Source organism: Amycolatopsis sp. WAC 01375 (genome assembly GCF_003947325.1).
Classification (GTDB): domain Bacteria; phylum Actinomycetota; class Actinomycetes; order Mycobacteriales; family Pseudonocardiaceae; genus Amycolatopsis.
Genome location: NZ_QHHW01000024.1, coordinates 344,955 through 460,297, shown reverse-complemented (window position 1 = coordinate 460,297; position 115,343 = coordinate 344,955). Strand labels below are relative to the sequence as shown.

Annotated in this window: 98 protein-coding genes (2 of these 98 cut by a window edge); 57 read left to right on the top strand and 41 right to left on the bottom strand. The window is 69.1% G+C overall.

What is annotated here, in order from left to right:
* Window positions 1-568, top strand: the 3' portion of a protein-coding gene (locus DL991_RS14130; RefSeq protein WP_125784722.1) for a succinic semialdehyde dehydrogenase. The gene continues 1,007 nt to the left of window position 1, outside the view; 568 of the gene's 1,575 nt are visible here — the last part of the coding sequence; its start codon lies beyond the left edge, outside the window; it ends in the stop codon at window positions 566-568.
* Here the strand turns inward: DL991_RS14130 and DL991_RS14125 are convergent.
* Entirely contained in the window at window positions 565-1,854 is a 1,290-nt protein-coding gene (locus tag DL991_RS14125; RefSeq protein WP_125784721.1) for an MFS transporter, read from the bottom strand. The genes DL991_RS14130 and DL991_RS14125 overlap by 4 nt on opposite strands.
* A complete protein-coding gene (locus DL991_RS14120; RefSeq protein WP_125784720.1) occupies window positions 1,851-3,512 on the bottom strand; it encodes an amidohydrolase in 1,662 nt (553 codons plus the stop codon). The genes DL991_RS14125 and DL991_RS14120 overlap by 4 nt, the downstream gene beginning before the upstream one ends.
* 209 nt (window positions 3,513-3,721) lie before the next feature.
* Here DL991_RS14120 and DL991_RS14115 point away from each other — a divergent pair, with 209 nt between their 5' ends.
* Window positions 3,722-4,627, top strand: a complete 906-nt coding sequence (locus tag DL991_RS14115; RefSeq protein ID WP_125784719.1) for an Lrp/AsnC family transcriptional regulator — start codon at window positions 3,722-3,724, stop codon at window positions 4,625-4,627.
* On the opposite strand, the gene DL991_RS14110 is transcribed toward DL991_RS14115, so the two are convergent.
* The 3 genes from DL991_RS14110 to DL991_RS14100 are packed head-to-tail and all read right to left on the bottom strand — an operon-like array spanning window position 4,624 to window position 8,171.
* Window positions 4,624-6,153: an AMP-binding protein gene (locus DL991_RS14110; RefSeq protein WP_125784718.1), complete on the bottom strand. Its 1,530-nt coding sequence runs from the start codon at window positions 6,151-6,153 to the stop codon at window positions 4,624-4,626. The two genes, DL991_RS14115 and DL991_RS14110, sit on opposite strands and share 4 nt — an antisense overlap.
* A gap of 16 nt (window positions 6,154-6,169) precedes the next feature.
* Complete coding sequence (locus DL991_RS14105) at window positions 6,170-7,297, bottom strand: DUF5938 domain-containing protein (RefSeq protein ID WP_125784717.1); 1,128 nt, start codon at window positions 7,295-7,297, stop codon at window positions 6,170-6,172.
* Between the two features lie 25 nt (window positions 7,298-7,322).
* Window positions 7,323-8,171: an SDR family NAD(P)-dependent oxidoreductase gene (locus DL991_RS14100; protein ID WP_233598845.1), complete on the bottom strand. Its 849-nt coding sequence runs from the start codon at window positions 8,169-8,171 to the stop codon at window positions 7,323-7,325.
* Window positions 8,172-8,290: 119 nt separating this feature from the next.
* On the opposite strand from DL991_RS14100, the gene DL991_RS14095 reads away from it, so the two are divergent.
* The gene (locus tag DL991_RS14095) at window positions 8,291-8,899 is read left to right on the top strand and encodes a TetR/AcrR family transcriptional regulator (RefSeq protein ID WP_125784716.1); all 609 of its coding nucleotides are present in this window, start codon (window positions 8,291-8,293) and stop codon (window positions 8,897-8,899) included.
* 59 nt (window positions 8,900-8,958) lie between these two features.
* Here DL991_RS14095 and DL991_RS14090 read toward each other — a convergent pair whose 3' ends face one another.
* Together DL991_RS14090 and DL991_RS14085 are read right to left on the bottom strand one after the other, a co-directional pair.
* Window positions 8,959-11,628 carry a beta-N-acetylglucosaminidase domain-containing protein gene (locus DL991_RS14090; protein WP_233598843.1) on the bottom strand — a complete coding sequence of 890 codons (2,670 nt, stop codon included), beginning with the start codon at window positions 11,626-11,628 and terminating at the stop codon, window positions 8,959-8,961.
* A gap of 148 nt (window positions 11,629-11,776) precedes the next feature.
* Window positions 11,777-12,235 (bottom strand): FCD domain-containing protein, encoded by a 459-nt coding sequence (locus DL991_RS14085; RefSeq protein WP_125784715.1) that lies wholly within the window; start codon window positions 12,233-12,235, stop codon window positions 11,777-11,779.
* A 55-nt stretch (window positions 12,236-12,290) separates the two neighbouring features.
* On the opposite strand from DL991_RS14085, the gene DL991_RS14080 reads away from it, so the two are divergent.
* The 5 genes from DL991_RS14080 to DL991_RS14060 all read left to right on the top strand — a co-directional run bounded on the left by DL991_RS14080 (window position 12,291) and on the right by DL991_RS14060 (window position 16,675).
* Window positions 12,291-13,295, top strand: coding sequence for a YbhB/YbcL family Raf kinase inhibitor-like protein (locus DL991_RS14080; RefSeq protein ID WP_125784714.1), 1,005 nt, complete (start codon window positions 12,291-12,293; stop codon window positions 13,293-13,295).
* An 18-nt stretch (window positions 13,296-13,313) separates the two neighbouring features.
* Window positions 13,314-13,925, top strand: coding sequence for a precorrin-3B C(17)-methyltransferase (locus tag DL991_RS14075; RefSeq protein ID WP_125784713.1), 612 nt, complete (start codon window positions 13,314-13,316; stop codon window positions 13,923-13,925).
* A 269-nt stretch (window positions 13,926-14,194) separates the two neighbouring features.
* A complete protein-coding gene (locus tag DL991_RS14070) occupies window positions 14,195-15,250 on the top strand; it encodes an LLM class flavin-dependent oxidoreductase (protein ID WP_125784712.1) in 1,056 nt (351 codons plus the stop codon).
* Window positions 15,251-15,260: 10 nt separating this feature from the next.
* Window positions 15,261-16,151 carry an AraC family transcriptional regulator gene (locus DL991_RS14065; RefSeq protein WP_125784711.1) on the top strand — a complete coding sequence of 297 codons (891 nt, stop codon included), beginning with the start codon at window positions 15,261-15,263 and terminating at the stop codon, window positions 16,149-16,151.
* Window positions 16,152-16,210: 59 nt separating this feature from the next.
* Complete coding sequence (locus DL991_RS14060) at window positions 16,211-16,675, top strand: SRPBCC family protein (protein ID WP_125784710.1); 465 nt, start codon at window positions 16,211-16,213, stop codon at window positions 16,673-16,675.
* Between the two features lie 6 nt (window positions 16,676-16,681).
* Here DL991_RS14060 and DL991_RS14055 read toward each other — a convergent pair whose 3' ends face one another.
* Window positions 16,682-17,644, bottom strand: a complete 963-nt coding sequence (locus DL991_RS14055; protein WP_125784709.1) for a M64 family metallopeptidase — start codon at window positions 17,642-17,644, stop codon at window positions 16,682-16,684.
* A gap of 94 nt (window positions 17,645-17,738) precedes the next feature.
* Between DL991_RS14055 and DL991_RS14050 the strand changes: the two genes are divergently transcribed.
* The 3 genes from DL991_RS14050 (at window position 17,739) to DL991_RS14040 (ending at window position 19,824) form a co-directional block, all read left to right on the top strand.
* Window positions 17,739-18,710: a LysR family transcriptional regulator gene (locus tag DL991_RS14050; protein WP_125784708.1), complete on the top strand. Its 972-nt coding sequence runs from the start codon at window positions 17,739-17,741 to the stop codon at window positions 18,708-18,710.
* A 75-nt stretch (window positions 18,711-18,785) separates the two neighbouring features.
* A complete protein-coding gene (locus DL991_RS14045; protein ID WP_125784707.1) occupies window positions 18,786-19,538 on the top strand; it encodes a trypsin-like serine protease in 753 nt (250 codons plus the stop codon).
* 55 nt (window positions 19,539-19,593) lie between these two features.
* A complete protein-coding gene (locus tag DL991_RS14040) occupies window positions 19,594-19,824 on the top strand; it encodes a hypothetical protein (protein ID WP_125784706.1) in 231 nt (76 codons plus the stop codon).
* On the opposite strand, the gene DL991_RS42930 is transcribed toward DL991_RS14040, so the two are convergent.
* From DL991_RS42930 to DL991_RS14025, 4 genes are all read right to left on the bottom strand, one after another.
* Complete coding sequence (locus DL991_RS42930; protein WP_199746653.1) at window positions 19,814-19,957, bottom strand: hypothetical protein; 144 nt, start codon at window positions 19,955-19,957, stop codon at window positions 19,814-19,816. The two genes, DL991_RS14040 and DL991_RS42930, sit on opposite strands and share 11 nt — an antisense overlap.
* 107 nt (window positions 19,958-20,064) lie before the next feature.
* Window positions 20,065-21,051 carry a helix-turn-helix domain-containing protein gene (locus DL991_RS14035; RefSeq protein ID WP_125784705.1) on the bottom strand — a complete coding sequence of 329 codons (987 nt, stop codon included), beginning with the start codon at window positions 21,049-21,051 and terminating at the stop codon, window positions 20,065-20,067.
* Between the two features lie 2 nt (window positions 21,052-21,053).
* On the bottom strand, window positions 21,054-21,707 hold the full coding sequence (locus DL991_RS14030; RefSeq protein WP_125784704.1) for a trypsin-like serine protease: 654 nt from the start codon (window positions 21,705-21,707) through the stop codon (window positions 21,054-21,056).
* A gap of 597 nt (window positions 21,708-22,304) precedes the next feature.
* Window positions 22,305-22,649, bottom strand: a complete 345-nt coding sequence (locus DL991_RS14025) for a hypothetical protein (RefSeq protein WP_125784703.1) — start codon at window positions 22,647-22,649, stop codon at window positions 22,305-22,307.
* A gap of 292 nt (window positions 22,650-22,941) precedes the next feature.
* Here DL991_RS14025 and DL991_RS14020 point away from each other — a divergent pair, with 292 nt between their 5' ends.
* Window positions 22,942-26,628: a CARDB domain-containing protein gene (locus DL991_RS14020; protein WP_125784771.1), complete on the top strand. Its 3,687-nt coding sequence runs from the start codon at window positions 22,942-22,944 to the stop codon at window positions 26,626-26,628.
* 44 nt (window positions 26,629-26,672) lie between these two features.
* Here DL991_RS14020 and DL991_RS14015 read toward each other — a convergent pair whose 3' ends face one another.
* On the bottom strand, window positions 26,673-27,227 hold the full coding sequence (locus DL991_RS14015) for a TetR/AcrR family transcriptional regulator (protein WP_125784702.1): 555 nt from the start codon (window positions 27,225-27,227) through the stop codon (window positions 26,673-26,675).
* A gap of 97 nt (window positions 27,228-27,324) precedes the next feature.
* Between DL991_RS14015 and DL991_RS14010 the strand changes: the two genes are divergently transcribed.
* Window positions 27,325-28,227 carry an NmrA family NAD(P)-binding protein gene (locus DL991_RS14010; protein ID WP_125784701.1) on the top strand — a complete coding sequence of 301 codons (903 nt, stop codon included), beginning with the start codon at window positions 27,325-27,327 and terminating at the stop codon, window positions 28,225-28,227.
* Between the two features lie 95 nt (window positions 28,228-28,322).
* Window positions 28,323-29,252 carry an alpha/beta fold hydrolase gene (locus DL991_RS14005; RefSeq protein WP_125784700.1) on the top strand — a complete coding sequence of 310 codons (930 nt, stop codon included), beginning with the start codon at window positions 28,323-28,325 and terminating at the stop codon, window positions 29,250-29,252.
* 19 nt (window positions 29,253-29,271) lie between these two features.
* Here the strand turns inward: DL991_RS14005 and DL991_RS14000 are convergent, their stop codons facing one another.
* Together DL991_RS14000 and DL991_RS13995 are read right to left on the bottom strand one after the other, a co-directional pair.
* Window positions 29,272-29,667 (bottom strand): ATP-binding protein, encoded by a 396-nt coding sequence (locus DL991_RS14000; protein WP_125784699.1) that lies wholly within the window; start codon window positions 29,665-29,667, stop codon window positions 29,272-29,274.
* A 76-nt stretch (window positions 29,668-29,743) separates the two neighbouring features.
* Window positions 29,744-30,169, bottom strand: coding sequence for a RidA family protein (locus DL991_RS13995; RefSeq protein ID WP_125784698.1), 426 nt, complete (start codon window positions 30,167-30,169; stop codon window positions 29,744-29,746).
* 92 nt (window positions 30,170-30,261) lie between these two features.
* On the opposite strand from DL991_RS13995, the gene DL991_RS13990 reads away from it, so the two are divergent.
* From DL991_RS13990 to DL991_RS13980, 3 genes are all read left to right on the top strand, one after another.
* Window positions 30,262-30,738: a MarR family winged helix-turn-helix transcriptional regulator gene (locus DL991_RS13990; protein WP_125784697.1), complete on the top strand. Its 477-nt coding sequence runs from the start codon at window positions 30,262-30,264 to the stop codon at window positions 30,736-30,738.
* A 69-nt stretch (window positions 30,739-30,807) separates the two neighbouring features.
* Window positions 30,808-31,029, top strand: coding sequence for a hypothetical protein (locus tag DL991_RS13985; protein ID WP_125784695.1), 222 nt, complete (start codon window positions 30,808-30,810; stop codon window positions 31,027-31,029).
* 343 nt (window positions 31,030-31,372) lie between these two features.
* A complete protein-coding gene (locus DL991_RS13980; RefSeq protein WP_199746654.1) occupies window positions 31,373-33,247 on the top strand; it encodes a Calx-beta domain-containing protein in 1,875 nt (624 codons plus the stop codon).
* A gap of 53 nt (window positions 33,248-33,300) precedes the next feature.
* On the opposite strand, the gene bla is transcribed toward DL991_RS13980, so the two are convergent.
* Window positions 33,301-34,191 carry a class A beta-lactamase gene (bla, locus tag DL991_RS13975; RefSeq protein ID WP_125784693.1) on the bottom strand — a complete coding sequence of 297 codons (891 nt, stop codon included), beginning with the start codon at window positions 34,189-34,191 and terminating at the stop codon, window positions 33,301-33,303.
* Window positions 34,192-34,292: 101 nt separating this feature from the next.
* Between bla and DL991_RS13970 the strand changes: the two genes are divergently transcribed.
* From DL991_RS13970 to DL991_RS13920, 11 genes are all read left to right on the top strand, one after another.
* Window positions 34,293-35,174, top strand: coding sequence for a LysR family transcriptional regulator (locus tag DL991_RS13970; RefSeq protein WP_125784691.1), 882 nt, complete (start codon window positions 34,293-34,295; stop codon window positions 35,172-35,174).
* Window positions 35,171-36,061 carry a serine hydrolase gene (locus DL991_RS13965; RefSeq protein WP_125784689.1) on the top strand — a complete coding sequence of 297 codons (891 nt, stop codon included), beginning with the start codon at window positions 35,171-35,173 and terminating at the stop codon, window positions 36,059-36,061. The genes DL991_RS13970 and DL991_RS13965 overlap by 4 nt, the downstream gene beginning before the upstream one ends.
* 74 nt (window positions 36,062-36,135) lie before the next feature.
* Entirely contained in the window at window positions 36,136-36,591 is a 456-nt protein-coding gene (locus DL991_RS13960; protein ID WP_125784687.1) for a flavodoxin family protein, read from the top strand.
* 10 nt (window positions 36,592-36,601) lie between these two features.
* Window positions 36,602-37,597 carry a polyphosphate kinase 2 gene (ppk2, locus tag DL991_RS13955; RefSeq protein WP_233598840.1) on the top strand — a complete coding sequence of 332 codons (996 nt, stop codon included), beginning with the start codon at window positions 36,602-36,604 and terminating at the stop codon, window positions 37,595-37,597.
* Between the two features lie 253 nt (window positions 37,598-37,850).
* The gene (locus tag DL991_RS13950) at window positions 37,851-39,620 is read left to right on the top strand and encodes an alpha/beta hydrolase (protein WP_125784685.1); all 1,770 of its coding nucleotides are present in this window, start codon (window positions 37,851-37,853) and stop codon (window positions 39,618-39,620) included.
* A 219-nt stretch (window positions 39,621-39,839) separates the two neighbouring features.
* On the top strand, window positions 39,840-40,757 hold the full coding sequence (locus tag DL991_RS13945) for a helix-turn-helix transcriptional regulator (protein WP_125784683.1): 918 nt from the start codon (window positions 39,840-39,842) through the stop codon (window positions 40,755-40,757).
* Between the two features lie 798 nt (window positions 40,758-41,555).
* A complete protein-coding gene (locus DL991_RS13940; protein ID WP_125784681.1) occupies window positions 41,556-42,962 on the top strand; it encodes an MFS transporter in 1,407 nt (468 codons plus the stop codon).
* Window positions 42,963-43,131: 169 nt separating this feature from the next.
* Complete coding sequence (locus tag DL991_RS13935; protein ID WP_125784678.1) at window positions 43,132-44,892, top strand: fatty acyl-AMP ligase; 1,761 nt, start codon at window positions 43,132-43,134, stop codon at window positions 44,890-44,892.
* The gene (locus DL991_RS13930; RefSeq protein WP_125784676.1) at window positions 44,889-51,338 is read left to right on the top strand and encodes a type I polyketide synthase; all 6,450 of its coding nucleotides are present in this window, start codon (window positions 44,889-44,891) and stop codon (window positions 51,336-51,338) included. The genes DL991_RS13935 and DL991_RS13930 overlap by 4 nt, the downstream gene beginning before the upstream one ends.
* Window positions 51,335-52,918: an acyl-CoA carboxylase subunit beta gene (locus tag DL991_RS13925; RefSeq protein WP_125784674.1), complete on the top strand. Its 1,584-nt coding sequence runs from the start codon at window positions 51,335-51,337 to the stop codon at window positions 52,916-52,918. The genes DL991_RS13930 and DL991_RS13925 overlap by 4 nt, the downstream gene beginning before the upstream one ends.
* 13 nt (window positions 52,919-52,931) lie before the next feature.
* A complete protein-coding gene (locus DL991_RS13920; protein WP_125784672.1) occupies window positions 52,932-53,909 on the top strand; it encodes an alpha/beta hydrolase family protein in 978 nt (325 codons plus the stop codon).
* 35 nt (window positions 53,910-53,944) lie between these two features.
* On the opposite strand, the gene DL991_RS13915 is transcribed toward DL991_RS13920, so the two are convergent.
* From DL991_RS13915 to DL991_RS13895, 5 genes are all read right to left on the bottom strand, one after another.
* Complete coding sequence (locus tag DL991_RS13915; protein ID WP_125784670.1) at window positions 53,945-54,907, bottom strand: pyridoxal-phosphate dependent enzyme; 963 nt, start codon at window positions 54,905-54,907, stop codon at window positions 53,945-53,947.
* Window positions 54,904-55,548 carry a transcriptional regulator gene (locus DL991_RS13910; RefSeq protein WP_125784668.1) on the bottom strand — a complete coding sequence of 215 codons (645 nt, stop codon included), beginning with the start codon at window positions 55,546-55,548 and terminating at the stop codon, window positions 54,904-54,906. The genes DL991_RS13915 and DL991_RS13910 overlap by 4 nt, the downstream gene beginning before the upstream one ends.
* A complete protein-coding gene (locus DL991_RS13905) occupies window positions 55,541-55,894 on the bottom strand; it encodes a RidA family protein (protein WP_125784666.1) in 354 nt (117 codons plus the stop codon). Before DL991_RS13905 ends, DL991_RS13910 begins: the two co-directional genes overlap by 8 nt.
* Before the next feature lie 295 nt (window positions 55,895-56,189).
* Window positions 56,190-57,758: a multicopper oxidase family protein gene (locus DL991_RS13900; protein ID WP_125784664.1), complete on the bottom strand. Its 1,569-nt coding sequence runs from the start codon at window positions 57,756-57,758 to the stop codon at window positions 56,190-56,192.
* On the bottom strand, window positions 57,755-58,162 hold the full coding sequence (locus tag DL991_RS13895) for a hypothetical protein (protein WP_125784662.1): 408 nt from the start codon (window positions 58,160-58,162) through the stop codon (window positions 57,755-57,757). The genes DL991_RS13900 and DL991_RS13895 overlap by 4 nt, the downstream gene beginning before the upstream one ends.
* Before the next feature lie 80 nt (window positions 58,163-58,242).
* Between DL991_RS13895 and DL991_RS13890 the strand changes: the two genes are divergently transcribed.
* Window positions 58,243-59,139 (top strand): LysR family transcriptional regulator, encoded by an 897-nt coding sequence (locus DL991_RS13890; protein ID WP_125784660.1) that lies wholly within the window; start codon window positions 58,243-58,245, stop codon window positions 59,137-59,139.
* 24 nt (window positions 59,140-59,163) lie between these two features.
* On the opposite strand, the gene DL991_RS13885 is transcribed toward DL991_RS13890, so the two are convergent.
* The 3 genes from DL991_RS13885 to DL991_RS13875 all read right to left on the bottom strand — a co-directional run bounded on the left by DL991_RS13885 (window position 59,164) and on the right by DL991_RS13875 (window position 62,414).
* On the bottom strand, window positions 59,164-60,258 hold the full coding sequence (locus DL991_RS13885) for a S1 family peptidase (RefSeq protein ID WP_125784658.1): 1,095 nt from the start codon (window positions 60,256-60,258) through the stop codon (window positions 59,164-59,166).
* A 429-nt stretch (window positions 60,259-60,687) separates the two neighbouring features.
* Window positions 60,688-61,833, bottom strand: a complete 1,146-nt coding sequence (locus DL991_RS13880) for an SGNH/GDSL hydrolase family protein (protein WP_125784656.1) — start codon at window positions 61,831-61,833, stop codon at window positions 60,688-60,690.
* 8 nt (window positions 61,834-61,841) lie between these two features.
* On the bottom strand, window positions 61,842-62,414 hold the full coding sequence (locus tag DL991_RS13875; protein ID WP_125784654.1) for a TetR/AcrR family transcriptional regulator: 573 nt from the start codon (window positions 62,412-62,414) through the stop codon (window positions 61,842-61,844).
* Between the two features lie 118 nt (window positions 62,415-62,532).
* Here DL991_RS13875 and DL991_RS13870 point away from each other — a divergent pair, with 118 nt between their 5' ends.
* Window positions 62,533-63,381, top strand: a complete 849-nt coding sequence (locus tag DL991_RS13870) for a hypothetical protein (RefSeq protein ID WP_125784652.1) — start codon at window positions 62,533-62,535, stop codon at window positions 63,379-63,381.
* A 14-nt stretch (window positions 63,382-63,395) separates the two neighbouring features.
* Window positions 63,396-64,391 carry a hypothetical protein gene (locus DL991_RS13865; RefSeq protein WP_125784650.1) on the top strand — a complete coding sequence of 332 codons (996 nt, stop codon included), beginning with the start codon at window positions 63,396-63,398 and terminating at the stop codon, window positions 64,389-64,391.
* Here DL991_RS13865 and DL991_RS13860 read toward each other — a convergent pair.
* The gene (locus tag DL991_RS13860) at window positions 64,371-64,808 is read right to left on the bottom strand and encodes a Dabb family protein (RefSeq protein ID WP_125784648.1); all 438 of its coding nucleotides are present in this window, start codon (window positions 64,806-64,808) and stop codon (window positions 64,371-64,373) included. The two genes, DL991_RS13865 and DL991_RS13860, sit on opposite strands and share 21 nt — an antisense overlap.
* Window positions 64,805-65,986 carry an MFS transporter gene (locus tag DL991_RS13855; RefSeq protein WP_125784646.1) on the bottom strand — a complete coding sequence of 394 codons (1,182 nt, stop codon included), beginning with the start codon at window positions 65,984-65,986 and terminating at the stop codon, window positions 64,805-64,807. Before DL991_RS13855 ends, DL991_RS13860 begins: the two co-directional genes overlap by 4 nt.
* A gap of 81 nt (window positions 65,987-66,067) precedes the next feature.
* Between DL991_RS13855 and DL991_RS13850 the strand changes: the two genes are divergently transcribed.
* Window positions 66,068-67,411, top strand: a complete 1,344-nt coding sequence (locus DL991_RS13850) for an FAD-binding protein (RefSeq protein ID WP_125784643.1) — start codon at window positions 66,068-66,070, stop codon at window positions 67,409-67,411.
* Window positions 67,412-67,458: 47 nt separating this feature from the next.
* Window positions 67,459-68,226: an EI24 domain-containing protein gene (locus DL991_RS13845; RefSeq protein ID WP_125784641.1), complete on the top strand. Its 768-nt coding sequence runs from the start codon at window positions 67,459-67,461 to the stop codon at window positions 68,224-68,226.
* On the opposite strand, the gene DL991_RS13840 is transcribed toward DL991_RS13845, so the two are convergent.
* A complete protein-coding gene (locus tag DL991_RS13840) occupies window positions 68,211-68,855 on the bottom strand; it encodes a DsbA family oxidoreductase (RefSeq protein ID WP_125784639.1) in 645 nt (214 codons plus the stop codon). The two genes, DL991_RS13845 and DL991_RS13840, sit on opposite strands and share 16 nt — an antisense overlap.
* 62 nt (window positions 68,856-68,917) lie before the next feature.
* On the opposite strand from DL991_RS13840, the gene DL991_RS13835 reads away from it, so the two are divergent.
* Window positions 68,918-69,394: a MarR family winged helix-turn-helix transcriptional regulator gene (locus DL991_RS13835; RefSeq protein WP_125784637.1), complete on the top strand. Its 477-nt coding sequence runs from the start codon at window positions 68,918-68,920 to the stop codon at window positions 69,392-69,394.
* A gap of 10 nt (window positions 69,395-69,404) precedes the next feature.
* On the opposite strand, the gene DL991_RS13830 is transcribed toward DL991_RS13835, so the two are convergent.
* Complete coding sequence (locus tag DL991_RS13830; protein ID WP_125784635.1) at window positions 69,405-70,820, bottom strand: MFS transporter; 1,416 nt, start codon at window positions 70,818-70,820, stop codon at window positions 69,405-69,407.
* Window positions 70,821-70,988: 168 nt separating this feature from the next.
* On the opposite strand from DL991_RS13830, the gene DL991_RS13825 reads away from it, so the two are divergent.
* Entirely contained in the window at window positions 70,989-72,782 is a 1,794-nt protein-coding gene (locus tag DL991_RS13825; RefSeq protein WP_125784633.1) for a carboxypeptidase-like regulatory domain-containing protein, read from the top strand.
* A 75-nt stretch (window positions 72,783-72,857) separates the two neighbouring features.
* On the opposite strand, the gene DL991_RS13820 is transcribed toward DL991_RS13825, so the two are convergent.
* Window positions 72,858-75,842: a family 16 glycoside hydrolase gene (locus DL991_RS13820; RefSeq protein WP_125784630.1), complete on the bottom strand. Its 2,985-nt coding sequence runs from the start codon at window positions 75,840-75,842 to the stop codon at window positions 72,858-72,860.
* A 200-nt stretch (window positions 75,843-76,042) separates the two neighbouring features.
* Between DL991_RS13820 and DL991_RS13815 the strand changes: the two genes are divergently transcribed.
* Window positions 76,043-76,735, top strand: coding sequence for a DsbA family protein (locus tag DL991_RS13815; RefSeq protein ID WP_233598839.1), 693 nt, complete (start codon window positions 76,043-76,045; stop codon window positions 76,733-76,735).
* 20 nt (window positions 76,736-76,755) lie between these two features.
* Here the strand turns inward: DL991_RS13815 and DL991_RS13810 are convergent, their stop codons facing one another.
* Window positions 76,756-77,172 carry a helix-turn-helix domain-containing protein gene (locus DL991_RS13810; protein ID WP_125784626.1) on the bottom strand — a complete coding sequence of 139 codons (417 nt, stop codon included), beginning with the start codon at window positions 77,170-77,172 and terminating at the stop codon, window positions 76,756-76,758.
* 105 nt (window positions 77,173-77,277) lie between these two features.
* Here DL991_RS13810 and DL991_RS13805 point away from each other — a divergent pair, with 105 nt between their 5' ends.
* The 7 genes from DL991_RS13805 to DL991_RS13775 all read left to right on the top strand — a co-directional run bounded on the left by DL991_RS13805 (window position 77,278) and on the right by DL991_RS13775 (window position 87,098).
* Complete coding sequence (locus DL991_RS13805; RefSeq protein ID WP_125784624.1) at window positions 77,278-78,684, top strand: FAD-dependent monooxygenase; 1,407 nt, start codon at window positions 77,278-77,280, stop codon at window positions 78,682-78,684.
* A 73-nt stretch (window positions 78,685-78,757) separates the two neighbouring features.
* Window positions 78,758-80,071, top strand: a complete 1,314-nt coding sequence (locus DL991_RS13800; protein ID WP_125784622.1) for a hypothetical protein — start codon at window positions 78,758-78,760, stop codon at window positions 80,069-80,071.
* The gene (locus tag DL991_RS13795) at window positions 80,068-81,120 is read left to right on the top strand and encodes a hypothetical protein (protein ID WP_125784620.1); all 1,053 of its coding nucleotides are present in this window, start codon (window positions 80,068-80,070) and stop codon (window positions 81,118-81,120) included. The genes DL991_RS13800 and DL991_RS13795 overlap by 4 nt, the downstream gene beginning before the upstream one ends.
* A complete protein-coding gene (locus DL991_RS13790) occupies window positions 81,107-84,148 on the top strand; it encodes a hypothetical protein (protein ID WP_233598837.1) in 3,042 nt (1,013 codons plus the stop codon). Before DL991_RS13795 ends, DL991_RS13790 begins: the two co-directional genes overlap by 14 nt.
* A 58-nt stretch (window positions 84,149-84,206) precedes the next feature.
* Complete coding sequence (locus tag DL991_RS13785) at window positions 84,207-84,734, top strand: hypothetical protein (RefSeq protein ID WP_125784618.1); 528 nt, start codon at window positions 84,207-84,209, stop codon at window positions 84,732-84,734.
* A 183-nt stretch (window positions 84,735-84,917) separates the two neighbouring features.
* Entirely contained in the window at window positions 84,918-85,763 is an 846-nt protein-coding gene (locus DL991_RS13780) for a DUF3592 domain-containing protein (protein WP_125784616.1), read from the top strand.
* Between the two features lie 21 nt (window positions 85,764-85,784).
* Complete coding sequence (locus DL991_RS13775) at window positions 85,785-87,098, top strand: MFS transporter (RefSeq protein WP_125784614.1); 1,314 nt, start codon at window positions 85,785-85,787, stop codon at window positions 87,096-87,098.
* Here the strand turns inward: DL991_RS13775 and DL991_RS13770 are convergent.
* A complete protein-coding gene (locus tag DL991_RS13770) occupies window positions 87,091-87,906 on the bottom strand; it encodes a hydrolase (RefSeq protein ID WP_233598835.1) in 816 nt (271 codons plus the stop codon). The genes DL991_RS13775 and DL991_RS13770 overlap by 8 nt on opposite strands.
* Window positions 87,907-87,988: 82 nt before the next feature.
* On the bottom strand, window positions 87,989-88,585 hold the full coding sequence (locus DL991_RS13765) for a DUF6801 domain-containing protein (RefSeq protein WP_125784612.1): 597 nt from the start codon (window positions 88,583-88,585) through the stop codon (window positions 87,989-87,991).
* 228 nt (window positions 88,586-88,813) lie between these two features.
* Between DL991_RS13765 and DL991_RS13760 the strand changes: the two genes are divergently transcribed.
* Window positions 88,814-89,611 carry an adenylate/guanylate cyclase domain-containing protein gene (locus tag DL991_RS13760; RefSeq protein WP_125784610.1) on the top strand — a complete coding sequence of 266 codons (798 nt, stop codon included), beginning with the start codon at window positions 88,814-88,816 and terminating at the stop codon, window positions 89,609-89,611.
* A gap of 140 nt (window positions 89,612-89,751) precedes the next feature.
* Here the strand turns inward: DL991_RS13760 and DL991_RS13755 are convergent, their stop codons facing one another.
* Both DL991_RS13755 and DL991_RS13750 read right to left on the bottom strand, forming a co-directional pair.
* Window positions 89,752-91,140: a Gfo/Idh/MocA family protein gene (locus DL991_RS13755; RefSeq protein WP_125784608.1), complete on the bottom strand. Its 1,389-nt coding sequence runs from the start codon at window positions 91,138-91,140 to the stop codon at window positions 89,752-89,754.
* 172 nt (window positions 91,141-91,312) lie between these two features.
* A complete protein-coding gene (locus tag DL991_RS13750) occupies window positions 91,313-92,008 on the bottom strand; it encodes a nitroreductase family protein (RefSeq protein ID WP_125784606.1) in 696 nt (231 codons plus the stop codon).
* Window positions 92,009-92,288: 280 nt separating this feature from the next.
* On the opposite strand from DL991_RS13750, the gene DL991_RS13745 reads away from it, so the two are divergent.
* Window positions 92,289-93,008, top strand: a complete 720-nt coding sequence (locus tag DL991_RS13745) for a trypsin-like serine protease (RefSeq protein WP_125784604.1) — start codon at window positions 92,289-92,291, stop codon at window positions 93,006-93,008.
* A 57-nt stretch (window positions 93,009-93,065) separates the two neighbouring features.
* On the opposite strand, the gene DL991_RS13740 is transcribed toward DL991_RS13745, so the two are convergent.
* Together DL991_RS13740 and DL991_RS13735 are read right to left on the bottom strand one after the other, a co-directional pair.
* On the bottom strand, window positions 93,066-93,833 hold the full coding sequence (locus tag DL991_RS13740; RefSeq protein ID WP_125784602.1) for a twin-arginine translocation pathway signal protein: 768 nt from the start codon (window positions 93,831-93,833) through the stop codon (window positions 93,066-93,068).
* 154 nt (window positions 93,834-93,987) lie between these two features.
* The gene (locus DL991_RS13735) at window positions 93,988-94,596 is read right to left on the bottom strand and encodes a CGNR zinc finger domain-containing protein (protein WP_125784600.1); all 609 of its coding nucleotides are present in this window, start codon (window positions 94,594-94,596) and stop codon (window positions 93,988-93,990) included.
* Between the two features lie 64 nt (window positions 94,597-94,660).
* Between DL991_RS13735 and DL991_RS13730 the strand changes: the two genes are divergently transcribed.
* The 6 genes from DL991_RS13730 to DL991_RS13705 all read left to right on the top strand — a co-directional run bounded on the left by DL991_RS13730 (window position 94,661) and on the right by DL991_RS13705 (window position 102,494).
* Window positions 94,661-95,299, top strand: a complete 639-nt coding sequence (locus DL991_RS13730; RefSeq protein WP_125784598.1) for a haloacid dehalogenase type II — start codon at window positions 94,661-94,663, stop codon at window positions 95,297-95,299.
* Between the two features lie 71 nt (window positions 95,300-95,370).
* Complete coding sequence (locus tag DL991_RS13725; RefSeq protein WP_233598833.1) at window positions 95,371-95,868, top strand: hypothetical protein; 498 nt, start codon at window positions 95,371-95,373, stop codon at window positions 95,866-95,868.
* Window positions 95,868-97,241 (top strand): hypothetical protein, encoded by a 1,374-nt coding sequence (locus tag DL991_RS13720; protein ID WP_233598832.1) that lies wholly within the window; start codon window positions 95,868-95,870, stop codon window positions 97,239-97,241. Before DL991_RS13725 ends, DL991_RS13720 begins: the two co-directional genes overlap by 1 nt.
* Window positions 97,238-98,608 (top strand): VWA domain-containing protein, encoded by a 1,371-nt coding sequence (locus tag DL991_RS13715; RefSeq protein ID WP_125784596.1) that lies wholly within the window; start codon window positions 97,238-97,240, stop codon window positions 98,606-98,608. Before DL991_RS13720 ends, DL991_RS13715 begins: the two co-directional genes overlap by 4 nt.
* A 20-nt stretch (window positions 98,609-98,628) precedes the next feature.
* Complete coding sequence (locus DL991_RS13710) at window positions 98,629-99,741, top strand: AAA family ATPase (RefSeq protein ID WP_125784594.1); 1,113 nt, start codon at window positions 98,629-98,631, stop codon at window positions 99,739-99,741.
* Window positions 99,738-102,494 carry a DUF5682 family protein gene (locus tag DL991_RS13705; protein WP_125784593.1) on the top strand — a complete coding sequence of 919 codons (2,757 nt, stop codon included), beginning with the start codon at window positions 99,738-99,740 and terminating at the stop codon, window positions 102,492-102,494. Before DL991_RS13710 ends, DL991_RS13705 begins: the two co-directional genes overlap by 4 nt.
* Before the next feature lie 42 nt (window positions 102,495-102,536).
* Here DL991_RS13705 and DL991_RS13700 read toward each other — a convergent pair whose 3' ends face one another.
* Entirely contained in the window at window positions 102,537-104,003 is a 1,467-nt protein-coding gene (locus DL991_RS13700; protein WP_125784591.1) for a carotenoid oxygenase family protein, read from the bottom strand.
* Between the two features lie 81 nt (window positions 104,004-104,084).
* On the opposite strand from DL991_RS13700, the gene DL991_RS13695 reads away from it, so the two are divergent.
* The gene (locus tag DL991_RS13695) at window positions 104,085-104,804 is read left to right on the top strand and encodes a TetR/AcrR family transcriptional regulator (protein WP_125784589.1); all 720 of its coding nucleotides are present in this window, start codon (window positions 104,085-104,087) and stop codon (window positions 104,802-104,804) included.
* Window positions 104,805-105,188: 384 nt separating this feature from the next.
* A complete protein-coding gene (locus DL991_RS43310) occupies window positions 105,189-105,479 on the top strand; it encodes a hypothetical protein (protein WP_233598830.1) in 291 nt (96 codons plus the stop codon).
* A gap of 97 nt (window positions 105,480-105,576) precedes the next feature.
* On the opposite strand, the gene DL991_RS13685 is transcribed toward DL991_RS43310, so the two are convergent.
* Window positions 105,577-106,188, bottom strand: a complete 612-nt coding sequence (locus DL991_RS13685; RefSeq protein WP_125784587.1) for a TIGR03086 family metal-binding protein — start codon at window positions 106,186-106,188, stop codon at window positions 105,577-105,579.
* A gap of 70 nt (window positions 106,189-106,258) precedes the next feature.
* Between DL991_RS13685 and DL991_RS13680 the strand changes: the two genes are divergently transcribed.
* Window positions 106,259-106,687 carry a MarR family winged helix-turn-helix transcriptional regulator gene (locus DL991_RS13680; protein ID WP_125784585.1) on the top strand — a complete coding sequence of 143 codons (429 nt, stop codon included), beginning with the start codon at window positions 106,259-106,261 and terminating at the stop codon, window positions 106,685-106,687.
* A 1-nt stretch (window position 106,688) separates the two neighbouring features.
* On the opposite strand, the gene DL991_RS13675 is transcribed toward DL991_RS13680, so the two are convergent.
* Complete coding sequence (locus DL991_RS13675; protein ID WP_125784583.1) at window positions 106,689-107,315, bottom strand: hypothetical protein; 627 nt, start codon at window positions 107,313-107,315, stop codon at window positions 106,689-106,691.
* Window positions 107,316-107,399: 84 nt separating this feature from the next.
* Between DL991_RS13675 and DL991_RS13670 the strand changes: the two genes are divergently transcribed.
* Together DL991_RS13670 and DL991_RS13665 are read left to right on the top strand one after the other, a co-directional pair.
* Window positions 107,400-110,396 carry a DEAD/DEAH box helicase gene (locus DL991_RS13670; RefSeq protein ID WP_125784581.1) on the top strand — a complete coding sequence of 999 codons (2,997 nt, stop codon included), beginning with the start codon at window positions 107,400-107,402 and terminating at the stop codon, window positions 110,394-110,396.
* On the top strand, window positions 110,389-111,093 hold the full coding sequence (locus DL991_RS13665; RefSeq protein ID WP_125784579.1) for a hypothetical protein: 705 nt from the start codon (window positions 110,389-110,391) through the stop codon (window positions 111,091-111,093). Before DL991_RS13670 ends, DL991_RS13665 begins: the two co-directional genes overlap by 8 nt.
* Here DL991_RS13665 and DL991_RS13660 read toward each other — a convergent pair.
* Window positions 111,081-112,079: an enoyl-CoA hydratase/isomerase family protein gene (locus tag DL991_RS13660; RefSeq protein WP_125784577.1), complete on the bottom strand. Its 999-nt coding sequence runs from the start codon at window positions 112,077-112,079 to the stop codon at window positions 111,081-111,083. The genes DL991_RS13665 and DL991_RS13660 overlap by 13 nt on opposite strands.
* Window positions 112,080-112,209: 130 nt before the next feature.
* On the opposite strand from DL991_RS13660, the gene DL991_RS13655 reads away from it, so the two are divergent.
* On the top strand, window positions 112,210-113,865 hold the full coding sequence (locus tag DL991_RS13655) for a DUF885 family protein (RefSeq protein WP_125784575.1): 1,656 nt from the start codon (window positions 112,210-112,212) through the stop codon (window positions 113,863-113,865).
* A gap of 22 nt (window positions 113,866-113,887) precedes the next feature.
* On the opposite strand, the gene DL991_RS13650 is transcribed toward DL991_RS13655, so the two are convergent.
* A protein-coding gene (locus tag DL991_RS13650; RefSeq protein WP_370306217.1) for a LamG-like jellyroll fold domain-containing protein crosses the window boundary here: on the bottom strand, window positions 113,888-115,343 show its 3' portion. Its footprint extends 1,067 nt past the window's final position; only the last 1,456 of its 2,523 coding nucleotides appear in the window; the start codon falls outside the window, past its right edge; it ends in the stop codon at window positions 113,888-113,890.

Below are 115,343 nucleotides of genomic sequence, written 5' to 3'. Positions count from 1 at the left end.
GCTCGTCTCCGTCGACCACATGAGCCGCGTCAAGTCGCATGTCGACGACGCCGTCGCGAAGGGCGCGACCGTCCTTTGTGGAGGAAAGCCGCGGCCCGATCTCGGCCCGGCGTTCTTCGAACCGACGATCCTCGAAGGCGTCACGAAGGACATGCTCTGCGGTGTCACCGAAACCTTCGGACCCGTTGTCGCGCTGCACAAGTACCGCACGGTCGACGAGGCCGTCGCGTTCGCCAACGACACCGAGTACGGCCTCAACGCCTCGGTCTGGGGCGCCGACGTCGGCGCCGCCCGCGCCGTGGCCGCGCGGATCGAGTCCGGCAACGTCAACATCAACGACATCCTCGCCACCGCGTACGCCGCCAAGGGGACACCGTCCGGCGGCGTCAAGAATTCGGGCGTCGGCGCCCGCCACGGGGACCAGGGCCTGCTCAAGTACACCGACGTGAAGAACGTGGCGGTGCTCAAGAAACAGGTCATGGGCCCCCGTGGCGGCCAGACCTACGAGAAGTACGTCGAGGGGATGCTGTCCGGGCTGAAGCTCATGCGGCGGTTGCGCATCCGCTAGGCCGTGTCCTGGGAGTCTGTGTGCTGCGGAGCGGCCAGCACGCAGACGATGCTCAGCACGCACATGCCGATCAGCAGGCCGATCGCCGGCCAGACACTGCCCGTCGCCTGGAACAACAGGGTCGACACCAACGGCGAGAGGCCGCCGAAGAGCGCGCCCGCCAGCTGGTAGGACAGCGAGATGCTGGTGTACCGCACCCGCGGGCGGAACATCTGCGACAGGATGGCGGCGATCGGACTGTAGGTCGCCGTCATCGCGAGGCGCATCGCCACGAAAGCCGCGATGATCAGCGCCGCGTTCTTGGTCGAGAGCACCAGGAACTGCGGTGCCGCGAGCACGGCGACGCCGACAAGGCCGATCACGACCACTCGCACCCGGCCGAAGCGATCGCCGAGCCAGGCCGCGCCGAAGCTGACGACCAGTTCGACGAACGCGGCGATGGTGAGCGCGTTGAGCACCAGCGATTCGGAGACGCCGACGGCCGGATCGGTCGCGTACGCCGTCGCGAAAGTGGTGACGAGGTAGTAGCCGCCGACCGCGACGGGCAGCACGCAGATGCCCAGCAGGATCGGTTTCCAGTTCGTCCGGACTGCGTACAGGATCGGCGCGCCGGTTTCCTCGGCGGCTTCTTCGAAGACCGGCGACTCCTCGACCTTCAGGCGCACGATGAGGCCGACGCCGATGAGCAGCACGGAGGCGAAGAAGGGGATCCGCCAGCCCCACGTGGTGAGCCATTCGGTGCCGCCGATGCTCAGGAGACTGAACAGGCCGGTGGCCAGCAGCGCGCCCGCCGGATTCCCTGCCTGTGCGAAGGCGCCGTAGAAGGTCTTCTTGTCCGGCGGCGCGTGTTCGACGGCCATGAGCACGGCGCCGCCCCACTCACCGCCGACGGCGAGCCCTTGGACGAACCTGAGCACCACGAGCAGGATGGGCGCCCACGTGCCGATCTGCGCGTATCCGGGCAGGCAGCCGACGAGGAAGGTCGCCGCGCCCATCATGGTCAGGGTCACCACGAGCGCGGTCTTGCGGCCGACCCGGTCACCGACGTGCCCGAACACGATGCCGCCGAGCGGCCGTGCGAAGAACCCGACCGCGTAGGTCGCGAAGGCCGCCGCGACTCCGGTCAGCCGGTCGCCGGTCGCGGGGAAGAACACGGTGCCGAAGACCAGGCTCGCCGCCGTGGCGTAGATGTAGAAGTCGTACCACTCGATCGTGGTGCCGACGAAGGCCGCGAGCCCGGCCCGGCGGGCTCGACGGAGCGACTGGGTGTCGGTTTGGACGGTCATCGGGCCACCTCGCCGTCGATCCAGGTTTCGAGCACGCGGATACCGGCGATCCGGTCCGGCTCGCAGGTGAGGGGATTCTCGCCGAGCAGCACGAAATCGGCGCGTTTGCCGGGGCTGATCGAGCCGAGGTCGCGCTCACGGCCGAGCACCCTGGCGCCGGCGATCGTGTGGGCGGCGACGGCCGACCGGACGTCGATCAGCAGTTCGTCGCCGCCGAGCCGGTGACCGCGGCGGGTCGTCCTGGTCACCGCGGTCTGGATGGCTTCGAGCGGGTTCGGCTCCGCGACCGGGGCGTCCGAGCTCAGCGTGATCGGGACGCCTGCCGCCTGGAACTCGCCGAGGGGGTTGAATCGCTCGCCGGGGGTGCCGACCGCGTCCGTGACGCCTTCGCCCCAGTTGTAGTAGTGCTGCGGCTGGTTGACGGGGTGGACGCCGAGCGCGGCCATCTGCTTGATCTGCTCCGGGGACGGCAACCCGCAATGCTCGATGCGGTGACGGGCGTCGGGCCGGGGATTTCGCCGCTGCGCGTCCTCGATGGCGTCGAGCACCATCGCGATGGCGTCGGGGGACTGGGCATGGGTCGCGGTCTGGAGCCCGGCCTCATGCGCCTTGCCGATCAGCGCGGAGTAGTCCTTCGGGTCGTGGTAAAGCTGCCCGGTGCGGCACGGATCGCCGACGTAGCCGTCCGGGAAGTACGCGGTCCAGCCGCCGAGCGTGCCGTCGGCGTAGAACTTGATCCCCGCGAACGCGAGCCGGGTGGTGCCGAAAGCGCCGTGCAGCCCCATTTCCAGAGCTTGGTCGAGCAGATGCGACAGCAGGTACATGTGGACGCGCGTCTTGAGCAGACCGGCTTCGTCCAGCCGCAGATACATGTCGAATTCGCGGCGCGTGACCTGGGCGTCGCCGATCGCGGTCACGCCCGCGGCGAGGAACTTCTCCTGCGCGGCGGCCAGCTGCCGCGCGTGCTCCTCCGGCTCGTCCTCGAGGTGGAAGTTCGGCCCGTGCCGCCCGACCTTCACCCCGGTGACGCCGGTGAGGATGTTGCACGCCGCGTCCGAGAGCTCCCCGGTGAGCTCGCCGTGCTCGTCACGAAAGAACACGCCGCCGTCGGGATCCGGGGTGTCGCGGGTGATGCCGTTGCGCCGCAACGTGAAGCTGTTGACCACGCCGCCGTGCCCGCTGGCGTTCATGAGGTAGACCTCGCGGTCTTCGGCGACCGCGTCGAGCTCCTCCTTGCGGGGATGCCGCTTCTCGGCGAGGTTGCGGTGCTCGTAGCCGTAACCTCGGACGGGCCTGCCCGCCGGGGTGTTCTCGGCGGCCTCGTGCAACAGCGCGACGATCTCGGGAATGGTCGACGCGCGCTCGGGGCCGCAGTCCACCCAAGTCATCATCTGCCCGTACATCAGCGGATGCGCGTGCGGATCGATGAAGCCGGGCAGGAGCGTGCCCGGCAGCCGTCGCACCTCCGGCTCGGGGTGGCCGAGGCTCGCCGCGCGGGCGCGGCATTCGTCGACCGAGCCGACGGCGGCGATTTCCTCGCCGAACACGAGTACCGCTCCGGCGCCTTCGGTGGCGTCGTCGACGGTCACCAGCTCGTCGGGAAGCAGGATCGTCGCTCTAGCGTCGAGGACTGAACGATCGAGGGGCAACAGACGCATCGCGCGGACTCCAGGGATTCGACGGTGAAGTGGGGCGAAGGTAAGCGACGAGAACCGCGAGCGCAATCAGATCGGTCGCGTACGGACCGTGTTCGCGATCGATATGTCGGCGATCATGGACAGAACGCGCAACTCGGCTGTCGTTCGGGCTGCCTGGCCGGTGATATGGTGCCGTCTGCCGTCGGAAACTCAGCAGAGGGGAAACCGCCGTGGACGACGCGTTGGTCGCGGCTTTGCGCGCGGACGGCCGGATGAGCGTTGCCGATCTGGCTCACCGCGTCGGGGCGTCACGGTCGGCCGTGTCGGCGCGGCTGGAGCAGCTGAAGGCCGACGGTTCGCTCAACGTGGTCGCGGCGGTCCATCCCGAGTTCCTCGGCCTGACCGCGTACGCGCATCTCGCGATCCGCACGTCGGGCCGTTCGCAGGCGACGACGGACGCCATCGCGGCGCTGCCTGCCGCGGCCTTCGTCTCCGCGGTGAGCGGGGAGTACCAGACCGTCGCCGAGCTGCGGTTGCCCGATTCCCCGGAGCTTTACCGCACGGTGGCGGACATCCGCGGCCTGCCGGAGGTGGAACAGGTCAACACGCTCGTCTACGTGGACGTGGTCAAGGGCCTGTTCATGCCCGGCCGTCCACTGCCGCCCTGGCTGCGGCTCGACGACCGCGACCTCGCGATCATGCTGCGGTTGCAAGCCGACGGGCGCGAAAGCTACGCGCGCATCGCCGAACACGTCGGACTGTCGCCGTCGGCCACCCGCACCCGCGTGCGCTTCCTCGTGGAACACGACGTCATCCGGATCGCGCCGGTACTCAGCCGGGCCCGCCCGGACGCCGGCCTGGTCTGCGGGATCGGCCTGAACGTGCGGGGCGCGGGGGACTCCGTGACGTCGGCGCTCGCCGCGCGCGACGACACCGAGTTCCTCGCCAGGACCATCGGCCGGTTCGACGTCGTCGCCACCATCGCGGCGCAGTCCGCCCGCGACCTCGACCGGGCGCTCGAAGAGATCAGTGGCAGGCCCGACGTCGTGACCGCGGAAACGTGGGTCCACCTCCGTATCGCCAAGGAACGGTACGAGTGGCCGTTGCCGACCGCGGACGAACTCGCACGCCGCTAGTCGTTGTCCAGCAAGGATTTCCGGATCTCGGTCTTGAGCACCTTGCCGATCTTGGACCGGGGGAGATCCGGCCAGATCAGGATCTCCTTGGGGGTCTTGACGCTGCCCAGCCGCTCCTTGACCACGGCACGGAGTTCTTGCGCCACCGCTGTCTTCCCGGTGTGGAGCTGGACCACGGCGGTGATCTGCTCACCCCATTTCTCGTGCGGCAGCCCGATCACGGCACAGTCCTGCACCGCTTCGTGGGCCATGAGCGCCTGCTCGACCTCGGCCGAATAGACGTTGAAGCCGCCGGTGATGATCATGTCCTTGGCGCGGTCGACGATGTAGAGGTAATGATGCTCGTCGAGATACCCGATGTCGCCCGTGTGATGCCAGCCGTGCGCGCTCGCTTCCGCCGTCGCGGCCGGATTCTTGTAGTAGCCGAGCATCACCAGCGAACCGCGGACGACGATCTCGCCGCGTTCGCCGGGCGGCAGCAGTGCACCCGTCTCGGACATGATCGCGACCTGGGTGAGCGGGGTGGGCCTGCCCGCGGAGGTGAACCGTTCGAGGGCGAGCGAGCCGTCGGGATGGACGTGGTCGGCGGGGGCGAGGGTGGAGATCATCATGGGCGCTTCGCTTTGGCCGAACAACTGCCCGAAGACGGGGCCGATCCGGGTGATCGCCTCGGCGAGTTTCGTGGCCGACATCGGCGCGGCGCCGTACCAAAGGCATTGCAGCGATGAAAGATCGGCACTGTCCAGCGCCGGATTGTCGAGCAGGAGGTAGATCAGGGTCGGCGGCAGGAAGGTGTGCGTGATCCGGCGGCTTTCGACCAGAGCGAGGAACTCGCCGAGGTCCGGCGACGGCATCACGACGATCTCGCCGCCGAGCGCCAGGACAGGGAAGCAGAGCACCCCCGCCGCATGCGTCAGCGGGGCGAGCGCCAGATAGCGCGGCCGCCCGGTGAACGGGTAGCTCATCAGCGTGAGCGCCGACATCGTCTCGACGTTGGTACCGCTGAGCATCACCGCCTTGGGATGGCCGGTCGTGCCGCCGGTGCCGACGAGCAGGACCATGTCGTCGAGCGGGGTCTCCTCCCACGGCTCGGCCTCATCGAGCCATTCGGAAAACGGGACGGCGCCGGGCATCGAGCCGTCGAGGCAGACCACTGTGGACAGTTTCGGCAGGTCGGGAAGCATCCGGGAGACGAGCGGTGCGAAAGACTCCTGCACCAGAAGGCAGGTGCAGTCGAACAGGTCGAGCAGTTCCCTGTTCTCGGCGGCTTCGTTGCGCGGGTTGACCGGGCACCACACGGCGCCGGCCCGGCCGATGCCGAACACGCAGCCGAACGATAGCGGATCGTTCCCGGACAGGATCGCCACCTTGTCGCCGGGCTTGACACCCGACCGGGCCAGTGCCCGCCCCACCCGCCACGACAGTTCCCGCACTTCGCCGTAGCTGAGGGATGTGTCGCCCATGGTGAGGCAAGCGGCCGCCGGATCGAGTGAAGCGCCCTTGTCGAGATAGTCGGTCAGTCGCACGCGCTCGTCCTCCCGGTCAGTCGTGGACGGTCAAGACCGGCTTCGAAACCAGCCCGAAGCTTCGTAGCACGCCGAGCAGCTCGCGGTGGCCGAAAGCCTGGCACCCGGACGCGAAACCGACCCGTTTCGGTGGCTGTTGCAGCAGCGAGTACGCACCGTATGCCTGCATCAGCCCGGTCTGCTTGTAGTTGCAGGTGCCGTGGATGACACAGTGCGCGCGGCCCAGCGGTCCCGAGGCGTGCACAGAATCGAGCGAGGTGTTGAGCCGCTGGTTCTCCCGCGGCGGCATCTCGTCGCGCACCGCCGCGGCCTGCTCCGCCAGCACGCGCATCTTTTCGTCCAGCGGCAGGTCTTTCACCTGTTCCAGGACGGCCGCGACGATCTGCGGCACCCCCTGCATGAGCGCGCGATCGAAGACGCCGCCGACGGCCTTGACGTTCGCCACGCGGGCGTCGTTCTTGAACCAGACCGGATGCGACGTGCCGCCCCACGGCAGGGCCAGCCCGGTTTCGTGGTGGCCGGGCACGGTGACGTCCTGCAGGCCGCCGTCCGCGGGCCAGGGAAGATACTCGTTCTGCTCGAGGTAGTAGGCGGCGGACAGTGCGGCGTTGACGAGGATGGTCTTCGTCGAAGCGACCGTGGGATAACCCTTCCAGAAGACCAGGATGTCCAAAGTGTCCAGTCCAGGGGTCTCCAGGCAGAGGTTCGCCGCGATCTCGCCGGTGGTGTACATCTGCGCGATGCCGGGGGAGAGCAGGAGGCCCTTCTCCGCCATCTGCTCGCCGTAGCGGTCTTCGGCGGAGATCAGCCAGTCCTGTTCGCCGGTGGTGTCGAGATAATGCGTTCCGGTGCGCAGGCAGGCTTCGACGACCTCGTGGCCGTACTCACTGAACGGGCCGACGGTGTTGCAGACGACCTTGGCGTCACGGAACAGTTCGGTGAGCGCTTCGACGTCGTGCGAGACCTCGACGACCTCGTGGTCGATGGTGTCGAGACCGGGGACGTGGTCGAGCGCCTCCTGGATGCGGGCCTTGTCCCGGCCGGCGGCGATGAACGGGACGTTGTACTCGCGCAGGTACTCGCAGATCAGCCGTCCGGTGTAGCCGGAGGCGCCGTAGACCACGACGGGCTTGGGGCTGCTCATAGGGATTCCTTTCGGTGAATGCTGGTCACATGCCCATTCCGCCGTCGACCGGAAGCCCGGCGCCGGTGATGAAACGTGCCGCGTCGGAGGCGAGGAACACGACGGCGTCGGCCATGTCGGCGACCTCCCCGAGCCGCCCGGCCGGGGTCTGCCCGATCACGGCGCCGATGGCCTCTTCGACGCTGGGGAACAGGCCGGCCTCGACGACGTCCTGCGCGAGCTGATTACCCATCTGGGTGGGGACGAGGCCGGGGTAGACGCAGTTGACGCGGACGCCGTAGCCGAGTTTCCCGGCCTCCATCGCGGCGACCCTGGTCAGCCGGTCGACCGCCGATTTCGTCGCCGAATAGCCCGCGATCCCGGGGAAGGCGATGGTCGCGGCGACCGAAGAGATGTTCACGACGGCGCCGCCGGTGCCCGCGGGTCCGCCGGGTCGCATCGCGCGGAAGGCGTGCTTCACGCCGAGGGCGGTGCCCAGCACGTTGACGTCGAGCATCTTGCGCACGTCGGCCGGATCCAGATCGGCGACGAGCCCGGTGATCTCGACACCGGCGTTGTTCACCACGATGTCCAGCCCGCCGAGTTCGCCGATGACCGCGGCGACCGCCTGCTCCCAGCTCTGTTCGTCGGTGACGTCGAGCCGGACGAAGCCCGCGTTGGCGCCTTTCTGCTTGATCTGGTCGGCGGTGGCGCGCCCGAGGTCCTCCTGGACGTCGCCGATGACCACCGAGGCGCCCGCCAGGGCGAGCGCTTCGGCCATCCCGGCTCCCAGGCCCTGCGCTCCACCCGTGACCAGGGCTTTCCGGCCCGAAAGGTCGTACGAACCCATGGACTTCTCCTCCTTGAGACGGTCCGCGGTTGCGGTGTGGGTCACATCCTGAGCCTGTTTTGGACAGTCGTCAAGATAATCTTGGACAGTCGTCAAGATTTCCGCGACGCTAGACTGAGGCACCCGCGGCAGGCGCGGGCTCCCGGACCGGACAGGAACTCGTGGTGACCGAGACGAGCGAGCGGATCGCACGCCGGAGCGTGGACAAGTTCGCCCAGCGCCGGGCAGAACTGGCGGACTCGACGCTGCAAGCGCTGTCCGAACTGGGGTACGCCAGGACGAGCCTGCGGGAGATCGCCCAGAAGTCGAACTTCTCGCACGGAGTGCTGCACTACTACTTCACCGACAAGGTGGAACTGCTGACTTACGCGGTCCGCAAGTTCGAAGAAGTGTGCGTCACCCGCTACGACGAGGCCGTGGCCGCGGCGCGGTCGGCCGAAGAACTCAAGCAGGGCTTCGGCGCCGCGATGGCGGGCACGCTGCGGGCCGACGCCGCGATGCACCGGCTCTGGTACGACCTGCGGAACCAGAGCCTGTTCGAGGCCGCGTTCCGCCCCGACGTGCTCGAGATCGACACGCAGCGGCAAGCGATGATCTGGCGCGTCGTCGAGCGCTATGCCGAACTCGCCGACGCGTCGCCGGTCGTGACGCGACCGGTCGCCTATGCGGCTTTCGACGGCTTGTTCCAGCAGGCGCTGCTGCACCATCTCGCCGGCGAGGAGACCAGCCTGGCCGAGGATGCCGGGTCGTTGATGGGGCAGCTGGTTTCGTAGGTCCGGACCTTGGGTTGGACGGCACTCGTTCCGGAGCTTCCGGCAGACCGTTGAACGCGTCAGACCTTCGGCACTACCTCCGCGATCCTCGGCGCCGCGCCTCCCGGGGACCAGAGGAGCCGGACCTGGCCGGTCACGACGCCCTCGGCGGGCAGTTCCGTGTAGCCGCCCGACATCCTGCCGATCGTGCGCCAGCCTCCGGCCGGGTCCTCGATCTGGACGTCGGCGCCCGCGCCTGCTTCCGCCGCCAGGACGACGACCTTGGCCAACGGTTTCGGCGTGGCGGAGGTGACCACGAGCGCGTCGCCGGGCATCGGTGCCGATGCCGCCGTATACAGCGAATCGGCGTTGTTGTCCGCGGCGGCGGCCAGGTTCGATCCCGCCGGGGTGCCGGTGACCGTGTACTTCGGACTGTCCGGTGTGGACACCGTGAATTCCCGGACCACGACCCAGAAGGACTGCGGTCCGGTCGTGCGCAGGCGGACGAACCTGGCCTCGGCGCCGTCCGGAAGGTCCGCCGAGATCACCGGTTCGGTGACTGTCTTCACGGTCGTCCATCGCGTGCCGTCGGCGGAGTACTCGAGGACGCCGTCGCGCACGAAGTCGTCCGGACTGGTCGGTTTGCCCATCAGGATGTCCACATGGGACACCCGTTGCGATGAGCCGAGGTCGACGCCGATGGTGGCGCCGACGCGGGGCGCCCAGTCGCTCCAGTAATAGGTCTCGGGGTCACCGTCGACCATCCGGGCGGGCACGTTGTCGGTGTAGGTCCCCAGCGACGTCGTCGGCTGCGGCCGGACCCCTGGCAGGCCGAACCAGCGGTCTGCCGTGGCCAGCGCGCTGTTGAGGAACGGGACGCAGACCGCCGTGCAAGTGCTCGGGTTACGCGGCCCGCGCGAGGTCGGGACGCGGATTGCCTGCGCCTGCTTGAGCGCGGCGACGAGTTTCCCGCGCTCCGCCCACGCCTTCGCGCCATCGCCGTCGAACTGTGCCAGCAGCATCTTCACCGCGTGACCGCCAGCCTGGCCGTAGAGGCCGACCTGGTCGAGCCACGGTCCGACCTCGGCTAGGAACTTCGGGTTCGACGCCATCCCGCGTCGCAGCTCGTCGGGATCGGAGGCCATCGCGGTGAGATAGCGATCCAGTTTCGCCGCCGCGTCCCACGGGTCCTTCTTCTCCAGCGCGGACCAGAAAGCGGCGAGCAGGGGGCGCAACACCGGTGAGTCCAGATCCGGCTTCCCGGTTTCGAGGCGGACGAGCAGACTCGAATAGTTGTTCTCCGCGAACACCTTCAGCGCCGGCGCGGCGGGGCCGCCGAGGTCGGCGATGGCGGCGAGCCACGATTCGTCCGGATCGTAGCGATCCGGGTTCCAGAGGAAGTCACCCGAGGTGAATTCGGCGATCTTGGACGCCTCCGCCTGCACCATCGGGTTCGCGGTGATCCCGGACAGATACTTCGCGACCCCGGGCTCACGGCCGATGTACGGGCCGAGCAGCAGCCGTTCGGTGATGTAGTCGTTGACCGGGTAGTTGTCCCAGATCAGGATGTCGTGCCCGAAGACCTCTTTCGCCTGCCGGGCCTGCTTCTCGGTGATCTGCCCGGCGATCACACCGACACCGGTCCACTCGACGATCACCGCCTTGTCGAGCTGAGTGCGCAGCGCGGTCTTGTACGGGGAGTCGGCGAGGTCGTAGTACTCGGTCGGGACGGTCTGGAGCCGCTCGACACCGGGATGTGTGGTGATGAAGTCCTGCTGAACCCGGTTGAGCAGGAACGATTGCGCCGCGCCCGCGGCCGCGCCGCCGGTGCCGAACTTCGCGGCGTCGGCGTCGCAGTTCCAGCGGGTGTAGGAGATGTCGTCGAGCGGGATCGCGAACGACCGCACCCCGATGTCCCACAGTGATTGGAACTTCGTGACCAGCGCGGTCTTGTCGGCGTCCGAGGAGTAGCACACGGAAAGGCCGGGGGAGAGGGCGTACGTGAACTCGACGTGGTTCGCGGCGGAACGGGCCACCAGTTGCGAGAGCAGCGCGAGCTGTTCCGGCGGGTACTGGTCGCGCCAGCGGGCACGCAGGAACGGGTCGTCCTTGGGGGAGTAGACGTACATGTTCTGCTTGGTGCGGCCGTAGAAGTCCAGCTGCGCCAGCCGATCCGCGTGCGACCACGGCGCGCCGTAGAACCCTTCGATCACGCCGCGCAGCGGGGCCGCCGGCCAGTCGCGCATGCCGAACGCGCGGCTCTTGCCGGACACGAAGAGCTGCCGGAACGACTGCGCGGCGTAGAACGTCCCCGAAGTGTCCACGCCGGACAAGGCGATCACGCCGCGGTCGGCGGCGAGGACGTATCCGCCGGGGGACAAGCCTTCGGGGCCGTCGACGCGGAGCGCGGCGAGCGCGAGGGCCGTCGCCCTGCTTTCGGTGGGACCGCCGACGAAGACGACGAGCCCGCCGTTACCGCGTTCCCGCTCGACGGCCGCCCGGTCGTTGTCGGTGATCTTGACGATCGTGCTCGCGCCCGCCGAGCGGAGCACCCGGTCGACGACGGCGAGCGCGGACGGATCCGTGCCCGCTCCGACGACTTCGACGACGGTGCGCGGGATGGTCACCTGACCCGGTCGCGGCGTCAGCTGCTGGGGTGTCGGCCACACCCGTGCCAGTGGTGGTTCGGCGGCGGGAGCCGCGCTCGCCGGTGCGGGGACCGCCACCGCCACCGTGGTCACGAGAAGCATGACCGGAATGAGTCGAAGTACCCACCCGAAGGACATCGGCCGCCCCCAAATCGTCGATCAACGACGTTCTGCGAGCAAGGAAACACCCAATGTGATGACGAAGGCTAGGTCGGTCTGGGTGATTTTCGCCAGCGACGGGCCTGCGGACTTATGACTCGTCCGGCAGCGCGGCCGCGGTCGGGGTGAGATGCCGGGTCAGCGCCTCGGCCGCCGCGTCGGCGTCGCGGGCCAGTTCGCTCGCGGTCCACATCCGGTCGAAGGTCTCGAGCAGGACGGGGTTTCCGCAGCCGTCCAGCAAGGTCCGGTGGAAGACGCGGTGGGCTTCGGACCACGCACCGCTGAGGTGCTCGCCTTTGTCGGATTCGAACGGCGGCGTCCGGCTCGGCCGGTGATGGGCGGCGCGTACGCGGGCCTCCCAGGCCGGGACGGCGAAACCGCGGTTGGGCAGTCTGTCGGCGAGGCCGTCGCCGACCACGCGTACGACCGCCAGGCTCACGCCCTGTTCTCTCGCGAGGTCCTGCGGTTTGAGCGCGGCGCCGGGGGCGTGCTCGCCACGCATGATCGCCTCCCGCAGGCGCGTGTACACCTGCTTATCCGGTGAAGCCATCGATGGAATATAGACGAATCGAAAGATAATCGATTATCTGTGTTATGGTCGATTCATGACCGCTGTCAATGACCCCTTCGCCCGGCTGCCCGAAGCGGCCTCCTTCTCTGTCACCAGTACGTCTGTCGCCGAAGGCGCCGCCTGGTCGCCCGATCAGCTGGCCGGTAAGGACGCCTCGCCACAACTGAGTTGGAGTGGTGCCCCGCGAGGCACCAAGAGCTACGCCGTCACCGTCTACGACCCCGACGCCCCCACCGGCTCCGGTTTCTGGCACTGGGCGGTCGCCGACATCCCCGCCACCGTGACCGAGCTGCCGGAGGGGGCCGGCGACGACAGCGGATCCGGGCTGCCCGAGGGCGCCTTCCAGCTGCCCAACGACGCTCGCCTGGCCCGTTTTCTCGGTGCCGCGCCGCCTGCCGGACACGGCGTGCACCGTTACTTCGTCGTGGTGCACGCCCTCGACGTCGAGTCGCTCGGCGTCCCGGCCGACGCCACGCCCGCGTTCCTCGGCTTCGCCATGGCCTCGCATGTGCTCGGTCGCGCCGTCCTGATCGCCACGGCCGAAACCCCGGGTGAAGAGCGCGTCGAGGTCTCGCGGCTCATCCCGGCCTCCGCCGAGGCCGTCTTCGCGGTCTTGAGTGACCCGAAGGGCCATGTCGACATCGACGCGTCAGGGATGCTCCTCGACGCGGAAGGGGACCCGGTCCGGCAGGCGGGTGACCGGTTCCTCGTCCACATGGACCGTGAAGCGCTCGGGGACGTGCCCTTGGGCAAGTACGACGTCGAGGTCGTCATCACCACGCTCGTCCCGGAACAGGAGATCGCCTGGACCGTCGAAGGCCGGGTCCGGCCGCACGCCCGGCACATCTACGGCTACCGGCTGGCTCCGGCCGAGGGCGGCACCCTCGTCACGTCGTACTACGACTGGTCGGAGGTCGGCGAGGAGTGGAAGAAACGCCTCACCTTCCCTGTGGTCCCGGTGTCCGCGCTCAAGGCCACGCTCGGGATTCTCGAACGGACGGTCCGGCGTCGAGGCGAAACACCCCCGCGCGGGCGCTGAACCCGCCAGAATGACCCCGTGCGAATACTTCCCGTCGTAGTGGCGCTCGTCTTGCTCGGTCTCGCCGGTTGTCAGGGCGAGGTGTCCGGTCAAGCCGAGCCCGAGGGCGACAGCTTCACGATCAAGGACGGGTCTCGGCTGCGGTTCCGGCCGGTGCTGGCCGAGCTCCCGCCGGGGCCGCCGACAGGTCCGGCGACCGACCGGCAGAGCACCGATCCCGCCGGGCAACAGGCCGCCGCGGCGGCGCTGGACTGTTCGGCGGGCCCGGATCCGCTGGATGGCCGGGACGATCCGGCGCTCCCGCTGGTCAGCTGCGACCGGGTGGAGGGCGTCAAATACCTGCTCGGCCCGGCGTTCCTCACCGGAGCCGACCTCAGCCGGGCGAACGCCCGGCTCGCCACGCAATCGGGAGGCCCGATCGTCGGGCTCAGTTTTACCGACGCGGGTGCGCGGACGTGGGCCGACTGGACCGCGGGGAACGTCGGCAAGCAGGTCGCGATGGTGCTGAAGAGCCGCGTACTGACCGCGCCGATGATCCAGTCCGCCATCACCGGCGGCGAAACCCAGATCACCGGCAAGTTCACCGTGACCGAAGCCCGTCAGCTGGCAAGGGACATCGCCGGCGCTTGAGAGTGGCTCCGGTACCTACCGGATTCCGGCTTCGGCTGATCGTGTAGTCCCGGTCCGTGAAGGACTCCTTCACGCACTTCAAGCGACCAGAGCGCCGGAAAGCGTCGGTCGGCGGGGTCGTGAGTAGCGATTCGGGTTAGAACCCGAATCGCCACTCACGACCACCCGGACCGAACGGCGACTTACGAGACCGCGGCAGTCCCCGGACCGGCGCGGAATACGATCACCCGACCCGACGTTTGAGCGTTCAACTACTTGAGGAGTTGGACATGGGGTACGAGATCCTGGGCACCCGGCAAGAGCCGACTTTCGGCCTGGACACGTTCGGCGACGTCGAGAACGGCGCGGACGGCCAGCCGGTTAGCCAGGCCGAAGCCATCCGTCAGGTCGTGGCCGAAGGCGTCCTCGCCGACCAGGTGGGCGTGGACTACTTCGGCGTCGGCGAACATCACCGCGCGGAGATGGCGGTGTCCTCGCCGGACGTCGTGCTGGCCGCGATCGCGGGGCAGACCGAACGGCTCCGGCTGGGCACGGCCGTCACGGTGCTCAGCTCGGACGACCCGGTGCGCGTGTACGAGCGGTTCGCCACGCTGGACGCCGTTTCCCGTGGCCGCGCCGAAGTCACACTCGGCCGGGGTTCGTTCACCGAGTCGTTCCCGCTGTTCGGGTATTCGCTGGACGACTACGAGGTGCTCTTCGCCGAGAAACTCGACCTGTTCACCCAGTTGCAGGGGGAGAAGCCGGTCGACTGGTCCGGGACCGTCCGCCCCGCGCTGGAAGGCGCGCAGGCGTTCCCGGTCACCGAATCGGGCAGGCTGCCCGCCTGGGTCGGCGTCGGCGGGACCCCGCAGTCGGTGGTTCGCGCGGCCGCGTACGGCCTGCCGCTGGTGATGGCCGTGATCGGCGGGTCGCCGGAGCGGTTCACCCCGCTCGCGGACCTGTACCGGCGCGCGGTGAAGGAGGCGGGTCACCAGGAGCTGCCGATCTCGATGCACAGCCCTGGTCACATCGCCGAGACCGACGAACTGGCCGTCGCCCAGCATTTCGCGCATCACCAGGCCGCCTTCGCCAAGATCGGCGCCGAACGGGGCTGGGGCCCGATGTCCCGTGCCGACTACGACGCCATGGCCGGGTCGCGCGGCGCGCTCTTCGTCGGCTCTCCCGAAACCGTCGCGCAGAAGATCGCCTGGGCGGTGCGGACCCTCGGTCTGTCGCGATTCCAGCTCAAGTACAGCGTCGGCGCGCTTCCGCACGAGCAACGCCTGAGCTCGATCCGGCTTTACGGCGAGCAGGTCATCCCGCGCGTGAAGGAGCTGCTCGGCTAGCCTCGAAACCGTGGTGTTCGATTCCGAGCGATTCGACCTTCAGCCGTACACCGGGTTCGACATGTCCCGTTATGTCCGGCGGACCTATTGCAGCTGGGAGGATTCCGGCTGGGAGTCGCTGCTCGTCCAGCGGTTCGAGCACGTTCCGGTCGCCGAGGACCTGCGGCTGCCCGCCGTCGCGGATCTGCATCTGGTTCTGCCGCTTTCGGGGCGGGCGGTGATGGAGACCCGCGGCGAAGGCCGGTGGAACCGCCACCACTGGGGGCCGGGGCGGCTCGAACTCGCCGTTCCCCGCAGGCCGGTCCTGCGCCGCTACCGCGGGGACGAGTCGATGCGCAGCCTGCAGGTGCACCTCCCGGGCCCCACGGTGGAATCGGTCGCCGCGCGGCTGGGCGGACGTGCGGTGGACCACGAGGCGATGGCGGCGTCCGTGGCCGGCGGAGATCCGTTGCTCGACGAGCTGGTCCGGGCGGTCGGGAACGCGAGGGAGAACGACGACCTCTACGCCGAATCCGCGGCCGCCTTCCTCACCGTGCACCTGCTCACGCGCCACGCGCGGAAACCGGACCCGCCGAGTGCCGGCCGGGAGGACGAACGGGTCCGCGCCGCCGTCGTGATGATGCGTGACCGGCTGGGCGACCCGCTCAGCGTCGCCGAAATCGCCGGAGAAGTGCATCTCAGCGTCTACCACTTCATCCGGGTCTTCAAGGAGAAGACCGGCGAGACACCGCATCGGTTTCTCGGCGGGCTCCGTATCGAGGAGGCGCGAAGGCTGCTGCGCGTCACCGATCTTCCGATCGCGCGGATCGCGGAGAGATGCGGATTCGCCACTCCCGGCGCCTTGTCGGCGGCTTTCCTGCGGCACACCGGATCGCGCCCCTCGGACTACCGCAATTCCTGATCACCGCCCCGCAATCCCGCACATGGTGACCCCGGCCGCCCGTTCCTAGGGTGAGCCGGGTGAGTAGTTCTGGAACGCAGTCGTACGACGTCACCGCCGAATCGCCCGCGCCGCCCGACGCGGTGTGGGCACTGTTGCTGGACGCCCGCAGCTGGCCGGTCTGGTCACGGGTGGGGTCACTGGAAGTCGCCGCGTCGCAAGGACTTTCCGCCGACGGCCGCGACGGTGTCGGTGCGGTCCGCGCCTTCCGCACCGGCAAGACGGTCACCAAGGAGCGGATCACCGCCCTCGACCCCGAACGCCGGTTCGCCTATGAGGGGGCGGACGTCCCGGTGATGATCGATTACCGGGCCTCGGTCGAGTTGAGCGAAATGCCCGGCGGGGGAACGCGGATCCGTTGGCACGGAACGTATCGCGTGGGCAAGGGAAACGCGTGGATCTTCCGGTGGTACCTCCGCCGCTTCATGCGGGACATGGCGACCGGGCTCGCCGACCACGCCGGCGGCCCGGCCGAGAGGCCATGACGAGGATCAGTGCCGATGAGCGGCTTCGCGGTGGAAGCCCGCGATCATCGCTTCGGTACTCGGCGGGTTGAAGGGCTGCCCGAGAGTGCGCATCAGTGAGTTCACGCTGGGGCGGTACATCCCGGTCTTGCAGTAGCGGGATCCTTCGAAGGCGCCGACCGTGCCGCCGTCGGGGGAGGGCTTGCCGAGCCAGGTGTACCACTTGGCGCGGCGGTCCCGCATCTGCGCGGCCGTGAGCGCGGAAGCGTTGGGCTCCCGGGGTTCGCGGGCATCGCAGGTGCCGTAGTCGTATTCGTCGGCGAGCCCGCCGATGGAGTGCCCGAGTTCGTGGGCGACGATCTGACTGGCCTGGATGTTGCCGCCCGAGGAGGTCGCGACCCCGCCGCCGGCGCCGCCGTACTTCGTGGTGTTCGCCAGCATGATGACCTGATCGACGTCCGGCGCGGCCGCGGCGTACTGGTTCGCCTTGGTTTCGTTGACGCACAACAGCCGTTCGATGCCGCCGCACCAGAAGTACGAGCCCAGCGCGGTGTTGCGCCGGATCCCCTGCGTCGGGTCGTTGGTGATGCCGGACTGGGGTGACACCACGTCGACCTGCCAGAGGTTGAACTGCTTGCGGTAGCTCTTGTAAGGCTCGATGGCGAACAGCGCCGCGATGCTGGAGCGGACGTGCTGCGAGTACGTGCCCAGCTGGGTCGAGGTGTAGCCGTCACCGACGAAGACCAGATCGAAGGTGGTCTCGCTCGGGCCGTTGGTCTCGATCGGGGTCACCGCGGCGGCGCTCGCGATCTGCTGCGGCGCGGCGGTTCTGTCCGAAGCGGGCCGGGTGACGTCCACCCGGGTGATGGTTCCTCCTGGTTCGAAGGCCTCCATCGACGTCGTGAACCGGGGAGCCGCCGACGCCGTCGCGGGAACGAGTGCGGCGGCGAGGGTGGCGGTCAGCGCGAACACGAGACAGGCGCGTCGCATGCGTACTCCTTGCGGGGAGGTTGGGGGAGTACGAAAAACGATCCCGACTTTCGACGGCTTCCGGCACATCCCAAGTGGCCATAAGGTCCGCGTGATGGACGTCGAGTTACGTCACCTGCGCGTGGTGTGCGCCGTCGCCGACGCGGGCAGCATCACGCGCGCGGCGATCGCGATCGGGAGCACCCAGCCCGCGCTGACCGCCGCCGTGCAACGGATCGAGCGCGCGTTCGGCGGAACCCTGTTCGTCCGTGGGCGGGACGGCGTCTTCCCGACGGCGTTCGGCGAATGCGTGCTCGGCCGCGCGCGGGCGGTCCTCGCCGCGGCGGACACGATGCACCGGGACGCGGGACGCTGGCTGGCGGAAGGCGAAGAACGCCCTGTCGCGCTGGGTGGGATCGGCGGATCGATGGTCGTCGAACTGGCGGACCGGCTCGGCGATTCCGGCCGGGGGCAAGCGGTTTCGGTGACCACCGAGTTCTCGCCGTCGCGGCTGCTGGATCTCGTGGCCTGCGGACAGCTCGACGCCGCCGTCGTCGCCGACTATCCCGGGCACGTCCTGCCGTCCGCGCCGGGTGCGGTCTCGCGGCCGATCGCCACGCAACCGGTGTTCGTGGCGATCGCCGCGGACCATCCGGCCACCCGGCACGGCGAGATCGACCTCGCCGATCTCGCCGGGGAACGATGGGTGCTCGGACCGTCCGACGGGGCAGGCTGGCCGGAGTGCTTCGAGGAAGCCTGTGCGCGGGCCGGATTCCGGCCGAAGGTCGCGCACCGGAGCACGGAACTGCGGCCACTGCAACGCCTGATCGCGGCGGGCCGGGCGATTTCTCCTTGTCAGGTCACCTTTCCCGCCTCGCCGGGAATCGCGATCCGCGCGCTGACGGGAGATCCGTTGTGGATGCGATATCTGATCGCCTGGAGTGTCGACGGTGCCTTCGGCGGGAACAGCGATGCCTTGATCGCCGCGGCCGAGGCGGCTTACCGGTCCGACACCGAAAGCAGCCTCACCTATCGCCACTGGCTAGCCCGCCGCGGTGAACCAGTCGCACGGCGTGCCATCGGGTGACACCTGGTCGGGGAATTCCCCTTGTCGGGCAGTGGGTCCTAGCCTCGGATCACCTCATCGACGAAGGGTAAGAAATTGCGTCTGCGCGCCCTGCTGGCCGCTGCTGTCCTGACCATCACCACCGCTCCGGCCGCGCTTGCCGCGCCGGACGTCGCCCACGGCACCGATGTCCCACTCGGGCAGTTCGGGTTCGTCGCGAAGATCGCGATGACGAAGATCCCCCGCCCGGACGGCTCGACCTACAACAGCTACTGCACGGGTGCGCTGATCGCACCCGGCTGGGTCGTCACCACCGGGCACTGCTTCCACGACGCGCACCGCAAGCGGGTCGCGGGCAAGGTGCCGTATCCGACGATGGTGACGCTGGGCCTTGTCGACGAAGCGACCGAATCAGGCGTGGCCCGCAAGGCGACCGAAGTGCTGCAGGCGAAGGAAAACGACGTCGCCCTCATCAAGCTGGACACCCCGGTGACCACCGTGACCCCGCTGACGGTGAACCGGGTGCTGCCGAAGATCGGCCAGCAGCTGACGTTGGCGGGCTGGGGCAGTTTGACCGCCACGAATCCCGCTCCCGCGACCCGGATGCAGCAAGGCACCGTCCAGGTGGCGACGGTGGCCCCGGCGACGATCGGTGTCCGCGGTGCGGCGCCCTCGATCACGACCAGCGCCTGCACCTACGACTCGGGCGCGCCGTACTTCGTCCCGGGAGGCAAGAGCGGCGTCTTGGTCTCGCTGGAGGCCACCGGGCCGAATTGCCCGCACGCCGGGATCGAGACGACCTCTCGCGCGGACGTCATCGCGGACTGGATCGTCACTCACACGGGCTAGCGGGCCGTTTTGGCCGGTGGCGGATCGGGTAGTGGCGTGAGCAGGAGGTAGTGCGATGACGAGTGCTCGAATGACCGCGCCTCCGGCGCCGCCGGACCCCATGCCGCCGGATCCCGGGATGCCCGAACCCGGGATCCCCGAACCGGTGCCGGACCCTGGCAGGCCAGAGCCGGTCCCGGACCCCGGGGTGCCCGAACGGCTCCCCGATCCGGGGCCGGACCGCCCGGTCCCGGAACCCGAGAGCCCGCCGGAAGCCCAGCCGGGACCGGCGGGACTCAGAGGGTGAACGCGAGCCAGAGCGCGAGCCAGGCGCAGGCCGCGACCGCGACGACGACCGCGAACACCCGCAGACCGGCGGTGGCGATCCGGAGCGACGCGGTGCCGTGGTGCGGACGGTGGTGCTGTCGGTGATTGCCCATGGTGCCGCCCTCCCTTCAAGATCACCTTCCGCCGTCCGCGCGTTCTTCGCAGCGGGGATGAGCTGCCCGGGTGACCCCATCCGGGTGAGGACTGCTCGCGTGGGTCGTCAGAGCCAGCCGTTGTGGGCGGCGAACACCCCCAGCTGAAACCTGCTGGAGACGCCCGCCCGATCCATCAGGGTTTCGAGGTAGCGGAACAGGGTGCGCCTGCTGACGCCGAGCGAGGCGGCGATCTCGTCGTCCTTGAGCCCGGCGGCGAGCAGGATCAGCAGCTGCCGCTCGATCGGCCGGATCGGCTGCTCGGCCATTCGTCCTTGCCGGTCGAGCGGGAGCGCCGCGGCCCAGGACGTTTCGAACAGTCCCTCCAGCGCGGAGAAGAGGCTGCACGGGCGCACGACGACGATGGACTGGTTGCGATCGGCCTCGCGGATGGTCAAGGCGATGGTGGCCGCACGGTCGTCGAAGAGCGTCAGTTTCACCGGGAGCTCAGGCAGGAGGCGTGCCTGTTCGCCCGCCCGAAGGCACGGCAGGATGTTCTCGGCGAGATAACCGGGATTGCCGAACGACGCTCCACTGTAGACGCAGCGGTAGGTGATCCCGCGCCGCAGTTGCTCCTCCTCCAGCAGATTCCGGCGGCCACCGGTGAAGTAGGGCGGGGAATCGAGACGGCGCACCTGATGCCGCACCGTGGTCGCGAGCTGCCGCAGCCGGGGGATGATGGCGTCGCCGGTGACCACTTCGAACAGGTCCTGCGCGTTCGGCATCCCCGAATGCGCCCGGCGGAAGACGCGATACGCGGTCTGGACCGCGAGCCGCGCGTCGTGCAGCTCGGCTTGCCGCCGCGTGGTCAGCGCCGTCAGCGCTTCGCTCGGGTTCGCGGGGAGGAACTCGGCCCCGTCCACTCCGGACGGCACGGCGAGTCCGGCGTCGGCCAGCTCTTCCAGTGCCAGCCGGACCGTCTCCGCGTCGTCCTCCCGGCAGACCAGGCCCTCGGCGGTGACGGGCGCGGACTCGAGCATCTGGAGATAGGTCCGGGCGGCGGTCTCGCCGACGCCGAGTCTGATCAGCTGTGCGGCGAGCCCGTCCGAGGACACGCTTAGATGCCCGAAGTGTTGCGGATCCAGGTGCGGTTCGCCGAGATCGCGGTGTGCGTCGAGCTGTCCACCTTGTTGCCGGCGATGTGCACGCCGACCTGCTTGCCACCGACGAAAACCGGCCCGCCCGAGTCGCCGCCGTTGGTCAGTCCGTTGCCCCGGCGTGCCTTGATCAGTCCATTCCCGACACTGGTCACCGTCATCCGGGCGACCTTGAGGTAGCGCTGCAGGTCGCCGTCTTCGTTGTAACCCCAGCCATAAACGTATTCGGTGTCTCCGACGGCGACGGAGGTGCCAAGGGACGCATAGGTCGTGCTCACCGAGCGGTCGAGCCGCAGCAGCGCGATGTCGGCGCCGCTGGACGGCGTGTAGATGTCGGCCACCACGGCGTACGTCCCGGCCTGGTGGTCCACATCGCCCACCCGGACCGAGTATTCGGCGCCAGGCTCGTCGACGCAGTGCTCGGCGGTGAGCACCCAGCGGGCGCCGATGATCGAACCGGAGCACCACTGCCGGCCGTTCTGTTCGATCATGGCCGCCCACGGGCCGGATTGGGCGTATTCGCCGTCGATGATGGGGGCGGCGCCGACGGCCGGAGCGACCGTCGTGAGCCCGGCCGCGCACAGCAGGGCGGTGAGGAGAACTCGGATGCGCATGGGTGCCTTCCAATGCAGGGGAATCGGGGAAAGCGACGGATCACCCGTTCACGGCCGCGGCGGATCACCAGGGATCGCCCGGCCGGATCCGTTACCGGTTTTCCCATGCTAGGCAGGCGGATACGGCGGTCGATAGCGACTAAAGACGGGATAAGGCCGCACCGGACCTGGGCTTTCGGCACGGTAGTGCCGATGGCACCGATGTGTCACGGAAGGCGGCTGGGGCCTGGGCCAGGTGCGCCCAATGTGGCATTGGGGTCGCTGAGCGTCCCCAATGCCACATTGGGCGCACCGAACGAGCTACGGCGACGCTTCACCAGCGTCTCAAGGCTTGCCGTAGTTCCGTGAAGGCCTCAGGGCCGGGTCGGGATGAAGGGCAGTCTTGATCAACGGAGGATCGAGGACACTCAACGTCCCCGATCCTCCGTTGATCAAGACTACGGGCGATGAGCTGGTGAGTGTGGAGGATTCGGGACAGTGAACGTCCCGAATCCTCCACACTCACCCCACGCGGCCATCTCGAACAGCACAGTCGAGACGCTCATCGTCAGGTTTTCAAATACGGGTCCCTCAAGGAGGCCTTCACGGACCTCGCGGTCATCGACGACGGGGCTTGGGATCGAGTAGTTCCTCGGCGAGGAGAATGGCCCGGTCCGAAAGCGTGGCGGACAGCCGCTCCACCGAATCGCCGATCCGGCCCGCTTCCCGTCGCACGCCCTCGCCCACGGGCTTGCTGTGCCGATCGGCGAGTCCCGCGAGCCTGCTCCCGGAGACCAGGACCAGATCGGCGAGGTGCTCGCCGAGTTCGGTCAGCCGGTTCGCCGTCCTGCCCGCTCGTCGGGCCACGAGGTCCTCGGTCTCCCGTCGCAGCTCCCGGACGGCGGACCTCGACTCGCTTGTCGTCCCGGTGAGCGCGGACTTCAGGGTTTTCGTCACGTCCATCAGGAATCGACCTCCACGCGGATTGCCTGATTTGAGTGTACAGCCGTACTCCGAGTCAGCGGAACACGCAACTCACATTCCGTTGTTGCATAAGAAATAAGCCCAGAACCGGTGAACGCTCGTGGGCTGAATAGCACACCTGACTGGCCCATCAGGCCAGCCCGCAAGGTGGGTAGTCGCAAAATTTCTGAAACGTGTCAACTTCTTGCATCCTGTCCCCGGTTTGTTGCATGCTCGTACGGCTCTGGCTCCCTCCCCGCCGTCTCAAAGAAGAGAAGACGCCATGACACGTATGCGCCTGTCCCGGCTCATCGCCGGTTTCCTGGTCACGGGGCTTTCCGTCGCCGGACTCTCCCTCGCTTCCGCCGCGAGCGGGCCACCTCCCGATCCCGCCGCCCCACCAGGCCCCGCCGCGCTCGCCGAGGTGCCGTTGACCCGCACGGTGTCGGCGAGCAGCGCGCTGCCGGGTTACCCCGTGGCGAACGCCGTCGACGGAAATCAGGAGAGCTACTGGGAATCCGCCAACAACGCGTTCCCGCAGTGGATCCAGGCCGACCTCGGCACGGCCAAAACCCTCTCGCGGATCGTGCTGAAACTGCCGTCGGGCTGGGAATCCCGGACACAGACGCTGGCCGTGCGCGGGAGCACCGACGGCGCGGCGTTCACCGACCTCGCCGCGCCGGTCGGCTACACGTTCACCCCCGGCTCGAACACGGTCACGATCCCGATGACCGCGTCGGCCCGCTACGTGCGTCTGCAAGTCACCGCGAACACGCGATGGCCGGCCGCGCAGCTCGCGGAGTTCGAGCTGTACGGGCCGGACACCGGTGACACGCAGGCGCCGAGCGCGCCCGCGAACCTCGCGCTGACCGAGCCCGCCGCCGGGCAGATCCGGCTGAGCTGGGCGGCCTCGGCCGACAACGTCGGGGTCACCGGCTACACCGTCTACCGCGACGGCACGCCGGTCACCTCGATCACCGGCACCACCTTCACCGAGGCCAGGCCCACCGGGACGCGGGTCGAGTATTTCGTGCGCGCCAAGGACGCGGCAGGCAACGAATCCGGCGACAGCAACCACGTCGTGCGCTCCGGGACGAGCGCGGGCGCGAACCTGGCGGCGGGCAAACCGATCGAGGCCACCTCGGCGGTCCACTCGTTCGTTCCCGCCAACGCCAACGACAACAACACCGCGACGTACTGGGAATCCGCCGCGGGCTATCCGAACTCGCTGACGGTGAAGCTCGGGACCGACGCGGACGTCGACTCGGTCGTGGTGAAACTCAATCCGGACGCGATCTGGGGCGCGCGGACGCAGAACTTCGAGATTCTCGGCCGCGCGCAGGGCGCCACCGCGTTCACCGCCCTGTCGGCGCGGGCGGATCACCGCTTCGACCCGGCCACCAACCAGAACTCGGTGGTCGTCCCGGTCAGCGGGCGTGCGTCGGACGTGCGCTTGCAGTTCTTCGCCAACTCCGGTGCGCCAGGCGGCCAGGTCGCGGAGTTCCAGGTGATCGGCACTCCGGCGCCGAATCCGAACCTGGTCGTCACGGGCACGGGCTGGACGCCCGCCGACCCGACGGAGACCAGCAAGGTCGCCGTGTCGGCGACGGTGAAGAACATCGGCACCGCGAACGCGGGCGCGACGACCGTGAACGCCGCCCTCGGCGGCACCGTCGTCGGCGAAGCGGCGGTCGGTGCTCTCGCGGCAGGCGCGTCCACCACGGTGACGGTCGACGCGGGGACGCGGCCGCAGGGCACGTATACCGTGGCCGCCACCGTCGACCCGGCAGGCTCAGTGGCCGAGCAGAACGAAACCGACAACACCTACACCTCGCCGACGCCGCTGGTCGTCGCGCAGTCGCCGGGTCCCGACCTCGAGGTCGCCGGCATCACCTCGAACCCGCCGAACCCGTCGGCCGGTTCGGCGGTGTCGTTCGCCGTCGCGGTGCACAACCGCGGCACGAGCGACGCGGGCGCCTCGGTGACCCGGCTGGCCGTCGGCGGCACCACGCTGACCGGCGCCACCGGCGCGATCGAGGCGGGAGCCACCGCGAACGTCGCGATCTCGGGCACGTGGACCGCCGCGGACGGAGGCGCGACCCTGACCGCGACGGCCGACGCGACCGGCACGGTCACGGAGACCAACGAGGCCAACAACGCCCTCTCGCGGGCGATCGTGGTTGGCCGCGGCGCGGCGGTCCCGTACGTCGAGTACGAGGCGGAAACCGCGCAGTACCAAGGAGAACTGCTGGTGGCGGATCCGCTGCGCACCTTCGGCCACACGAACTTCGCGACCGAGTCCTCCGGCCGCGAATCCGTGCGGCTGGCGAATCAGGGTCAGTACGTGGAGTTCACGTCGGCGAACCAGGCGAACTCGATCGTCGTGCGCAACTCCATCCCCGACGCTCCCGGCGGTGGTGGACAGGACGCGACGATCAGCCTGTACGTCGACGGGACGTTCGCGCAGAAACTGACGCTGTCGTCCAAACACAGCTGGCTCTACGGCAGCACCGACGATCCCGAAGGCCTGACCAACACCCCGCAGGCCAACGCCCGGCGGCTGTTCGACGAGTCGCACGCGCTGCTGTCGCAGTCGTATCCGCCGGGCACGAAGTTCAAGCTGCAGCGGGACAGCGGTGACAACGCGGCGTTCTACATCGTCGACCTCATCGATCTGGAGCAGGTCGCCCCGGCGTCGGCGAAGCCCGCGAACTGCACGTCGATCACGGAGTACGGCGCGGTGCCGAACGACGGGAACGACGATTCGGCGGCGGTCCAGCGCGCGGTGACCGACGACCAGAACGGCGTGATCGGCTGTGTCTGGATCCCGGCGGGGCAGTGGCGGCAGGAGAAGAAGATCCTGACCGACGACCCGAACGTGCCCAACGGCGGCGGCCAGTACAACCAGATCGGCATCTCCAACGTGACGATCCGCGGCGCCGGAATGTGGCATTCGCAGCTGTACTCGCTGACGGAGCCGCAGAACGCGGGTGGCATCAACCATCCGCACGAAGGCAATTTCGGGTTCGACATCGACAAGAACACGCAGATCTCCGACATCGCCATCTTCGGTTCCGGCCGGATCCGCGGCGGCGACGGCGGCGCGGAAGGCGGCGTCGGTCTCAACGGCCGGTTCGGCACCGGCACGAAGATCTCGAACGTGTGGATCGAGCACGCCAACGTGGGTGCGTGGGTCGGCCGGGACTACACCAACCTCCCGGCACTCTGGGGCCCGGGCGACGGCCTCGAGTTCAGCGGTATGCGGATCCGGAACACCTATGCCGACGGCATCAACTTCACCAACGGCACCCGGAACTCGAAGGTGTTCAACTCGTCGTTCCGCACCACCGGTGACGACTCGCTCGCGGTGTGGGCGAACCAGTACGTGAAGGACCCGTCGCAGGACATCGCGCACGACAACGTGTTCGCCAACAACACGATCCAGCTTCCCTGGCGTGCCAACGGGATCGCGATCTACGGCGGCTACGGCAACAAGATCGAGAACAACGTCGTCCACGACACGATGAACTATCCGGGCATCATGCTGGCGACCGATCACGATCCGCTGCCGTTCTCCGGGCAGACGCTCATCGCGAACAACGCCCTGTACCGCTGCGGCGGCGTGTTCTGGGGCGAGCAGCAGGAGTTCGGCGCGATCACGTTCTTCGCGCAGGGCAAGGACATTCCCGGGGTCGTGGTGCGGGATACGGAGATCCACGACTCGACCTACGACGGTATCCAGTTCAAGACGGGTGGCGGAGTCGTGACCGCGGCCGTCACGAACGTGAAGATCGACAAGTCGAACAACGGGGCAGGCATCCTCGCGATGAGCGGCGCCCGCGGCAGCGCGACCTTGACGAACGTGACGATCACGAATTCGGCGGGCGGCGACGTCGTCCGTGAGCCGGGATCGCAGTTCGTGATCAACGGCGGACCGGTGCCGGCGGTGGTCTCCTCGGGCCGCCGCGGTACGAGGTAGAGAAAGCCGTCAGAGGCCGGAGCGGGCGACCGCTCCGGCCTCTTTCACGTCCGGGGGCTCAAACCCGCCACGGCCAGCCGGAACAGCCGGTTCGCCTGTGCGGCCGGATCCGGGTGGTGCTCGGTCGCCAGGACGATGCCGACGATCATCGTGATCAGATCCGCGACGGTGACCTCCGGCGCCACCACGCCGTCCTGGGCGGCTTGACGGAGCAGCGGGCTTCCGGCGTCCTCGATGGCGGCGGAACAGGAGTTCTCGTGGGTCGGGCCGTCGTAGGCGAGTGCGGCCGCCAGGCCACGGGCGGCGACGCAGTAGGTGACGACCTCGTCGAGCCAGGTCAGGAGTGCCTTCCGGCTGTCGCCCTCGCCGGTCAGTTCGGCGGCGCGGGCGCACAGCGCCGCGATCCGTTTCGCGGAGACCGCTTCCAGCAGGGCCCGGCGGGTGGGGAAGTGGCGGCGGACGGTCGCCGAGCCGACGTTGGCGGTGCGCGCGATCTGCTCCAAGGAGGCGCTGGAGCCGTGGGCCGCCACCTCCTCCTCGGCCACCGCGAGGATACGCGCGTAATTGCGCCGTGCGTCGGCGCGTTGGCCGTCGGACATGTCTTCACCTCGGCGTTTGCGTAAGTGGCGGGCCCCGCCATATGGTAGCGGACGATAAGTGGCGGGCCCCGCCACTTAGCTTTCCGAAGGAGCGAACATGTCCTCAGCACCCGTTTTGGTCACCGGCGCCACCGGCAGGCAGGGCGGTGCGACCGCCCGTGCCCTGCTCGCCGCCGGTGTTCCCGTCCGCGCGCTGGTGCGTGACCCGGCCAAGGCGAAGGCCGTCGAGGCGCTCGGCGCCGAACTCGTCGTCGGCGATCTGCACGACATCGATTCCGTGATCCGGGCGGCCAAGGGGGCCCGCGCCGTCTTCTCGGTGCAGATGCCCGGCGTGAGCGCGGAAGGGTTCGATTTCGTCGGGGAGGTGACTCAAGGCGTCAATCTCATCGAAGCCGCGAAAGCGGCCGGCGTGCCTCAGTTCGTGCACACCTCGGTTTCGGGAGCCGGTCAGCACGTGGACGCGGACGGATGGGCCGAAGGGCGCTGGAGTTCGATGGAGCCCACGCTGGGCGCCAAGGCGGCGATCCAGGACCGTCTCCGCGAGGCGGGCTTTCCGCGGTGGACCCTGCTCAAGCCGGGCTTCTTCATGGAGAACTTCCTGCCCGACATGAAGTTCCTGTTCCCGCGCGGGGTCGGCGGCGGCCTGGTGAGCGTCATCAAGCCGTCGACTTCCCTCTCGCTGGCCGCCGTCGACGACATCGGCACCGCGGCCGCCGCGGCCATCGCCGAACCGGAGCGGTTCTCTGGCGTCGAACTCGAGCTCGCGAGCGACTTCCTGACCATGGCGGAGATCGCCGAGGTCCTTTCCGATGTGCTGGGCACGCGGCTGCCCGCCCCGGACATGACCGTGGAGCAGGCGGTCGCGGCCGGGATGCCGCCGATGGGCGCCTCGCACGAGTGGCTGAACGTGGTCGGCCAGCCGGGGCGGCCGCGATACGCGCGAGAGCTCGGCGTTCCGCTCACCGACTTCGCCGCCTGGGCACGGAAGTACCTCGCGTAGAGGTGATCGTTTGACAAAGCGGAACGCTGCTCCGTATGTTTGTGGAACAGCGCTCCGCTTATTGCGGCGCCGTCACGCAAAGGGCAAGACTCACCATGAGCGCCACACCTGTCCTCTCGATCGCCCCGGTGGTCCTTCCGACGCCGGATCGGGCCGTGGACCTGCGGCTGCGGCTCTCCGCGCCGACGACCGGAAGCGAGTTGCCGGTCATCCTGCTGTCGCACGGTCAGGGCCCGTCGAACCATCTCTCGTCGCTGAACGGCTACGCCCCGCTCGTGAACTACTGGGCGGCGCACGGCTTCGTCGTCATTCAGCCCACGCACCTGAGCTCGCGGACACTGAACCTGCCGTCCGGCGACCCGGAAGCGCCGCTGTACCAACGATCCAGGGCCGAGGACATGATCCGGATCCTCGACCGGCTCGACGAGATCGAGGACGTCGTCCCCTTCCTGCGTGGTCGGCTGGATCGGGCCAGGATCGCCGTGGCCGGGCACTCGATGGGCGGGCACACCGCGAGCCTTCTGCTGGGCGCGCGGTACACCGATCCCCGCGGCGGTGAGGAGATCGACCTCGCCGAGTCCCGGATCTCGGCCGGTGTCCTGCTCGCCGCACCCGGCCGCGGTGGCGACGCCGTCACCGAATTCGTGGCCGAGAACTACGCGTTCTTCCTCAGCACCGACTTCTCCGCGATGACGACGCCCGCGCTCGTCGTCGCGGGGGAGAAGGACGCCTCGACCCATCTGACGGTTCGCGGTCCGGAATGGCATACCGACCCGTACTTCCTTTCGCCGGGCCGCAAGACGCTCCTCACCCTGGTCGACGCGGAGCATGGGCTCGGCGGGGTGTCCGGCTACGACGTCGCCGAGACGACGGACGAGAACCCCGAGCGTGTGGCCGCGGTGCAGCGCCTCACCTGGGCGTACCTTCGCTCCGAGCTTTACCCGGGAGACAGCGCCTGGCGGGTGGCGTGCGAGGAGCTGGCCGCGGCGCCGGATCCGCTCGGCCGGGTCGAGGCGAAGGATTGAAGCAAGGTGATCCGGTTCGTCAGAGCATCGGGATCTCGGCCCACACCGTTTTGTATTCGGTGCCGGTGTTCACGCCCCACTGCGCGCTGATCGCCTCGACCAGCGCCAACCCTCGCCCACGGGGGCTTGTCGGATCCCGTTCGGTCACGCGGCGCGGCCGCAGGAGCGGGCGGTGGTCGTCGACTTCCACGCGGACGACGTCCCTGTCCGAGGGCAGGGAGACCCTGAGTTCGCAGACGCCGTTCGCGTGTTCGTGCGCGTTGGTGACCAGTTCGGTGGTCAGCAGTTCGGTGTCCGCGATGGTGGTGCGGCCGACCTCGCCGAGCTGCTCTCGCAGCCAGGCCCTTACCTTTCCCAGCGGCGGGGCGATGCCGGCGGGGAATTCGTAAGCCTGCCGTGTTCCCGTGATACCCACGCGTGTCTCCTTAGCGGGTTTCCCAGCTTGGCCAAGAGCATGGGTGCAGTCTCGGGATACCCAAGGAGAGTGGCGTTCACACGCGGGATGGTCCGGCGATCGCGGTGACCCTGATCTCGACCCGCATCTTCGGCGCGCCGAGGGCGGGGACGCCGATCTCCGTCCAGATCGGCGCGCGGTCGCCCATGCGCTCGCGGAACTGCTCGACCATCACGCGGTTGTGGACCTCGCCGATGAAACCCGGCGTCTCCGGGACGTGGTACGAGTTCACGGTGATCACATCGCGCCAGGTCGCGCCGGCGGTGGCGAGGGTCCGCTCGACGTTCTCGAAGGCCCGGACGATTTCCTCCTCCAGGTCCGAGGGGAAGTTCAAGTCGTCGTCCCAGCCTCCTTGTCCCGAGATCTCGATGCGATCGCCGACGCGCACCGCCTGGCTGTAGCGCATCTCGGCGAGTTGCCGGTCGCCGTATCCGGGAGTGGCGAAGAACTCCGGCTGGGTCATGGTGGATCCTCTCGTTGACTTCACGCTTGAAGTCAACGTAGCACGATTTGACTTCACGTGTGAAGTCGTCTGGTTCTGGGTAAGGTTCCGCCATGGCCACCCCGGACCCGGACGAAGCACTGTGGCTGACCCCTGCCGAAAAGGAGGCCTGGACCGGGCTGGTCTCTTTGGTCCTCCTGCTGCCAGGGCGGCTGGAGTCGCCGTTACAGCATGACGCCGGGCTGACGCTGTTCGAATATCTGACCCTCAGTCACATTTCCGAAGCCCCGGAGCGACGACTGCGGATGAGCGAACTGGCCTACCTCGCGAACGGCTCGCTCTCGCGCCTGTCCAATGTGGTCAAACGCTTCGAGCAGCGAGGGTGGGTGGAGCGGACCCCTGACCCGAGTGACGGCCGGTACACCCTCGCCGTGCTCACGGACGACGGCTACGAAGTCGTGGCCGCGGCGGCGCCCACGCACGTCCGTTCGGTGCGGGATCTCGTCCTCGACCCCTTGACCGCGGAAGATCAGCAGGCGCTGGCCCGCATCGCCGCCAAATTGCGGACACGGCCGGTCGATCTCGCCTAGGTCTCACTTCGAGGCGGTCGATGGTGCGCGCGAACACGAAGGGGGGAACTCTCGTGTTCAAGAAGGCGCATGCCAGTGACGCCCCATTGGGCCGACGGTTACGAATCGAATCCGTACGGAAACAACGGCCTGCTCTTCGCCTGCCACGGCTGTTCCACGATGCGGATCGCCGAATCGTTCAGCAGTTTCCCGTCGAACCGATCGAACTGCTCCGCCGCCATTTACGCCGATCCGGTCAACGGTGGGGCGACCGTCGGCCTCGATGACGCGGAGATCCGGTGTTCGTACTGAAACCTCAGGTCTCGGCGGGGTATCGATCAGCAGGCGACGTTACGACATTCGGTGATTGTTCCGTCGTGAAATCCGGGCGGAATCGGCTTTCGTCCGGCGACGTGATCACGGAAGACACTTGACTTTCCGGCTTCTCTCATGCGGAAGAGTGAGAGAAGCCGGAAAGTTTCAGCTTGTCGGCGTAACGCGGGCATTGTCCGCGTAGGCCGGATTCGCGGTAACAGCCCGTTGAGCGTCTTGACATGGAGCGTTCGGGGCTCGCGTTAACGAAATGCGGATCTTTCCGTCGTTCCAGGAAGCCCACAGGAATTCCGGCTCCGGCCGGGTCTCGAAAGGGAAGTCCATGTCGCGAAGACCATTGTTCGTCGTTCTGACCGCCGTCACGGCGGTGCTCGCGTCCACCGCGGTCGCCGCCGCGGCCCCGCCGGGAGTCGACCCCGCCACGGTCGACCTCACCCTCGACGCGGGGCAGAGCACGACCGTGACCAAGAACGTGACGACCTCGGCGGTGCCGCCGAATCCCGACCTCGTCCTGCTCGCGGACACCACGGGCAGTATGGGCGGGCCGATCGGCAACGTACGGTCGAACGCCGGCGCCATCACCGGTGACGTGCTCGCCGCCCAGCCGACCGCGCAGTTCGGCGTCGCCGAGTACAAGGACTTCACCGATTCGGTGCCGTTCAAGGTCAACCAGGGCATCACCGGGGACACGGCCGCGGTGCAGGCGGGGATCAACCAGTGGGCGGCATCGGGCGGCGGGGACACGCCGGAGGCGAACCTGAACGCTCTCTATCAGCTGGCCTCCGGCGCGGTCGCCTTCCGGCCGGATGGCACCCGCATCATCGCCTGGTTCGGTGACGCGCCCTCGCACGATCCGAGCGGCGGACACACGCTGGCCCAGACCATCGCGGCGTTGCAGGCGGCGAAGATCCGCGTGGTCGCCGTCAACGTCGGCAACCTCGACGCCACGGGACAGGCCACCGCCATCACCTCGGCCACGGGCGGTGTACTGCTGAACAACGTCCCGGCCGGTCAGGTCTCCCAGGCCATCCTGGACGGCATCAAGTCCATCGAGGTCACCGTGACCCCGAAGGTGACCAGCTGCGACCCGCAGCTCACGGTCACCAACGACCCGGGCAGCGTCAAGGTGGCCAGCGGCGACGTCGCCACGTTCACCGAGACGATCACGGCGTCGGCAGGGGCCGCTCCCGGCACCTACCAGTGCGTCGTCGACTACCAGGTCGACGGTGTGTCGCGCGGGTACATCGAGACCACGACCGTGCGCGTGCTCGGGTTGAGCATCGACGACGTGACGGTCAACGAAGGCTCCGGGGGAGCGCAGGTACCGGCGACGTTCACGGTGTCGCTGCTCGGCGGTCCCAGCCCGAATCCGGTGACGGTCCAGTACGCGACAGCGAACGGCACCGCGACGGCGCCCGCCGACTACGCGGCGGCGAACGGGACTGTCACGTTCGCACCGGGACAGACGACCAGACCGGTGACGGTCCTGGTCAACCCGGACACCGTCGACGAGCTGAACGAGACGTTCACGGTGAACCTGTCGGCCCCGTCGGGCGCCGGTCTCATCGACGCGACCGGGGTCGGCACGATCGTCGACGACGACCGTGACGGCGTCTTCTCCTGCACCGGCACCGCGGCCAACGTCCTCGGGGTGACCGCGGCGCGGGCCAACCCGGCGAACCTGCCTTGTGCCGACGACAGCAGCACCGTCGCCGCCGCGACGCTCAACGCCGGCCTGATCAAGGTCGACACCAAGGTGCTGACCGCGTCGACCGATCTCACGCCGGACGACCAGTCGGCGGCCCCGGCCGCGGGCGATCGCGCGCTGGCGTCGGCCAGGATCGACAAGACGGTGATCAGCACGCTCGGGCTGACCGTCGAACTCGGCGTGATCCAGTCGCAGGCGACCGCGACCTGCCAGCCGTCGCCGGGCGGGCTCGCCCCGGTGCTGGCGGGCAGTTCGAACGTCGCCTCGTTGAAGATCAACGGTGAGTCGATCACGGTGGGCTCGGCGCCGCTGACCATTCCGCTGGTCATCGGCTCGCTGAAGCTCAACGGCCAGACCGTGGCGAACGGCGTGGTGAAGCAGCAGGCCGTGGCACTGGACACCGCCCTCGCGAAGATCGTGCTCGCGGAGTCCCAGGCCGACGTGCACGGAACCTCGGCGCATCCGGCGGGCAACCCCTGCCGTCGCTGAGCCGGTGAGTCCCGCCGGGACGGACGGATCCTCGTCCGTCCCGGCGGGCTCGGTCAGGGGAGGGCTTTGACCACGGCCGCGGTGGCTTGCGCGAGGAGTTTGTTGTCGATCTTCGCGTCCTTGCCGGACCGGTCGGTCAGGATCGAGATGACGATCGGCGCCCGGTTCGGCGGCCACACGACCCCGATGTCGTTGCGCGTCCCGTAGGACGCCGTTCCGGTCTTGTCGGCGACCGGCCAGCCGGGGACGCCTGCCCGGATGTTCTGGTCGCCGGTGGTGCTGGCGCGCATCATGTCGACCAGGATCTTGCGTTTGTCCTCGGGGAGGGCGTCGCCGAGGGCGAAGGCGCGCAGGCTCACCGCGAGCGCGCGGGGCGTGCTGGTGTCCCGAGGGTCGCCGGGCGCGGTGTCGTTGAGTTCGGGTTCGATCCGGTCGGCGTGGCTCGTGGTGTCGCCGATGCCGCGCAGCACCGCGTTGAGTCCTTCGGGGCCGCCGAGTTCACGGAAGAGCAGGTTGCCGCCGGTGTTGTCGCTGTACCGGAGGGTCGCGTCCATGACGGCGCGCAGCGGCAAGCCCGTGCCGACGTGCTTCTCCGTGACCGGCGAATTGACGACCACGTCCTTTTGGCCGTAGGTCACCGTGCGGTCCAGGTCGGCGATTGACGTCCGCTGCAGAACGCCGCCGGCACTGAACACCTTGTGCGTCGAGGCGTAGGCGAACCGTTCGTCGGCGCGGAAGGCGACTTCGCGGCCGTTCGCGGTGTCCACCGCGTACACCCCGAGACGGGCGCCGAAAGCACGTTCGAGCTGTTCGAAGTCGGCTCGGTCGACCGAAACGGCCGGAGTGGCGGCGGGCGGCTGCGCGGGAGCGGGGGTGGAGCACGCGGCGAGTGGCACGACCGAGAGCGCCAGCAGGGCGGCCCAGCGGCGAGAAGTGACGGACACGGTGATTCCTTTCAAGATCGTTCGATGTCCGCAGTCTGTCCAGCGCCGGTCATGCTGTCCAAGACACAAATGACCACTTCCATGCGTAATCCGCATAGTATGTGGTCGTGGACCTGATCGGCAGTTGCCGGGCGTTCGTGAGCGTGAGTGAGGCCGGCACCTTCACCGCGGGAGCGGCGATCGCCCGCATTCCCCAACCGGTGGCGAGCCGCCGGATCGCCGCGCTGGAGCGGCATTTCGGCGAGCGGCTGTTCGACCGCTCCACCCGGCGCGCCCGGCTCACCCCGTTCGGCCGTGACATGCTCCCGTCGGCGAAACGACTGGTCACGCTGGCCGACGCCATGGAACACGACGCGCAACGCGCCAAACTGCGGCCGCTTCGGCTGGCGATGCCGGAAACCTGCACCGTCCGCGAGCTCGCCGAACTCGACGCGGCGGCGCGAACGCTCGACGTCTTCCTGGAATTCCGGCAGGCCCCGCCGAGGGAGCGGGCGGAACTCGTGCGCACGCAGGAGGTCCGCGCGGCGCTCACGGTCGTCCCCGCCGAAGAGGGCGGGTGGAAGGTGCCGCTCGGCCTGGCGGGCAGAGGGAAGCCACGGGTGGGCGCCCTGCATCTGGAAACGCTTCGGGTCGGCCGCTCCGGCCGCACACCACGCCGGGTCTGGATCCAGCCAGAGGACGACGTGCCGCATATCCGCGACCGCCTGTTCCGGATCCGCGACTCGGTGGGACTGCGGCCGGCGCAGGTGTCCGTCGCCGATTCGCTCACCGCGGCCGCGGCGGCCGTGTTCGGTTCGGACGATCTGTTGTTGTGCTCGCCCGCACAGGCGGCCGAACTCGGCTTGGCCTGGCGGCCGCTCGGCGAGATCCGGCTCGCGCGCGGATTCGAGGTCTCGGCGGGGCTCGGCGAGGACGCGCAGCGGCTCCGGGCACGATTGTGGCCGGACATCGCTCGATGTCTCGGCGCGGAGGAGACGACATGAACACCGAAACGCTGCGCGCCGAACTGGACGATGGCGGCCTGCGCGGTTCCTTTCTGGTGCGGGATCTGCGGACAGGATACGAGATCGGCATCGACCCCGACCTGGAGTTCCCGAGCGCGTCGCTGGTGAAGATCCCGCTCGCCGCGGCGACCCTGGAGCGGATCCGCCGGGGCGAACTGGACGGTTCGGTGCGGATCGACGTCCAGCCGGGGCGGGCCACCGCGCCGGGACCGACCGGGCTGACCCGGTTCCGGCATCCGGCCAGGGTGGCGATCGACGACCTGCTCTATCTGTGCATGGCCATCAGTGACGAGACCGCGGCGGACACGCTCTTCGCGCTGACACCGCCCGCCGAGGTCACCCGGATGACGCGCGAATGGGGCGTTTCCGGGATCACCGCCCGGCATCCGGCCGCGGACCTCAGCGACACCCCCGCCGAACGGTTCGACCCCACCGACGTCCACCTCGCGCACGCGCTCGCGATCAACGCGGGCACCGCCGGGCAAGGCCATCCCGTTCCGCAGCTCGACGTCACGCGTGCCAGTTCCGGTTCGGCCCGTGCGTTCGTGGACCTGCTCGAAGCGCTCTGGAAGCCGTCCAAAGTGGACGGAGAGGTGGCGGCGCGGGTGCGCGAGCTCATGGGACTCAACCTGCTGCGTCAGCGGCTGAGCCCCGATTTCGTCTCCGACGCCACGAAATGGTCGTCGAAGACGGGCACCGTACTGAACCTGCGGCACGAAGTCGGGGTGGTCGAACACGCCGACGGCGGGATGTACGCGATCGCCGCGCTGACCGGATCCCGGGTTCCGGCGGCGATCCAGCCGGAGGCCGAAGTGCTGATGGCCCGCGTTGCGCGGGCGTTGCGCGATCACCTGCGTGAGGGATGACACAGCACCCGTTGTCACAGTTCTCCCCGCTGCCCGGTTCTGAGGAGAAAGAACCGGCGAAGTGGAGGATCGGCATGAAGGTCGTCATCGTGTGCGTTTCGGTGTCCCACGGCAACACGGCACGGATCGCGGAGGTGCTGGCGGGGGTGCTCGGCGCCCGCGTCGTCAGCCCCGACGAGATCGATCCGGCCGACCTTGATTCCTGTGACCTCGTGGGTTTCGGCTCGGGGATCTTCGGCATGGACTTCCATCCGCGCCTGCGGCGGTTCGTCGAGGAACTGCCGTCGAAGCAGCGGCGGAAGGCGTTCGTGTTCACCACGAGCGGGTTGCCCGAACCGCGATTCCGGCGCTACACCCGTCGTCTGGCGCGGTTGCTCGGCCGCAAGGGATTCGAGGTGGTTGGCACGTTCTCGTGCCGGGGTTTCGACACCTGGCTGCCGTTCAAGCTCGTCGGCGGTATCGGCAAGAACCGGCCCGGCACGGCCGATCTCGAAGCGGCGCGACGGTTCGCCGAAGGGCTCGGCGGTTGACGCGCCGCGTTTGCGCGCCGTCCGGCGTGGGTATCAGCGGCGCGTGCCAGGCCACTCGTACTTCCCGGAACTGAGGGACCAGCGTCTCGTCGTCGACTACGACGATGCCGACGATCCGGTCCTGCTCCGCCCCGACGGATCGCCGATCGACACCTGGCGGGAGAACTACCCGTACACGACGCGAATGTCGCGCGAGGAATACGACGTCGTGAAACGGTCGCTGCAGATCGAACTGCTGAAAATGCAGTACTGGATCAAGGACACCGGCGGCCGCATGGTGATCCTGTTCGAAGGACGCGACGCGGCGGGCAAGGGTGGAACCATCAAACGGTTCACCGAGCACCTCAACCCGCGCGGCGCGAGGGTGGTGGCGCTGAGCAAACCCACCGAGCGAGAACAGGGGGAGTGGTACTTCCAGCGCTACGTCGACCACCTGCCCACCGAGGGCGAGATCGTGCTGTTCGACCGATCCTGGTACAACCGCGCCGGCGTGGAACGGGTGATGGGGTACTGCACGGACGAACAGTACGAGCGCTTCATGCGGCAGGCGCCGACGTTAGAGCAGATGCTCGTCGAAGACGGGATCATCCTGGTCAAACTCTGGTTCTCGGTGTCGAAATCCGAGCAGCGCACCCGGTTCCTCATCCGGCAGGTCGACCCGGTGCGCCAATGGAAACTGAGTCCCAACGACATCAGGTCGCTCGACCGCTGGGACGCCTACACCGAAGCGAAGGTCGCGATGTTCCGGTCCACCGACACGGAGGTCGCGCCGTGGACGGTGGTCAAGAGCAACGACAAGAAACGAGCGCGCGTCGAGGCGATGCGCAGCGTCCTCGCTCGCGTGGACTACGCGGACAAGGACGAGGACGCCGTCGGCGAGCCGGATCTGAAAGTGGTCGGTGCCGCGGCGACCCTGCTGGAGGAGGGGGAGGACGACGCGTCGCTCAGCCCGACCCCGATCGCGCCGTCGCAGGAGCCCGATCACGGACCCGGCCTGCATCCGTGACGGAAGGCGTAACTCGCGTGATCAGGGACGTAACTCGCGTGCTTGAAGGCGGAACACGCGAGTTACGCCTCTGATCACGCGAGTTACGGGTCTGATCACGCGAGTGTCGAGATCCTGCCATGTCGGGTATCCGCCAGCTCCGGGCCGTGTGGGAAACCTGATCACCCGTCTTTACTTCACGTACGGACGTCGGGGGCTCTTGTCGAAAGGGATCATGGTGATCGGTAGTACGAGAAAGACGCGGAGAGGCGCGGTGGCCGTGGTCGCCGGTGCGTTCCTGGCCTCGGGCCTGGTGCCGGCTCCCGCCGCGGGTGCGGCTCCCGCGGCCAAGGCCGACCCGGACACCGCGGCGCTCGCCGGCGCGCTGACCAAGCAGGCCGTGGCCTGGGGCGAGTGCTCGTTCCCGTCCGTCGCGCCGGCGACGGAAGCCGAACTCAAGAAGGTCAAGGGCCTCGCCTGCGCCACCATCCAGGTGCCGCGCGACTGGCACGACCCGCAGGACGGCAACACGATCGGCGTCCGCGTGTCCAAGACCGCGACCGCCTACCCCGGCACCGGCAGGCAGGGCATCGCGCTGGTCAACCCGGGTGGACCCGGCGGCGAGGGCCTGCCGTGGGGCGCCGCGATGGCGATGCGCAGCCCCGTGCTGGCCTCGCAGTACGACTTCGTCGGTTTCGATCCCCGCGGTGTCGGCCAGAGCACTCCGCTGACCTGTAGCTACACCGTCCCGGACAGCACCGATCAGAACGTGATCAGCCGGGCGAAGGTCGAAGGCTGCCTGAAGAACCCGCTGACGAAATTCATCACCACCGAGCAGACCGCGTACGACATGGACTTCATCCGGGTGCTGCTCGGGGAGAAGAAGACCAGCTACATCGGTTACTCGTACGGCACGTGGCTGGGCACCTGGTACGCCACGACGTTCCCGAGCAGGGCGCACCGGTTCCTGCTCGACTCCTCGACCGACGCGAGCCGCTCGACGCTGGAGAAGACCTGGGACCTCCAGCCGCGCAGCCGTGACCGCCAGTTCCAGGAAGCGCTGCTGCCCTACATGGCGCGCAACGACGCCAAGTACAAGACGGGCACCGACCCGCTCGAGATCCGCCGCGACTGGGAGAAGGCGGGCGGCACCCGGGAGTTCGCGGGCATGCTCTACGCCGCGTGGTTCATCATCCCGGCGATGTACGACACCTCCCAGTACCCGTCCGCGGCCTCGATGGTGGCCGCGCTGGCGAAGGGGCCGGCGCCCACCGGGACCGACGCCGAGAAGCTCGAGCAGGTCGTCGCGAAGGCACTGACCACGCCCGGTCTGACCGACGCGAACAAGGCGTTCCTGAACAAGGCGAAGGGCAACGCTCTGGAGGCCATCGCGAAGAAGGACTCGGTCGAGCGCAAGGCTTCCTACCAGGGCGGCGCCGAGGTCGAGACCTGGGACGCGGCGTTCGAGGCGATCCGGTGCCAGGACGGTCAGTGGAACCAGAACCTGCACTACTGGAACTACTGGCAGGCCGACCTGACCGTGAACGCGCCGTTCATCGCGCCGATCATGGCCCTCTCGGGTGCGCCGCTGTGCGCGTTCTGGCCGACCACCAACGCCAAGCCGGCGCCGGATCAGAAGACGTTCCCGAAGCTGCTGATCGCGCAGACCGAACTCGACGCGGCCACGCCGTACGAGGGCGCGCTCGCCACCGCGAACGGCCTGCCGGGCGCCAAGATGATCAGTGTCGACAACGAAGGCAGCCACGGGATCTTCCCGTACAACACCGACTGCGTCGACGACCCGATCGTCGCCTACTTCCAGACCGGTCTCACGCCGAAGAAGAAGTTCACCGGCTGCCAGGGGCTGCCCCTGCCGGGTGAGGACAAGACGGCCGAGGTCGGCGGTCACCTCGGGCACGACGGGAAGATCAAGATCAAGATGATCACGCCCCAGGTGCGCAAGGCGAACGAGATCGTCCGTGAGCTGCTCGAAGGCGCCGCGACCCCGGCGGCCGACGAGAAGGGGATGCCCGCCAACGCCTAGTCCCCGAAAGCGTTGAACAGAGGCTCCCGCGAGCCCGATCCGGTTCGCGGGAGCCTCTTCGGCGTGCCTCCACCGGGATCTGTGATCCTTTCGTTATCGGTCCAGCCGCACGATTCCGGCGCTTTCCCCCTCAAGAGCAGTGAGTGGAAGCAGCGATTCCGCGAGGCGTGACATCGATGTCACGCCGTTCGATCCCGGGGGTGGGGGAGGAGAAGCGTCATGCTCGCCGAGTCGCGGGGCCTGTCGATGGAGGCCGAGCAGCTGTACCGGGCTTTGCTGGACGGGCGCCCGATCACGCCCGGCGCCGAGCTGGCGGAGCTGGAGCGGTTCGGTCTGGTCCGGGCGGGCGCGTCCGGGGTCGAGGTGCGACCGCCGCGTGCGGCACTGTCGGCGTTCGCGGCGCAGCACGAGGCCGCCGCCGTCCGCGCGCGGGAAGCGGCCGAGGTGCTGGGCGCCGCTTACTCCCTGCGGACCGGCCGGGACGCGGATTTCGTCGAGGTGCTGCGCAGCCGCGACGAGGTGATCGCCACCTTCGAGGCCATGCAGACGCAGGCGAGCGTGGACATCGTCGCCTTGGACCCCGGGTCGTACATGAGCCCGAAAGCCGAGGTGAGCACGGTGCAGCCGGGTTCGATGGCGCGGGGCATCGCGTACCGCGTCGTCTACGACTCGTCCGTACTGCAGCACGATGACGGATTCGCCCAGGTGCAGTCGAGTATCGCGCTGGGGGAGCAGGCCAGGGTGTTCCCGAGACTGCCCTTGAAGCTGGTGATCGCCGACAGCAAGCGGGCGCTGATCGCCGTCCCGAACTCCGACGCGGGTGACGTGCTGGCCCTGCTGATCCATCCGTCGATGATGCTGAGCGCGCTGATCGAGTTGTTCGCGTCGTTCTGGCGGATGGGTGTGCCGGTGCGGGCGGGTGGTCCGGACGACGCCGAAGCCGCCCAGGAACCGACAGTCGCCACTCGTCGACTGCTCGCGCTGTTGAGCGGAGGCCTGACGGACGAGGCGATCGCGCGCGAGCTCGGCATCAGCGAACGCACGGTGCTCCGGCGGATCAGCCGCCTGCAGCAATTGCTGGGCGCGCAGACGCGATTCCAGCTGGGAGTACAGGCGTCGCGCCAAGGCTGGCTCTGAATCGCGTTTCTGTGGCGTGGGCACCAAGGCCGGCGGTGGAAATTGTCACGTGAGAAAGGGGCCGCTTCTCACGAGTGGTAGGGGTAAGTAGAGCCGACCGTGTCGTCCATTCAGTCACGAGAGTCGTCCGTCGGATCACCCGTGTCGTCCATCCGGTCACGCGAAACCGCCAGTTCGGTACAGGTGGTCATGAGAACTGTTGAGCTGAAAGGCAAAAAGTGTCGTGTCGGTGGTCTGGCACGGTTGTCCCGGCGGCACCAGGGGCCCGGCAAAGTCGCATAACCGCTGGTCAAGCGGGGTTGGAGTGGTGGAGGTGGGCTCGTCACGGTGGCCTGACGCCTTCTCGGCTGTCCACAGGGGACACTTTCGGGGTGACAGTGCCCGATTCGGGCGTTTTGCGGAGGGGTCGTGAGTGGCAATGATCGTTCTGGCCAAGGGTGTTTAGGTACCTGCTGGGGTGAGCCGGGTAGCGGCCGGTCCGTGAAGGACTCCTTGCCTCGGCTCAGCCGAGGAAACTCGAGCTTCACACCTTCCCCAGTGCATGAAGGACCCCATCCTTGCGCCAGGCGCAAGCAAGGGGGCCATCACGTACCTCACGCGAGCAAAGCCACAGGCCACGCGCAGGTATCCAAGAGAGGGTTCGCTCTAACGACCCAAAACACTCACGACGCCAGGAGGGTTGAAGGTCAGCTGAGCTTGGGTGCCTGAAGCCCTCATGGCTCTGACGAGCCGGAACACGCACGACCCTCGCGACACACCCCGCGTGAGAGCCGTCCTTACCGCTCACGAGGAGGAAACATGGGCCCGACGCTCCTCATGATCGCGTTAGGGGCGTTCGTCACCACCCTCGACAACACGATCGTCGCGGCGGGCGCGCCGTCGATCGCCCGGGAACTCGGCCTCGATCTGCCCACGCTGCAATGGGTGAGCATCGGCTACATGCTCTCGTTCGCCGGCCTGCTCCCGGTGGCGGGCACGGTGGTGGACCGCTGGGGCCAGGCCGCGACGCTGCGGGCCGGGCTGCTCGCGTTCGGGGTCGGCGCGGCGGCCGGCGGGCTGGCCACGACGGCGTGGCTCGTCATCTCCGCGCGGGTACTGCAGGGCGCCGCCGCGGCGTTCCTGGTCCCGGCCCTGCTCAGCTTGCTGCGCACCAATCTCGACGCGCGAGGGCGGGCGGTCGGGGCGACGGTGTGGACCGCCTGTCTCGCGGCCGCGCTCGCGCTCGGTCCGACGCTCGGCGGGGTACTGAGCGAATATTGGGGCTGGGGCTGGATCTTCTTCGTCAATCTCCCGTTCGTGGCGGCGATGCTGCTGCTGTCGCGTACGGTCGCCCTCGCGGATCGCGATCCGGCGGCCGGGCGGCCCGCCGTGCTGTCCATGCTCGTGGTGACCGCGGGGATGATCCTGATCACCGCCGCCGTGGTGGAGCTGGGCGAGGGCGGCGCGCTGCTGTCCGCGGTGTTCGGCGTCGCGGGGACGGGGTTCGCGATCTGGTTCGTGTTCCGGGAGAGACGCGCGCGCGTGCGGCTGGTCCCGGTGGGGCTGACCGGCCAGCGGGTCTTCGCCGGCGCCCTCACCGTGCAGTTGCTGTGGGGATTGGGCGTTTCGGGCGTCTTCTTCTTCACGCCGTTGCTGCACCAGGAATCCCTCGGACTCGGGCCGCTGCACGCCGGATTGCCGCTGGTCGTGGTGGCGGTGGCGGTCGTCGCCGCGACGCCGCTGATGCCGTGGGCCGTACCGCGATTCGGTCCACATCGGACCGTCGCGGCCGGGCTGGCGACGGTGGCCGCGGGACTGCTGGCGATCGCCGCGGTCAACCACGTGCCGGAAGTGCTTCCGCGGATTCCCGGGTTGGTGCTGATCGGTGCCGGATCGGCCCTGACCACACCGTTGACCTCGTACGCGCTGGAAATCGTGGCGGAGCGGCACGCGGGCACGGCGTCCGGGCTGCTCACCGCGTCGCGTGAACTGTCGAGCGCGCTGGGAGTCGCGCTGATCGGGGCCGTGCTGGCGGTGGTCCGCACGGCCCGGCTCGACGAGGGCGCCGCGTCCGCGCTGGCGAGTGGTTACACGGCGGGCCTGCTGACGGCGGCGGGACTGGAACTGGCCGGCGCGCTCCTCGCGCTCCGGTTGCTGAACCCCCGGCCGGGCCGAAGTTCGTCCCGAAGTGACAAGCAGGGTGCCCCCTTTCTCACTTCCCGGTGAGCACGTCGGCATCGCCGTCGGCGTTTCACCGTCCTTTCATTGACACTCTTCCCGCGGTATCCATACAGTTCCGGGCAGATAAAGAACGGTCTCCGGAATGGAATCCGCTTTCGGCAACGGTGCCGTTCCGAATTCACCCGCTCCTGCTCACGTCGTCAAACGAGGGGCCATGGAAACCATTTCGGAATCGGTCGTCGCCGCCTACGAGCCGGGCGACGCGCGCGGCGGTGAGTCGTTCGCGACACTGCTGAGGTACTGGGCGTGGCGGCTCGGTGACGAGGTCGCCGTGACCTATCTCGACCATCGCGCCGGAGCGGACGGCCGGGCGGTCACCCTGTCCTGGCGCGAACTCGACGACCGGGTCGACGTCCTCGCCACCCGGCTGACGTCTTTCACCGCCCCGGGGGACAGGGCGGCGATCCTGGCGCGGCAGTCCGTCGACTACGTCGTCGCCTTCCTCGGCGCGATCCGCGCCGGGCTGGTCGCGGTCCCGCTGTTCGCCCCGGACCTTCCTGGGCACGCGGGCAGGCTGGCCGCCGTGCTCGCCGACTGCGCGCCGCGGGTCGTGCTCACCACCGCCGACGGGCTCGACGCCACCGCCGGTTTCCTTTCCTCGACGGATATCGAGCGCCCCGCCGTGCTCGCCGTCGACACCCCGACTCCGGTCGCGGCCGGTGATCGTTCCTGGCCGCGACCGGAACCAGACGGACTGGCGTACCTGCAGTACACGTCCGGTTCCACGCGGACGCCGGCGGGCGTGATGCTGACCCACCGCAACGCGCTCACCAACGCCCGCCAGGCCTGCGACGCCTACTCGGTCGAAACCGGGACGACATCCACGGTCAGCTGGCTTCCGCTCTTCCACGACATGGGCCTGATCCTCGGGATCGGCGCGCCGATGGCGGCGGGTGCGGCAACGGTCCTGATGGATCCGCTCGCGTTCCTCGAACGGCCGTCACGCTGGTTGCGTGCCCTCTCCGCCAGCCCCGGCGCGATCAGCGCGGCACCCAATTTCGCCTACGCCTACAGCGCTTCCCGGGTGACCGAGGACGAGAAGAGCTACCTCGAACTGAGCCGGGTCGTCTCGTTGATCAACGGTAGCGAGCCGGTCCTGCCCGCGACCATCGCGAAGTTCCACGGTGCCTTCGAGGACTGCGGGCTGCGGCCCGAGGTGCATCGTTCCTCCTACGGGCTGGCCGAGGCCACCGTGCTCGTCTCCGTCACCGAAGCGGGCAAGGCTCCGCGCCAGGTCGCCTTCGACCGCGAGCGGCTCGCCGTCGGACTGGCGACGCCCGCCATCCCGGGGGCGGTGTCCACCACGCTCGTCTCCTGCGGATTTCCAGCTGGGCAACGGGTCCGCATCGCCGACCCGGTCACCGGCGCGCTCGTCGAACCGGGGCGGGTGGGGGAGATCCAGGTCAACGGCCCGAACGTCGGCGTGGGCTACTGGGGACGGCCCGCCGTATCCGACGGTGTCTTCGGCCTGCCACCGATCGACCCGGAGTCCGGCGCGGGCTGGCTCGCGACCGGGGACCTCGGCGTGCGTTACGAGGGCGAGCTGTTCATGACCGGCAGGCTCAAGGATCTCGTCATCGTCGACGGCCGCAACCACTATCCGCAGGACATCGAACAGACCGTGGAGACGCATCCCGCGGTCCGGCCGCATTCCGCCGCGGCGTTCGCGATCGAGCACGAAGACGGCGAAGCGGCGGTCGTGGTGGTGGAACGGGCCAAGGGTGCCGAGGTCGACACCACCGTGGCGACCGGGGAGATCCGGAGGGCGGTCTCGGCCGCGCACGGTCTGCGGCCGCACGACGTCGTCTTCCTCGCCCCCGGCGAGGTTCCGCGCACCTCCAGCGGCAAGATCAGCCGCGCGCTGTGCCGGAAGTCCTTTCTGGACGGTTCGCTGACCGCGCGGCGGCTCGCGTGACCGCGGAGATCCGCGCCTGGCTCGTCGCGCGGGTGGCGGAGCGGACAGGGCTGCCCGCGGCTCAGATCGACCCGGACCGCCCGCTGCACGAGAGCGGCCTTTCGTCCCGGGAGTCGATGGAGCTGGCGGCGGAGCTGGGCCGGTACCTCGGCCGTCCGCTACCGCCGACACTGGTATGGCAGTACCCGACGATCGCCGCTCTCGCCGCGCGTCTGTCCACAGTGGAGGACTCGGCGATCGTGAGCGGTGAAGGCCGCGAGGGAGAGCCGATCGCGATCGTCGGTGTCGGCTGCCGCCTGCCGGGCGGCGCGGACTCGCCGGAGCGGTATTGGCGGCTCCTGGACGACGGCCGTGACGGCATCCGCGACGTCCCCGAAGGCCGCTGGGACGCGTTCGAGGAGGACTTCGGCCGTGGCGGATTCCTCGGTGACATCGCCGGTTTCGACGCCGCGTTCTTCGACATCACCCCGGGTGAGGCCGAAACGATGGATCCCCAGCAGCGGATGCTGCTCGAAGTCGCCTGGGCGGCGCTGGAACACGCCGGGATCCCGCCGTCCACCTTGCGGGGCACCCGGACCGGTGTGTTCGTCGGGCTCTCGGCCGGCGAGTACGGCCACCTGACGATGGCCGATCCCGCCACAGTCGACGTCTGGTCCGCTACCGGGGCCGCGACGAGCATCGCCGCCAACCGGCTTTCGTACCTGTTCGACCTGCGCGGGCCCAGCCTCACCCTTGACACCGCCTGCTCGTCTTCGCTGGTGGCGGTGCATCAGGCGGTGCAGAGCCTTCGCCGCGGTGAATGCGGGACGGCGCTCGTCGCCGGGGTGAATCTCCTGCTCTCACCCGCTGTCACCGCGTCCTTCCGGCGTGCCGGGGTGCTGGCCCCGGACGGGCACTGCAAACCGTTCGACGCCGACGCCGACGGCATCGCCCGCGGTGAGGGCTGCGGCGTGATCGTGCTCAGGCCGCTGAAGGCCGCTCGCCGCGCGGGGGACCGGGTGCTCGCGGTGATCCGCGGCAGTGCGGTCAACTCCGACGGCCGGTCCAACGGTCTCGTCGCGCCGAGCCCCGGCGCGCAGGCCGACCTGTTGCGTGACGCGTACGCGGCGGCGGGTGTCGAACCGTCCTCTGTGGACTATGTGGAGGCGCACGGGACCGGGACGGCGGTGGGAGATCCGATCGAGGCCGTCGCGCTCGGCGAGGTGCTCGGAGCCGGCCGCGAATCCGGCAGGCCGCTCCTGATCGGGTCGGTGAAGGGAAACCTGGGCCACCTCGAAGGCGCGGCTGGGATGGCCGGGCTGATCAAGGTGGTCCTCGCGATGGTCCACCGGCGGCTGCCGCCGACCCCGCATCATCGCGCACCCAGTCCGCATATCGATTTCCCCGGTCTCGGCCTCCGTATGGTCGGCGCCGGGACGGACTGGCCGCGGTACTCCGACGTCGTGCGGGCCGGGGTCTCGGCGTTCGGCTTCGGTGGCACCAATGCCCACGTCGTCCTCGAAGAGTGGCCCGCCGCGTCGTTCCCCGCTCGTGGGGCGGACGCCGATGGCCCGCGCGTGCTGGCGCTGTCGGCCCGATCGCCCGAGGTGCTTCGGGCGCGTGCCGCCGATCTGGCCGACTGGCTCGAAGAACCCGCCCATCGCGCGGTTCCGCTCGACGCGGTCGCCACGACGCTGGCCAGGAGCCGGGACCACCTGCCGATCCGCGGTGCGGTGGTGGCCGAGGAACGCGACCGGGCCGCCGCCGCGCTGCGGGAACTGGCCGCCGGTCGCGACGGCGGTGACGTCGTCGTCGGCGAGGCCGATCCCATGCCCGACGTCGTGTTCGTCTTCTCCGGCTACGGCTCCCAGTGGCCCGGCATGGGCCGCCTCCTGCTTCGCTCCGAACCCGCGTTCCGTGCCGAGGTGGAGGCGCTCGACCCGGTGTTCCTGGCCGAAGCGGGGTTTTCCCTTCGCGCGGTCTTCTCCGGCGAGCGCGACCTGCCGGACCTCGCCGCGACCCAGCTCGCGTTGTTCGGCATGCACCTCGCCCTCGCCGGGCTCTGGTGTGCGCACGGCGTCGTCCCGGCCGCGGTGGCCGGACATTCGATGGGCGAGGTCGCGGCCGCCGTCGTCGCGGGAGCGCTGGACGTCACCGACGGCCTCCGCGTGATGGCCACGCGCGCCCGGCTGCTCGCCGAGGTCGACGCGTCCGGCGACGGAGCGATGGCGGTGGTCGAACTGTCCCCGGCCGAGCTCGCCGATCTGGAAGCGGAGTTCCCCGGGATCACCGTCGCGGTCTACGCCTCGCCGGTCCAGTGCACCGTGAGTGGCGGCGCCGAGCAGGTCGAGGCCCTGGTGTCGCATGTGGAGGGCCTCGGAAGGCTGGCGAAGCGGTTGCCGGTCGGAGGTGCCGGCCATTCGGAAGCCGTCGACGCCGTCCTCGGCCGGTTCCGCGCCGAGCTCGACGGGCTTTCCCCGCGACCGGCGGAGATCCCCTGCTACAGCAGTGTTCTCGACGATCCACAGTGGTCACCGGTGTTCGACGTCGACTACTGGGCGGCGAATCTGCGCCGTCCGGTGCGGTTCAGCCAGGCGCTGGCGGCGGCGACCGCGGACGGGTACGGCGTGTTCGTCGAGATCTCGCCGCATCCGGTCGCGCTGGCCGCGATCGAGCAGAGCACCGGCGCGCTCGCGCTGCCTTCGGCGAGCCGTCGGATCGACGAGCGGACGGCGTTCCTGACCTCGCTCGCCCGGCTCCACACCCTCGGACTGCCCGTGGTGCTCGACGGCGGTGGGCCCCGCCCGCTTCCGGTCGAGCTGCCCGGACCACGCTGGCGGCACGAACGGTTCTGGCCGCGGCGCCCGGCCTCCCGGCTCGGATCCGGTGGCGCGCATCCATTGCTGGGTGTCCACATCGAACAGCCGACCGGCGGTGGGCACCTGTGGCACGCGGACGTCGGGACGGCGGTGCAGCCGTGGCTGGCCGACCATGCGGCGATGGGGGTCCCGCTGTTCCCCGCCGCCGGTTTCCTGGAACTGGCGCTGGCGGCGGTGAAGACCGTCCTGCGGCCCGGCGGGCACCTGCGCATCAGCGGTCTCGAACTGCGCCGTGTGCTCCCGCTCGCCGCGCACACCGAGGTGACGACCAGTCTGGGCACCGGCTCCGGACCGTCCGAAGTGGACGTCTACGCGCGGGCCGCGGATGGTGGCTGGGTCCGGCACGCGACTGCCCGCGTCCGCGACGGGAACACCGCGGTCGTGCCGTTCGGCCCGGTCGGCGGCGACGCCCGGCCGGTCGACCTCTACCAGGTGCTGGCCGCGGCCGGGCAGAGCTACGGTCCCGCTTTCCGCGGACTGCGAGAGGTTCTGGCGGCGCCCGGCCGGGCCTCGGCGCGGATCACGCTGCCCGCCGACCATCCCGCGTACGTCCTGCATCCGGTGATCGCCGACGTCTGTCTGCACGCGCTGGCCGCGGCCGCCGGGGACACGCTGCGCGAGGCCGACGGCGTCTTTCTGCCGCTGACCCTCGGCGAGATCGTCCTCGCCGGTGATCCTCGGCGCGGTGTCCGGGTCGACGCCGTACTCGACTCACTCGACCCGGCCGGTGACGGCCTGGTCGGCGGCGTCCAGCTGGTCGACGCCGACGGCGTCGTCCTGGTCGAGTTCCGCGACGTCTACTGCCGCCGGTTCCAGCGTTCGGCTCTGCCGGTACCGATGGCGGATCTGCTGTTCGAGACGGTCTGGCGGCAGGCCGGGCATCCGGCGGCGAAACCGGGTCCGCACAGCTGGGTGGTTCTGGAGGACGAGTCACCGTGGCCGCCGGCGTTGCGCGAACGACTCGCCGGAGACGAACTGGTGACGGTTCCGCTCGGGGATCGGGCCGCGCTGGCGGAGATCCTGCGTACCCGCGAAGTGACGGGAGTCCTCGCGTGGGTGGCCACTTCGGACGCACCCGACCCGATGCGGGCCGCACGGAGTGTCGCCACGCTCTCCGGCGTCGTCGCCGAGCTGGCCGAGGCGGCGTCCGCACCACGGTTGTGGCTCGTCAGCGCCGGCGCCTCGGCCATCGAGCCCGGTGAACGCGGTGATCCCGGACAGGCCTGGCTTCGCGGGCTGGTCCGTGTCCTCGCCTTCGAACACCCCGAGCTGCGAGCGAGCCAGGTCGACTTCGATGCCGAGCCGGATCCGGCACAGCTGTGGGTCGCCAGGCTGGCGGCGGAGCTCCACGCTGACGCGCCGGACGACGAAATCGCCTGGCGTGAGGGCGTCCGGTACACGCGGTTGCTGGCCCGCCCGGATCTCGGGGAAGCGGGCCACGAAACCGTTGTGCGCGAAGGCGCCTACGTGATCACTGGTGGTCTCGGCGGACTCGGCCTGGTCGCGGCGGACTGGCTGGCCGGTCGTGGCGCGACCAGGTTGATCCTCTCCGGGCGTCGCGGCGCGAGCCCGGCCGTCTTGGCGGACCTGCGTGAACTGGACGCGGACGTCCGCGTGGTGACGGGCGACATCGCCGAGCCGGGGACCGCGGAAGCGCTGGTCGCGGCCGCCACGGAAGGCGGTATGCCGTTGCGTGGCGTGCTGCACGCGGCCGGCGTGCTGGCCGACGGTGCCGCCATCGCCGTCGACGAGGATGCCGTCGAGGCCGTCTGGCGCGCGAAAGCGCTGGGAGCGTGGCGATTGCACGAGGCCACGGCCGGACACGAACTCGACTGGTGGCTGACGTACTCGTCGGCGGCCGCGTTGTTCGGATCGCCGGGGCAGGCCGCCTACGCGACCGCGAACGCCTGGGTGGACGCGCTCGTCGAGTGGCGTCGGGCAGGCGGGTTGCCGGCGGCGACCATCGGCTGGGGAGCCTGGGGCGAGGCGGGATCGGCCGTCGGAAGCCGCAACCCGGTGCTCGAACCGCTCGGCACGGACGAGGCACTGGCGGCGATGGAAGCCGTGCTGAACCGTGATCGCGGATCGACCGGCATCGCCCGCGTCGACGCCGGGACGGTACTGGCCCTGTTCCCGCGTCTGGCCGGACGACCGTTCTTCGAGATTCTTGTGCCGAAGGAAGAACCGGATGCCGGACCGTCCACTTGGGACGGGTTGGACGCACTGCGGGCGGTCCTGCCGGAAGCGGCCCGCGAGATGCTGGCCGACTACCTCGCCGGTCTCGTCGCCGGGATGCTCGGCCTCGCCGCGGACGAGATCGACAGGCACGTCCCGCTCACCAGGCTCGGCCTGGACTCCCTCACCGCCATGCGCGCGAGGGGTGTGGTGGAACGCGATTTCGGCCTGTCGTTGCCGATTCCGTTGCTGTTGCGCGGCGCCAGCCTCGGCGAACTCGCCGATCACCTCGCCGAACAGGCAGGCTTCGGCGAGGGAGGCCCGCGGCCCGCCCGGCCGAACGTGACCGTCGGACCGCGTGATCCGGCCGAACGCTGGATCGCCCGGCACTGGCAGACCGAACTCGACGGTGCGGAACCCGGCGTCCACGACGACTTCTTCGCCGCAGGAGGCGATCATGATGCGGCGAAGCGACTGCGTGCGGTGTTCGCCGGCCAGCTCGGCGCGGTCCCGGACGTCGACCTGCTCTTCGCCACGCCGACGATCGCCGCGATGGCCGATCTGCTGCGCGACCGGATCGAGGGACGCGGGGGTTGTCCGGTCCGGCCGCTGCGTGAAGGCGGCGCGGATCCGGTGTTCCTGTTCCATCCGGCGGGTGGTCCGACGAGCGTGTACGAGGGACTCGTCCGCCTGTTGCCGGAGGGCAGGCCCGTCTACGGGCTCGAACGGATCGACGAAGAGGACACCGTCGAGGACAAGGCCGAGTGCTATCTCGAGCTGATCAGGGAGATCCAGCCACAGGGCCCCTATCGGCTGGGCGGCTGGTCGTTCGGCGGCTGCCTCGCCTACGAGACCGCCCGGCGACTGACCGCGGCGGGGGAGCGGGTCGATCTCGTGTTCATGATCGACAGCATCCTGCCCCTGCCCGCACGTGGAAAACCGGCGGACGAGATCCTGCTGGACAGGTTCGACCGGTTCGCCGAGCACGTCGAACGGACCTACGGTGTCCCGCTGGACATCCCGCGCGAGGACCTCGTCCGGCTCGGCGACGACGAGCAGATCCGGCTCGTGATCAGCAGGCTGGCCGCACAGGTCCCGGAGCTGGGACAGGGCGTGCTACGGCACCAGTACGAGTCCTATGTGGACGCCCGGGTCGCCGAACGCTACCAGCCGGGACCCTATGCGGGGCCGGTGCTCCTGGTGCGTGCGCAGGAGCCGCATCCGCTGACGACCACCCTCGATCCGCGGTACCTGCGTACCGACGACGCCCTCGGCTGGGACGTCTTCTGCACGAATCTGGAAGTGGTGCGGGTGCCCGGCGATCACCTGTCGATGATCGACCCCCCGCACGTCGAAGTGGTCGCCGCCGAACTCTCCGCCCGGCTCGGGGCACCGAGGGCGGCGAGACCGTGACCGATGCCCCGTTCGCGCCGACGACGGCGTTCCGGATCGCCGATCTCGCCGCCCGCCAGGACGAAGCCGTCCGGATCGCCGAGAAGCGGGCCGTCGACCGGCAGCACACCAAGGGAAAGCTGACCGCGCGCGAACGCGTCGAGCTGTTGCTGGACCCGGGTTCCTTCGTCGAACTCGACCAGTTCGCCCGGCACAGGTGCACCGAGTTCGGGATGGACGCCAACCGCCCGTACGGCGACGGCGTGGTGACCGGCCACGGCACCGTCGACGGCAGGCAGATCTGTGTGTTCTCCCAGGACTTCACGGTCTTCGGCGGCAGCATGGGCGAAGTCTTCGGCGAGAAGGTCCTCAAGGTGATGGATCTGGCGATGACGCTGGGCTGCCCTGTCGTCGGGATCAACGACTCCGGCGGCGCCCGGATCCAGGAAGGCGTCGTCTCGCTGGCCTTTTACGCCGAACTCGGCAGGCGCAACGCGCTGGCCTCCGGCGTCATCCCGCAGATCTCGCTGATCATGGGTCCCTGCGCCGGCGGGGCGGTCTACTCGCCGGCGATCACCGACTTCACCGTGATGGTCGACGAGACCGCGCACATGTTCGTCACCGGGCCGGACGTCGTGCACGCCGTCAGCGGTGAACGGATCACCGCCCAGCAGCTCGGCGGCGCCTCGGTGAACAGCGAGGTCTCCGGGAACGCCCATCATCGGGCGGCCGACGAACAGGACGCGATCGACTGGGTACGGACGCTGCTCGGCTACCTGCCGTCCAACAACCTCGACGCCGTCCCCGAGTACGCCGACGAAACCGATCCCGACCTCACCGCCGCAGACCTCGAACTCGACCGGCTGGTGCCGGATTCGCTGAACCAGGTCTACGACATGACCGAGGTGATCGTCCGGCTCGTCGACGACGGCGACTTCATGGAGGTGCACAGCGGCTTCGCGCCGAACATGATCTGCGCGTTCGGGCGGGTGCGGGGCCGCACCGTGGGCATCGTCGCCAACCAGCCGCGGCATCAGGCCGGCGTGATCGACATCGACGCCTCGGAGAAGGCCGCGCGGTTCGTGCGGTTCTGCGACGCCTTCGGCATCCCGATCCTCACCCTCGCCGACGTCCCCGGCTACCTTCCCGGCGAGGCGCAGGAACGGAACGGGATCATCCGCCGCGGCGCCAAACTGATCTACGCCTACGCCGAGGCGACCGTGCCGATGGTGACCGTGGTGATCCGCAAGGCCTACGGCGGCGGCTACGCGGTCATGGGGTCGAAGCATCTCGGCGCGGACGTCAATCTGGCCTGGCCCACCGCGGAGATCGCGGTGATGGGCGCCGAGGGCGCGGTGCGGGTGCTGCACCGGCACGAACTGGCCGCGCTGCCGCCGGAACAGCGCTCCGCCGAACGAAGGCGGCTCACCGAGGCGTACCGCGAACGGCATTCGAATCCTTACCTGGCAGCGGAACGCGGCTACGTCGACCAGGTCATCGCGCCGTCGCAGACCCGCCTGCAAGTGGCGCGGGCCCTGCACACGCTGCGGACGAAACGGCAGACCACCCCGGCCAGAAAACACGGAAACATCCCATTGTGAGCGAGGAGAAACGATGAAGCGAACGTGGCGGTGGGGTGCGCTGGCGCTGTGCTTGGCCGCACTGCTCGGAAGTTCGGTCCCCGCGAGCGCTGCGCCCACACCGGTCACCGCGGACAACGGCGCGAAGGTCGTCGAGGAGACGTGGCTGGACCCGCGCACCGTCGATCTCAAGATCAGTTCGCCCTCGCTCGGCACCACCGGCATGGTCCGCCTGCTCGTCCCCACCGGCTGGGCCGCGCAACCCACCCGGACCTGGCCGACGCTGTACCTGCTGCACGGTTGCTGCGAACCGGTGGACTACCGCTCTTGGGACCAGTTCACCGACGTCAAGGCGTTCACCGCGGACAAGGACGCCCTCGTGGTCATGCCGACCGGCGGGCCCGCCGGGATGTACACGAAGTGGTGGAACTTCGGGCTCAAGAGCACGCCGGACTGGGACACCTTCCACACCCTCGAAGTGCGGCAGATCGTCGAACGCGGTTACCGCGCGGGCACGCGCCGGGTGATCGCCGGACTGTCGATCGGCGGATACGGCGCGCTCGCGTATTCCTACAAGCACAAGGGGATGTTCGCCGCGGCGGCGTCGTACAGCGGCGTGCCGAACACGCTCAATCAGGGAGCTCCGTTGTTCATCCAGGGGATCCTCGCCCGCGCGGGGGTCTTCAACTACCTCCAGCTCTGGGGCGACAGCTGGGGGATGCGGCCGCTCTGGACGGCGAACAACCCGTTCGACCACGTCGACGATCTGCGCGGCACCGCGCTCTACATCTCGTGCGGGAACGGCAAGACCGGCCCGCTCGATCCGCCGGGCCAGTCCGACATCTTCGAATCCCAGGCGCTGGCCTCCTCGGTGAGCTTCACGGATCGGTTGAAGGCCAAGGGCATCCCGGCGACCGTCGACTACTACGGCGATGGCACGCACAGCTGGCCGTACTGGCAGCGCGCCCTGCGCAACTCCTGGCCGGTGCTGGCAGGAGGGCTCGGCCTGTGAGCGCGCCATCGCAAGTAGGTGACGAATTGCGGGTGTTACTCGGACGCGATCAGTTCGGCGAAGCGTTCCGGGCTGACGTTCCCGCCGCTGATGATCACCCCGACCCGGCCGGAAACGGGAATCCGCCCGCTGAGCAGCGCCGCGAGACCGGTGGCCCCGCTCGGCTCGATGACGAGCTTCAGCCGTTCGAAGGCGAACCGCATGGCGTCGCGGACCTGGTCGTCGGTGACCAGCGCGATGTCGTCGACGAGCTTCCGGTTGATGGAGAAGGTCAGTTCGCCGGGGATCTCGGCGGCCTGGCCGTCGGCGATGGTCCGCGGCACCGGAATCGACACGCGCTCCCCGGCGTCCAGCGAACGTTTGGTGTCGTCGCCCGCGGCGGGTTCGACGCCGACGACCCGGATGCCGGGCCGCACGGCCTTCGCGGCGGTCGAGCTGCCCGCGATCAGGCCGCCACCACCGACCGGGACGACGAGGGTGTCGAGGGAATCGGTGTCTTCCAGTAGTTCCAGCGCCGCCGTGCCCTGTCCGGCGATGACGTGCGGGTGTTCGTACGGCGGGATGAGCGCGAGGCCTCGTTCGGCCGCCAGCGCTTCACCGATCGCGACGCGGTCGCCGGTGTACCGGTCGTAGGTGACGATCTCGGCGCCGTAGCCCGCGGTGGCGTCCTTTTTGGACTTCGGGGTGTCCTCCGGGATCAGGATGACCGCGCTGCTCCCGAGTTCCCGCGCGGCGAGCGCGACGGCCTGGGCGTGGTTGCCCGAGGAGTAGGCGGCGATGCCCTTGGCCAGCTGCTCCGGCGAGAGCCGGGAGGCGGCGTTGTACGCGCCACGGAACTTGAAGGCCCCGACGCGCTGGAGGTTTTCGCACTTGATGAAGACCTCGGCGCCGACGAGGTCGTCGAGGGTCCGGGAACGCACGACCGGGGTCCGGTGCGCGACACCGGCCAGGCGGGCGGCGGCGTCACGGATGTCGTCGATGGTCACGGGGGCGGTCATGATGCTCCTTGATCACGGATTTCGGCGAGATAGTTGTAAGCGGAGGCGCGGGAGATCCCGATGCGGGCGGCGACCTGGGGCACGGCCCGCCGCACGGCGAAGACACCGCGCGCGTGGAGGCTGCGGAACAGGTCGAGCCGTGCTTCGCGGCTGAGCGCGGCCCAGGGTTTGTTCAGCCGGAGCTGGTGTTCGTCGACGATCGCGTCCACCACCGCGTCGACGTCGTCGCCGAAGGTGGTGGTCGGCGTTTCGGTGGCGGCACCGACGTCGGCGAGTTCACCGACCAGGGTCTTGAGCTGGCCCAGTGCGGTGACGTCGAGGTTCACGCACAGCGCGCCGAACACCGAGCCGCCGCTGTCGCGCAACAGCATGGTCGAAGACTTCACCAGCTTCCCGGACGCCGTCCGGGTGACGTAGTTCAGTTGGTCTTCGGCGTCGTCGCCGCGGGCGAGCAGGCCCATGCCGATCTCGCTCATCGAGCCGCCCACGCCGCGGCCGGTGACCGAGCCGGCGATCGCGACCACCGATCGCTCCGGACGGCGGAAGTCGTGCACCACGACCTCGCAGAACGAGCCGAGCGTCGCCGCGATGCCGTCGGCCACCGGGGCGAGCGCGTCGAGGATCGCGTCCTGCTCAGACATCGCGTACTCGGGCGAGGGCCTCGACTTCGACGCTGCCGCCGTAGGGCAGAGACGCGACGCCGACACAGGTCCGAGCGGGCCGAGGCTCGGCGAAGAACTCTTCGTAGACACGGTTGAGGCCGTCGCGGTCGGCGATGTCGGTCAGGTACACGACGACCTTCACCACGTCGGCCCGGGTCGCGCCGACCGAACGCAGCGCGACGTCGAGATTGGCGAAGGCCTGCGGGCATTCGGCGTCGAATCCGCCGGGCGCCAGTTCTCCCGTCTCGGTCACGCCGAGCCGTCCGGACACGGAAACCAGGTCGCCGCTGCGGAAGGCCGGCGGGTACGGATGCTCATTGGTCACGAGACTGACTGTATAAGCGTTGGACAAATAGTCCAAGCGAGTATCGAGTGACGTACCGCTCACGCAAGATCGTCGACGCGCCCTCGGTGACCGAGAAACCTGCGCGACCGCGACGCCCTGTGTCCCGGCGACGTCGTGCTCACCGGCAGTCCGGCCGGGGGACGAGGTGACCGTCGCCGTCGAGGGCGTGGGCGAACTGACCAACCCTGCCCGGCGTGGGCTGAGCCTGGCCGGATGTGTCAGGAAAGGGTCATTTGGGACGTTTTAGTCCTGAACGACCCTTTCCTGACATCGCTCAGACCACCTCGAAGTTCGCCATCATCGCCATGTCCTCGTGTTCGGCGTTGTGGCAATGGAAGACGTAGCGGCCGCGGTAGCCGTCGAAGCGGGCGATGACCTCGACCGACTCGCCGGGACTCAGGTCCACGGTGTCCTTGATACCGCCGTCGAACGGTCCCGGCGGACGTCCGCCGCGTGAGAGGATCCGGAAACCCACCAGGTGCAGGTGCACGGGGTGGTGGATGTCGGCGACGAACCGCCAGATCTCGACGTCACCGAGGTGAGGGCTCGCCGACATCAGGTCCGGTGAGAACGGTTCCCCGCCGATCACCCAGCCCGCGCGGCCGTGGACGGTGCCGGCGCGGAACGAGAAGTCCCGTGTGGTCGTGGCCTGTTCGCGAGTGAGTGGGGGGATTTCGCTGAGCTTCGCCGGAATCCGGCTGTCGTCCGCCGCGTGGCGCACGACGACGAACCGCATGACCTTGGCGGTCGAGCCGGTGCCGAGCCGGTTCACCAGGGTGACCTCGGTGCCGACCGGATACCGGCCGAAGTCGACCACGAGGTCGTACCGTTCCGCCGGTGCGAGGGGAAGGTGGTCGTGTTCGCGCGGCGCGTCGAGGAGGCCCTGGTCGCCGCCGATCTGGACGAAACCGCCTCCGCCGGGTGGCGGTGGGTCCAGTGCCAGGTCGTAGCGCCGGGCGTTGGAGCCGTTGAGGACACGCAGGCGGTATTTGACGGCCGCCACTTCGTGCACCGGCCACGGCGCGCCGTTGACCAGGACGACGTCACCGAAAACGCCTTCCACGTAAGCACTTTCCACGCCCGGCGTGGTCCGCAGTGTCCGGTCGAGAGACGGGTACGCGAAGGCGCCGTGCTCGTCGAAAGAGCGGTCGGCGATCATCAGCGGGAGCTCACGGTCCCCGGACGGGAGCCCCAGCGAGTCTTCCTCGTCGTCGCGGATCAGATGGAAACCGGCGAGGCCCCGGTACACGGCCGGACCGGTGAAGTCCATGCGATGGTCGTGGTACCACAGGGTCGCGGCCCGTTGCCGCAGCGGGAAGACGTAGTCGCGCTCCCCATTCGAGATCCGGGCGCGCGAGTCGGCCATGCCGTGCCCGGTGTGCCCGGTGGTCCAGCCGGACCGCGGCAGGACGAGATCGGTCGGATAGCCGTCGGACTCGGCGGGTGTGTGCCCGCCGTGCAGGTGGACCACGGTCGGGACGGGGAGTTCGTTGCGGTGGTGCGCCACCACCGTGCGGTCCCGCCGCGATTCGATCGTCGGTCCCGGGAAGATCCCGTCGTAGCCCCAGATCGGCGTCCGGACACCGGGCAGGATCTCGGCCGTCGCCGCCCGCTGGGTGATCGTGTAGTGATCGGCGTCGGTGGTCCTTTGTGGACGCAGGACCGGCGGGATCGGCAACGGTACCCGGAACGGTTCCGGCAGCGGGAGCGCGCTGCGCAGCAACTCGCCCGTCCCGGGCGCGCCCTGTGCGATCAGGCGGGGAGCGGTGATCCCCGCGGCGACGAGGACACCGGCCCCGCCGGCGAGCCCGAGGAAGGTCCGGCGGGGAAGACGGCGGCTCATCGGCTCGCCCGCCAGGTCTGCGGCCGCCAGACGGCGATCGTGGTCAGCACGGTTCCGGTGACCAGGGCGACGCCGAGCGGGACGTGCAGATCGAGCGCGCCCTTCATCCCGGCGAGATACTGCCCGGTCTCGCCCAGCGCGAGCAGCAGGCTGACCCAGAACAACCAGCGCGGCCCGCGCACCAGCCACAGGACCAGCGCGGCCAGGATCTGCGCGTACGCCAGGTAGGACACCGCGTCGGCGCCCCAGCGGTGTAGCCAGAGCATGTCGTAGTCGCCGCCGAGATAGCCGCCGGCGAACACCGGCTGGCCGATGATCGCGACGGCGTGGGCGGTCACCAGCACCCGGTTCACCACCAGCGTGCCGTTCGCCTTCCGGCTCGGGCCGGTCAGGGTTTCACTCACGTGCTCGAACGTAAGAGACCACGGCTTATGCTGTCCAAGACAAGATCAGTTATGTGTTCATAACAGGTGAGGTATCAGCAGTGGATCTTCTGGCGCTCCGGTACTTCCAGACGGTCGCCCGGCTCGAACACGTCGGCCGCGCCGCCGAGAAGCTGCGTGTCGCGCAGCCCTCGCTCAGCCGGACCTTGGCCAGGCTGGAAAACGACCTGGGGGTGCCGCTGTTCGACCGGCACGGCCGCCGGATCCGGCTCAACCGGTTCGGCACCGCGTTCCTCCGCCGCGTCGACCGGGCACTGGCCGAACTCGACGACGCCAGGCAGGAACTCGACGACGCCGCCGGACTGGAACGCGGCGCGGTCACCGTCGCGGCCGAAAGCCTGCTCGTGCTCACCGAACCGCTGCGTACCTTCGTCCCCGGCCATCCGCTGGTGGACGTGCGGCTGTCCCAGGGGTCGGGGGAGGGGATGGCGCAGAAGCTGCGATCCGGCGACGTCGACCTGTGCGTCACGTCACAACCCTTGACGGGCAACGACATCCGCAGTCGCGTGCTGCTCGACGAAAAGGTGATGCTCTGCGTGCCCGCCGGTCACCGGCTCGCCGGACGCGGTCGCGTCGGGCTCGCGGATCTCGAAGGCGAGCCGTTCCTCACCACACGGCCCGGTTACTGGCAGCGTGCGCTCGTCGATCGTCTTTTCGCGAAGGCCGGTCTCGCACTGCACGTCGTCTGCGAGGGAGACGAGGCCGCGGTGCTCTTCCAGCTCGTCGACGCGGGACTCGGCATCGCGTTGGTGCCCTCCCTGGGACTGCGGTCGGTCACCAGCCCGACGGTGGTCTGGCTCGACGTCGACGATCCCGACTGTCGCCGCGTGCTCAGCGTCGCGTGGCGCGAGGACACCTATCTTTCCGTTGCCGCCCAGCGCTTTCGTGACCACACCGTCGAATATTTCCACGCACAGGCCGGGCCCCGGTCGCGGTGACCAGCGCCCGGCCTCGCGACGTGCTTACGGGTTGAGCGTGACGCTGTAGGCGCTCATCGCTTCGCCGATGGGCTGGAAGTAGGAGCTTCCGCCGCCCTTGCCGGAGGTGATGCCGAGGCCGACGCTGCCGGAGAACAGGCAGCCGCCCGAGTCACCGGGGTTGACCAGCGCGTTGGTCTGGATCAGCTGGTGCACCGAGCCTTCGGCGTAGTTCACCGTGACGTTGAGCCGCTGCACCGAACCAGAAGTGAGGCGGGTGGTGCTGCCGCTCTTGCTGATCCGCTGGCCGACGGTGGCGGAACCGGCGGAGGCGATCCGCTGGGTGGAACCGTTCCACAGGGTGACGGCGCCGGGCGCGCTGCCGGTGGTGTTGCGGATCAGGCCGTAGTCGTTGGTCGGGAAGCTGGCGCCCTGCGACGGTCCGACGTTCCACTGCGACACCGCGCGGGTGCAGTGGCCGGCGTCGAGGATGTAGTTCTGGCCGCCGCGGTTGGTGTTGAACCCGACCGAGCAGCGGGTGCCGCCACCGGTGATGGCCTCGCCGTTGTAGATCGCGGTGTGCATCTCGCCGGTGGTCCGCTCCACCCGGACCCGGTCACCGAGCGCTTCGGCGGCCTTCACGAGGGCTTCGGTGCCCTTCGCCGCGTCGGAGAGGGTCAGCACTACCTGGTTGGTCTTCGGGTCGAGACCGATCGACGTATGCGCGACGGCGGGCAACGCCTGCAAGGCGTTCTGTGCCCCCGCCAGTGCCGCGCTGGAGTGCTTGACCACGCGGGCCTGGGCTCCGGCCGCGGTCACCTGGTCCGCGGCGGCCTGGTCGAGCACGTTGACCACCGGCTTGGCGGCGTCGTCGACGTAGCCGTCGGCGGCACGGGCGCCGAGCGACGCGGTGACCTTCTGCAGTGTTTCGACACTGGCCGTCTGCGTCCGGAGGAACTCGACGGCGGCCGCCGTGCTGATCCCGGCTTCCGAGGCGAGGGACGTCACGGCTTCGTGCTGCACCGTCGGGGAGTAGCCCGCGATGGTGGTGGCGGTGGCCGTGGACGGGGCGAGGAAGCCGATGACCGCGGCCGCGGCCACCAGTGTCGTGGCGGTACGGGCTAAGGGGTTTGTGCGCATACCGGTGACTCACTTTCGCGAGGGGACATCCAGCGCGAGGGGTGGTGCACTGGACACGGTGGGTAGCCGGGTGCGGCCAAGGCGACCCGGCACCGGTGATCCGGTGCCGATCATGGTGATCCGCCGCTCCGGTGGCGGATACCGACTTTCGTTGGACAGGAAGAAAAATAGGTATCGCGAAAGGGGGCTACCGACGTATACGCGCACAGTAAACGCGGCGGCAGGTCGTGAGTGTTCTGGGTCGTCCGGGCCAACGGTGTTTCAGGTACCCGCGGCGGCGCGGTCGTGGGTATGTCGTGAAGGGGCCCTTTGAGACGATGAAGGTCTCAAAGGGCGCCTTCACGACATAAGAGTTCGACGCCGGGCCCATCGGAAGCGCTGAAGAAGCCGCCCGCTCACCCGACCTCTCGTACTTCAGAGCCCTGCACCTCACGACCCGTCGATGACGAGGTGTTTCGCGAAGCGCTCTCCGATGAGCCGGTGTGTGGCCGCGTCCGGGTGGAGGGCGTCGGGCAACGGCAGCTCGGCATGGTCGGCCTCGCCGTACAGTTCCAGGCCGTCGACGTAGCGCAGGTGCGGATCGGTCGTGCTCCGCTCCTTGACGATCCGGGCGAGTTCCCCGCGGATCACGGTGAGCGTCAGTTTCCCCGCGGCGGTTTCCGCGGGGTCCCCGGTGGCCCTGAATCGCACTTTTCCTTCCCGTAGGCCATCGGGGTCGAACTGGCCGGGTCCAGGGGTGTGCTCGTGGATGGGGCAATGGATCGGCGAGACGACCAGCAACGGCGTGCGGGGATGCCCTTCCCGGATGGTGTCGAGGAAACCGTGCACCGCCGGGCCGAACGCGCGCAGCCGCATCAGGTCGGCGTTGACGACGTTGATGCCGATCTTGACGCTGATCAGATCCGCGGCCGTGTCCCGCATGGCGCGGGCGGTGAACGGGTCGAGCAGCGCGCTGCCGCCGAAGCCCAGATTGACCAGCTCCACACCGGCGAGCACCGCGGCCGTGGCGGGCCAGATCCCGGTCGGGGTGGCCGCGTTGGAGCCTTGGCTGATGGAACTGCCGTGGTGCAGCCAGACCTTGCCGCCGCTCGACGGTACATTGTGGACGGACGCGTCGGTGCGCAGGGCGACCAGTCGGGTCGTTTCGTTATGCGGCAGCCAGATTTCGACGTCCTTCACGTCGGCGGGCAGGCCGGTGAAGCGCAGGGTGCGCACAGGTCCGGGCTGGTGAGTTCTGGCGCCGGTGACCATGTCGACGCTGATCGTGTCGCCCTCGGTCACACTCGCCTGTCCCGCGAGCCTGCCGTCGACGAGTAGTTCGTAGACGCCGTCGGGCCGGGGTGGCACGCCGACGAGGAACCGTTTGGTGGCGATGACGTCCAGTTCGACGAGTGTGGCCGCGGTGCGGAAGGCGAGCCGCACGCCAGACGGCTGCGATTCGGCCATGGCCAGCTGATCGTCGGGGATCTGCTGCCTGGCGCGCGCGGGCAGCCGGTGGGGGACCACGCCGCGTTCGGTGGACTCGAGGTCGAGCGCGCCGCGGACGAGGTCGGCGGTGATCGGGATCGTGAGCATTCTTCCGTTCATTTCGTTCGGGGCCAGGCGCGCAGCAGGACGTCGAGCGCGTCGAGGATCTCGGTCCAGCTCTCCTGCGAGCCGGGGGTGCTGTGGCTGAAGCCTCCGGCGGCCTCCAGGCCGACGTAGCCGCTGAAAACGCTGCCCAGGAGCCGGACCGCGTGCGTCTGATGCGGCTCGGCGAGGTCGTAGCCGCGCAGGATCGCCCGCATCAGTTCGGCGTGCCGGACGCCGGCGCTGGTGGCCGCCTGCTCCGGGGCGAGCCGGAACCTCGCGGCGGTGAACCTGCCGGGATGTTCGAGGGCGTAGTCGCGGTGGACGTTCGCCAAGGCGACCAGCGCGTCCTTGCCCGCCAGGCCCGCCACCGCGGTGGAGGCGAGGTCGGCGAGTTCGGCCAAGGCCAGCAAGGCGATCTCGGTCTTCAGTTCATGGGCGTTCTTCACGTGCGAATACAGGCTCGCCGTCGTGACGCCGCACCGTTTCGCGAGCTCTGTCGGCGTCACGAGTTCGAAGCCGATCTCGTCGGCCATGTCCGCGCCCGCCCGGACCACGCGTTCCGTGGTCAGTCCCGCTCTTGCCATGCCGACGACTCTACCATAGTCCATTTGGGATTTGCCTAAGAGGCTTAGGAAGCAAAACCTGGGTTCGGTAGCGCCCGGTTCGACGGAGGCTGGGCACTACCGAACGGAGGTGAGCGTGATGAACACAGTGGACCCGGCTCGTGCCCGGTACGAGCGCATCGAGCGCCTGCGAGGTGACCGCCGCCTGCTCGTGGGCGCGATCCTGGCCTCCGCGGTCACCCTGGTCTGCGGCTTCCTGACCGGACACGGATTCGGCGCGCTCCTCGAACAGTTCCGGACGATGGCGATCGACAGCGTCTTCGACGACCGCGGCGACGGCGAGCCGCCGTATGGCTCGATCTGGGGGACTTTCGGCCTCCTCGGTTGTCTCGCCGCGGGCAACCTCGCGCGAGCCGCGATGCGGCGCTACCAAGGACGGCGGTCGGGGCCGGCGTTCCCGGTCGTACTGGCTTTCGCGGCCAGTACGCTCGGCCTCTGGGAATCGTCACGAGGATGGCTTCCGCCGCTCGCCGTCGGCACCGCGGTCGATCCCGTCTTCCACACGGACGAAAAGTGGGGGTTCTGGGCGTGGCTGATGTACTACGCCGACCTGTGGATGCCGGCGTTCCTGCTCCTCCTGACGTTGCTGGCCCTGTGGTACGCCGTCCAGGTTTCGCGGCACCAAGCCGAACTGGCGCGCACCAGGGAACGGCTGTTGCGGCACGGCCGCCGGGTGCCGGCCGAGGTCGTCGAAGTGAAGCTGCGCATGGGAGGGGACGAGTCGGGCACCCGGGTCGTCGGCGCGGACGTGACGGTGTCCTTCGTCGATCTCTCGGGCGTCCGGCACTGGGTGACCCGCCGCACCGGCGACACCACGATCGCCGGCGCGGAAGTGCTGTTCGACCCGGCTTCACCCGCCGATGACAAGAAGATCTTCGTGGCGCTGCGGCGCCATCCCGCCCTCAGCGACTGGCTGTCCGCGAACTGAGCTCTGGAGTGTCCATGCCGCTCACCCTTGTCCGCGGATTCCTGACCGGGATCATCAGCGGGACGACCTTGTGCGCGTTCATCGTCGGCGTCGTCATCGAGTACGTCCCGCTGATCATCACGGGAGTCGGACTTCCCGTCGTCTATGGGATTCTGCTCCACCTCGCCGGGGCACCGCGACGCGCTCGCGAGGAGAAGGTCGTTCCGGTGATCGCGCTCGCCAAGATCGAAAGCCTTCGTGCCGGGGGCACCGAGACGGGGGACATCCCGGTCGACCTCGTCTTCACCGTCGCCCCCGACGGTATGGCCACGTTCCGGCTGAAGGCCGTCCACCACATCAACCTGGTCGACATCCCGAACTACCGGCCGGGCGACGTCCTCGTCGTCCGGTACCTGCCGGACCGGCCGTGGAAGGCGGAGGTCGTGGACCGGCCGCCGCCGTCGTGGGAACGCCGCGCGGCCGAAGCCACGATCGAATCCGCTCCGGAGTCCAGCCTGGTGCAGGAACCGCCGGAGGGCTGCGGGTTCGCCGCGCTCGCCGTCCTCGGGTTCCTGCTCGGCGCGGGGCTCGTGCTGTTCCTGTTCCGCGCCGAGCTGTTCGCGCCGGAAACGCCTGCCCGGACGGAAGAAACCCAGTCCGGCGTGACCACGTCCTCCTCGGGATCCGCGACCGTCGACGTCGACAGATCCTTGCTGGGCGAAGGGGAGTTGCGCCGGGCGATCGACTCACTGGCGCAGGCGACGGACGTTTCGCAGGTGATCACCGTGGTCGTCGAGGACCGGCGGCTGACCGTGGTCTTCGCGCCGTCGGGCGCCCAGGTGCCGCGGTTCGACCTCCGCGCACTGGAGGTCGACCGCGTCCCTGCCCTGGTACGGCGGGCGAAGGCGACCGTCGAAGTCGGGGAACCGCAGACGTGGCAGGTCACGACCGTCCCGTTCGGCACCGCTGTGAGCACCCGGGTGATCGTGACCGGACCCGACGGCAGCGGCTCACTCGCCGACGGTGGCTGAAGCCGTTCCGTGCTTTCCCGGCGCGGCGCTGCCGGAGTACTCGCCGAGATCGGAGATCAGCGCGGTCAGCTCGGCGTCGTCGTCGTAGCGGCGCTGGTGCAGTTCGGCGATCTTCGTGCCCATCTCCGGGTCCGGATCGTCGGTGACGTCGAAGGAGGCGAACTTGTCGACCAGCGGAAGTCCGACCTGGTCGGTGTTCCGGTGCGCCGGGTGGATGAGGTACTCCCAGTAGCCTTCGAGGTCTTCGAGCACGAAGACGGCGCCCCATTCGTACTCGCCGCCGAAATCACGGCCGACGACGAAGGACTTCACCGACGGGATGACCCGGCCTTGATTGCGAAGGCTCTCCAGTGCTTCTTCGATCTGCTCGGGGGCGGCGTCGGGCCGCAGGGTGAAACGGTTGCCGTGGTAGATCATCGTTTTTCCTTTCCGTTGTTCCGGTTCGTGAGAAGAGCGGCGAGTGCCGCTCCGGCTGCCATGGCGATACCGGTCCAGATGAAGGCGTCGGAGATGCCGATGCCCTGGACGAGTGGCTGGACGACGAGCGGGGACAGGAACTGCCCCAGGAAGATCCCGGTCACCAGGCCGCTGAGGACCCGGCCGCGCTGCGCGGGGTGGGCGAACTCGGCCAGGCGCAGGTTGAGGTTCGGGACGACGAGGCCGACCCCGAGCCCGCCGACGAGCAGCCCCGCCACCACTTGGGCGACGGTGCCCGCCGTGCCGATCACCAGCCAGCCCGCGCCCATGAGCGCGACGCTGAACGTGGTGATCGCCGTGGAGCTCAGCCGTTCGCGCAGGCGAGGGAATGCCAGCGCACCGGCGACGCCGGTCACCGTGCTCCCGGCGACCACGGCGCCGATGACGGCGGGGCCGCTGCCGAATCCTTCCAGCAGGAACGGCAACTGCGTCGGCGCCATGTAGAAGGCCAGCGTCACCACCAACGCGAGGACGTAGACGCCGAGGACGCGGGCGGGCAGCCGGGTCCGCTCGCTTTCACTGACCGCGGGGCTGCTTCGGGCCGGTTCGCTCAGGGAGACGATCGCGAAGAGGGCCACGATCGCCGAGGCCGAATAGATCCAGAACGGTGCCTTCCAGTCCACTGTGGCCAGCAACCCCGCCAGAGGCAGGAAGACGACGCCGCCCAGACTCGCGAACGCCTGCTGCAACCCGAGGAACGAGGCACGCCGATCGCCGGTGTACCAGTCGGTGATCAGGGTGCTGACCGCCGTCATGATCGCGCCGACGGCGAGTCCGAGCCCTGCCCGGGTGGCCAGCAGCTGGGGAAGGTCGCTCACGAAGAATCCGGCCGTCCCGGAGATCGCGTAGAGCCCAAGGCCTGCCAACAGCAGCGGACGGCGTCCCACGCGGTCGGCGACGATCCCGGACAGGGGCGCGCTGATCGCGATCGCGAGCGAGGTCACGGTCAGCGCCAGCCGTACGAGCAGATCGGAGCCGGGCGTTCCGGCGAAGACCTCGCGCATCGCGGGCAGGCTGGGCGCGATGATCGCCGCGGCCATGATGGTCAGCGGCGCCGCGGCGAGCACGGTGCCGCGCGCCAGGCGCGTCGGCGTCAGGGCGTCCGCTCGGTTCGTCATTCCACCAATCTCGCAGCGGGAGGCCGGGGTTCGCGTCGGTGAAAATCGCCTAGGCGCGCCCGAAGTCGGTAGCGTGCGGGCATGACCGCCGAGATCTTGCCCGCCATCGCCGGAGAGATCCTCACCGGAGAAGCGGACCTTTCCGTCGCGAGCAGCGACTGGGGAAACCTCGTCCACACCAGGCCGGGCCTGGTGGTGAGGCCGGCTTCGGTGACCGACGTGGCCGTGGTGCTCAGGTTCGCCGCCGCGCGCGGGCTGCCGGTCGCCGCCCGCGGTGCCGGGCATTCGCCGTACGGCCAGGGACAGGTCGAGGGCGGCATCCTGCTGGACATGACCTCGCTGCCGCCGCGCAGGGTGGTCAGGGGTGATCTGGTGTCGGTGGACGCGGGCGCCCGCTGGCGGGAAGTGCTGGAGACGACCTTGCCGTACGGGCTGGTGCCTCCGGTACTCACCGACTATCTCGAGCTGACCGTCGGCGGCACCCTGGTGGTCGGCGGGATCGGCGGCGCCGCCCACCACCACGGCACGCAGACCGACAGCGTGGTGGAACTGGAAGTGGTCACCGGCGCCGGCGAGGTGCTGACCTGCTCCCGCGACAGCGACAAGGACCTGTTCGACGCCGTCCTCGGTGGCCTCGGGCAATGCGGGGTGATCACTCGCGCGACCCTGCGCCTGATCCCGGCCCCGGCGCGGGCCCGGCGGTGGAAGCTCTACTACGACTCCCTTCCGGCGTTCCTGGCGGATCAGCGCACCGTCGTCCGCGATGGTCGTTTCGACTACGTGGAAGGCCAGCTGATTCCCGTCGACGACGGCTGGCGGTACATGCTGGAGGCGGTCGCCTACTACACGCCGCCCGACGCGCCGGACGAGGACGCGTTGCTGGGCTCGCTCGACTTCGGCGAGTCCGAAGACGAGGACACGATGTATTTCGACTTCCTGAACCGGATGGCCGACGGCGAGGCTGCCTTACGTGCGGAGGGAAGCTGGTTCCATCCCCACCCATGGCTGAACCTGTTCCTCCCCGACGACACGGTCGAGCACTTCGTGGCCGAAACCCTCGCCGCCACCGGCGAACCCGAACTGGGTGCCACGGGACTGCTCCTGCTCTATCCGGTGCGGAACGACCGGTTGAAGACGCCGTTGTTCAGTGTGCCCCCGGGTGAGCTCTCCTGGCTGTTCTGCCCGCTGCGCGCCGGTTCCCCCGACGACCCGCTGCACAACGCGCGTTTGCTGGAGCTCAACGTGGACCTCTACCGGAAGGCACGGGGCCTGGGCGGTAAGGCATACCCGACCAACGCGCTGCCGATGTCCACAGAGGACTGGCGCGCGCACTTCGGCCCCGCTTGGCCGAAGCTCGCCGAGGCGAAGGCCCGGTACGCGCCGGGAAACCTGCTCAATCCGGGACAGCGGCTCCGGTCGCCTTGAGGACCGCGGCCACGACCGGACATCCCGGACACTGGTAGAAATGTCCGATGCGGGATTTCTTCAAGGGTTTCCGGATGTTCGGGCAAGGCCTGGGCATCCTTCTGCGGTCGCCGAGACTGCTGCTGATCGGCGCGCTGCCCGCGTTGCTGACCACGCTGTTGCTGATCGGCGGTGTCGTCGCGCTGGCGTTCTGGATCGATGATCTCTCGCTGCTGCTCACCCCGTTCGCCGACGACTGGTCGCCGGGCTGGCAGACGACGATCCGGGTGGCGGTCGGCGTCGCGATGTTCGGGGTCGCGCTGGCCATCGCGATGATCGGGTTCACGGCGATCACCCTCGCCGTCGGCGGGCCGTTCTACGAGCACATCGCGGAGAAGGTCGAGGACGACCTCGGTGGCGTGCCCGGCGCGGTGGACCTCTCGTGGGGGCGGTTGCTGGTGCTTGGCCTGAAAGACGGTCTCGCTCTCGTGCTCCGTTCGCTGATGTTCACGATCCCGCTGCTGATCGCGGGCTTCATCCCCGTGGTGGGGCAGACGGTCGTGCCGGTCCTGCTGGCTTTGGTGACGGCGTGGTTCCTGGCGCTGGAACTGATCGCCGTGCCGTTCTATCGGCGGGGGATGGGTTTGAAGCAGCGTCGGCCGCTGCTGCGCCGTCACCGCGCGCTCGCCCTCGGGCTGGGGCTTCCCGTGTCGCTGCTGTGCCTGATCCCGTTCGCCGCGCTGATCGTGATGCCGGTGGGCTTCGTCGGTGGTGTGCTCGTCGCCCGCGAGGTCCTCGCGGCGGACGCGGCCGATCAGCTTCACCGCGCGGCGTGAGCTTCTCGAAGGATACCGAGGAGGACATCGACCGGCTCCGCGCCGGAGATGGCGAAAGCGCGGTCGACGACGAAGAACGGCACCCCCTTCGCACCTAGGCGTCTCGCTTCGAGGGCGTCTTCCCGGACGGCGTCCGCGTAGTCGTCTCCGGCCAGGACCAGACGCGTCTCGTCGGCGTCCAAGCCGATCTCGGTCGCCAGGCGGACGAGGGTTTCGGTGTCGTCGAGGACTTCGCCCTCCGCCAGTAGGGCGTGCATCAGCCGTTCATGGGCATCCGGCCCCAGTCCGTGCGGTCGCGCGAATTGCGCGAATTGCGCGACACGATGGGCGTCGAACGTGTTGCAGAGGAAGGCGCTGTCGAAGTCGTAGGTCAGGCCTTCCGCCGCCGCGGGTTCGGTGACCCTGCCGACCAGCGAGCGGACATCGGCGAGTGTTCTGCCCGTCTGTTCCATGAGGGCTCCGTAGAGCGGCCGAGCGGCACCGCGCGGATAGTGCGGGGCCAGCTGGAAACTCCTCCAGACGACCTCGACGTCGTCGCTGTGCTCGAACAACTCGATGGCCTTCTCCAAGCGGCGTTTACCCAAGTAGCACCACGGGCAACCGACATCGGACCAGACTTCGACGCGCACGTTCGCCTCCAAGGGAACTCTGTGGTGAAGATGATCTGGATCATGAATGATCTGCCGCTAGCATGGGCAGGGTGACAGGTTCGGAGATCGGCGCGCTCCCGCAAGGGCTGGACGACAACCTCGGCTGGCTCCTCGGGCAGGTGTGCCGGGCACACGGATCCGTTCTGGAGCGTGCGGTCTCCGATATCCCGCACGGTCTGCGTGGCTTCCAGGCTCTGTGCGGCGCGGTGCACGGGAGCGCGCGGAATCAGGCGCAGCTGGGCAGGCAGCTGGACATCGACCGCACCGTGATGGTGTACCTGGTCGACGACCTGGTGGCCGCCGGCTTGGTGGAACGCGCGGTGGATCCGGACGACAGGCGGAACAAACTGATCCAGGGGACCGAGGCCGGGCGGAAACTGCTGGAAACGACCAAGGCCGCGATCATGGAAGCGGAGGCCGAGGTGCTGGCACCGTTGCCGGGAAAGGATCAGGACCGGTTCCGCGAGATGCTGCGAGCCGTCGTCGCGCACAACCTGCTCGCCGTAAGCGGTGGCTGAAAGAGAAAGTTCACGCACGTGAGAGTTCCTCGCGCGCCGGGATGACGACGAGCGCGCTGAAAAGGGCCAGTACGACGAAGGCCGCGCTGCCCGAGTAGGCAAGCCTGAAACCGGAGGTGAGGGCTTCCCGCTGCCCCAGGACGGTTTCGGCCGGTGACGCGGTGCGGGAAGCGGCGACCGCCGCCAGTACGGCGGTGCCCATCGCGGAACCGATCTGCAGGGTCGTGTTCACCAGTCCCGACGCGACCCCGGTGTTTTCCGGTGACCCTGCCGACATCGCGGTACCGATGACGGCTGGTACCGCGATGCCCATCCCGATTCCGGCCAGGAGAAGCGGTGGGAGCACGTCAGTGAAGTAAGCGCCGTCGACAGGGACCCTGGTCAGCAGCGCCAGCCCTGTCGCCGCGACGAGGAGCCCCGTGGTCAATACCGGGCGGGTGCCGAACCGGCCGATCAGCCGTGGCCCGAGCCAGAGTGCGACGAGGGCGTTCATGACCGGCGTCGGCAGGAAAGCGAATCCGGTGGTGAGTGCGTCGAGCGCGAGAACCCGCTGTAGGTAAAGGGCGGTGAGGAACTGGAACCCCATCATGCCGGCCACCATGAGAAGCATGACGATATTCCCGCCGGTCACCGCGCGGGAACGGAACAGGCCCAGTGGCATCAGCGGAACGGGTGCTTTCGTCTGGCGAACGAGGAATCCGGTCAGGAGGAACACCGCGAGCGCGAGCAGGAGCCAGCGCCGGACAGGCTGACCGCTGTCGACGATGACATAGACCAGCAGCATCACGCCGGATGTCGCCAGCACCGCACCGAACGCGTCGATGCCTGCCCGCAGGCCGGCGCCGCGGTCTCGTTCGATGGCCGCGAACGTGGCCAGGACGACGACGAGGCCGATCGGCACGTTCACCAGCATGGTCCAGTGCCAGCCGAGGCCCTGCGTGAGCACACCTCCCAGGATCATGCCGAGTGATGCCCCGCCCGCCTGCACGAAACCGAAGAGTCCGAGCGCCTTGCCCTGTTCGGGTTGACCGGGGAAGAGCGTGACGATCATGCCGAGCACGACCGACGTGGTGAGTGCTCCGCCGACGCCCTGCAAACAGCGGAAGGCGATGAGTGTCGCCTGGTCGCCCGCCGAACCGCAGAGCAGGGACGCGACGGTGAAGACGCTCAAGCCGATCAGGAACACCCGACGCCTACCGATCAGGTCACCGAGCCTGCCCGAGAACAGGAGCAGCCCGCCGAAGGGGACGAGATAGGCGTTCACGATCCAAGTCGAATTCGTTTGCGTGAAGCCGAGATCAGTCTGGATGGACGGCAGTGCCACCACCACGATCGTGCCGTCGAGCACCACCATCAGCGACGCCAGGCACAGCACGACGAGTGCGTGCCACTGCGATCGGCCGCTCGTACCGCGATCTTCGAACATTGGCCGGTTCCCCTCGAAGTATTAATCTGTGAACCAGATCATCTGTTGAGCAGATTATCTTGAGGCGGGTGATATTGCCAAGGGCCGGCAGGTCGATGTCTGTGTCAGATGACGCAGACACGGCGGCTCCCCGGCGCCATCGTTGGCGGACACTGAGGGGAGCTTCCGATGAAGAGAGCACTGTTCCTGGCCGCCGCCATACCGATCGCAGCCCTGCTGACGACCGGACCGGCGGTCGCCGACGAGGGAATCGTGTCCGGGGTGGTCAAAGCCGCGGGCTCCGGAGAGCCGATCGCCGGCGCGTGCGTGACACTATTCGATCTCGACCTGAAAGAGACGGGCTCGGGGTGCGCGGGTACGGACGGCCGCTACGAGATCACCGGCGTCGTTCCCGGCAAGTACAAGGCACGCGCGACCGCCGCCGGATACGCCGAGCTTTGGGCGTACAACAAGGGAAGCGCGCTCGCCGCGGAAGTGCTGGACCTGCCGCACGGACTGGACTTCGGGTTGCGGCAAGGCACGGCCACCGTCCGCGGCCAGATCACCGATCAGGGAAAGCCCGCCGCGGGAGCGTCGGTGAGCCTCACCGACCAGAACCAGCGGTGGTGGTCGACGGTGCTCACCGCGGCGGACGGCACGTACTCGTTCAGCGGCGTGAAAGCCGACACCTACACGATGGCGATCACCTATGGGGATCGCACGCAATGGATCCGGCAGAAGGCGAGCTTCCCGGAGGCGGAGACCTTCGCCGTCGCCGATGATCAGGTCGCCGTCGTCGACGAGGCCATCGCACCGTACGGGAAGCTCCGAGTGGTCGCGACGGACGAGAAGACCGGCGCGCCCGTCGCGGGTGCGTGCTCGCAGGTCGAACAAGGGCATCCGCCGCAGCTGCGGAAATGCGCCGGCGCGGACGGCGTCATGCTCTACGAGGACATGCCGCCGTTCGGTTACTACACGCTGAGCGTCTGGGGACCGGATGGTTCCTACCGACCGGTGAGCTGGGAGCGTGTTCACCTGGCTCCCGGAGAAACCACCGAAATCCGGGCGTCGATGAAACCCGCCGCGTCGATCGTGACCACCGTGCGGGACGCGAAGACCAAAGCACCGCTGGCGCGGGTCTGCGTCGACACCTACGCCCTTCCGGTCGTCGGTGTCCTCGACGCCGACTATCTGTACCACTGCAGTGACGAGAGCGGGAAACTGGTGATCGGGCCGATCGAGCCCGGCGCGTACAAGCTGCTGGTCAAGTCGCTGGACGAGCGTTACGGCATGCAGTGGGCAGGGACGGACGGCGGCACCGGTGACGTCGGGCAGGCCCGCACGGTCACCGCCGAACTCGGCAAGGTGGTCACGACGCCGGACATCAAGATGGATCCCGCCGGGACGATCACCGGCAAGGTAACCGATCGCGCCACGGCGGCCGCGCTGGGCGGCGTCTGCGTCTACCCGTACGCGGTCGATCCCCGGATCGGCTTCCGCTTCGACGTGAACTGCAGCCGGAACGACGGCACCTACACGATCAAGGGCCTCGGACCGTACAAGTGGCCGCTCGAGTTCGCCTCGTCCCGAGGCGACTACGCGTGGGAGTGGTCGGGAGGAGCCGCGGACCGGTTCGCCGCCCGTCCGGTGCGGGTGCGGCCCGGCGCGACGATGACCGAGAACGCCGCGCTCGTGCCGAACGGCTCGGTCACCGGACGGATCCTCGGTTCGGACGGCAAGCCGACCTTCGGGTACGTGTACACCTACAACGCGCGCACCGGAGACATCGTCGACTGGACCACGCCGGACTCGAACGGGCAGTACACCGTCAACGGCCTCACCACGGAGAAGGTCAAGATCAGGTACTACACCAATACCGAATGCTGGTACCGCGAAGCAGCCGATTTCGCTTCCGCCACACCGATTCCGGTCACCGCCGGGCTGACCACCGGCGGAGTGGACCTCGGCCCCTGCCGCCGCTGAGGGGTGTGATCGCGCGTGAAGGCCTCCTTCCCTCGGCTCCGCCGAGGGAAGGAGGCCTTCACGCGCAACGGCGTCCTAGCCGATGGGCTCGATCCAGATGTTGCGGAACCGCGGATTCTCACCGGGATCCCCGTGATCCTGGAGGCGGATCGCGCCCGGTCCGGCGTTCTCCGGGTTGTTGTCGCCCGTGCCGCCGTCGATCGCCACGTCGTTGTGGACCACGACACCGTTCCAGACCACGGTCACGCGGGCGTTGTCGGTCTTGTTCCCGGCACCGTCGAACCGTGCGGCCCGGAAGGTGACGTCATAGGTCTGCCAGGTTCCGGGAGCCGTCGCCATGTTCCGGTCGGGCGCCCGCTTCGAGTAGATCGAGCCCGCTTCGTTGTTGGCGAGCGTGGTGTCCCCGAACGATTCCAGTACCTGGAGTTCGTAGCGTTCCTGGAGGTAGACCCCGCTGTTGCCCCTGGCCTGTCCGGTGACCTCGGGCGGATAGTTCGGCTCGTTCCACTCCACGTGCAGCCGGAAATCGCCGAACTGCTGTTTCGTGCGGATGTCCCCGCCGTTCGACTCCATCGCGCCGCCCGAGACCGGCCACGTCGCGGCGCCGCCCGCGCGTTTCTCCCAGGCGTCCAGGTCGGTGCCCTTGAACAACTGGATGCGCTGGGATTCGGTGACGGTGAGGCTGTCGAGGTTGACGTTGCCCGCGTCGCCCGTGTCGTAGCGATAGGAGATCGTGTTCGCTCCGGCTTTCAGGTTCAGCGTTTCCGGCTGGGTGTTCCAGGTGTCCCAGTTTCCGGTACTGGCGAGCCTGACCTGTTTCACCTTGGCGCCGTTGACGTAGACGGTCACGGATTTGGTGCCGGGAGCCGGATCCGGGCCGTTGGAGTAGCGCAGTGCCGCGTTGTAGGCACCCGTCTTCGGCGCGTTGACGGTGAACGTCGTCGCGGCGCCCTGGTTCCAGTAGCCGTCGACGAAACCGGTGCCCGTGTAGCCCGCGTGGTTCGTGTTCGTCCCGGCGCCACCGCTGAGCGCGGCCCGCTCCGCCTCATAGGTCGTGCTCGCCGGCGTGCCGCCGACCAGCGAGTTGAGCGTGTACCACGCCTCGGTGCTCCACAGCGCCGCACCGGACTCCGCGGCGAACGGACGCGGCGACCGCACGTGGACCACGTGCCCGGCCTTCAGCCCCGCCATCTGCAGCGTGACCTTCTTGCGGTCGGCAGAAAGGCTCGCGGAGGTGACGGACAGCGTCGTCTCGTCGATCTTGGGCCCGCCGTACGCCGGGGTGGGCTGGTAGCGCCACTGCTGCGCCTGGTACTTCGCCGCCAGGTTCTGCGCGGTCTCGGCCGACAGCGGCTGGGTGTACTCGAGCTCGAATCCGCCCGCGACCGCCCGCATCGCCTTGATGTCGAAGGCGTTCGTGCCGTTGGGTGTCACCTTCTGCAGGCCGTAGGCGAGCTTGCCGGGCTGGCCCCAGTTGCCTCCGCCGTCGATGCCGCCGGTGTAGATCGCGCCGTCGGGACCGAGGCTGATCCGGCTGACGCCCGACTCCAGTCCTTGCGTCATGCGGAAAACGGCGCCCTGGTACTCGCCGTTGACCTTCTCCAGGAAGGCGCGCTGGAGCCCGCCGTAGGTCACGTCGCCGTACACCATCTGCCCGGCGAACGGGCCCTGCGACAACATGACCATGTTGCTCGGCGAGTTCGCGATCTCGTTGTGCGGCAACCACAACACCGGCGCGGTCACCGGTTTCGAGTCGAACGGGCCCGAGGGATTGGTGTAGTGGTTGAAGAAGCGGTCCTGCTTGACCCGCACGAGCTTGTTCGCCGGCAGCCAGCCGCCCTGGTTGTCGGTGACGAACACGTCGCCTTCGGGGCCCCAGCCGATGCCGTGTGGCGTGCGCAGCCCACCGGCGATGTAGGAGACCTGACCGGTGGCCTTGTCGACCTTGATCGTCGTGCCGCGGTTCGGCGCGGGCTGCGGGTCGGTCGTGGCGCCGCCGTAGTTGATGGACACCGAAAGGTTGGCGTAGAAGAAGCCGTCCTTGTACAGCAGGCCGAAGGCGAACTCGTGGAAGTTGCCGCCGAACGGCCAGGTGGCGACGGTACGGTAGTCGTCGGTCACGCCGTCGCCGTTGGTGTCGTTCAGTTCGACGAGCCGCGTCTTCTCCGACACGTACAGCTTGCCGTCGACGTACTTGACGCCCATGGGTTCCTTGAGCCCGCTGGCGACGCGCTGGGTCCGGACCTTGCTCGGGTCGGTGTTCCCGCTGACGTTGCTCAGCAGGTGGACCTCGCCGAGGACCTTGTCGGATCCGCCCCAGGTGGCGATGGCGAGCCGCCCGTCCGGCAGCCAGTCCATGCCGGTGACCTGCGGCTGGAAACCGTCGGGACGCAGGTTCGTCAGCGTGAACCCGGGGTGGACGCCGTTGAGTGGCAGGCCGTCACCCGGCGAGTCCGCGGCGCCCTCGCATTCCTTGCGTCCCGGCGCGGTCACCCGGACGACGTCGGCGTCGGTGCTGAGCACCGAAGTCGGCACGAGCGCGAAGTCGGCCGCGCCCGGCGGCCGCCATTCGAGGGTGACCTGCTGGTCGTGGAGGTTGTCGAAATGGTCGATCCGCAGCGCGTGGTACCCGGTGCCCAGTTGGACCGAGCCGGTCGCCGGGGTCGCCCCGTGCAGACCGTCGTGGTTGATCACCGTCTGGCCGTCGATCCGGAGCCGCGACCCGTCGTCGCTCGTGAGCCGGAATTCGTACTGACCGGCGGAAGCGATGTTGATGTTGCCGATGACCTCGGAGACGAACTGTTCACCGAGCCCGAAGTCGGCCGTGGTGGTCCAGTCGATCGTCGGCATCAGCTTGTCGACGTTCGGCGTCTGGCCGGATTTGATCGTGCAGAGCTTGGTGATCTCGCGCTGGAGGTCGTACGTGCGGAGCGTGACTCCCGGTTGCTGGGGTGGGATGGCCGCTTCGGCCGGGGCTGTCACCAGCCCGGACACTGCCGTGACCAGCGCCAAGGAAGCGACGATGGACCGGTTGAAGCGCTTGCGGACAGACGGAAGCATCGTCGCTCCTCGGGTCGGCGGCGGAGCACCTCTGTGACGACGCTGAACCTAAGAGGACTTTCGGTCGAAGTCAACGAAAGTATGTACAGAACGGACGAAAGTTAGGCCGAACGGTCTCCTCGGGAGGCACACGCACTTGAAAGTGCCTTTTGTAAGCCCGTTCTCACTCACCCATGATGGGGTTACGCACTACTAGTGAGGTGAGGAAATTGCTCGAGCGGGCGGCACGATCCGACGGGTCGCGGGTCGTCATCGAGGTGTGGGCCGACCTGGGCTGCCCTTGGTGTTACGTCGGAAAGCACCGGCTCCGGGCCGCGATCTCGCGGCGTCCGGACCCGGAACGGTTCGAGATCCTGATGCGATCCTTCGACCTGGACCCGGACGCGCCGCAGGAGCCGGAGAAGAACGAGGAGAGCTTCATCCGGACCCACGGCGGCACCGCCGCCCACGTCTTCGAGGCGGAGCGCCGGATGCAAGCCATGGCTCGCGAGGAGGGGCTCGAATACTCTCTGGATCGCTTGAACACCAACACGTTCGGCTTGCACCGCGTGGTGCAGTACGCCAACGATCAAGGCCGCGGGTTCGAGTTCTTCTCCGACGTACAGGACGGCTTCTTCGCGGGCACCCTCGCTCCCTACGACCCGGACGCTCTGGCAGGCGTCGCGGAGTCGGCCGGGCTGGACGGGCGGCGAGTACGCGAGATCCTCACGGGCGACGAGTACGCCGACCGTGTGCGCGCCGACCGCCGCGAGGGTGTGGAGCTGGGCGCGACCGGTGTCCCGTTCGTCGTCTTCGGCCGCCGGGTGGCCGCTCCAGGCGCACAGAAGGCCGACGTCTATGCCCGGTTGCTGGAGCAGGTGGCCGGGCCCGTGCCGAGTGAGCGCGTGTCATGACCAAGTCGATTTGCCCGGCGTTACGAAGCGCCGGCCACGGCCTTCGCCCGGCCGACTCCGGTCAGCTCGCTGGCTGCCCGGTTGCCGGCGATCTCGCTGTGGTGGGTGGCGGCCCACTCGGCCATCGCCGTCACCGCGTCGATCAGCGACCGGCCTAGGTCCGTCAGGTCGTACTCCACCCGCGGCGGGACTTCGGCGTACGCGGTCCGGGTGATGAGGCCGTCGCGCTCGAGATGCTTGAGCGTCTGGGTCAGCATCCGCTGGGAGATCCCGGGGATGCTCGCCTGCAAGGCGGAGTAGCGCAGCGAGCCGGCGCGCAGGGTGCCGATGGTCAGCACCGTCCACTTGTCTCCGATGCGGTCGAGCACCTCGCGGATGAAGGCACTGTCCTCCGGCCATGCCCGGCACGGACCGACGATCTGCCGCGCTGACGCCATCTCGATCACCTCATCATCCGGATGCAACCGCACTACCAGTATGTAGTGCCCCCTGGGCGACCACGCACTCACACCATTCTGAAATGTCCATTCGATCCGAGGGAAATGATCACCTTGAACGCATACGACACCATCGTGGTCGGCGCGGGTCCGGTCGGGCTGTGGACGGCGGCGGAGCTGGCCCTGGGCGGCGGGCGACCGCTGGTCCTGGAGCGGGCCGAGCAGCGCAGCCCGCACTCGAAGGCGCTGGCCATCCACCCCCGCACCATCGAGGTACTGGCGATGCGCGGGCAGGAAGAGGCCTTCCTCGACGGCGGGCTGCCCGTGCCGGACGGGCATTTCGGCATGCTGCCCGCCCGCCTGGACTTCCGCGGGCTGGCCACGCCGTTCCCGTTCATGCTCGCGCACCCGCAGCTGCGCACCGAAGAACTGCTCGAACAGCACGCCATGGCACTCGGGGTGGTGATCCGGCGCGGGCACCGGGTGTCCGGGCTGAGCCAGGACGACCAGGGCGTGACGTTGCGGGTCAGCGGTCCGGACGGCGACTACGAGATCACCGCGGGCCACGTGGTCGGTGCGGACGGCGCGGGCAGCTCCGTGCGCCAGGCGGCGGGCATCGACTTCCCCGGCACCGACTCGACCGTCTTCGGCTTCCTCGGCGACGTCGAGCTGGCCGACCCGCCCGAGCGGCCGGGTTTCTGGCACAACGAACACGGCGCGCTGATCGTGGCCCCGATGCCCGACGGGCGCTGCCGCGTCACCGGGTACGCCCCGTCCGCGCCCACCCTGACCCTCGAATCCCTGCGGGAGACGACGAAACGGATCGCGGGCACGGACTTCGGCATGCACTCCCCGGTGTGGCTGTCCCGCTTCGGCAACGCCACCCGGCTCGCGGCGGAGTACCGCAAGGGCCGGGTGTTTCTGGCTGGCGACGCCGCGCACATGCATTTCCCGGCGGGCGGTGTCGGGCTGAACGTGGGCCTGCAGGACGCGATGAATCTTGGCTGGAAGCTCGCCGCGGTCCAGCAGGGCCGGGCGGCCCCGGCCCTGCTGGACACCTACCACCCGGAACGCCACCCCGTCGGTGCGGCCCTGGGCGAACACACCAAGGCCCAGACCGCCCTGATCACCGCCACCACCGAGGAAGGGCTGTCCTTGCGCCGGTTCATGGCGGATCTGCTGCGTACTCATCCCGACGTGGCGACCACGCTGGCCAACACGCTGACCGCGCTGGACGTGCGCTATCCGGGCACGCATCCCCTGGCAGGCAGGCGCCTCCCGGCCACCCGCGAGCAGCTGCACCTGCTGCGCGAGGGCCGCCCTGTGCTGCTGGCCCAGGAAGCCGGCCCGGCGTTGAAGGACCTGGCCACGAGCGCGGACCTCCGGCTTTACGAGTCCGAGCTGCCCTGGCCCACGGCCGCCGTGCTGATCCGCCCGGACGGGCACGTATGGGCCGCGGGGGACACTCCTGAGCAGTTGGCGGACGCTATGGCGGAGCTGCACCTGGCCTGACGAAAGCGGCGGAAGCCCCACGGCGAGCCTGCCCGGCTCGGATAGAGTTGCGGCCGGAGCGTGGGGAGGGCGAGTGACGACGGGATCGGGCGAGTCCCGGCTGCGGTCGGCCGTCCTCGCGCGGGCATGGGCGAGCATCCCCGGTGTGGAGGTCCTGTCGTCGGCCGACGGCGGTCCGCTGACCCGGACGATCAAGAAGATCATCGACCCGCTGGTGATCCGCACCGCGGCGCGCCCCCGGCTCGGCCGTCCTGTGCTGGACACGGTCACGGCGGCCGAGTTGACGGAAACGCTGCTGGCCGACGCGGACAGGCTGCGCGCGACGGCCGCGTGGTTCACCCACCTCAAGCGGCAGCGCCGCGCCCTGCGCATCACGGCGGGCAACGTCCAGGACGTGTGCTTCCCGCTGGCGTACGAATTGGCGACGGGGTTCGGGTCACCGGGGCCGGACGCGGGGGAGACGGCCGCGGCGGCGTTGCGGGACCTGCACGGTGAGGGCAGCGCGGTGGGCGTCGATCAGCTCACCGCGTACCTCGCGGATCCGCGGCACTCGGCCGGGCTGACCGCGGAACTTCGGCGCCGCTGGCACGCCGAAACCGCCGTACCGCAGGACATCGCCGCGCTCCGGGCGTTCGTCGACGGGCTTTCGGACTCCGCTTGGCGTGCTCTCACCGATTCGGCCGCCGGGCACGCTCTCGGGCTGATGCTGCGGCAGCCGGGCGGAGCCCGCGGCTTGAGCGAAGTCGTCCAAGGGATTTCAGGGCTGCGCGCACCGGATCTCGGTCTGCAGCGCGGGGATCGCACCGCCGTCCCGCCGCTGAGCCGGAGCGACGAAACCGGCACCGAACTCCTGGAGCGCAGTGTCGAACGGCGGGTACGCGCGACCCTGCGCCGTATTCCGCCGGACGAGCGGGCTTCCGTCGAAGACCTCGTCGACGACGAACTCACCAGGGTCGCCGCCGGATTCGGGCTCGGTCTTCCCGCGCTGGCCGCGTGTTTCGCGCTCGGTGTGGTCCTCGCGCCCGCGTTGCGGCCACTCGACGGCGCGGCTCCCGCCGGTGTTCCCGAATTCGCGCGGCAGCTCAACGCGCAAGTCGCCCGGGAGGGTTACGTCCTGCACGCTCGTCGAGCCCTGGCCGGTGCCACGCCGCTCACTCCGCGGCCCGACGCCGAACTCCTGCACGATCTTCGCGAGTTCGCCAAACACTTCCTCGGCAGGCTGTGGGTCCGGCTGCACGGTTTCGACGTCCGCGGTGACCTGCCCGCCGATGCCGCCGACGTACGCGACCTTGTTACCGGCGCGGTCCGTTCCACCTCGCTGGATCTGCGGACGAAGGTGCGGCGCGCGCTCATGGCGCGTCTGCCGGATCTGGAGGCCGTGTCGTGACGCATCCGGTGCACACACCCGTCATCGCGGCCGACGGAGCGCTCATCCGCTTCGCCCTGGCGGATCTCCTCGCCGGCCGGACCGCCACGATGCACATCGAACTCACCGACGCCGGGGCGGCCGAACTGTGGCTGACCCGGCTCGTCGGCGCGGAGGCCACTCTCGCCGCACTCGGCCGAGGCCAAGCGGAAGTCGCCGCCGTCCCGGAACTCGGCAGGCTCGCCTTGCTGCTGTGGCTCCGTCGCTGGTGGCCCGCCGGCCCGTCGCTCGGGATTCCTTCGCTGGACCCGGCGTTGCTGGATCTCGAAACGGCGGTCGCGACGGCCGACGTCGAGAGTCTGGCCGAAGGTCTTCTCGGCGGGTTCGAAGCTTCCCCGGCCGAACTGTTCGACGCGGCGATCGTGGACGGCGCCCTCCTGGCGGCGGCCCCGCCGGTCGCGGAGGAGGTCCGGGGACTGTGCGCCCGGCTCGCCGCCTGGTTCGACGACGAGGACGACGTCGTGCGCGCCGAGGCCGCGGCGGAAATGTCGGCGCGGCTGGAAACGGTGACGCCCGGCCAACGTGCGTACGCGCTGGCCGCGGGACTCGATCCGCTCGCACCCGGCGAAGGGGTGCTGGCGAGCGGACGCGCGAGCGTCGACTGGGCCCGGGTGCCGTCCGGGATCCTGGACGCCGGCGAGGACACGGTGACCTGGCGGATCGTCGCCGCCGCGGCCGCCACCAGGCTCGAAGTCGTCGTCGCGGGCGCGTTCGCCGACGCGGCCGTCACCGCGTTCGCGAGTCACACGGGCGAGCCGTTCGCGGAGGTGCCGCTGGAGCTGGGCGCCGGGCGGTTCTCCGGCACGGCGGATCTGGGCGAGAACGCGACCAGGCTCGCGGCTGTCGACAGTGGACAGATCGCCCTCGTCGTCGGCGTGGCGGACGAGGGCGTCGCCGGGACCACGGTGGAAGACCGGGCGGAGGTGGTCGCGCTCGTGCGGGCACGCCCGCCGGAGGCCAGGACGCTCGCCGAACGGGCGGCGGCCGCTTCCGCCGATGAGGAGTTCTGACGTGCTCGTCGGCATGCCACCGCCCCGGAATCCGCCGGACCGGCCGCTCCCGCCCGAACTGAGTCCGGCCACTTCGCACGGTTACAACTGTCGTTGTGTCGCGCGGCATTTCGGCCTCGATCCGGCACCGTACGGAGAACTGCCGGCGTGCTCGCTGTCCGAACGCCAGTATCGGAAGCTGCTCGTCGACGCGGCCAAACTCCAGGACAAGGCCAAACGGCTCGCCGTCACCCGGGACGTCGCCGGCGCGCACCGCACGTACGGGAAGATGCGGGAGATCGCGCAACGGCTGGACCGGACGGATCTGGACCTCGCCGCGGTCAGCGATCTGGCCACCGTCTGCTATTCCGCGGGCGACCTGCGCAACGCGAGACAATGCGCCGAGGCCGTGCTTCAAGCGTTCAGGGTGAGCACCGCCGCCATCGTCCACTTCGGACAGTACGCCGAGATCCGGATGATCGAAGGCTCCCGGGAGGTCGCCGAACGCGTGCTCATCTCCTTGAGCACGGAGGAAGGGGACGTCGTCAAGGCGCGTGAGCTGATCGCCGGGCAACGGCGCCGGGCGGCGCTGCGCAAGGAAGAGGGCCCGGAACAGTACCCGCCCGAGCTTCTCGACGTGCACGGCGCGGACGAGCTGGAACTGCGGATCTTCGACGTGCGCGTCCAGATCGCCGCCGGGGACATGGCGGGCGCGCGGGCCGCGATCGAGGAGATCCTGACGGCGTTGGACGCCATCGCGGAGATCGACGAGGTCCGCGAGCAAGTGGTGGCGCTGCAGGCGATGGCGCGCGCCGAACGTGCCCGCGTCCGCCAGGCGGGCGGCGAAGACGCCGACGCGCGCGCGGATCTGCTGCGGCTGAGCGCCCAGCACGAAGGCCGTCCCTTGGCCGCCAGGGCGAGCATCGAGCTGGCTGCCGATCGGGCCTTCGGCGGCGACCTCCCCGGAGCGGTCGCCGCGATCGTCGCCGCCCGTGACGAACTCGCGGACGCCGGCCTGAACGGCGATGTCGCGGAGGCGAGCCACGCGCTGGGCACCCTGCTGCTGTTGGCGGGTGACGCCGCGCAGGCCAGGGATCAGTTCGAGCACGCGGGAAAGATCTGGACGGCCAACGCCGACGTCCCGGGCCTGCGGCGGCTCGACGTGGCGCTGGCCCGTTGCGCCATGGCCGGAGGCGACTGGGCGACGGCGGGGGAGCACGTGACCCGCGCCCGGGAGTCGGCGCGGACGTCGGGGGACTGGTCGGACCGCCTGCACACGGATTTCGTGGCGGCCACGATCGGCTTCGCCCACGGCGAGGACCTGCGCTCGGTGCTGGATGTGCTGCTCCCGCTGGCCCTCGCGGCGGCGGAATACCGGTTCGAGTTCACCTCGCCGCAGGCACGCACGGCCTGGGCCCGTGACGTCGCCGGTCCGGCGACGGAAATGCTGATGGCGCTGCTGGCCAGGCTCCAGGAGCCTAGGTTGGCGGCCGAACTGATCGAGCGCACCTGCGCCGTCGGGGCGTACACGGGCGTCGAGGGCCGTTCGCTGGACCTCACCGGCGCGCTGCCCACCCTCGAAGTCGGCCCGATCGCCGAGGGACTTCCGTTGGCGGCACTGGGTTCCGTCACGTCGTCGCTTCCGCTGCGGCTCGCCCCGTCGCCCGCGCTGCGCTGGTCGCCGTCGTCGCCCATGGAGCTGGACCCGTGGCTCCGCCTCGCCGCCGAGCGATATCGACTTCCCCGTCCGGTCGCCGAAACCGTCGAGACCTGGCCTGCCGCGAAGCCCGGACGCGAGACTTTCCTGCTGCGCTACGCCGACGCCGGCCACACCTTCCTCACCTGGCGGACCACCGAGGACCTCGACACCGTCCACACCCATCCCATCGAATTCGCCCTGGTCGCGACCGCTCGCCAGTTCCTGGACGCCGCTTCCCCCACACCACGCGAAGGCGAGAGCGTGGCCGACGCCGTCCGTCGCTCGCTCGGTGAAGACGCGTTCGGCAGCTTCGAAGGCGAACAACGCCTTGCCCGCGTCCTCGCCCTCAATCTCCTGCCGGCAGACCTCGTCGAGCGGCTCCGGCGTGCCGCCGCCGGCGGAGCCCGCCCGCTCCTGCGGATCCAGCCTTCCCCGAGCCTCGCCGGTGTCCCGTGGGGACTGCTCGCCCTGCCCGACAGACGGGCCGATCACGTGCTCGAGATCGACGAGATCGGCGGCTGTTTCGACAGTGACGAGCGCGTTCTCGACGTCGCCGACGTCTCTCTGCTCGCCCCGGCCGCGATCCCACGCCGTCGGCCCGCCGCCGACGGCCCGCCCGTCTACCTGCTCGACCCGCGCATCCCCGGCCAGAGTGCGTTCGGCGAGCTGGGTTCCGTGCTCGGCAAGCAGGACGCGACGTCGCCGCTGATCCGCCATCTGGACGCGCGGCTCGCCGAAGGCCCGGTCCTGCCCGCCGCCGGACGCGGGCTCGATCTGGTCCGCCGCACCGACACCGATCGGCGTCTGCTCGCCGAACTCCTCTCGCGGCCCTGTTCGCGGCTGGTGTTCGTGGGACACGTCAGCCGGGTCCACGACGAGTACGGCGCGCAGACCGCGCTCCATCTGTCCTGTTCGGCCGATCTCCCCGGCACGGCCACCCCGATCGGAACACACCGGCCGTTCACCGCCGCCGACCTCGCACTGTCCGAATTGGACGGTATGCCCGCCAGGGTGGCGCTGATCGGCTGCGCCAGCGCGAGCGATTTCGGCCTGGCCGAACCGTTCGGTGTGCTGCTCGCCGCCGTCGCGGCCGGCGCGGGACTGGTCGCCGCCACGGTCTGGGCCTTGCCGACTTCGGCCGCCGTGCCCGGTTCGGACCCGATGTCCGAACTGGTCATCGCCGTCGACGCCGCGCTCGCCGGCGAGGATCCGGTCACCGAACTGTGCGCCTGGCAGCGGTCACGGCTCGCCCGCTGGCGCGAGAAGCCCGAACCGGCGGGCTCGCCGGTCTTCTGGGCGCCGCTGACCTGCCTCGACGCGACCGACGACGGGAAAACCTGGGTTCGGTAGCAGGCCGGTCCGCCGAAGCTGTGTCCAGCACGAACGACACGGCGAAAGGCGGCACCCGATGTTCAAGAAGATCCGCGACAAGATCAACGACGCGACGCAGCAGGGCATGGCGCGAGGCGAGCAGGACTTCCACCGTCACGCGGAACAGTTCCGGCAGGCCGCCGCCGCGCAGGGGCACGACATCACCCCGCAGCTGCCCACGCCGCAGCTGGCCGCGCAGGCGTTCCGGAACCTCAACGCCGACCCGGACATGGCGGCGTTCCTGGCGCTGCCGACGGACGAGCAGTTGCGCCAGCAGCAGGAACTGCAGGCCTACGGCACCGAACTGCGACGGCTCTACGACACCTGCGAGCCCGCCACCCTGGTGATCCGCGAACTGGAGCCGACCGGCCGGAAGATCGCCGGGCAGGCGCAGTACACCGCGACGCTCGAAGTCACCCGCGCCGACGGCGCCACCTATCGGACGGTGTCGCAGCTGATCGCGCCGCTGGCGACGATCCAGCAGTACGCGCCCGGCACCCGTCACGAGGCCCGCGTCGACCCCGCCGACCCGGCGAAGGTCGCCGTGTTCGGGCCGATCTCTTAGCGCTGGTAGGCGGAGCTGCGATAGGTCCAGAGAAGTGACCATATGCGTGAACCCGCCCGGCCGAAGGCCCCGCAATCGCGGTGGCAGGGCGCCTTGCTCGCTCGACATGACCTTTTTGCCATACCGCGCCCTGCCGACGTCGATCGCGGTCGCGGGTTCACTCACGAAAGTTAGGCGGCGGTGATGTTCGGGTCCTTCGAGTTCGGCCTGCCAGGAGACCCCCGGCAGGCCCGCCGCCCGGGTCCGCGCCTGTGGTTGCTCGGCGTGCCGACGACACTCGCGTGGGCGGCCGTCGGCTGGTCGGGCGCCCTCGGGCTGCTGGACGGCTTCCGGCTGATGTCGCTGAACCGTGTCGACGCGTGGGGGCCCGACGCGGGTCCGGCGGTCTCGCTCGTCCTGTTCTTCAGCGTCTCGATCACGGTGGCTTCGTCGCTCGGGTTCGCGATGCTGTGGGGCGGCGGGATGTCGTTGCGCGGGATGGGCGTCGGCTTCCGGGCGAGCAGCCTCGCCGCGTCCCTCGGCATCGCGCTGGGCAGCGGCGTCGCGATCCCGTCCTGGACGCCGCCCGAGTCGGTGGGGCAGCGGCTGCCGTCCGACCCCTGGACCGATGTGGACTGGATCGTCTACTACGAGCCGTATCTCGTACCGGCGGTGGCCGGGGTGAGCGCGCTGGTGATGATCATGGTGCTGGGGCGGGCTTTCGTCACCAGGGCCGAGGCGGACGACCGCGCGCAGGCGCTGGCCCGGACCGGCCGTCAGGTGATCGGCCACGTGCTCGGCGTCGAGTTCACGAACGTCTGGGTGATGGGGAATCCGCGGTTCAGCGTGCAGGTCCGGTTCCCCACGGACGGCGGCGAGCGGACCGTCATCACGACGATGATCACCTCGCCGATGCGGGCCCCTTCCCGAGGTTCGACGGTGAAGGTCACCTACGACCCGCTGAACCCCGACTCGGTCCAGGTGGATCCGGATCCGGCCGATCGGGCCGCCGGCGGAAACTTCGGTGCGTTCCTGCCTCCGCTGTTCTGATCGCCCTCTACACTCGCGCGGATGGACGAACAGACGGCAGAGGTGTCCACCGCGTCAGCGGTGCGCAAGGCGATGATCCGGCTGGTCCCGTTACTCGGGCTGCTCTATCTGCTCAACTATCTCGACCGGGTCAACGTCGGGTTCGCGGCGCTCACCATGAACGCCGACCTCGGCATCAGCTCGGCCGCCTACGGGCTCGGCGCGGGCCTGTTCTTCGTCGGGTATTTCTTCTTCGAGGTGCCCAGCAACGTCATCCTGCACAAGGTCGGCGCCCGGATCTGGATCGCGCGGATCATGGTCACCTGGGGCATCGTCGCCTCGGCCACCGCGTTCATCCAGGGCGAGGTCAGCTTCTACATCGTCCGCGTGCTGCTCGGGATCGCCGAGGCCGGGTTCTTCCCCGGCATCATCCTGTACCTGACCTATTGGTTCCCGCGTAAGCAGCGAGCCAAGATCGTCGCGCTGTTCTTCCTCGCGGTGCCGCTGTCGTCGGTCATCGGGAGCCCGGTTTCGTCTCTGCTCATCAAGCACGGCGACGGCGTCCTCGGCTTCGACGCCGGCTGGCGCTTCATGTTCTTCGCCGAAGGGGTGCCTTCGATCCTGCTCGGGGTGGCGGTGTTCTTCCTGCTGCCGAGCAAACCGAAGGACGCGAAGTGGCTCTCCCCGGGGGAGCGCACGGCGTTGCAGTCGGCCATCGACGCGGAAGACTCCCGCGAGGTCGGTAAGGAGGTGAGCACCCGATCGGCGCTGACCGATCCGCGCGTGCTCGCGCTGAGCGCCGTCTACTTCGGGATCATCTTCGGCCTCTACGTCCTCGCGTTCTTCCTGCCGCAGGTGATCAAGGGCTTCCAGCAACAGTTCCAGACCAACTACAGCATCGTGGAGATCGGGCTCATCACGGCGATCCCGTACGCGGTGGCCGCCGTGGCCATGGTGCTGTGGGCACGCCATTCGGACCGCACCGGCGAACGGGCGGGGCACGTCGCCATCGCCGCGTTCGTCGGCGCGGTCTCGATCGCCGTCGCGCTGTACCTGGGTTCACCACTGCTGGTGATGATCGCGGTGACCCTCTGTGCGATCGGCGTGTTCACCGCGATCCCGGTGTTCTGGCAGCTGCCCAACGCCTTCCTGACCGGAGTCGGTGCCGCCGCCGGGATCGGCTTGATCAACTCCTTCGGTAACTTGTCCGGCTTCGTCGGTCCCTACCTCACCGGCTGGTTGCAGGGGGTGACCGGAAGCTTCCGCGCCGGGATGTGGGCCGTCGCGTTCTTCATGGCGATGGCGGGGGCCATCGCGTTGACCTTCCGCAACAAGGAAAAGAACGCGATCAAGTGAGATGGTCGAAGTCGCCGTTCACCCACCGGATGTGGGTTTCGGCGCTTCGGCGAACCACAGCCTTGGCGTCACGATCGATGGTGTCGCCGCCGAGGGTGTAGAGCCGGTCGTAGGCGAAGTCGTCGAGCCGGTCGACGATGCGGCGGACCACGGCGCCCGAAAGCGGGATGTGCTTGGGGAAGTTGCGCTGGAACGACACCCAGTCCGGCGCGAGCCCGCCCGTGATCGTGTCCCCGGCCAGGATGCTGCCGTCCGGCGTCCTGGCCACGGCGCTGCCGCGCATATGCCCGCCCAGCCGCACGAGTTCGAGGCCCGGCAAGGGTTCCGCGTACTCGTCCCAGAACTCGAACGCCGGATCGGGGGCGGGCAGCCATTCGCGGTTGCGTTCGTTGACGAGCACCGGAACCCCGCCGAGCGCGCGGCTCCAGCCGAGCTGGGCGCCGAACATGTGCGGATGGCTGGTGGCGATCACGGAGACGTCGCCGAGGCCGCGCACGACGTCGAGCACCTCGGTGTCCAACCAGGACGGCGGATCCCAGAGCATGGTGCCTGCCGCGGTCACCGCGATGAACGACCAATGGCCGATCGCGAAGTTCGGTTCCCGTTTGATGCTGTGCAGGCCGCGGCCGTGATCGCGGTGCAAGGTCTTGTGCGGCGCGGAGATCAGTTCTTCGTGCGTCCACCAGCGTCCGGTGTGCGCGCCGAGGTCGCCTGCTTCCTCGATGCCGACCTCGCCGCGGTCGAGAACGCACCGGGGAGGTTCGGGAGTGGCGGGATGTTCGATACCGCACCTGTCGCAAATCCACATGATCGACAGCTTGCGACCTCCAGTGCGCTGGAGGTCAAGACCCGTCTTCCCCCGGCTCGTCGAGCCGGGGGAAGACGGGGGTTCAGCTGACGGTCGTCTTGCCGAGGACGGTGTCCTGGTCGGGCGGGTCGAGCGCGAGCTGGACGTCGAACTCGCCGAGGGAGCTGTCGGTGACGATATGCGAGGTCGCCGCGGCGTCCACGCTGCTGGTCGCCTCACCGGCTGGGGTGCCAGCGGGGATGGTGAAGTCGACCTTGCCCTCCGCGGTGAACTTCAGCGGTCCTTCGGCGGGCACCTCGGTGTCGGGGATCGGCAGTTCGATGGGGATCGCGATCTTCTGCTCGCCGAGCGCGATGTTCACCTTCGAGCTGATCGTGCCGGAGAGCTTCTTGGCACCGACGAGCCGGAGCCCGTCGCCCGCGGCCTGGCCGGCGTCGACGTCGAGGGTGAACGGCACCGAAACCGGCTCTCCGGCCTTCGCCGCCGCCGGGATTTCCGCCTTCACGACCACCGCCACCTTCTGGTCGCCGATGATGGGGAAGCCGCCCTTGTACGTGAGATTCTTTTCGACGGCGGCAGCGGTTCCCGCCGCGGCGAACATGACCGTACCGGCGACCGCGGCCGCGATCCCGGCCGCGCAGAACCGCCGAACACCCTTCCGTACGAGGGTTTCCGTCATGTCAGGTCCTTTCGTCGTTGAATGGGATCGACGCCGAATCTAGGTGGAAAGTCACCAACGAGGAAAGGAAAAGATCTCTCGCGTTTTCTTTACGTGTCGATCTTGTCACGCCTATGTGGAATAGCGTGTTCGTGAGTTGTCATGCGAAGGCGGAAAGGGGAAATGCGCGCCGCATTCTTGTCATCCCGGTGACAGGTGCTCCGGACCTACCGTGCGCGGACTAAGGTCTTGATCGTGACCGAACGACCCGAGCCGTGGCATCGCCGGACCCGCAGGTTCCTGCGCGCGACGGACCAGCGCGGCGAACTGGTGCGCGGGGCGCGGTTCCTCCGCAGGCTCGTCCCGGGGGACGGCACGCCCGGCGACCCGCTGGCGCCGTCGACGGGCCGTTCGTCCGACCGGCTGGCCCGCCTGCTCGCCGAGGCGGGCGCGGACCGGCCCAGCGCCACCCGTGAGCTGGGACTTGCCGCCGTGCAGGCCTGGCAGGCCGTCCGCCGGACCGGGGCGCCGCCGATGTCGGCGGACGGGATCACGGTGCTGTTCACCGACCTGGTCGGCTTCTCGACCTGGGCGTTGCAGGCGGGTGACGAGCGCGTGCTGGAGTTGCTGCGTTCGGTCGCCGAGGTGACCGAATCGGTCGTCACCGGGCACCGCGGCAGCGTCGTGAAAGGGCTCGGCGACGGCGTGATGGCCGTGTTCGCCGACCCGGGCGAGGCGGTGAAAGCCGCGTACGAGACGTGCTCCGCCGTCAGCGTGATCAAGGCCGAGGGCTATCTGCCCCATCTGCGCGCGGGGCTTCATCGCGGCAACCCGAGCCGCGTCGGCAACGACTACCTCGGCGTCGACGTGAACATCGCCGCCCGCATCATGGCCGCCGCCGACGGCGACGAGGTGCTGGCAAGCGGAAGTGTCGTCGACGAGCTGGACCCCGGCGCGGTGATCGTGCGCCCGCGCCGGAGTTTCCGCGCCAAGGGGACTCCGAAGGACCTCCGTGTCTACCGCGTCGTGCCTCGCTACTCCTCGTAAGTGGCAAGAGGAGAAAGGCTCAGGTGCACCAGCGGTCACAGCGGCCAAGTACATGAAGGACCCCTTCACTGCGACAGGCGCAAGGAAGGGGTCCTTCATGTACTCGGCAAGGCAAGGACGCCAGTGTCGAGCCGCAAGCCCTAGCCGGGCATCTCCGAGGGCTGCGAGTCCAGCCCCGCCCGGGGCTTCGACCAGCCGCCGCGGGTGAAGTCCGGCACCGCGACCGGTTTCCCGCCGTGGGCGAGTGAAACCACGCTCAACGGCACGGGGGAGCACCAGGCAGCCGAGTCGTAGACGTCGATGTCCGGCACCATCCCGGCGCGCATCTGCTGCACGATCCGCCACTGCAGCACGTAGTCCATGCCGCCGTGCCCGCCGAGGTTCGGGTCGTCCTTGAGCTTCTTCCACAGCCAGTGGTCGTGGCGCTCGCGGTACGGCCCGAAGTCCTTCCACGCGTGCCCGCTGTGATCGGGCTCCAGGTAGATGCGGGCGGGGTAGTCCTCCACGATGCCGCGGCTGCCGGCGAGACTGTTGATGCGGCTGTACGGCCGCGGCGAGCTGACGTCGTGCTCGGCGCGGATGATCCGCCCCTGCTCGGTCTCGATCAGGCAGGTCACCAGGTCGCCGTTGACGTAGGTCTCTTCCCACGACGGATGGCCCGGCGGCATGTGGCGTTTCCGGTAGTCGGCGAGCCCCTTCGGCTCGGTCGCCGTGGCGCGCAAGGTGGCGAACCGGTCGCCGCGGTTGACGTCCATGCAGGCGGCGATCGGCGCGAGGCCGTGCATCGGATAGAAGCTCGCGGTGCTGCGGGTATGCCATTTCCGGCGCCACGCGTCGGTGTAATACGTGTCGGAGAACAGCAGTGCGCGCAGGTCGTGCAGATAGCCGCCGTGCCCGTTGGTGACCTCGCCGAAGACGCCCTCGTGCGCCATCTTGAGGATGGCCAGCTCGTTGCGGCCGTAGCTGCAGTTCTCCGCCAGGAACAGGTGTTTGCGGGTCTGTTCGCTGGTGTTGACGAGGTCCCACAGCTGGTCGAGCTCGGTGGCGATGGGCAGTTCGACGCCGACGTGCTTGCCGGCCAGCAGCGCGGCCTTGCCCTGCGGGTAGTGGAACTCCCACGGGGTGGCGATGTAGACGAGGTCGATGTCGTCGCGGGCGAGCATTTTCTTGTAGGCGTCAGCGGACCCGCCGTACTCGGCCGGGCGTGGACGCCCGTCGGCGGCGAGCTTGTCCGCGGCGGCCTTCGCGCGCTCGGCGCGGATGTCGCAGACCGCGGTGACCGCGGCGCCCGGTACGGCGCTCCACCCGCCGATCATGGACATGCCACGATTGCCGAGACCGATCATCCCGATCCGGACGGTTTGGTGCCGCTCGAACGGCACCCCGATCATGCTGCGCTGACCAGGACGGCGAGGCGCGCTTTCCGCCTCTTCGGCTGCGGTCGCACTCGTCGGGATCGCGGCGAGCGCCCCGGCGGCGAGCGCGCCGCCGAACAGTGTCCGCCGGGAGACAGAGGGCAGGTCGGCCATGAAGAACACTCCTTCGTGTCGCCTTCGGTGCCCAGACCTTGTCCAATCGCCGCCGGATATGTCAAGAGATGCATCAAAGTGAGCAGAAAACTGCACTAATGCGCAGTTTGACTGCTTGTTTGCGGGCGCTTCGCGCAACCCGGGTGCGCGCACACCCGGGTCACGCTCGCGCTCAACGGCGGATCAGCACCTGATCGATCGACTTGCGCACCAGGTTCGGCACCACGCAGTCGTCCGCCGGATAGCCGACCGGGATGACGGCGAACGCCTTCTCGTTCTGAGGCCGCTCGAGCAGCTCGCCGAGGAACCGCATCGGCGACGGCGTATGCGTCAACGCGGCCAGCCCGGACAGATGCAACGCCGTGATCAGCATGCCGACCGCGATGCCCACCGACTCGTCGACGTAGTAGTGCTTGTGCTTGGTGCCGTCCTCGTCGAGGAAGTAGCGCTGCTGGAAGACCACGATGAGGTACGGGGCGTCGGTGAGGTGGGTCTTCACGGCGTCGGTGCCCAGCGGACGCAAGGCGGACAGCCATTCGTCGCCGAGCCTGCCCTCGTACGAAACGCGCTCCTCTTCTTCGGCCGCCTCCCGAATCCGCTGTTTGGTCGCGGCGTCCTTGATGAGCACGAAGGTCCACGGTTGCTGATGCGCGCCACTGGGTGCGGTGGAGGCCACCGCGATGGCGTCCACCACCGCTTGCTCGGGTACCGGGTCGGTCGAGAACATCCGCACGGTGCGGCGGGTGTCCATGCGGCGGCGCAGATCGGCGGCGGTGGCCAGCGATTCTTCCGCGGACATGCGCGCCGGACGGTAGGGCACCGGCTCGAAGGGGTCGCCGTAGGTCGGGGTCCACTGTGCTGCGGTCATGGTCTCGATTGTGGTGGCGGACCTGGTTTTCGGGAAGCCCCGGAGCCAGGTTATGTCCCTGGGGTTATGCCGCCATCCGTCTCAAGTGGACGGACGCCGGTCGTCGTAACCGGCGGGCCGTTCCAGTACCTAGACGGCCACTTAGCGGTGGCCGCGGCGTAGGAATAGGTATCTACTGCACGACTTTCGTCGGTGTCAGGTTTCTCTTGCCGCGCCCCAGAATCAGCACACCCGTCCCCATCGCGCGGCCGAACCCGGGTCGCAGAAATGAGTCGGAACCATGCGACTGCGCTCCTTCGCCCTGATCGCCGGCACCGCCTTCGCGGCGCTGCTCGGCGTCACCGCCCCCGTGGCGTCCGCCGCGGAACCGTCCTCCGATGTCCAGCCGATGATCATCGGCGGCCAGAACGCGTCGAGCGGCCCCTGGGCGGCCAGGCTCTTCGCCAACGGCAGGCAGACCTGTACCTCGACGATCATCGCGCCGCAGTACATCCTGACCGCGAAGCACTGCGTCGCCAGCAGTGGCACGTTCACCTTCCGGATCGGCAGCCTCGACCAGCAGAGCGGCGGCACCATGGCCACCGGCTCCACGGTCACCCGCCACGCGAGCGCGGACCTCGCGATCGTGCGCCTCACCGCCCCGGTGAACGCCACGTACTCGCCGCTGGGCACCACCGCCAACGTCTCCGTCGGGCAGACCGTCCAGGTCTACGGCTGGGGCGCGACCAGCCAGTGCGGCTCGGAGATCAACTGCCAGTCGCGCTACCTGAAGGTCGCCAACGTCTCGGTCACGTCGGTCTCCTGCCGTGACTACAACGGCGGCATCGCGGTGTGCGCGCGGCGCGGCGACGGCATCACCGCCGGCGGCGACTCGGGCGGCCCGATGTTCGCCTCCGGCCGTCAGGTCGGCGTCGCGTCGACGAGTGACCGGCAGACCACGACCGCGTACACGAACATCACGCGGTACCGGCCCTGGATTCAGCAGATCGCCGGCGTCTGACGTCTGGATGTGGCAGGGCCCTCCCCGGCGGTTGCCGGGGAGGGCCCTGTGCTTGTTCTAGTCGGGACGGCCGACCTGGGTGTTCGACAGGTCGAGACCGATCGCGAAGTCCGCCGTGTAGCCGCTTCCGGCCTGCTGTGGACGCAGCAGCATCTGGGCTCCGCCGCTGCGGTAGATCGAGTCCCGGCTGTTGGTCGTATCGGCCGGGCCTTTGCGCCGGTACGGCTCGGTCCGCAGATAGGCCGCGCCGAACTCGGGTGTGAAGTAAAGCTGCGAGGTGAACTCGTACGGACGGCCGTTGGTTCCGACGGTGCGTATTTTGATGTGGATATGCAGCGTGCGTCCCGTATACCAGCCCGGAAGAATGGTCGTGAACCTGGCCGCTCCCGCTTGGTCGGTGTTCTGGTAGCCGCGCAGGAAACGGCGGCCGCGACTTCCCTGGGACGGAATGTCGGAGTACAGCCCGAACGCGTCGCACTGCCAGAGGTCGACCATGGCGCCCGGTAGTGGGGTGCACACCTGCTGGCGAATTTGCTGAACGGTGAAATTGATTGCCAGCGCGGTGCCGGCGACCAGATGTCCGGTGGATGGCTCACTGCGGATATCGGATCGGTTGAGCCGTTCGTCGACGAAGTACGGACCTTCCATTTGCTCTGGCTTGACCACGCAGTCCAGCGTGCAGACCTCGGGTGTGCCTGCGCTGGAGGTGGTGGCACTCGCGGTGGCGGATCCGGCGACAGTGAGTGTCGCGCCGGCGGCGCCGAGGAGAATCAGCGCCTGCCGCCTGCCGAGTACCCGGCCTACGGGCTCATCATCGTCATGCATGGGTTTCCTTTTCGCCGAATGAGGGGAGCAAGGGAACTGAGCGCGACAAGGGTTTGCCGCAATGTGTCGCGCGCATTCGATTGTCCGTCATCACTCGTCCGCTGTCGAGAAAGTTCACTCTCGCGCATCATACTTCGAAGTGGGCGGCATTCTTTTATGGGCCAAGCTCTCGAACCGCTGCTGCGGCATTCGCGGCGGACTGGGGTTCGGGCGCCTGTGTGGATGCCCTACGCGCCCGATGGTTGGCCACGTTGACGCGATTTCCGCATAATCCCGGCATGCAATAGCGACGTCGTCCGGGTCGCGTCGTATCGATGAACGCACCTCGGCATGTAGGTGCGGCACAGGCGCGGAACCGTTCCACGCCGAGAGACTGGACGACGCCGAGTATTCCGACGCCACAGATCAGTGAAAGCGCGTCGACGACGGTCGCGTCCGGCCGGAGTGAGACGGCCCATCGAGCGCGGTCGCGCGAGGTGTCGAGGGTGACGCCACCGATCGAAGCGGTGAGCGCGGTGGCGGCAGTGATGAGGCACGCCTGGTCCGGGTGGTCGATCAGGTCCCGCGCTGTGACGCGTAGCCGGTGAACGGCACGCAGATCACTGCGTCGGGTGGGCTCAGGTAGTGAGTGAAGTTCGGCGAAGGCAGCGAGAGATGCCAGGTCGGGCAGCTTGTCCTCGCCGTGCCAGACCTCCGCGGCGGTGTTGACCAGGTCGGTAGTGACGCCCGCCGCCCAGACGTAATCGTCTAATGCTACTTGCATCCCTTACCGACCTCTCGTACGTTCACGGTTAACTGCTACTTTAACCCTTACCAGGAGGTTGTCCGTGGAGATCGACGCCTTGGTGTTCGACATACTCGGTACGCTCGTCGACGAGCCCGCCGGGATTCGCGCGGCCATCCGGCAAGCCGTGCCGGATGCCGACGCGGACGAGCTGGTCGAGCTGTGGCAGGGCCACGTCGAGACCGAGCAGCGGCGCATCGTCGAGGGGGAGCGGCCGTACGCCCCAAGTGACGTTCTCGACCGCGAAGCAGCTCAGTTGGTCACCAAGACAGACGTGGTGCCGAAGCTTTCGCCGTGGCCCGACTCCGTCGAAGGGCTGGCCAGGCTCGCCGAGAGCCACCGGATGATCGGGCTCTCCAACGCCGGCCGGACGAGCCTGCTGCGGATCAATGCCCACGCCGGCCTCCGCTGGCACGTAGCGCTGTCCGCCGAGGACGCCCAGACCTACAAACCGGACCCGGCCGTCTACGAACTGGCCGTCGAGGCCTCAGGTGCACCGCCGGAGCGGCTGCTGATGGTCGCCACCCACGCGTGGGACCTGAGGGGAGCGCAGAGCGTCGGTCTCCGGACGGCTTACGTCGCGAGGCCTGTCGGGGACCCGCCTTCGGTGGCGGATCGCTTCGACTTCCATGCCGACGACCTCGCCGATCTGGCCGGTCAGCTCGCAAAACATCGAACCTGATCAAAACTGTCGGTGCCTCCCGCTAGGTTCATCCCAGTCCCCACCGAGGCACCCCGCAAGGAGAAGATGCGTTGTCAGACTGGGAAAGAGCGAGCACGGCCCGGGTGTTGCCACCTGCCCGCCCGCGCAAGCTCGCGAAGGTCCCGTTCGTCGAACTGGCCGACGGACGGGTGCAGGGCGTGGTGTCCAGCGGATCGGACATCGGGCGCGTGTACGTCTCGTCGGTCGCGGCGAGCACGTACGAGTTCGCCTGTAGTACCAACAACAATCGGCCTTGCGGCGGGGCGCGGGGCATGTTCTGCAACCACATCCTCGCCCTGATCAACGAATCCACTCTTCAGTACGGCGCCGAGCGGGTCGCGCGGTACTTGCGCGTCGAAGTTCCGGAGCCGACCGCGCAGGCCATTTCGCAGACCATGAGCGCGACGCGGCCGTCGCAGGGCGACAACACCGCCGCCGCGTCCGTGTTCAGCCAGTTCTTGCGGCACTTGGCCTATCTGGAATTCGAAGCGTCGACGGCGCCGCTGCCGGAACTGCACTGGTTCCCGCCGACCAGGGCGGTGGTGTGATGCGCACCGATCTGCTCACCGACCCCATCGACGGTCTCGACGAGGCGCTGGCGGTCGTCGACGCCTTCGATGACGTACTCGTCGCCGGATTACTTCGTCCACAGAAGATCGCCGGGTTGACCGAGCTGGCAGAGGCCGTCGCGGGGTCGCCGTTGGCGTCGAGAGTCGCCGAGGCGGCCGAGAAGACGGCAGCCGGTGCCGCGGGGGAGGAACACTTCGTTTCCCTTGCGGCGGCGAGGATCGCCGTGTTCGGTTCCGTGCACGACGCCGTCCTCGCACGCCTTGCCGAGGCGACCGGCCGGCGGTCGGAAGAGGAGTCCATCCGGCAAGTGTCCGAGACGGACATGCCGAATCTGCCGGCCGCGGCCCGTTCCTGGCTGGCCGATCTGGCCCGCGCCGGCTGGCAGGGTATCGACCACGATTTGATCTCGGCTTCGTCGCAGGTGATCTCCGCTCTGCTCGCGGAACCGGGCCTGCGTCGGCTGGCTGTCCTGCTCGACGGCTTTGCCGCGGAGCTCGCCGCGTCCTGTCCTGGTGCGGCGTTGGAACGTGTTCCGGTTCGACGCTGGGGTGACCTGTGGTCGCGCGGGATACTGCTGACCTTGCCCGCGGCCACGCCCGCGATCGGCACGGTCACCGGCCGCCTGCTGCCGCTCGGGGTCGAGCTGCTGGAACACTCGACGGCCGCCCAAGCCCAGGTCCACGCCGTGTTCGAGCCCGAGGACGGCAGCACGCCGCGTCTCGTGCGTGCCAGCGTGACGGTGCCGAAGCCGGATACGATCATCGGCGCCGGGATCTGGCAGTTGCTGCGCCCGCATCTTTCCCTGCTCACGGCGATCAGCGAGGGCCGCTCGATGGACCTCGCCGAGATGCCGGTCACGGCCGAGGGCGACCTGCTCTGGCAGGACCGACATGCCCGCCTCGGTGAGCTTGCGGACGCTTTCTCCACCGCGCGTGTCGCGCTGCCGAAGGCTGTCACGCCGGCGGTCGCACCACTGGATCGGCATCCGGTGCGGATCGCCGTCCCCGTCTTCCTCGAGGGTTACGGCATCGAGGGCGACGAAGACGCGCTCACGTTCACGTTCGCGGGGAACCACCTCGCCGTCGAGACCGACCGCATCCCGGCGGCCGGTCCGCTGACGCCGAAAGCGGTCGCGAGTTCCAGCGCGTGCATCGGCCTGATCCGGTGGGACGGCGGTTTCCGGCTCCAACCGCTCGCGGTGGAGACGACGGTGCGCAAGAAGACCACCGCCGTGCACGCCGGAGCCTGGGCCGGGGGCACCACGGACAAGGCCGGGGTGAAGGCCGAGAAGGCGGCCACCGACGCCGCGGCCGTGCTGCGCGAACGCGCCGGAAGGCTGTTGCGGAAATGACCGAATCCGAGGACAACCGCCGCCAGGTTCTGTACTGGCGGCTGCTCGCCCGGCTTTTCGACACCGAGGAGCAGGCCGCGCTCGAAGCGGCGAGTGTGGCCGTGGTCGAGGACATCGGCCTGCCGTCCGCTCTGCTCGATCCGAACGTCGCGGTCGACTCGGTCGTCCAGCGTCATCCGGAACTGGCCACCGAGTTCGACGGGCTGATGGTCCCCGAAGCCGAAGACAGCCGGGACAAGGCCGCGGAGGTGCGGCGCGCGGCGCTGGTGTCGAAGGTGCTGCTCAACGTCTTCGCCGCCGCGCCCTCCACTGTGACGGCCGGGCAGCTGTCCAGCTGGCAGGCCGACGCGGGCTGGTTCGAGCGTGCACTGGGGTGCCGTCCGGGCGAACTCCGCGGCGGTCGTCCCGGTGGCGCCCCGACCGGGCTGGGTGGTACCGGCGGGGGCCCGGCTCCCGATCTGAGCACGCTGCTCCCGTCGATCGGCCCGGAACTCGGTGCCATCGAGGCCGACCTCGTCAAGCGGATGCATCTGCGCGAGGTCCTCGCCGATCCCGCGCTCGCGGCGAAGCTGAGCCCGAGCATGTCACTCATCGAACAGCTGTTGCGGGACAAGGACAATCTGTCCGGAGTGGCGCTGGCCAACGCCAAGTCGCTCATCCGCCGCTACGTCGACGAGATCGCGGAGGTCTTGCGGACCCAGGTCGAGAAGGCCTCGACGGGCAAGGTCGACCGGTCGGTCCCGCCGAAGCGCGTGTTCCGCAACCTCGACCTCGATCGCACCATCTGGAAGAACCTCACCAACTGGAGCCCCGACGAGGAACGGCTCTACGTCGATCGCCTCTACTACAAGCAGACCGCGAAGAAGACGACCCCGCAACGGCTCATCGCGGTCGTCGACCAGTCCGGCTCGATGGTGGACTCGATGGTCAACTGCGCCGTACTGGCCTCGATCTTCGCCGGACTGCCCAAAGTGGACGTTCACCTGATCGCCTACGACACCCAGGCCCTCGACCTCACGCCGTGGGTGCACGATCCGTTCGAAACCCTGCTGCGGACCAATCTCGGTGGCGGCAACGACGGCATGGTCGCGATGGCGCTGACCCAGCCGAAGATCGCCGAGCCCGCCAACACCGTGGTGGTGTGGATCTCCGACTTCTACGAGACCCGCGTCGAGCAGCTCTTCGAAAGCATGGCCGCGATCCACCGGTCCGGGGCGAAGTTCATCCCGGTCGGTTCGGTCACCAGCGCCGGCCGGGGCAGCGTCAACCCCTGGTTCCGCGAGCGCTTCAAGGATCTCGGCACGCCGGTGATCTCCGGCCACATCACCAAGCTCGTCCACGAACTCAAGACCTTCCTCACCTCCTGAACTTCCCCGAAAGGCAAGACATGTCCGACGTCCTGCGCGCCCCCGCCGAACTCAAGTACGCCGAAGAGCTGGATTGGCTCGAGTCGATCGACGACGGCCCCAAACCGTTCGCCTGGCGCCTGTCCCCGAAGATGGTGCGCCTGTTCGTCCTCGGCGCCGAGCGCGCCGACGGCCTCGACCGTGAGATCTCGCAGAAATGGTTCGGCGACCGGAGCATCGTCGAACGCGCCATCGTCACGCTCGCCTCCGACCGCGGGCTGCTGCTGATCGGCGACCCCGGCACCGGCAAGAGCTGGCTCGCGGAACTGCTGGCCGCGGCGATCTCCCGCAACTCGACGCTCGTCGTGCAGGGGACCGCCGGCACCACCGAGGATCACATCAAGTACTCGTGGAACGTCTCCATGGTCATCGCCAAAGGCCAGTCCCGGGAGTCGATGATCCCGTCGCCGATCATGACCGCGATGGAGGCGGGCTCGATCGGCCGGTTCGAGGAGCTGACCCGGTCCACCAGCGACGTGCAGGACGCGCTGATCTCGATCCTGTCCGAGAAGTACATCTCGGTACCGGAACTGGACAGTGACGGCATCGTCTTCGCCAAACCCGGCTTCTCCGTGATCGCCACCGCCAACAGCCGCGACCGCGGCGTCAACGACCTGTCCTCCGCGCTCAAGCGCCGCTTCAACTTCGTCCGCATCCCGGTGGTGACGAACAAGAAGAGCGAGGCGGAGATCGTCCGCTTCCGCACCGAGGAACTGCTGCGCCGCCACCAGATCGAGCTGGACGTGCCGCCGACCCTGCTCGACGTGCTGCTGCGCAGCTTCGGTGACCTGCGTGCCGCGGCGGCGTCGGCGGGCAGCGACGACGAGAAGCTGGAGTCCGCGTTGTCCACCGCCGAACAGATCGGCGTGCTCGAAGACGCGGTGCTGCACAGCAACTTCTTCGGCGAACAGGCGCTGACCGCCCGAACGCTCGCGTCGTCGCTGGTCGGCTCACTCGCCCGTCGTGAGCCGGAAGACCTGGCGATCCTCAACAAGTACCTGCACGGCGTCGTCGAGCCGCGCAGCAAGGACGAGGGCGGAGACTGGCCGGAGTTCCTCGACGGCGGCCGCGACGCGATCGCCACGCTCTCGTGAGCGGCGCCTTCGAGGCGCTGCGCGGCCAGTTGCAGGAGGCCGCGGCCGCCTTCGCCGACGGGCCCGGCGCGCTGGAGGGCATCCTGCTCGGACTGGTCGACGACGTCGACCGCGCGGTGCGGGAACCGTTGGAGGTCTTCCCGGTCTGTCACCATTCCCCGGCTTCGGCCGTGGCGATGGCCCGGCGGTTGCGGGAGAAGCAGCCGAAGGTGGTGTACCTCGAGCTGTGCGAAGACATGGCGCCCTTGCTGACCGAGCTGCGCAACTGCCGTCTTCCCGTGGCGGTGCAGGCCTTCGCGACGGACGTGAAGGGCTTCCCCGCCGAGTGGGCGCCCTTGTCCGTTGTCGCGCCGATCACCGAGGCTTCGGCCGAGTACCAGGCGATCGCGTACGCCCTCGACACCCCGGGTGTCGAACTCGTCCTCGTCGACCGGTCGGCCGACCACGTCTTCCAGTGGAGCGAAGGCGAATCCGCTCCGGATCCGGACGCGCCGCCCGCGGAGGAAGAGGCCGCGCTGCACGGTGACGCGGTCGGCGTCGAGATCGGTGACCTGCGGCCGCGGTTCGCCGAACTCGAGGAACACCTCCTGCGGCACGGGCGGGTGCGGCACTGGTCGGAGTGGTGGCACCAGTACGTCGAGCTGCCGCTCGGGGACAGCGACCACGACACCTACCGCCAGGTCATGTTCCTGATCGGCAGCCTGTTCCGCCGTCTCGCGCCGGGCGACACCCGGCGCGTGCGGGTGGACGAAGACCGCGAACGCTACATGTGGACCCGCATGCGCGAGCACCTCGCCACTTCGGGTGCGGATCCCGCGGACTGCCTCTACATCTGCGGCGCGTTCCACGCGGCCAGCCGGGTCGCGGAGTTCGGCGTCGAAGGCACGGACGGGTTCGTGATCAGTCCGCGCAGCGCGAGCACCTGGCAGTACGGGCTGATCCCGTCGAGCCACGCCTCGATCGAGGCGCAGTTCGGGCTCGCCGGGGGATCGGTGTCGATCGCCGCGACGGAGTGGGCGAAGAACCTCAAGCGCACCAAGGTGAAGCAGTTCCAGCTGGACGGGCAGGTTGGCGTCCCGAAGCGGAAGAAAGCCGCAGAGCTGCCGGCACAGACGCCGGATCCGGCGTCGTCGGATCAGCTTTCCGGTTTCCTGCAACGGCCTCCGGTGCTCGACCGGCTGGACGAGGCCGAGTTGCTCGGCTGGTCGGTCGAGATCGTGCGGGCGGCGCGCCGCAACGGGTACCTGTCCTCGACGGCCGACGCCATCGCGGTGTTCGAGACCTCGATCCTGCTGGCGGGTTTGCGTGACAGGGCCAAGCCGACGCCGTACGACTTCCAGGACGCGGCGGTCACCTGTATCGAGAAGGACGTCGTGCCCGGCAGACGCGACGTGCGCCGCCTCGTCGAGATCATGATGGGCGGCGACCGGATCGGCCAAGTCGGCTACGACGCGTTGCCGCCGCTGGCACGCGACGTGCACGACAGGCTCGAGCCCCTGAACCTCAAGCTGCAGCAACGAGGTGTGCAGCGGGCGCTGCTCGACATCGCTTCGAGGCCGGAGCTGGAGCCCTGCTCCGATCTGCTGTGGATGCTGCGGTACCTGATGCCGCACGGCGCGGCCCGGCCGATCATGGGGGAGCGGCGGCTCGGTGAACGGCCGATCCAGGAGTCGTGGGATCTGGCGCTGGGCACTCACCAGCGGGCCCTCATCGAGTTGGGCTACGAGGGCGTCAGCATCGAGCAGGTGCTGGAGCAACGGCTTCGTCGTGCCGCCTACCATCCGCAGGCCACCGCGGCGAAGGTGCTCGGAGCGGTCGAGGACGCGACGCTCTACCTGCGCAGCGCCCGGCTGGCGGGGGAGCTGGGCACGCGTGCCCTGGAGGTGCTGGCCACCGAACGCTCCGTCGACGGAGCGCCGGAAGTGCTGCGGCGGGTGCGGAGGCTGCTGGCCCACTACCGGACCAGCGAGCCGGTGCTGCCCCGATGGATCGAGGATTTCGTCAGGACGGGGTACGCGCATTACTGCACCCTGCTCCCGGCGGCCTTCGCCGACGAGGAGGCCGGTGTCGAGCAGGTCGCCGCGATGCTCGGCTTCCTGTTCAGCATGGAGGCGCTCGCCTTGTCGCTGGGGTGCGACCGTACGCAGCTGGAGCTGGCGATCTCCGGATCGCATCCGGAGGAGCCGTCGAAGGTGGCGTTGCTGTGGGCGGCGCAGGTCCAGCTCGGACGCCTCTCGCGCGCGGAACTCCGCGAGCGGTGCGCCGGACTGCTGGCCAACCCGTTGGTGCTGCCCGCTTATCCGCGCTACCTGAGCGGGTTCGTCCACGCGTTGGAACCGGCGCCGGGATTGGCCGACTTCGTCGTCGAGGCGGTGTCGAACGCCTTCTCCGAGCTCCCGGACAGGGTGCTGCTGCCGTGGTTGCCGACGTTGATCACCACGCTGCGGTCCCGGGGCGCGGACCTGGTGCCGCTGCTCGTGCGTGAGGCGGGGCGGATCTTCCCCGGTCGCCTGGCGGCGCTCGATGAATGGGTGCCGCCCTGGAAAAACCAGTCGGAACCGCTTGCCATATTGAGGAAATCGGGCGGGAGCGGGCTCGCGCTGCTGGCCGCGCACCCGGCGGCCTGCGACGCCGTGGCGGGGCTGCTGGGCTGCGACGAGCCTTGGGGGAGCGCCGCACCCACTGGCTTGAGGCTGCTAGAGCGGTACCCGGACTCCGCCGCCGCACTGGAGGAGGTGCTCACCGGGGTGTGAACCCGAGGGCGGTCGCCGGGCATCCGGCGACCGCCCGATCGGTCAGTCGGCGACCCAGCTTCCGTGGAAGCCCAGCGGCACCGGCCTCGGCAGATGGATGCGCGCCAAGGGTTTCGCGGTGAAGTCCTGTGCCGCGAGGATCACCAGGTCCGAGGCGTTGCGGTCGGGATTGTTGACGTAGGCGATGGCATAACCGTCGTCCTCGGACTTGCCGCGGGACGACGGGACGAAGACCGCTTCGCTCGCGTCGGCGCCCCGCCCGAATTGATGCACCTCCGAGCGTCCGTTCCGCAGGTCGTGCTTGATCAGCGCGTTGCCGAAGGTATCGGCGGGCTTGTCCAGGTAGACGTCGAACAGTTCGCCGGGGGAGGCCGAGTAGCCGTACCGGTGCCGTCGTGACACCAGGCTTTCGTTGACCCGCGGGAACTCCTGTGGCCGGTCGTCGAGGACACGGCGCCGCACACGGCCCTGCGCGAGATCGATCGTCCAGCGCTCCAGCACCGGCGGCCCTGACGCCGACGGGCCGCCGAAGCCCTGCTTGCCTGCCACCTCGAACGGTGCCGGCATCGTCGTCAGGTCGACCACCACCGTGGAGCCGTGGTCGTAGGCGTTGAGCGTGTGCGAGTAGAACACCGGATCCACGCCGAACCAGCGGACGGGGCCACCACCGCGTTTCATCACCCCGACCCTCGCCGGGTGATCCGTGTTCCACTTGTAGGGCACGACTTTGCCCGGCTGCGGGTCGAAGGTGACCGGTACGTCGAAGACGACCACATAGTTCTCCGTGAGCCCGAAGTCGTGCATCATCGGGCTGTCAGTGACCGGGATCCGGGTGGTCCGCCCGACGCGGCCGGTCCGGTCGATCATCAGATGCCGTACGTGGTCCCAGGTCGGGTGGTAGGTCACGGCGTGCAGTTCGTCGGCGCGCGCGTCGAACTTGGTGTGCGCGGTGTAGGAGCCCTCCAGTGAGCCGCTGAAATCGAAGGGCCCCAAGGTGTTCAGCTCGCCGTCGAGTTCGTATGGCGGGGCGCCGGACTCCTGCAGGGTGAGGATGCGGCCGTGGTGGCTGATCACGTGGGTGTTCGGCGCGAAATCCTCGGTGGGCACCGGCCACGGGTACCGCTCGCCCAGTTTCGCCGCGACACCGGACGAACGCACCCATCGGTTGCGGTACCACTCGGCCTTCCCGTCGCGCAGCCGGACACCGTGCACCATTCCCTCACCCAGCATCCAGTGGTGAGCGCGCGGATCTTCGAGCCCGAGGGCGTTCGGCCCGGTGCGCAGGTACCGCCCGCAGAGGTCGTTCGGAATGCGGCCGGTGACCGGCAGGCCGAACGCGGTCACCTCCTCCTTCACCGGCGCGAACGCGCCTTCGGCGAACGGGTAACGCGGTTTCGCCGGATTCGTCGCGGCGAACGCGGGCGCGGTGCTCCCGTAGGTCGCGGCGGCTCCTCCGATGGCGAGCGCGGCCGCGCCGCGGAGCACGTTCCGCCTGTTCGGTTCGGTCATGTCGATCCCCCAACTCGGAAACAACTGTGTATGCCATGAACAGTGTATGCCTTTACCTGTTTTGGATGCAACAATGCCCCGATGGACGACGTCGAGATCGGGTTGCTGCCGCCGGGTACCGCGCTGGCCTGGGGGCACGCCCCGGCGCCCCGGCGCGGGCCGAAACCGGGATACAGCCTCGAGCAGATCGTCGACGCGGCCATCGCGCAGGCCGACGCGGAGGGCTACGAGGCACTGTCCATGCCGTCGATCGCCAAACGGCTCGGCATCACCGCCAATGCGCTTTACCGGTACCTGAGCTCCAAGGAGGAGTTGCTCGTCCTGGTCGCCGAAGCGGCCTGGGGGCCGCCGCCGGAACTGTCGTCCGGCGACTGGCGCGCTGCGGTGACGGCCTGGGCTCGCGCGCTTCTCGCACGCTGCCGTCGCCACCCGTGGCTGATCGACCTGCCGGTGCGAAGGGCGCCGAGCACGCCGAATCTGCTGGGGTGGCTGGAAAACTTCCTGGAGGGGATGGCCGGCTCGGGTCTGAACATCCAGGATGCGACCGGCTGCGCCGTCCTCGTGGACGGCTGGGTCCGCAGCACCGCCTCACTGCTGCGAGACGTCAACGCGAGCCCTTCGGATCAGGTCCGGGCTTTGAGCGCGTTCCTGGGGCCGCGTCTCGAAGGCCGAGGCTACCTGCGCGTCGCCGCCGTGATCTCCGGCGAGGCGTACGGCGAAGAAGGTATGGAGGAAGCCGACATCGAGTTCGGTCTCGGCCGCATCCTGGACGGCATCGAAGCGCTCATCGATCGCCGCTGAACACCTCGTCGAGCCGGTCACGAGCCGGCGGACATCGGCGCGAGCGCGGGTCAGGTGGGGTAGGCGCGCAACTGGACATCAAGACGAGATTCGGCCCGACCCGTGTCCGGCGTTGCGGCCCGCGGGACGGTCCGCCGATCGTGCTGCTCTCCGGCGGGATGGGAACGTCACTGTCCTGGTGTCCGCATATCGCCGAACTCGCCGTCCGGCACCGGATCCACGCCGTCGACATGATCGGCGAGCCGGGGCGATCGAGCCAGACCGCGCCCATCGGTCCACGGAGGACTGCGCGGATCGGCTTGCCGAAGTCGTCGATGGGGTGCTCGCGGGAACCGGCCACAAGAAGGTCTGCTTGCCGGCGTTTCGCGAGGCGGCTGGCTCGCCTTGAACCTCGCTACCCGGGCGACCGGCCGGATCGCCGTCGTCGTCACCTTCGAAGCCGCGGGGTTCGGCGCGATCGGCCGGAGCTTCATCTGGTGGAGCTTCCGTGAGATCTTGCCGAAATGGCTGCTCCGGTTGGTGTCGTCCGGGGATCCCGCGGTCCGGCGTACCGTGCGACCTCTGCTTTTCGGTGCCCTCAAATACAAACAGCGCCTCCCTGAAATGCACCTGTTCAGCGACGACGAGTTGTCCGCGATCGACGTGCCCGTCCGGCGACCCGGCTCGGATCACTGAACCCGCACATCGATGTGGAGGTCGTGCCCAAGGCCGCACATGGGTTGTCCCTGGAGAAACCGGTGCTGATCACCGCCCGGACTCTCGAGGCCGCGCATCACGCCAGTACGGCTTCGTGACGCGACCACGACGGCGAACGGCCGAGCAAGGCGACGATCGTGTCCAGGTCGGACGGTCCCTTCTCGTCGACGGCCGGGGCGAAGGCGGCGCCGGGTGTCTTCCGGTTCTTCCCGTCCGGAATCGATTCGGCGAACCGTAGGCCGGCGTCGAGCACCTCTCGCTGGAACTCGAGCGGCAGGCCGAGGGTTTTGGCCACGTCCCAGGAGTGCACCAGGTAGTCAACGAAATGGAAGCCCAGAGCCTGCTCCGCGGTGAAGGTGATTTCGGTGGAGAACTCGGGGAGAGCGAACTTCCGGTCGGCGAGGTCGTGGGGGACGAAGGCGTTCAGGACTCGCTTGACCGAGGCGCGGTAGGTCTCCACGGGGTCGTCGCCCAGTGGGAGCAGGCGCCAGTGGCCGAGGTCGGTCTCGCCCTCGGCCGCGGCGGCGAAGCCGTGGTGCTGAGTGGCCATGTGCGCCAGCAGGCCGTGCAGGGTCCAGGCGCTGCACGGCGTCGGCTTGGTCAGGTCGGCGGGCGTGATCTTGGTGACCAGATCCAGACTGGCCCGGGTCACGATGGCGTCGAGGATGCGGAGTTCATCGATAGGCATACGCATATCATCTACATATGCATACGAGTTCGTCAACCGGTTTCGCGAACCGGGTCGGTATGGTCTGCGCATGGCGGAGCAGGGGAGGCCGGATCTCGCGGCGATGCTCGGCGGGCTGATGCGACGGCTGATGAACGCCGAGACGCCGGTGCTGGCCGAGCACGGGTTGACCATGTGGGGCTACGTGGTGCTGAGCGCGCTCGACGACGGCCCCGTCCGCACGCAGGCCGCCCTCGCGAAGGCGGTCGGCGCGGACAAGACCCGGATCATCGGCACCCTCGACAAACTCCAGGAGGACGGGCTGATCACCCGCGAGCCGGATCCGAAGGACCGCCGGGTCCGGCTGCTGGGGATCACCGAAGCCGGCCGCGCCGCGCGAAGGTCCGCCCAGTCGGAGATCCAGGCGCAGGAGGAGCGGCTGCTCGGACAGCTTTCCGCCGCCGATCGCGAAGCCTTCCTTCGCGCCGCGCGTGTGCTGTCCGAGACGCGGTGGCCGTGAGTCAGCCGAGCGACTCCACGACCATGCCCGCCGGATAGTCCGACGGCGACCGGCGCCACCACGCGCCGAAAGCCTGTGCCAGCCGCCGTGGCACCTCGACCTGCGCGCCGCCTCCGTGGAAGTCGATCGTCACCAGAACGCCGCCGATTTCCGTGGAACCCCAGGGGATCCGCCGGATCAACTTCGCGTAGTCGGCGCTGGCTGACACGAACGTGACCACCTTCGCCGCCCCGATCCGGCGTGCCTCCCCGAGGACGGCGTCTTCGAGCACACCGGACGGCCAGTCGCGGAGCTTGAGTTTCCGGTCGTAGCAGGAGATCGGCTCGTCGGCGCGCAGCAGCCCGTAGCCGCCGCTGAGGATCAGCGTCCGCCCGGACGCGGCGGCCTCGCCCAGGGCGCCGCCGACGTTCCGGTAGAAGTTCCCGTTGTAGCGCAGCCACGCGGGCCGCAACCCGCCGTCGTCGACCTTGGACCTCGCCAGGACATCGGCCCGCGCGCGAAGCATCGCCTCCGGCCAGACAGTGCTGGACTCGGGCAGGTCACCGCCTCGGTTCTTGGCCTTGGAAGGGCCGAGAACGGTCAGCGCCTCGCGCGGATCGATCGCGTCGAGAACACCGGTCGCCTCCATCGAAGGGATCCTATCGGCGACGCGCTGACCGGACGCTGATCGGTCCCGGGCATGCTGGGAGGACCAGACCGCGGAAGGGGGATCATGTCGCCACTCGTCGTGCACGGCTTGTGGTCCCGTGGCCGCGGGATCGTGCTGTGGGGTGAGCACGGCGACCGCCCGGCGACGACGTCGATGCGGCCGTCGAGCGCGGCCCGGCCGCATCCGTTCGCCGCGTCGGTCGCGGATCTGACGGCCCTGCATCCCGGCAAGCCGGCGTCGGCCGTCCTGCTGCTGCCGTCACGGCGCGGCGGACCGGTCGCCTCGCCCGAATTGGGCGCGCGGGGCCGTCCGCAGCGGGAACTGACGCTGGAACCCTGGTCGGTGCCCGCGCTCCTGATCGACCCGTCCGAGCTGGGGGACCTGGCCGACACGGTCAGCTACGGCACCTCCGTCCGTCACCTTCGCGCCGTCGTGCGGCTGGCGGACGACCTGGTGCGCCGCGGCCGGGTGCTTCCCACGCTCGTGCGGAACGAGATCGTGGCGCGGGCGCGCTGGCGGCCGGTGGCCCGCGGTGGCGACGCGGTCGCGGTCCGGGCGCTGATCGCGGCCACCCCACCGGTCGGCCGGGCCGAACACCCCGGACCGGATCCGGCGGCGCTCGTCACCGACGCGCTCCGCACCCTGGTCGACGCCGCGGTCCGCGACCGGCTGGCCGCCGCCGGACACGCCAAGGAAAGTGACGGGCGCGAAGGCCCGTTCGGGTCGTGGCTCCACGCGCTGAAGAGCGCCGACGACCGGATCGGCCAGTCGCCCGGACGGATGGGGATCGTCGCCGAGGGCATCGCCGCCTGGGACGCCGTCGGCGACACCGACCTCACCGAGGGCACCGTCTGCGTCCGGCTCGACGAGGTTCCGACGCTGCACGGCCCGGCCGACGACCCGGACGACCAGACCGGCGACGGGACCAAGTGGCAGCTGCGTTTCCTCCTGCGCTCCACGGCCGACCCCAGTCTTCTGCTCCCGTCCGAGGACGTCTGGTCCGGCAAGGCGGGCGCCAAGTTCACCGACCCCGAAGGCCTCTTCGCCGCCGAGCTGGAGCGGGCCGCCGAGGTGCTGCCGCTGCTCCGCCCCGCGGTCGAAGCCGAGAAGCCGGGCATCTACGACCTCACCGTCGCCGAAACCGTGGAGTTCCTCGACGGCGGCGCGGAGCGACTGGTCGCGGCCGGGTTCGACGTCCAGCTCCCGGCGAGCTGGGGCGGCCGGCGGAAACTCGCGCTCAAACTGTCCGTCCGCGGCGCGCCCGTCGACCAGGCCGCCGTGCACCGGCTCGGGCGGCACCAGCTCGCCTCCTACCGCTGGGCGCTCGCCGTCGGGGAGGACGCGCTGACCGACGAGGAACTCGCCGGGCTCGCCGCCGCGAAGTCGTCGCTGGTGCGGCTGCGCGGCCGGTGGGTGAGCGTGGACCCCGAGCTGCTGCGCGCCGGCCTGGAGTACCTCCGTCGCGAGCCGGATCGCGAGAAACCGCCGCTACCCACCCCGGCGGACCTGCTGGCGTTGCTCCGAGGCGGCTTCGAAGCGCCGCTGCCGGTCACCGAAGTCACCACCGACGGCTGGATCGACGACTTCCTCGCCGGACGACTCCAGCGCACGATCGAGCCGATCGAGCTGCCGCCGACCTTCGCGGCGACGCTGCGGCCCTATCAGAGCCGTGGTGTCGCCTGGCTTTCGTTCATGGCGTCGATCGGGCTCGGGGCCTGCCTTGCCGACGACATGGGGCTCGGCAAGACCGTCCAGCTGCTCGCGCTCGAAGCGATGGAGAGAGCGCAGGACGATACGGGACCGACGCTGCTGGTCTGTCCGATGTCGCTGCTCGGGACGTGGCAACGGGAAGCCGCCAAATTCGCCCCGAAGTTGCGTGTCCACCTCCATCACGGCGCCGATCGCGGCCGCGTGCGGATCGAGGGCGCGGATCTCGTCGTCACCACCTACTCGACCGCCGCCCGCGACGCAGACGAACTCGCCGCCATCCGCTGGCACCGGCTCGTACTCGACGAGGCGCAGGCGGTCAAGAACGCGAACACCGGACCCGCGCAGGCCTTGCGCCGGATCCCGGCCGGGCATCGGGTCGCACTGACCGGGACGCCGGTGGAGAACCGGCTCGCCGACCTGTGGTCGCTTTCGGATCTGCTCAACCCCGGCGTCCTCGGTGGCAGGCAAGAGTTCCGTGAGCGGTTCGAGGTGCCGATCGAGCGCCGGGGCGACCTCGCCGCGGCCACCGAGCTGCGCCGGCTGACCCGGCCGTTCCTGTTGCGGCGCCTCAAAACCGACCCCACCGTGCTCGCGGACCTGCCCGAGAAGATCGAGATCCTGCAGGAATACCGCCTCACCCGCGAACAGGTGACGCTGTACCGCGCGACCGTGGACGAGATGATGACGAAGATCGCCGACAGCGCCGGGGTCAAACGGCGCGGCAACATCCTCGCCGCGATCACCAAACTCAAGCAGATCTGCAACCATCCCGCGCATCTGCTGCACGACGGTTCGCCGATCGGGCACCGCTCCGGCAAGGTCGACCGGCTCGAAGAACTCCTGGCGGAGATCCTGGACTCGGGCGATCGCGCGCTGTGCTTCACCCAGTTCGCCGAGTTCGGCCACCTGCTCGTGCCGCATCTCTCGCACCGGCTGAACGTGAAGATCGCCTTCCTGCACGGCGGGTTGTCGCAGCGGCGCCGCGACTCGATCGTCGAGCACTTCCAGTCGGGCGAGGGGCCGTCGATCCTGCTCGCGTCGCTGAAGACAGGGGGAGCGGGGCTGACCCTCACCGCCGCCACCCACGTCCTGCATCTCGACCGGTGGTGGAATCCGGCGGTCGAGGAACAGGCCACCGATCGCGCGTTCCGCATCGGCCAGCGGCGCAGCGTCCAGGTGCGGAAGTTCGTCTGTCCCGGAACCATCGAGGAACGGATCGACGAAGTCATCACCAAGAAGGAGGCGCTGGCCGATCTCGTCGTCACCGACGGGGAGGACTGGCTCACCGAGCTGTCCACCGATTCGCTGCGCGAGGTCTTCACGCTCGGCCGGGAGGCGGCCGATGACTGAGGGATTCCGCCGGGCGCTCGACGAACTGGGTGTCCACAGAGGACTCGTGCCGCCCTGCACGGTCGATACGCTCATGCTCGGGCCGGGGGCAGCCGTCGCCAGGGTCCGGGTGACCAGGCAACGGTTCTACGAGGTCCGTATCGGCTTGCCGGCGTTCGGCAAACAGGTGTGGACGGCGGTCGCCGCCGCCGTCGTCGCGGACGAGCCCACGAGGACCGCCTTGCTCGACGGACGGGTCCCGGACGGCATCGATCGCTTCTTCGCCGCCGAGCAGGTGCCGCTGTTCCCCGAGGCGGCGTGGGAACTGTCGCTGGACTGCACGTGTCCCGGCACCCGCGTCCCGTGCGATCACCTCGTCGCGGGCCTGATCGCTCTCGAAGCGGACACGGACCCGTTCTCGATCTTCACGCTCCGCGGACGCGATCGCGCGACGCTGCTCGAAGAGATCGGACGGCAGGCGGGTGCGCGCGTGACAGCTCCCGCCGCGGAAGACGAAACAGCAGGGCTCGACGAGGTGATGGACGATTTCTTCGGCTGGGGCCCGGCCGGGGACGTCACGAACAGGCGACGCCCGCCCGCCGGTGATCCGCTGGGGCTGCTCGACGAGGTCCCGCCGCTCAAGGCCACAGTGGACGGAAAATCGGTCACCGCCCTGCTGCGGCCGCTCTACCGGGCGATCACCGGTCAGGAGAAGTAGGCGTCGACGATCGTGTCGTCCACTTCGGACAGAGTGGCGGGCGACCACTTCGGCGCACGGTCCTTGTCGATGATCTGCGCCCGGATGCCTTCGGCGAACTCGGCGGTCGAGAGTGCGTGGGCCGAAATCCGGTATTCCTGCGCCAGCACGGTTTCCAGGTCGGGCATCGCCGCCGCCGACCGGAGCGCCCGCAGGGTCACCTTCAGCGCGGTCGGCGACTTCGCCTCGATCTCCTTGGCGGCGGTGGCGGCCGCGTCACCCCCGGCGTGAAGCCGGGCCAGGACCTCTTCGACGGTGTCCGCCGCGTAGCAGTGGTCGATCCAGGCAGCGTCCGCGGCCAGCGCGCTCGGCGGCGCGGGCTCGGAGATCAGCTCCAGCGCGTCGTCCGTGGGGCGCGACGTGAGCGCGTCGAGCAGGTCCGGGATCCGTTCGCTGGGCACGAAGTGATCGGCGAGTCCACAGTGGATCGCGTCGGGCCCGGATATCGCCCCGGCGGTGAGCGCGATGTGCGTCCCGAGTTCGCCGGGAGTCCGGGACAACAGATACGTGCCGCCGACGTCGGGGACGAAACCGATGCCGGTCTCGGGCATGCCGACGCGGGCGCGTTCGGTGACGATCCGGTGGCTGCCGTGCGCGGAGACGCCGACCCCGCCGCCCATCACGAGCCCGTCCATGAGTGCGAGATACGGCTTGGGGTAGCGCGAGATCAGGAGGTTGAGGCGGTACTCGTCGGCCCAGAACCGCAACGACGCGGTGCCGCCGCCGCGCGCGTCTTCGTAGATGGCGCGGATGTCGCCGCCGGCGCAGAGCCCGCGATCGCCGGCGCCGTCGATCAGCACGGCGCGGACTCCGGGGTCGGCGCGCCACGCTTCGAGGTGGTCGAGCATGGCGAGGACCATGCCATGGTTCAGCGAGTTCAGCGCACGCGGCCGGTTCAGCGTGATCCGGCCGATTCCGCTCTCGACGAGGAACTGGACGTCGTTCACGAAGCCACCCTAAAAGTCGGAAGTCCGACTATGTGGAGCTTGTGGCGTACGCCTCGGACGGGGAAGTCGGTGCTTTGCTAGTGCTAATAACTGCCAGCGGGTGCGAGGTACGGTCTGGTAGTCATCGGTCATGAGCGATGAGCCCACCGCGGCGGAGCTGGCCGACGAACTTCTCGACGTCCTCGCGACCGAGCTCCCTTTGATGGCGACGTTCGACAACGTCCCCGGGCACGACCACGAACTTCGGGACGTGTCGGAGGCGGGCGACGACCGGCTGCGCGAGCGCGCCGTCCGGATCGCCGGGCAGGCCGCCCGGTCCACCGATCCGGACCGGATCACCCTGGGGGTCGTCACTCATCACGCGGAATCGCTCCTGACCAGGCTGGATTCGCGGCTGACGGAATTCATCCTCGCCGATCCGATGGTGGCCGAGGGGATCGGGGTGCTGGCGTGGCTTCCGCAGCTGGAGCCGTCGGGGGAACAGGCGGAGGAGGACTATCTGGACAGGCTGGCCGCTTTCCCGGAGTTCTTCGCGGCACTGGCCGAGCGCCACCGTGCCGGGGTCGCGGCGGGCCGGACCCCGGTGGAACGCGCGGTACACAACGCCGTCGACTACCTGGACCGGATCCTGGCCGCCGAACGCCACCCGGTGCTCGTCCCATCGTTGACCGGCGACCGTGTCGCGCGACGGCAGCGGCTGTTCACCGAGCAGGTGCGACCGGCGCTCGTCGCCTATCGCGAGGTGCTCGCCCGGGAGATCGCCGGACGTGGCCGCCCCGACGACCGGCCGGGTCTCTGCTGGCTGGAGGGCGGCAAGGCGAGTTACGCCGGCTTGGTCAAGACGCACACCACCACCGGGGTCTCGCCGGAGGAACTGCACGAGACCGGTCTCGAACTCGGCCGGGCGCTGGACGAGGAGTACCGGCGGCTCGGTGCGGCCGTGTTCGGCGAGGACGATCCCGCTGCGGTCCGGCTGCGGATGCGCACCGATCCGTCGCTGCGCTGGCGGGACGCGGACGAGATGATCACGACCGCGTCGGAAGCGGTCGCGCGGGCCGCGGCCGCCGCGCCTGGCTGGTTCCGGCGGATACCGTCGGCCGAATGCGTCGTGCGTGCCGTGCCGGAAGCGGACGGGCCCTCCGCCGCGCAGGCGTACTACATGCCGCCGTCGGCCGACGGCAGCCGCCCCGGCGTCTACTCCACCAACACCTACCGGGTGACCGAGCGGTTCCGGTTCATCGCCGAGTCCGTCGCCTTCCACGAAGCCGTTCCAGGGCACCATTTCCAGGCCGGTGTGTCCTACGAGCTCGACGGAGTGCCGCGGCTGCGCAGGCTCGTCCCGCTCTCGGCGTTCGACGAGGGCTGGGCGCTCTACACCGAACGGCTCGCCGACGAGATGGGGCTGTACTCGGACGACGTGATGCGGCTGGGCATGGTCGCCGAAGACTCCTTGCGCGCCGCGCGGCTCGTCGTCGACACCGGACTGCACGCGCTGGGCTGGAGCCGGCAGCGATGCGTGGACTACCTCGCCGGACAGTGCGTGCTCAGCGATGTCGAGGTGCAATCGGAGACCGACCGCTACATCGAATGGCCCGGTCAGGCGCTGTCGTACATGACGGGCAGGCTGGAGATCCAGCGGTTGCGCGCCTTCGCCGAGGAGGAGCTGGGAAAGGCGTTCGACATCCGGGACTTCCACGACGTGGTGCTGAGGAACGGGCAGGTGCCGTTGCCCGTGCTCAGCGACATAGTGCGGGAGTGGGTGGCAGGCACGCGGCGCCGGGAGTGACCCCGGCGCCGCGCGAGCGAGCTCAGTCGCGCTTCGCGAGCATCGCGACTTCGGCGTCGGACAGCGGCCGGTCGTACAGCCGGACGTCGTCCACCGCGCCACGCAGGAAGTCGACCTGCTGACCGCCGTACTGGCCGCGGCCGACCACGGTGTGTCCGGTGCTCGGTGCGGCGGAGCAGGCGTTCTGTGAGGCGACCTTCTGGCCGTCGACGTACAGCGACAACGTGCCCGCCTTGGCGTCGCGGACCCCGGTCAGGTGGTACCAGCGGCCGACTTCCGGCTTCTCCGGCGACAAGGCGCGGAGGCCGACGAAGCTCATCGCCCACCGCTGATCCTGCCCGGAGTACTGCAGGAAGAACGCGCTGTCGCGGCCGGTGTCCTGGCTGACGACGGTCTGGAAGGCGCCGCTCGCTTCATCCAGCTTCGCCCACGCCGAGACCGAGTAGCTGCTCGCCGTGTCGACGAGATTCGCCCCGGTGTCGGCCTGGCCGTTGCCCGTGAAGGCCAGCGCGCCGCCTTCGATACCGCCTGCCCACTGCGTGTTGATCAGCGTGGCGTGCGCGGTGCCGACCGAGTCCTTGGCGCTGGATCCGGTGCCCTCGTTGAACTTGTAGGCGTGCACACCGGCGAGTCCCGGAGTGCCGGGACCCGGGTCGGGTGCGCCGGAACCACTGCCGTCGGCGTTACGGATGATCGCCTGGTTGACCGCGCGCACCTGCGCGAAGTCCATCTTCTTCACCTGCCTGTCGTAGGTGAAGAAACCGTTGACCTCGTGCTCGACATCGGTGATCTGCGTGTAGATCGAGCCGCTGATGCCGCAACTCTGCGCCGACGCGAGCACGTCGCGCTGGTTCTGGACGTAGCGGCTGTTCAGCGTCGCCTGGTCCTTCACCATCTCGTAGGCGTGGCCTTCGCCGAACCACATGTGGTCCTCGACTTCGAGGCCGTAGCCGCCGTGTTCGCCGTCGATCGAGATCCGCTTGGCGTCGGGCATCGGCTTCGCGGGGCCAGGGTAGGCGTGCCAGTCGATGACGTCACCCTTGCCGGAGTCGCCGAGGGAATCGCAGCAGTTGACGCCGCTGTGCGCGTTGACCAGCCGCGTCGGATCCTGGGCCTTGACGTCGTCGGCGATCTTGCCGGTGGTCTCGCGCGACCATTCGCCCCAGCCCTCGTTGAACGGCACGTAGCCGACGATCGAGGTCCAGTTCTTCTTCTGCTCCACCAGTTCCTTCAGCTCGACCTGGAACTGCCGCTGAGCGTCGGCGGGCGGGGGCCCGCCGGTGCGCATCGACGGCATGTCCTGCCAGACCAGCAGCCCGAGTTTGTCGGCGTGGTGGTACCAGCGGTCGGGTTCGGTCTTGATGTGCTTGCGGACCGTGTTGAAGCCGAGGACCTTGTGCTGTTCGAGATCGAAGCGCAGCGCCTGGTCGGTCGGCGCGGTGTAGATGCCGTCCGGCCAGTACCCCTGGTCCAAAGTG

What these genes read in the sequence shown, in the direction of transcription:
- DL991_RS13990 (WP_125784697.1), top strand. Translation starts at nt 30,262, where the DNA reads ATGGCCACCCCGGACCCGGACGAAGCACTGTGGCTGACCCCTGCCGAA.
- DL991_RS13750 (WP_125784606.1), bottom strand. Translation starts at nt 92,008, where the DNA reads ATGACCGCAGCACAGTGGACCCCGACCTACGGCGACCCCTTCGAGCCG.
- DL991_RS13770 (WP_233598835.1), bottom strand. Translation starts at nt 87,906, where the DNA reads ATGTGGATTTGCGACAGGTGCGGTATCGAACATCCCGCCACTCCCGAA.
- DL991_RS13735 (WP_125784600.1), bottom strand. Translation starts at nt 94,596, where the DNA reads ATGCAAGTAGCATTAGACGATTACGTCTGGGCGGCGGGCGTCACTACC.
- DL991_RS13775 (WP_125784614.1), top strand. Translation starts at nt 85,785, where the DNA reads ATGGACGAACAGACGGCAGAGGTGTCCACCGCGTCAGCGGTGCGCAAG.
- DL991_RS13695 (WP_125784589.1), top strand. Translation starts at nt 104,085, where the DNA reads ATGGACGACGTCGAGATCGGGTTGCTGCCGCCGGGTACCGCGCTGGCC.
- DL991_RS13680 (WP_125784585.1), top strand. Translation starts at nt 106,259, where the DNA reads ATGGCGGAGCAGGGGAGGCCGGATCTCGCGGCGATGCTCGGCGGGCTG.
- DL991_RS13845 (WP_125784641.1), top strand. Translation starts at nt 67,459, where the DNA reads ATGCGGGATTTCTTCAAGGGTTTCCGGATGTTCGGGCAAGGCCTGGGC.
- DL991_RS13995 (WP_125784698.1), bottom strand. Translation starts at nt 30,169, where the DNA reads ATGACCCAGCCGGAGTTCTTCGCCACTCCCGGATACGGCGACCGGCAA.
- DL991_RS13700 (WP_125784591.1), bottom strand. Translation starts at nt 104,003, where the DNA reads ATGACCGAACCGAACAGGCGGAACGTGCTCCGCGGCGCGGCCGCGCTC.
- DL991_RS13720 (WP_233598832.1), top strand. Translation starts at nt 95,868, where the DNA reads ATGCGCACCGATCTGCTCACCGACCCCATCGACGGTCTCGACGAGGCG.
- DL991_RS13755 (WP_125784608.1), bottom strand. Translation starts at nt 91,140, where the DNA reads ATGGCCGACCTGCCCTCTGTCTCCCGGCGGACACTGTTCGGCGGCGCG.
- DL991_RS13790 (WP_233598837.1), top strand. Translation starts at nt 81,107, where the DNA reads ATGAGGAGTTCTGACGTGCTCGTCGGCATGCCACCGCCCCGGAATCCG.
- DL991_RS13900 (WP_125784664.1), bottom strand. Translation starts at nt 57,758, where the DNA reads ATGAGCCGCCGTCTTCCCCGCCGGACCTTCCTCGGGCTCGCCGGCGGG.
- DL991_RS13880 (WP_125784656.1), bottom strand. Translation starts at nt 61,833, where the DNA reads ATGCTCACGATCCCGATCACCGCCGACCTCGTCCGCGGCGCGCTCGAC.
- DL991_RS13945 (WP_125784683.1), top strand. Translation starts at nt 39,840, where the DNA reads ATGCTCGCCGAGTCGCGGGGCCTGTCGATGGAGGCCGAGCAGCTGTAC.
- DL991_RS13870 (WP_125784652.1), top strand. Translation starts at nt 62,533, where the DNA reads ATGAACACAGTGGACCCGGCTCGTGCCCGGTACGAGCGCATCGAGCGC.
- DL991_RS13980 (WP_199746654.1), top strand. Translation starts at nt 31,373, where the DNA reads ATGTCGCGAAGACCATTGTTCGTCGTTCTGACCGCCGTCACGGCGGTG.
- DL991_RS13985 (WP_125784695.1), top strand. Translation starts at nt 30,808, where the DNA reads ATGCCAGTGACGCCCCATTGGGCCGACGGTTACGAATCGAATCCGTAC.
- DL991_RS13825 (WP_125784633.1), top strand. Translation starts at nt 70,989, where the DNA reads ATGAAGAGAGCACTGTTCCTGGCCGCCGCCATACCGATCGCAGCCCTG.
- DL991_RS13835 (WP_125784637.1), top strand. Translation starts at nt 68,918, where the DNA reads ATGGGCAGGGTGACAGGTTCGGAGATCGGCGCGCTCCCGCAAGGGCTG.
- DL991_RS13935 (WP_125784678.1), top strand. Translation starts at nt 43,132, where the DNA reads ATGGAAACCATTTCGGAATCGGTCGTCGCCGCCTACGAGCCGGGCGAC.
- DL991_RS14015 (WP_125784702.1), bottom strand. Translation starts at nt 27,227, where the DNA reads ATGTCCGACGGCCAACGCGCCGACGCACGGCGCAATTACGCGCGTATC.
- DL991_RS13830 (WP_125784635.1), bottom strand. Translation starts at nt 70,820, where the DNA reads ATGTTCGAAGATCGCGGTACGAGCGGCCGATCGCAGTGGCACGCACTC.
- DL991_RS14055 (WP_125784709.1), bottom strand. Translation starts at nt 17,644, where the DNA reads ATGCGACGCGCCTGTCTCGTGTTCGCGCTGACCGCCACCCTCGCCGCC.
- DL991_RS13960 (WP_125784687.1), top strand. Translation starts at nt 36,136, where the DNA reads ATGAAGGTCGTCATCGTGTGCGTTTCGGTGTCCCACGGCAACACGGCA.
- DL991_RS14005 (WP_125784700.1), top strand. Translation starts at nt 28,323, where the DNA reads ATGAGCGCCACACCTGTCCTCTCGATCGCCCCGGTGGTCCTTCCGACG.
- DL991_RS14085 (WP_125784715.1), bottom strand. Translation starts at nt 12,235, where the DNA reads ATGGCTTCACCGGATAAGCAGGTGTACACGCGCCTGCGGGAGGCGATC.
- DL991_RS13820 (WP_125784630.1), bottom strand. Translation starts at nt 75,842, where the DNA reads ATGCTTCCGTCTGTCCGCAAGCGCTTCAACCGGTCCATCGTCGCTTCC.
- DL991_RS13740 (WP_125784602.1), bottom strand. Translation starts at nt 93,833, where the DNA reads ATGCATGACGATGATGAGCCCGTAGGCCGGGTACTCGGCAGGCGGCAG.
- DL991_RS42930 (WP_199746653.1), bottom strand. Translation starts at nt 19,957, where the DNA reads ATGGGCAATCACCGACAGCACCACCGTCCGCACCACGGCACCGCGTCG.
- DL991_RS13920 (WP_125784672.1), top strand. Translation starts at nt 52,932, where the DNA reads ATGAAGCGAACGTGGCGGTGGGGTGCGCTGGCGCTGTGCTTGGCCGCA.
- DL991_RS14090 (WP_233598843.1), bottom strand. Translation starts at nt 11,628, where the DNA reads ATGCTTCTCGTGACCACGGTGGCGGTGGCGGTCCCCGCACCGGCGAGC.
- DL991_RS13670 (WP_125784581.1), top strand. Translation starts at nt 107,400, where the DNA reads ATGTCGCCACTCGTCGTGCACGGCTTGTGGTCCCGTGGCCGCGGGATC.
- DL991_RS14105 (WP_125784717.1), bottom strand. Translation starts at nt 7,297, where the DNA reads ATGAGCAGCCCCAAGCCCGTCGTGGTCTACGGCGCCTCCGGCTACACC.
- DL991_RS14040 (WP_125784706.1), top strand. Translation starts at nt 19,594, where the DNA reads ATGACGAGTGCTCGAATGACCGCGCCTCCGGCGCCGCCGGACCCCATG.
- DL991_RS13805 (WP_125784624.1), top strand. Translation starts at nt 77,278, where the DNA reads ATGATCACCTTGAACGCATACGACACCATCGTGGTCGGCGCGGGTCCG.
- DL991_RS13965 (WP_125784689.1), top strand. Translation starts at nt 35,171, where the DNA reads ATGAACACCGAAACGCTGCGCGCCGAACTGGACGATGGCGGCCTGCGC.
- DL991_RS13785 (WP_125784618.1), top strand. Translation starts at nt 84,207, where the DNA reads ATGTTCAAGAAGATCCGCGACAAGATCAACGACGCGACGCAGCAGGGC.
- DL991_RS13865 (WP_125784650.1), top strand. Translation starts at nt 63,396, where the DNA reads ATGCCGCTCACCCTTGTCCGCGGATTCCTGACCGGGATCATCAGCGGG.
- DL991_RS13810 (WP_125784626.1), bottom strand. Translation starts at nt 77,172, where the DNA reads ATGGCGTCAGCGCGGCAGATCGTCGGTCCGTGCCGGGCATGGCCGGAG.
- DL991_RS14080 (WP_125784714.1), top strand. Translation starts at nt 12,291, where the DNA reads ATGACCGCTGTCAATGACCCCTTCGCCCGGCTGCCCGAAGCGGCCTCC.
- DL991_RS14010 (WP_125784701.1), top strand. Translation starts at nt 27,325, where the DNA reads ATGTCCTCAGCACCCGTTTTGGTCACCGGCGCCACCGGCAGGCAGGGC.
- DL991_RS13885 (WP_125784658.1), bottom strand. Translation starts at nt 60,258, where the DNA reads ATGCGCACAAACCCCTTAGCCCGTACCGCCACGACACTGGTGGCCGCG.
- DL991_RS13875 (WP_125784654.1), bottom strand. Translation starts at nt 62,414, where the DNA reads ATGGCAAGAGCGGGACTGACCACGGAACGCGTGGTCCGGGCGGGCGCG.
- DL991_RS14030 (WP_125784704.1), bottom strand. Translation starts at nt 21,707, where the DNA reads ATGCGCATCCGAGTTCTCCTCACCGCCCTGCTGTGCGCGGCCGGGCTC.
- DL991_RS14020 (WP_125784771.1), top strand. Translation starts at nt 22,942, where the DNA reads ATGCGCCTGTCCCGGCTCATCGCCGGTTTCCTGGTCACGGGGCTTTCC.
- DL991_RS13910 (WP_125784668.1), bottom strand. Translation starts at nt 55,548, where the DNA reads ATGTCTGAGCAGGACGCGATCCTCGACGCGCTCGCCCCGGTGGCCGAC.
- DL991_RS13655 (WP_125784575.1), top strand. Translation starts at nt 112,210, where the DNA reads ATGAGCGATGAGCCCACCGCGGCGGAGCTGGCCGACGAACTTCTCGAC.
- DL991_RS14050 (WP_125784708.1), top strand. Translation starts at nt 17,739, where the DNA reads ATGGACGTCGAGTTACGTCACCTGCGCGTGGTGTGCGCCGTCGCCGAC.
- DL991_RS14070 (WP_125784712.1), top strand. Translation starts at nt 14,195, where the DNA reads ATGGGGTACGAGATCCTGGGCACCCGGCAAGAGCCGACTTTCGGCCTG.
- DL991_RS13860 (WP_125784648.1), bottom strand. Translation starts at nt 64,808, where the DNA reads ATGATCTACCACGGCAACCGTTTCACCCTGCGGCCCGACGCCGCCCCC.
- DL991_RS13940 (WP_125784681.1), top strand. Translation starts at nt 41,556, where the DNA reads ATGGGCCCGACGCTCCTCATGATCGCGTTAGGGGCGTTCGTCACCACC.
- DL991_RS13765 (WP_125784612.1), bottom strand. Translation starts at nt 88,585, where the DNA reads ATGACGGAAACCCTCGTACGGAAGGGTGTTCGGCGGTTCTGCGCGGCC.
- DL991_RS13850 (WP_125784643.1), top strand. Translation starts at nt 66,068, where the DNA reads ATGACCGCCGAGATCTTGCCCGCCATCGCCGGAGAGATCCTCACCGGA.
- DL991_RS13665 (WP_125784579.1), top strand. Translation starts at nt 110,389, where the DNA reads ATGACTGAGGGATTCCGCCGGGCGCTCGACGAACTGGGTGTCCACAGA.
- DL991_RS13745 (WP_125784604.1), top strand. Translation starts at nt 92,289, where the DNA reads ATGCGACTGCGCTCCTTCGCCCTGATCGCCGGCACCGCCTTCGCGGCG.
- DL991_RS14120 (WP_125784720.1), bottom strand. Translation starts at nt 3,512, where the DNA reads ATGCGTCTGTTGCCCCTCGATCGTTCAGTCCTCGACGCTAGAGCGACG.
- DL991_RS13710 (WP_125784594.1), top strand. Translation starts at nt 98,629, where the DNA reads ATGTCCGACGTCCTGCGCGCCCCCGCCGAACTCAAGTACGCCGAAGAG.
- DL991_RS14125 (WP_125784721.1), bottom strand. Translation starts at nt 1,854, where the DNA reads ATGACCGTCCAAACCGACACCCAGTCGCTCCGTCGAGCCCGCCGGGCC.
- DL991_RS13855 (WP_125784646.1), bottom strand. Translation starts at nt 65,986, where the DNA reads ATGACGAACCGAGCGGACGCCCTGACGCCGACGCGCCTGGCGCGCGGC.
- DL991_RS14025 (WP_125784703.1), bottom strand. Translation starts at nt 22,649, where the DNA reads ATGGACGTGACGAAAACCCTGAAGTCCGCGCTCACCGGGACGACAAGC.
- DL991_RS13780 (WP_125784616.1), top strand. Translation starts at nt 84,918, where the DNA reads ATGTTCGGGTCCTTCGAGTTCGGCCTGCCAGGAGACCCCCGGCAGGCC.
- DL991_RS13915 (WP_125784670.1), bottom strand. Translation starts at nt 54,907, where the DNA reads ATGACCGCCCCCGTGACCATCGACGACATCCGTGACGCCGCCGCCCGC.
- DL991_RS13675 (WP_125784583.1), bottom strand. Translation starts at nt 107,315, where the DNA reads ATGGAGGCGACCGGTGTTCTCGACGCGATCGATCCGCGCGAGGCGCTG.
- DL991_RS13715 (WP_125784596.1), top strand. Translation starts at nt 97,238, where the DNA reads ATGACCGAATCCGAGGACAACCGCCGCCAGGTTCTGTACTGGCGGCTG.
- DL991_RS13685 (WP_125784587.1), bottom strand. Translation starts at nt 106,188, where the DNA reads ATGCCTATCGATGAACTCCGCATCCTCGACGCCATCGTGACCCGGGCC.